The sequence below is a fragment of the Vibrio sp. V04_P4A5T148 genome (assembly GCF_963875605.1).
In the GTDB taxonomy this organism is placed as follows: domain Bacteria; phylum Pseudomonadota; class Gammaproteobacteria; order Enterobacterales; family Vibrionaceae; genus Vibrio; species Vibrio anguillarum.
Window position 1 is genome coordinate 57672 of record NZ_CAWNMS010000025.1, and the last position, 115343, is coordinate 173014.

The window sequence follows — 115343 nt, forward strand, 5'->3', positions numbered from 1 at the left end:
TTCTGTTAATGGGGGTTGAACGCATTCGAACTCAAGCCAAAGAGAGCTTTGCCAACACCATTTCAGGGACGGATCTAATCGTCGGTGGCCGCTCTGGACAAGTCAACTTGCTGCTCTATTCGGTATTTAGAATTGGTAATGCCACCAATAATATCGACTGGAAAAGCTACCAAGCCTTCAGTGAGCATCGCAGCGTCAAGTGGGCGATCCCCATTTCCTTGGGTGACTCACACCAAGGGTTTCGCGTTATGGGCACCAATCACCATTATTTCGAGCATTTCAAATATGGAAGTAAGCAACCACTCACCTTCTCTCAAGGCACTGAGTTTCATGGTTTATTTGAAACGGTATTGGGTTCAGATGTCGCCGAAACCTTAGGTTACCATATTGGCAGTGACATCATTATTGCGCATGGGATCAGCGATGTGGGTTTTAGCCGCCACGACAACCTCCCTTTCAAAGTAGTGGGGATTTTAGCGCCAACGGGAACGCCCGTAGACAAAACAGTGCATGTCTCATTAGAAGCAATTGAAGCCATTCACGTGGGTTGGGAATCGGGTGCGCATTTAGGCAATTCGCCATCCAAAGAGCAGCTTGAACAACACAACTTTCAACCCAAGCAGATCACCGCCATGTTGATCGGTTTAAAATCGAGAATTCAAACCTTTGCACTGCAACGTGAAATCAATAACTATCGCCAAGAACCTTTGAGCGCCATTATGCCCGGCGTCGCTCTGCAAGAACTGTGGGGTATGATGTCAATAGCAGAACAAGCTTTAATGGCGGTGTCGGTCTTTGTGGTGGCGGCAGGGTTACTTGGTATGCTCAGCAGCTTACTGACAAGCTTGCAGGAAAGACGCCGTGAAATGGCGATTCTGCGCGCCATGGGTGCACAACCTAAACATATTTTTGCTCTGCTTATCAGCGAAGCGACGACGCTGACCTTCATTGGCATCTGCGTTGGATTAGCGGGGTTATATTCACTGCTCGCACTGGCGCAACCTTTTATTGCGCAGCATTATGGCATTCAAATCACACTCAGCACCTTAAGCGGCTATGAGTGGCAATTATTAGCTTATGTACAGCTGGCTGGCATTATTATTGGTGTTATCCCTGCTCTACGCGCCTATAGACAATCACTTAGCGATGGAATGACCATTCGAATTTAGGACTTAACGATGAAAAAACTACTGCTTATCAGCATGCTGCTGCTATCAGGCTTGTTACCGATGTACGCACAGAGTAATGAACAAGTACTGACGCTCGATTGGATCGATCTGATCCCGGAGAGCGAACGTAACCAATTCAACGCCGATGGTATGCCTGCATTGAACCATGATGGCGAAATGACGGCTGCACAATCAAAAATCGGCGGGGTTAGAAAAGAGCTCAATGGCAGCATGGTCAAAATACCCGGCTTTGTGATCCCACTGGAAGGTGACGCCAATAACGTTACTGAGTTTCTACTGGTGCCCTACTTTGGCGCATGCATTCACGTGCCGCCACCGCCACCAAACCAAATTATTTATGTGAAATATCCGCAAGGTGCTCCAATCCAGCAGCTCTGGGATGTAATTTATCTGATTGGGACACTGAAAACAGAAAGTGTTAGCCACGATCTGGCCGAAACAGCGTATGTGATCGAAGGCACTGCGATCGAAGAATACGACGACATGTAGTTAACAAAATAGCAACCTATTGATTCATCTAAACTAAACGATATATTTAGATAAATACGCTAGCAAAGCGACATATATCAACAATAGTAAAGTAATCGATAGGTGCTTTTTCAGTCTATTTTCTTTCCAACACTTCATAAGCGCCCCATAAATTCCGATAACAATTTTAACAAGTTATTATCATTAGGGATAGCGCAAATTTATGATCTAGAACGAATGTTTTTCCTAGATGGAAAATGCGTTACACGTTACATTTTAATCCATGAATGAAATGGGTGATTGAAGCGGACATAAAATGGCAGATACCAACAACCCTGTAGTGATTGAACATCAAGCCAACTCAGGTCAAAGCCACGAAAAAAAATCGAGCTATATCAAAGACAGTGGTAGTCGCATTTTGAATATTGCTCAATATCACGGCTTAGATGCGCTGCTACAAACGGATCCGCCAGAAAAAACCTCGCTTGATCGCGCCTTATTTAGAGAACAGCAACGTAAAGAGCAGCGACAAAAAAACCTAGAGCAGATCGTCAAACTGGCGCATGTCTCTTGTAAAAATGAGACCGCGGGAGAGCCTGATCAAGATTGGTTACACCGTTTTTTCGATATGGCGCAAGACATCCACAACTCTTCGATGCAGCGACTTTGGGCGCAAGTGCTCAAACGCGAGGTGACCAACCCCGGTTCAACCTCAATGAAAGCACTGCAAGTATTACAAGACATGACACCAAAAGAGGCGCAGATACTCCAAAAAGCCTCAGCGTTAGCCTGCTGTTTTGGCAGCGATAACAGCCGCAAGCTGTTGGTCGGCATTCGTGCTACTAACGGTATTTTTAGTTTAGGAAAACGCATCAACACATTTGTCATCAATATGGGTAGTTTCCAATTACCCTATTCGAGCCTGTTGGTACTGATCGAGCTTGGCTTACTGCATGCCACTGAACTGGAATCTGGAGAAATTGAACTTGAACCGGCACTGCTGTTGACCTATCAAGGCAAGAATCTGTCACTGCAATCGATGAGTAAAGGGGTAAGGCTGCTCTATTACCGTTTCAGTCCCACTGGCAATGAGCTGTGTAAGCTACTGGGTAATAAACCGAATATGCAGTACTACGATCAGATGTTGGCGGTGCTTAGCCAGAAATTCACTGTCCACACCGAAGTTGCCAGCAGCTCTTTTCATCACGCCGTCTAGCCTCAAAAATAAAGGGCTCAAGCTGATGAGCCCTCTTCTACATTAGGCGATAATCGCTCGTACTTGCAGCGCTGTTAGGCAAATTTCCACCAGCTCATCAATGCTTTTTTCGCCAGCCGCAAGATCGATCTCAGGGTTTTGCGGCGACTCATACTCAGAGTCAATGCCCGTAAAATTACTGATTTCACCAGCGCGCGCTTTTTTATACAGCCCCTTCGGGTCGCGCTGCTCGCACACGTCCAACTTGGTATTGACAAACACTTCGATGAATTCACCTTGTGGCAGCATATCGCGCACTAATTGACGCTCAGCACGATGCGGTGAAATGAAGGCTGATAACACGATTAACCCAGCATCGGCCATCAGCTTCGCGAGTTCACCAATACGGCGAATATTTTCTCGCCGATCTTGCTCTGAGAACCCAAGGTCGCTGCACAAGCCGTGGCGTACATTATCCCCATCGAGTAAATAGGTGTGATACCCGAGTTGAGCTAAACGCTGTTCCAACGCACCAGCAATGGTTGATTTTCCCGCCCCTGACAACCCCGTAAACCACAATACTGCTGGCTGTTGTTGTTTTAAATTGGCGCGGAACGACTTATCCACCGTATGCTGATGCCAGACAACATTTTCATCTTTATTGGCCAAATTCGTACTCATTACTCAATCCTTTGTTGCCTCAAACTAGCCAATAGAGGGACGCTATAAGCGGCAATCCCTCCCACCGAATCACCACAGTTAAGCCTTGAATAACTGACGAAGATCTTTGGCTTCCCAGTGTGGGAAGTGCTTGCGGATCAAGGTATTCAACTCAACTTCAAACGCAGAATGGGCACTTTGAGCATGAGCGATGTTTTGCAAACTATCTCGAACCAAGCCCGCCCCCACCGTCACATTCGTCAGGCGATCGATGATGATAAAACCACCAGTATTGGCACTGTCTAAGTATTTATCCAGCGCGATCGACTCTGTTAGCGACCATTCACACAAGCCAATGCCATTGAGCGGCAACTCTTCACTGTGATAAGTCGATAAATTATTAATATCGTACTGGTGACGTACTGCTTGCAACTGACCGACGGTTTTCTTACCCGCAATTTTGATGTTGTATTCACGCCCGGCTTTGAGTGGTTGTTCTGTCATCCAGACCACATCGGCTAATAGATGGTTAGTTGATTCAACCTGCGCTCCTTGCAGCACAATAAGATCACCACGGCTGATGTCAATTTCATCGCTGAGCGTTAACGTCACCGCTTGGCCGGCTTGCGCTTGCGGCAAATCTCCATCGAAAGTAACAATACGTGCCACGGTGGATGTTTTTCCAGACGGAAGTGCAGTGATTGCATCTCCAACGCTGATACTGCCTGCTGCAATCGTGCCAGCAAAACCGCGAAAATCGAGATTCGGTCGGTTCACATACTGCACTGGAAAACGAAACTCACCGGCTCCTTTTTGCTGATCAACGTCCACCGTTTCAAGTAGCTCCAGCAGTGATGGGCCTTGATACCAACGCATATGTTGGCTTGCTTCGACCACGTTGTCCCCTTCCAGAGCAGAAAGTGGGATGATCTGAATATCAGTATCACCTTGCAGATGCTTTGAAAATTCCACGTAGTCTTGACGGATCTGCTCAAAACGATCTTGTGAGTAATCGACCAAATCCATCTTATTCACCGCCACCACAAAATGCTTCAAACCTAACAGATTGGCAATGAATGAGTGGCGACGCGTTTGATCCAAAATGCCTTTACGGGCATCGATCAAAATCACCGCGAGATCGCAAGTGGATGCGCCTGTCGCCATATTGCGCGTGTACTGCTCATGCCCCGGAGTATCGGCAATGATGAATTTGCGCTTTTGAGTAGAGAAATAGCGATACGCCACATCAATGGTGATCCCTTGCTCACGTTCCGCTTGCAGGCCATCAACTAACAGAGCTAAATCGGGGCGCTCGCCCGTCGTGCCAACACGCTGGCTATCGGAATGGACGGCGGCCAGTTGATCTTCATAAATCTGTTTTGTGTCATGAAGCAAACGACCAATCAAGGTACTTTTTCCATCATCAACCGAGCCACAAGTCAGAAATCTCAGTAACGATTTGTGCTGGTGTTGCGTGAGATAAGCTTCAATACCGATCTCAGAAAGCTGAGCCTGAACTGCACTATTCATAATCTTTCCTTAGAGGCTTAGAAATAACCTTGGCGTTTTTTCAATTCCATCGATCCTGATTGATCGTGGTCGATCGCGCGGCCTTGTCGTTCACTGGAAGTGGCCACCAGCATCTCTTCAATGATGCCCGTTAGCGTACTGGCCTCTGATTCAATTGCGCCAGTGAGTGGATAACAACCTAACGTGCGAAAACGCACACTCTTGTGCTGAACTTCTTCTCCAGGTTGCAGCTTCATCCGCTCATCATCAACCATGATCAGCATCCCATCGCGTTCGACAACTGGGCGAATGTCCGATAAATACAGCGGTACGATCTCGATATTTTCCAAATAGATGTATTGCCAAATATCCAATTCAGTCCAGTTCGACAATGGGAAAACACGAATGCTCTCACCTTTATTGATTTGGCCGTTGTAGGTTTTCCATAGCTCCGGACGCTGGTTCTTCGGATCCCACGTGTGGTTCTTGTCACGAAAAGAATAAACACGCTCTTTCGCGCGTGATTTCTCTTCATCACGACGCGCACCACCAAAAGCAGCATCAAAACCATATTGGTTCAACGCTTGTTTTAAACCTTGGGTTTTCATGATGTCAGTATGCTTTGAAGATCCATGCTCAAAAGGGCTGATCCCCATCGCGATCCCTTCTGGGTTTTTGTGTACCAAAAGCTCAAAACCATACTTGTGCGCCATACGATCACGAAATTCGATCATTTCACGAAATTTCCAATCGGTGTCCACATGCAGTAGTGGGAAGGGAATTTTCCCCGGATAAAAAGCCTTGCGCGCTAAATGCAGCATCACCGAAGAGTCTTTACCAATCGAATACATCATTACTGGGTTATCAAATTCAGCGGCCACTTCACGTAAAATATGAATACTTTCGGCTTCGAGCTGTTGTAAATGGGTTAAGCGTTGTTGATCCATCTGCATGCTTCCTTTTCGCTCGCATTGCGAGCCTTGTGCAATGAGAAATTGGTTTGAGTATTGAGTTGGAAATAACTGACTTGCCTTGCAATCAGGCGTAATTCACTTGGTTTTGCTGCGCGGGTTGTTCACCAAACCAATGCAGTTTTTCCGACAGCGCCACCACTTCGCCCACCACAATCAAGGCCGGAGCCTGTGCCTGCGCCGCCAGTTGTGATAAGTCACGGAGCTGCCCTTTGAAGACTTTTTGCGAACGCTGAGTACCGCGTTCAATAATCGCGATTGGTGTGTTGGCTTGGCGTCCATGTTCAATCAACTGCTGCTGGATATAACTCGACTTCATCAAGCCCATGTAAATGACTAAGGTTTGATTACCACGTGCCAGTGTTGACCAATCCATGTCATCGTTTTCCGCTTTAAGGTGACCGGTGACAAACAGAGCGGATTGCGCATAATCACGATGAGTCAGTGGAATTCCCGCATAGGCCGTTGCGCCTGCCGCCGCTGTAATACCGGGGATCACCTGAAATTTCACCCCCGCATCAAACAGCACTTCCAACTCTTCACCACCGCGGCCAAACATAAACGGATCGCCGCCTTTAATACGCACGACTTTGTAACCTTGCTGCGCAAAATCGATCAGCAATTGATTGGTTTTTTCTTGAGGAACACTGTGGTGTCCAGCGCGCTTACCCACGCAGACTAAGATGGTATCGCTCGGCACCAGCGCCATAATTTCATCAGACACTAGGTAGTCGTACAACACCACGTCGGCTTGTTGTAGAAAGCTCAACGCTTTGAGCGTCAGCAGTTCTGGGTCGCCCGGCCCTGCACCAATCAAAGCCACTTCACCGCAGGTCAATTGGCTTTTGACGTACGATGGAGCGCTACTTGCCAAAGCATCATTGTTGACCGCAACTAAGCGCGGCCCTTTGATTGGCAACTGAGAAATGGTTTCCGTCGTACTCATTGTTGTTATCCATAACTTAATTCATGGATGCATTATGGCGGGCTCTTCATATTACCTGAAATTCTAAAATTTCATTTTTTATATCAAAAGCTGATAAGGGAATGGATAATTCCGAATAAGAAGTGACTATCTCTCTGATTAAAAGCCAATCAATGATGAGATCTTGTCGACAGAATGCCGGTGAGTTAACGCGTAACATCACAAATTGATATTCATTGAAATCATCGTTTCATAAGATTTTGTTACATTAGACGAGTTATTTGTTCCCTACCCCTAACTGGAGTACACAATGAAAGTGGCAGTGAAACCTCTCTCCATCGCGATTTTGAGCGGTATGTTAGCAATGGCTGGCCCAGCAATGGCGGACACCATTAAACTGCGTATCGTCGAAACGACCGATATTCACACCAATGTGATGGATTACGATTACTACAAAGACAAGCCATCGAACCAGATTGGTTTATCCCGTGCGGCGACGTTAGTGAAGCAAGCGCGCAGCGAAGTCGAAAACAGCATTTTGGTCGATAACGGTGATTTACTCCAAGGTAGCCCAATGGGCGACTATATGGCCGCCAAAGGCATCAAGGTTGGTGAGGTTCACCCAGTTTACAAAGCGATGAATCAGCTCGGCTACGATGTGGGTAACATTGGTAACCATGAATTTAACTACGGTTTGTCCTTTTTAAAGGAGAGTATTAACGACGCCGCATTCCCGTATGTCAATGCCAACGTCTATGACCAACAAACGGGCAAACACCTCTTCAATCCCTATCTCATTAAAACGCACACGTTCAAAGATACCGATGGCAAAGAGCACCAAATTAAAGTGGGTTACATTGGTTTTGTCCCACCACAAATCATGGTGTGGGATAAGAAAAATCTGGATGGCAAAGTGTTTGCCAAAGACATCAAGCAAACAGCCGAGGAGCTGATCCCGCAGATGAAGAAAGAGGGTGCCGATGTGATCGTGGCAATCCCGCACTCTGGTGTCTCAGCTAACCCATATTCCGTTGGTGCAGAAAACTCGGTTTACTACCTCACCCAAGTAGAAGGCATTGACGCGATTGCTTTTGGTCACTCTCACGCGGTATTCCCTAGCCAAGATTTTGCCAAACTGCCAGGAGCAGATGTGACTAAAGGCACCATTAATGGCGTAACCGCTGTCATGCCGGGGCGCTGGGGTAGCCATGTCGGTGTGATGGATCTGACTTTGCAAAGCAAAGATGGCCAATGGTCAGTCGTGAATGGTCAATCCCAAGCTCGCCCAATCTTCGATAAAGCCAATAAGAAATCATTGGCAGCAGCCGATACAGGCATAGTGAAAGCCTTAGAGTCAGACCACAAAGGCACGCGAGATTTCGTGAATCAACCGATTGGCCAAGCAAATGATGTGATGTACAGCTTTTTAGCCTTGGTACAAGATGACCCAACCGTGCAAATCGTTAACCTTGCACAAAAAGATTATGTGGAACGCTTTATTCAAGGCGACCCTGATCTTGATGGTTTGCCGGTGTTATCGGCCGCGGCACCTTTTAAAGTCGGTGGCCGTAAAGATGATCCTGCCGGTTTCACTGAAGTCGAAGCTGGCCAACTGACATTTCGTAACGCAGCGGATCTCTATCTTTACCCTAATACATTAGTCGCGCTGAAAATGACGGGTAAAGAAGTGAAGGAATGGTTGGAATGCAGCGCGGGGCAGTTTAATCAGATTGATCCGCACAGCACTCAACCACAATCCTTGATCAATTGGGCTGATTTCCGCACGTATAACTTTGATGTTATGGATGGGGTGAATTACCAAATCGATGTGACTCAACCCGCCAAATACGATGGTGATTGTAAAGTGGCGCATAAAGATGCTGAGCGCATTGTAGGCTTAACTTATCAAGGTAAACCTATCGATGTAAAACAGACCTTTATTGTCGCCACCAATAACTACCGCGCTTACAGCAATAAATTTGCAGGCACGGGCGCACAATTTATTGCCTTTGACTCACCCGACGAAAACCGCACGGCCGTTGCCAACTACATTTCGCGCGTGAGTAAAGAAAAAGGTCAAGTTACGCCAAGTGCTGATAACAACTGGTCGTTTGCTCCGATTAAAACTAATACCGCGTTAGATATTCGTTTTGAAACCTCTCCAAGCGAGAAAGCAGCACAGTTCATCAAAGAGAAAGGCCAATACCCAATGACTTTGGTGGAAAACGATGAGGTTGGTTTTGCGGTTTACAGGATTGACCTTACCCAATAACCCCCCACTCAAATCGATTGAAATAGGCCAATGAATTAAGGCGCTTTCACCCCACAAACGCAGCCTTTCGCTGCGTTTTTTATTTCCCGCTCGGCAACCCTAACTCTGATCTTGATGGTTCTTTACTATCCACGCTTCATTTAAGGTTCGTTACAACCTCTGTTTAATTTTCAAACATTAGTTTGATTAAATTTAATTATAAAAAATCATCAAATATGCAATTTTTCTATTCTTTGGCAGGTCTTTGTCCTCGTAATGAGAATAAAAGCGCAATCAGCGCCTTATTCTATACTTGATCATAATTTGCTAAGGAGGAAGTGTGGCGCTTGCTATCGACATTCAAACCTTTCTAACAGCCGAAAGTCATTCACTGACTTTACTATTCATCGGCGTAATTTTGCTTTCCTATTTGTTAGAGGATGTCGCTATTGTCACCGCCGCCACACTGGCTTTGCAAAATCTCATGCCCCCCGGCTTGGCGTTGTTGGCTATTTTTGTCGGCATTGTTAGTGGCGATCTGGGTTTGTATTACTTAGGCCAAGTGGCACAACGCGTTCGTCCGCTTCGTTATCAAGCGCTGACCAATAAACATTTTCGAACCGTCCGTCGCAAGCTGCACCATCATACTTTTTTAAATCTGTTTATTATTCGCTTTGTCCCCGGCCTAAGAACGGTGGGCTTTACTTTGAGCGGCTTTTTTTCTATTCCGTTGGCGCTATTTCTGTGCTCCGTACTGACGGCCACAGCACTGTGGACACTGATCGTTTTTTCAACGCTTTATTACCTAGGGAGTCAGGTTTGGCAACAGTCCTCTCATTATCAATGGATCATTATTCCTATCGCGGTTGGGCTATTAATGCTCACTAATCGTCTTCTCAACAAATCATTTTCTAAAGGATTGTCATGAACGCCAAATTAGAAATACCTTGCATTGCACATGGCAAAATCAACGCGGGTATGCCGCTTTTAGAGCAAGACACCAAACGCAGCATTTCTCCTTATGAATTTCTGCCCAGTTGGTTTTTCTACACTCCTGTGGTGATTCAAAGCCTGCTGCAAGGGCTGCGTTATGGCAACTGGGGATTACCTTTAATTGCAAACCCCGGCATCAAGCTCAGCGGCATGGTTGGAGAGTCCAAACACGACATTCTTAATCTAGCCGGTGAATACGCTCAGCAGTGGATATCGCCCTTTATCACCCGAACGAAAAGCCATCAAACCGCTCAGCAGCAAACAGCACAGGCTCTGTCTGCAATGCAACAAGCATCGTTGGATTTCCCTCTTGTCGCTAAACCAGATTTAGGCTGCCGCGGCGTTGGCGTCAAACTGCTGCAAAATGAACAGCAACTGAGTGACTACATTCAATCATTTCCGATTAATGCCCGTTTTTTACTGCAACAAAAAGCGCCGTATCAGGCTGAAGCTGGCGTATTTTATGTGCGCTATCCCGGTGAGGCTCAAGGCAACATTATTTCCATCACACTTAAGTATGCCCCGTTTGTCACTGGGGATGGCATTCACACTTTAAAGCAGTTAATTGAACGCTGCCCACGCGCAGGGCAACTCCCTCACCTCTATTTTCCTCGCCACCTTGAGAAGCTCGATCAGGTTCTTGAAGCAGGGCAGGAGTTTCAACTCGCCTTTGCGGGCAGCCATAGTCGCGGATCGATTTTCCGCAATGGTAACCGTTACATTACTCGCGCTCTCACCAACAAGTTAGATGAGATTTTTAACAATGTTGACGGGTTTCACTATGGGCGGCTCGATATCAAGTTTGCCAATATTCACCAATTGATGGCTGGAGAACAGTTCACGATTTTGGAAATCAATGGCGCAAGCAGTGAAGCCGCTCATATTTGGGATAGAGAAACACCGCTGCGTGAGATCTTCTCGACCTTACTCAGACAGTACCGAATCTTATTCGACATTGGTGCGCAACAGCGAAAGTTAGGCCATCAAACACCCAAAATGGCTGAACTGCTGAACGCTTGGCGCAAAGAAAAGGCCTTAACCGAACATTACCCAAGCACGGATTAACCTTATCCATAAGAACAATCATAGGGATAGAAATATGTTTGCAATCACCACAAGTTCACAACAAAGCGCATCGCAGCCTAATCATGCCCCCGTGATCCAAGGCGGCATTGAAACACTGGAACAAGCGCACCAGTTTCTCGAACAGTTAGAAGATAGGCACTACACCCACTTAGCCACGCCAATTTTCGCCAGTTCAGTGGGGCAACATTTTCGTCATTGGTTGGATCTGTTTCATGCGCTGGCTAACTCAACTAGCACTATTGATTACAACCAACGCCGTCGGGGCCACCTCGTTGAGACGTCCCGCGCTGCGGCCTTGGCCGAAATTGAGTATTTAATTCAATGGTTAACGCAGTGCTCGGCCTCACTCCAAAAATCCGTTACGGTACTTGTTGAAACCTCATTGCAGGAAACGCAAGTGTGCTCTCTCTCATCAACATGGGAGCGAGAGTTAAGCTTCGCCACTTTGCATGCACAGCACCATTTTGCGATGGCTAAAGTGGTTGCTCATTTGCTGCATGTAGAAACCGATGCCGCTTTCGGCTTAGCGCCAGCCACGGCCTCCTTCATTCGGGGGCAATAACATGTGCTCAGTTTCTTGGTTACTCGACAAACACGGCTATCATCTGTTTTTTAACCGTGATGAACAAAAAAACCGCCCATTAGCGTTGCCGCCTAAACAATACACGCAAGCTGGTGTTGAAGTGTTGATGCCGATTGATCCTGCCGGTGGAGGCAGTTGGATCAGCCTTAATGAATGCGGTTTGGCTTTGTGCTTGCTCAATAATTACCAAGGTAAAATCCCCCAAGGAGCCAATGCCGAACGCTTAGTGAGCCGCGGTCAATTGCTTAAGCATTTATCCAGTCAAGTCAGTGTCGAGAAGGTTATCCAAGCGTTTACACAGCTTAATCTTCAGCAATTTGCACCATTCACTTTGCTTGCTTTCGACCCTAATTTAACTGATGTACAAGGCAATGTAATGGCTCTGGCGTGGAATGGTGAACAGAGCCAAATCGCGGTGACGCAATCGCCTCTATTTTCATCCAGTGTCGATTTAGAACAGGTGCAACACTACCGCTCGCAGCTCTATCAAGCTTTAATCGCCGAGGAAGATAGTGTGCAACAGCGACTAAAGTTTCACGCCCACCACCATGTCGCCCATCCACATTGGGCACCCTGTATGCATCGTCAAGATGCGCACACCGTTAGCTTTACCTATTTACGCGTCACACAACAGCAGCAGTATATGACCTATATCTCAGGTTCACCTTGCTTACAGCTCAGTGAGACATCACTCCACCAGCAGCGTGATGAGATCGACAAAACCACACCTTGGGTCGCCAATTTATGAGGAATCAACAATGAAACGTTTACTAGGACTATTACTGCTGTTTGTCAGCAGCGTGAGCCTCGCTGAGGATGAAATTTACACCAGCTTTCTGAGCAATAAAGCGCTGAGTGGCTATGACACCGTCGCCTACTTCACCAAAGGAGAGCCAGTAAAAGGCTCCTCCGATTTTTCGACCCTTTATAAAAATGCGCAGTGGTATTTTTCTTCAAAAGAGAACCTTGAACTGTTTCTGAATAACCCTAACCAATATGCGCCGCAATATGGCGGCTACTGCGCTTGGGCCGTCTCTGAAAAGAACGATTTTGCTCCGGGAGATCCCAATCAATGGGCGATTGTCGACGGCAAGCTCTATCTCAATTACGACAAAAAGATCAAAACATTATGGGATACCAACCAAGCGGTGCACATCCAACAAGCCGATAAAAATTGGCCCAATTTAATTAAGTAGTAGGAGCCACACCATGACGTTTAAAGCTAGCCAGCATCTCCCCTCACTCTTGATTGCGTTTGTTTTTATTCAATCGCTTGTCTTTAAGTTTTCCGGCTCTTACGAAACCAACTATATTTTTGGCACCTTAGGTGCGTGGTCTGGCCTCGGTTGGTTTGCTGTGTATGGCGGGTATTTAATCGGAACGGCTGAACTGATAGCCTCTATTTTGCTGTTTAGCCGCTGGCATGGCCTTGGTGCACTGATGAGCGTCGGCATTATGAGTGGTGCGATTTTCTTTCATTTATTTACGCCTCTTGGCATTGTGATGCCAGAGTTTAACCAAGTAGGAGAAGTGGTCGGCAATGATAGCGGCCTGCTATTTGCGATGGCTTGTCTTGTTTGGTTGTGTGCGGCTTTTTTGGTACGGCGTGATCTCAAAAACGGTGATGGTTTATTGCACCAGTGGCTGAATAAAGGAGTGTAATTATATGCTAGCCAGTCCTTTTCGTTTACCACGACACACTCCATTTGGCGTCGCAGAATCGATTGTTGAATGGGCCTCTGGGCTTGCAACACTGGATAAACTGTATCAGCAGCGTCCTGCCAAACCCTCTTGCTTTGAGTTTATGCGCTACACGCTAGCAGCACTCAACATCGAATATCGCCTTGCTTTAGGCAGCATCGATAATATTCCACAAACAGGGCCGGTGGTGATCGTCGCTAACCACCCGCTGGGCGCAATTGAAGGGGTGATATTAGCCGATTTAATTGGTTCAGTACGCACCGATATTAAAGTGCTGGCGAATCAGTTGCTAAAGCGCCTGCCTGAAATTAGTGAACTCTTTATCGGTGTCGATGTGTTCAATAGCAAAAGTGCTCGCAGCACCAATGCGCAAGCCATTCGAGATGCGAACCTTCATTTGGCTCAAGGTGGCTTATTGATTATCTTCCCCGCTGGTGAGGTATCTACTTACCCCAAAGGATCGCAAACACTGTCGGATATCGAATGGAGTCAATCCGTCGCCAAATTTGTTAAACGCGCCCAAGCCACCACCGTCCCGATCTTTATTAATGGTAAAAATAGCACTCTGTTTTATCAAGCGGGGCGAATTCATCCACTACTGCGAACGGCATTGCTCGGCCGCGAGCTACTGAATAAGCAGGCGCACAACATTGAAATTTCCATCGGCAATCCCATCCCCTATTCAGAAGTAAAAGCATTTGAACAAGAACGAGACATTGTTCATTATCTGCGTCTCAATACCTATTTAATGAGTACAACACCTTCCGCAACGCCATCCTCACCAGAATTAGTAACATCGCCCCTTCCTATTATTGATGCGCTTATTGTAGAGAAACTCGAGCAAGATATCGCCGCGCTGCCAAGCGAAAGCAAGCTCTTAGAGCAAGGTGATTGGATTGTCTATTGCGCCGCAAGCGAGCAGTTACCCCACATACTGCAAGAGATTGGTCGAATTCGTGAAGAGAGTTTTCGCGCCGTAGGTGAAGGAAGCGGCTTAGCTTGTGATCTTGATGAGTATGATCGCCATTACTACCAGCTCTTTGTTTGGCACAAGAAAGACCGTCAAATTGTTGGAGCTTATCGATTGGGGTTAGTGGATGAACTGATAGCGAAGCAAGGGTTAGCAGGGCTCTATTCCCGTAGCTTATTTCAGTATGATGAAGCCTTCATCAACACACTAGATACCAGTATTGAGCTAGGCCGCTCGGTGGTTTCCTCGAAATACCAGCGCAACCTCAACTCACTGTTAATGCTGTGGAAAGGTATTGCTGCGTTTGTCGCGCGTCATCCACAATACACGCACTTGTTTGGCCCAGTAAGCATTAGCAACGATTACAGCCACACCGCGCGACAATTAATGGCCGCCACACTCTCTATTCATCATTATGATCATGAAAAGGCAACCTTGGTTTCACCTTCCACTCCACTACGGAGCAATGGGAACACATTTTGGCAAACCAACTTGCTCTCCTCTTTGGCAAGCATTTCTCTGCTGTCGAAAGTGTTAGCAAAAATGGAAAATGGCAAGGGCCTTCCTGTATTGCTGCGCCAATATTTAGGGATGAATGGCAAGCTCGTCTGTTTTAATGTCGACCCCGCGTTTAACAATGCGTTAGATGGCTTAATTGTAGTGAACTTGAAACAAGTTCCGCTGCATACACTGGCAAAATACATGGGTAAGGAGCAAGCCAGCGCTTATTTGAATTCGACACCTTTCAGTTCAAAGCCCTCATAAACGCAAAAGCCAGCGAGTTGTTCGCTGGCTTTAATTCTAAATGAAGGGGCTTATTTTAGAAGGCGTGCTCTAAATTGGCGTCCTTTCATCTTACCGCTTTCCATTTTCTTCAGTGCTTTTTTCGCCACCGATTTATGGACTGCAACGTAGCTGCGCATCGGTAACATGTTAATTTTACCGACATATTGACCGTCAATACCGTCGTTACTGGTCAACGCCCCTAGAATATCTCCCGGGCGCACTTTCTGCTTTTTACCGCCATCAATCTGGATAGTGACCATATTGGCTTGATAAGGCGCGTTGTTTAGCGCACTGGCATCAGGCAATTTAGCAGGTTCGATGGGCATATCCATATATTCATCAATCATCGCCACTCGGTGCATTTCACTGTCACTGAAGAAGCTAAAGGCTAAACCTTTACTGCCCGCTCGGCCAGTACGCCCAATGCGGTGCACGTGCACTTCAGGATCACGTGATAACTCAAAGTTAAATACCGCATCTAAGTTATCGACATCAAGGCCACGTGCCGCCACATCGGTTGCAACTAAAATGGAGATACTTTTATTAGCAAACTGCACCAAAGCTTGGTCACGGTCACGCTGCTCTAAATCACCATGCAGTTCCACCACACTAAAGCCCTTGTGATGTAGATCTTCAGCAACACTTTGTACTTCTTTCTTTGTATTACAGAACACCACGGCAGATTCAGGCTGATGGTGTAAAAGCAGTAGTTCTAACGCGCGATCACGCGCCTCTGTACCCTCTACTTTATAAAAATATTGCTGAATGCTGGACGTATCATGGGTGGATTCAACTTTGACCATTTCAGGCTCACGCATAATCCGCTGCGCAATTTGTTTGATTTGATTTGGGAACGTAGCACTAAACAGCAATGTTTGACGGCTGGTTGGCGTTTCATTGATGATCGCATCCAGCGCTTCTTGGAAACCCATTTCGAGCATTCGGTCCGCTTCATCAAGCACTAACGTATTGAGTTCAGAGAGATCGATACGACCTTTGTCTAAATGGTCAAGAATACGCCCCGGAGTACCAACCAAAATATGTGCACCGTGCTCTAACGAACCAATTTGTGGCCCCATTGGCATGCCGCCACACAAGGTGAGCACTTTAATATTATGAATGGCGCGGCCGAGTGTGCGAATATCCGTTGCGACTTGATCGGCTAACTCCCGCGTTGGGCATAGCACCAAAGCTTGAACGCGAAAACGCTTAACGTTGAGGTTAGATAATACGCCTAAACCAAACGCTGCTGTTTTTCCTGAGCCTGTTTTTCCTTGGCCAATCACATCCTTACCCGCCAAAATGGTTGGCAAGCTTAACGCCTGAATCGGCGTCATCTTGGTGTATCCCAAAGTATCGAGGTTAGAAAGAAGTTCTGGTTGTAGATTTACCGTTGAAAAAGAGAGATTACTCAAGAGACCGTCCTTTCGTTAGACGAAAATTAAACGCCTATTATCGTTATTTAACCTCGTGTGGCTAGTGAATCTTTATTTATCATTCATCAAGTTTGTAGCTCACTCTTAACCTTTGTTAATGAATCATGCACTTAAGCTTGATAGAGTAACGACATCCATTTTTAAAGGGGCACTACGATGATTACTTGGCACTGTCTTTCATTCTCACAATTAACCACTCATCAACTTTATGCGCTACTTAAACTGCGCGTCGATGTCTTTGTGGTCGAACAAACCTGTCCTTACCCTGAATTGGATAATAAAGATATTCAGCCAGGTGTTTTTCATTTAATTGGTGAACAGGATCAGCAGATTGTTGCCTGCGCGCGCTTACTCCCTGCGGGGATTAGCTACCCAAGTGTCAGCATTGGTCGCATTGCAACCCAAAAAGAAGCGAGAGGAAATGGCCTTGGACACCAATTAATGCAGCAAGCATTAGCCGAATGCCAGAAGCTGTGGCCCAATCAAGATATTGAAATTGGTGCACAGCACTATCTTGCTAGCTTCTATCAAAGTTATGGTTTTCAACAAACGTCGGCGATGTATCTAGAAGATGATATCCCGCATATCGACATGCAGCTCAGCAAGTAAATAACCCTCTTGATCAAAGCGTGTTATTTACTACGGCCAAATCCGCCATCTGAGCGCCTGAAAAACATCACTGATTGATCGTTTTTCTCAAGTTGCAGGATATCGAGTTGCCCATCAGCCGCGAGTTTGAAGCGAACTAATTGGCCTTGGGTAATTTGGCTGAGCGGTTTGTCACTGCCTTCAATTTTGACTAAGGCATTAAGATCAGACATCGGTAAATCATTTGCCCGAAAAACCTGCGACAAAGTGTCCCCGTTTTTAACCGTGTACTCTCGCCAGAACTCAGATTTACGATCGGTTTGTTGAGGCGTTTTTTGTTCACTCAACCCAACCGTATTAATGCTGATTTCCATACGCTCATTACTTTTCGGTAGAGCGGCCTGCTCTGTTCGCTCAGGAAAAGGAATAATAATGAGCAAACACACTACTGGAACGATCGCTAATAAAGCGCGCTGGTGAAGCTTAGGCAGCGCCAGCCAAACTGTGCGAACACGTAAAATAAGGCCACGCCAATCGAATGCATGCCACTTCTGTTGGATAAACGCTAAATAATCAGTTTGCGGTTTCTTCTTGTGACGACGATTCATCTTAACCCGTCTCCTTTTCTGTCGAGCTACAGTATAAAAACTCAAGAGGGATCAGTATAGAGCCAAGGTGGCGATAACGTAAACGTTGACACAATCTTGAACATTTTTCTTTGGGATCTGCGATTTGTCACAACCTGAAGGTTCAATATTGGATATTTCCCATTAGCATTTCATCCCATGCTTGAAACTGATATCCTTTGGCACTTGTTTATTTACATAAAAAGAGTGACTGTTTATGTCTGAAGTAAAATTTGACACTGTAGAGCAAAAAGCAAGCTACGGTATCGGTCTACAAATGGGCCAACAACTTGCGGGTAGTGGTCTAGAAGGACTTAACGTTGACGCCATCGCCGCAGGTATCGCAACCGCATTAGTAGGCGACATGCCATCAATTGAAATTGATGAAATCAATAATGCACTGCAAGAGTTGCACATGCGTGCAGAATCTCTGCGCCAAGAAGCTGCCAAAGCAGCCGCAGCCGACGGTGAAGTATTCTTAACAGATAACGCACTACGCCCTGAAGTGACCGTGCTTGAATCTGGTCTACAGTACGAAATTCTTACAGAAGGTACGGGGGATATCCCGACATCTGACAAGCAAGTACGTGTTCATTACCACGGTGAATTGACTGACGGTACAGTATTTGATAGCTCTGTATCTCGCGGTCAACCAGCTGAATTCCCAGTAACAGGTGTAATCAAAGGTTGGGTAGAAGCACTACAACTGATGCCTGTGGGTTCAAAATGGAAACTCTATATTCCACAAGATCTTGCCTACGGTGAGCGTGGCGCTGGCGCTGCAATTCCTCCTTTTGCAGCTCTAGTATTTGAAGTAGAGCTACTCGATATTCTATAAATAGAATTGATAGTGAGAAGGTTGGCATTCGCTGACCTTTTTTTATTAGTATTTCTTACTTAGCATCTATCAAAAACGACACTACGCATAATTATCTGGTTAGCCTGTGTTCAAAGATAAAATCTACGCATACAAAAAAGCCGAGTATTACTACTCGGCTTTTTTAATTATACGAACTGATTACTCAGCAGCAGCTTCTACAGCTACTTCTGGGCGATCGACAAGCTCAATGTATGCCATTGGAGCTTTATCACCAGTACGGAAACCGCACTTTAGGATACGTGTGTAGCCGCCTTGGCGAGCTGCAAAACGTGGACCTAGTTCGTTAAATAGTTTTGCCACAACTTCGTTATCACGAGTGCGAGCAAATGCTAGACGACGGTTTGCAACACTGTCAGTCTTAGCTAGTGTAATCAAAGGCTCAACGACGCGACGTAGCTCTTTTGCTTTTGGCAAAGTAGTCTTGATAACTTCATGACGTACTAGAGAGCTAGCCATGTTGCTGAACATCGCTTTGCGATGACTGCTGTTGCGGTTGAGTTGACGACCACTCTTACGATGGCGCATGACCTAATCCTTCTAACTAGTATCGATTAATCTTCAGCGATAGACGCTGGCGGCCAGTTCTCTAGGCGCATGCCCAAAGATAGACCACGTGATGCAAGCACGTCTTTAATCTCTGTAAGAGATTTCTTACCAAGGTTTGGCGTTTTAAGTAGCTCAACCTCAGTGCGCTGTACTAGATCACCGATGTAGTGAATCGCTTCTGCTTTCAAACAGTTAGCAGAGCGAACTGTTAGTTCAAGATCGTCTACAGGACGCAGTAGGATTGGATCGAATTCTGGCTTCTCTTCCTTCTCCTCAGGTACACGTACATCACGAAGATCTACGAACGCATCCAATTGTTCAGCAAGAATAGTTGCTGCACGACGGATTGCTTCCTCAGGTTCTAGAGTACCGTTCGTTTCCATATCGATAACGAGCTTATCTAAATCAGTACGTTGTTCTACGCGAGCGGCTTCCACAGAGTAGGCAATTTTGTCTACTGGGCTGTAAGTAGCATCTACAAGTAGACGACCGATTGGACGCTCATCTTCTTCAGTATGGATACGAGCTGAAGCTGGAACATAACCACGACCACGTTCTACTTTGATACGCATAGCGATCTCAGCGTTGTCATCCGTTAGATGACAAATCACGTGCTCAGGGTTAGTGATCTCTACATCACCATCATGGGTGATGTCACCTGCAACAACAGGGCCCGAGCCTGATTTGTTCAGCGTAATGAACACTTCATCTTTGCCTTCGGCAACGCGAACAGCCAAACCTTTTAGGTTCAGAAGGATCTCAAGGATATCTTCTTGAATGCCTTCTTTGGTGCTGTACTCGTGTAGTACGCCTTCAATCTCCACTTCAGTTACAGCACAACCTGGCATTGAAGATAGAAGAATACGGCGAAGTGCATTACCCAGAGTATGGCCGAAACCACGCTCTAACGGCTCAAGAGTTACTTTTGCGTGTGTCGTGCTAATCTGTTCGATATCAACAAGACGTGGCTTAAGAAATTCTGTTACAGAACCCTGCATTGTGTCCTCTCTTTAGTTTAACCTTACTTAGAGTAAAGCTCGACGATCAATTGTTCGTTGATGTCAGCTGACAGGTCAGAACGCTCAGGCATACGCTTGAATGTACCTTCCATTTGGCCGCCATCTACTTCAATCCAAGTTGGTTTTTCGCGTTGTTCAGCAACTTCTAGAGCTGCTTTAATGCGAGATTGCTTTTTAGCTTTCTCACGGATTGCAACAACGTCGTTAACCGCAACATTGAAAGAAGGAACGTTTACAACTTTACCGTTAACTAGGATAGCTTTGTGGCTTACTAGCTGACGTGCTTCTGCGCGAGTAGCGCCAAAGCCCATGCGGTAAACTACGTTATCAAGACGACCTTCAAGAAGCTGAAGTAGGTTTTCACCAGTATTGCCTTTAAGACGTGCAGCTTCTTTGTAGTAGTTACGGAATTGTTTTTCTAGAACGCCATAAATACGACGAACTTTTTGCTTCTCACGAAGCTGAACACCGTACTCAGATAGACGACCGCGACGAGCGCCGTGTACACCTGGTGCGTTGTCAATTTTACACTTGGTATCAATCGCACGAATGCCTGACTTAAGGAACAAGTCAGTACCTTCGCGGCGGCTAAGCTTCAGCTTAGGACCCAAATATCTTGCCATGATCTTTCTCCAATCTTCCTAGAAACGTTATACGCGGCGTTTCTTAGGTGGACGACAACCGTTATGAGGGATTGGTGTCGCATCAACAATGTTAGTGATACGGAAACCAGCAGCGTTCAGTGCGCGAACAGTTGATTCACGACCTGGACCTGGACCCTTAACCATAACCTCTAGGTTCTTAAGGCCGTATTCTTTAGCCATTTCAGCACAACGCTCAGCAGCAACCTGTGCAGCGAACGGAGTAGACTTACGAGAACCGCGGAAACCAGAACCACCAGCAGTTGCCCAAGCTAGAGCATTACCTTGACGGTCTGTGATAGTTACGATTGTGTTATTGAAAGATGCATGGATGTGCGCTACGCCATCAGCAACTTGCTTGCGTACACGCTTACGTGCGCGAGTTGGTTGTTTTGCCATTGTACTCTATACCCTTCCGACTATTTCTTGATCGGTTTACGCGGACCCTTACGGGTACGAGCGTTGGTTTTAGTACGCTGTCCACGTAGTGGTAGACTGCGACGATGACGAAGACCACGGTAACAGCCAAGGTCCATAAGACGCTTGATGTTCATGGAAACTTCACGACGAAGATCACCCTCTACAGTGTATTTAGCTACACCATCACGCAGTAGATCGATCTGCTCTTCAGTTAGTTCACTGATCTTAACACTTTCAGCAATACCCAAATCAGCTAAGATAGCTTTCGAACGGGTCTTACCGATGCCGTAGATTGCAGTTAATGCAATTACAGCATGCTTCTGATCAGGAATGTTAATGCCTGCTATACGGGCCACTATTCACTCCTAGTACTTATATAAGAAATTATCCGCAGCAAAGCCCGTCGAGGATACGCTGCGGCATACTACTTCTTTTGCACACAAAAGGTAGGCCGAGTAATATACTCGACCGACCTTTATATTTCAAGTAAAAATTTCTGCTAATTAGCCTTGGCGCTGCTTGTGCTTTGGCTCACTGCAAATCACGCGAACGACGCCGTTACGCTTGATTACTTTACAGTTACGACAGATTTTTTTAACGGAAGCACGAACTTTCATTGCTAAACTCCGTAAGTGAAATCTGAATTAACGGCCGTAGCCCTTCAGATTTGCTTTTTTCAACACAGAATCATACTGTTGGGACATCATATGAGTCTGTACCTGTGCCATAAAGTCCATAATCACAACCACTACGATAAGTAGTGATGTGCCGCCGAAGTAGAAACGTACGTTCCACGCGACCATCATGAACTCGGGAATCAGACAGATAAAGGTAATGTAGAGAGCACCTGCTAAGGTTAGTCTGGTCATTACTTTATCAATGTATCTCGCTGTCTGCTCACCTGGGCGGATGCCGGGTACGAACGCACCGGACTTCTTCAAGTTATCCGCTGTTTCACGAGGGTTAAACACCAACGCTGTGTAAAAGAAACAGAAGAAAATAATCGCTGCTGCATAAAGCATAACGTACAGAGGTTGACCAGGGCTAAGAGCCAAAGACACATCAGTTAACCAACCGAATGTGCTGCTCTCACCATTTTGACCAAACCACTGAGCTAATGTTCCTGGGAACAAAATAATACTCGATGCAAAAATTGCAGGTATTACACCCGCCATATTAATTTTCAATGGCAAGTGAGTACTTTGCGCTGCAAACACTTTACGACCTTGTTGACGCTTTGCATAGTTAACGACAATACGACGCTGACCACGTTCCATGAAAACAACGAAATAAATCACAGCAAAAGAAAGTACCGCAATTAACAACAGAAGAAGCACATGCAATTCACCTTGACGCGCTTGCTCAATCGTTTGTCCGATTGCCGAAGGCAATCCAGCAACAATACCTGCAAAAATCAAAATGGAAATACCATTTCCTATTCCACGCTCAGTAATTTGTTCACCTAACCACATTAAGAACATGGTGCCAGTTACTAAACTCACGGTAGCAATCAGGGTAAACATGGTTTGGTCGATAACAACCAGATTGTTGACCATGTTTGGTAAGCCTGTTGCGATACCAATAGCTTGGAATATTGCAAGTACAAGCGTGCCATAACGCGTATATTGGCTAATCTTACGACGCCCTGCCTCACCCTCTTTCTTGAGTTCGGCTAACGCTGGATGAACTACAGTTAGCAATTGGACAACAATTGACGCCGAAATATACGGCATGATGCCCAATGCTAAGATAGATGCACGCGAAAGAGCACCACCGGAGAACATGTTAAACATTTCAACGATGGTACCTTTTTGCTGTTCGAACAAATCGGCAAGTACAGCTGCGTCAATACCAGGAATCGGCACAAAAGAACCGGCTCGGAATACTAAAAGTGCACCAATTACGAATAATAAGCGCGACTTTAGCTCACTTAAGCCGCTCTGAGCACTACGAAAATCTTGTCCTGGTTTCTTAGCCATCTGTACCTCGTTCCTCGAGATTATTCCTCGATTTTACCGCCTGCAGCTTCGATTGCAGCTTTAGCGCCTTTAGTCACGCGAAGACCTTTCACAGTCACTGCTTTGCTAATCTCACCAGAAAGAACAACTTTAACATTTTCGATGTTCTTAGTGATTAGGTTAGCTGCTTTCAAGCTGTTTAGATCGACCACGTCACCCGTAACTTTCGCTAGCTCAGCTAGACGAATTTCAGCAGACACTAGGCTCTTACGAGAAGTGAAACCGAATTTAGGTAGACGTTGTTTTAGAGGCATTTGACCGCCTTCAAAACCTGGACGAACTGTACCGCCAGAACGTGACTTTTGACCTTTGTGACCGCGGCCACCTGTTTTACCAAGGCCAGAACCGATACCACGGCCTAGACGCTTAGGAGCGTGCTTAGAACCAGCAGCCGGTGATAGAGTATTCAAACGCATTCTGATTACTCCTCAACTTTAACCATGTAGTAAACCTTGTTGATCATACCGCGTACACACGGTGTATCTTCAAGTTCTACTGTATGGTTGATACGACGAAGGCCTAGACCACGCAAAGTAGCTTTGTGCTTTGGTAGACGACCAATTGAGCTTTTAGTTTGAGTTACTTTAATAGTTGCCATGGTGCTTACTCCGAAATCGCTTCAACAGTGAGACCACGTTTAGCTGCAACCATTTCTGGTGACTTCACATCTACTAGACCAGCAACTGTTGCACGAACAACGTTGATTGGGTTAGTAGAACCGTACGCTTTCGCAAGTACGTTATGTACACCGGCAACTTCTAGTACAGCACGCATCGCACCACCGGCGATAACACCTGTACCTTCTGCAGCTGGCTGCATGTAAACTTTAGAGCCCGAGTGACGACCTTTCACCGCGTGGTGAAGAGTGCCTTCGTTAAGAGCGATAGTAACCATGTTACGACGCGCTTTTTCCATTGCTTTTTGAATCGCTGCAGGTACTTCACGAGCTTTGCCGTATCCGAAACCTACGCGACCATTACCGTCACCAACTACAGTTAGTGCAGTAAAGCTCATGATTCGACCACCTTTAACCGTTTTAGAAACACGGTTAACTGCGATTAATTTTTCTTGCAAATCACTAGCTTGTTGTTGTTCTTTAGCCATCTTCCAACCCTACCTTAGAATTTCAGACCAGCTTCGCGAGCAGATTCTGCTAGCGCCGCTACTCGACCGTGGTATTGGAAACCAGAACGATCAAACGCAACAGCTGATACGCCTTTTTCAAGAGCGCGTTCTGCAATAGCTTTACCTACCGCTTTAGCTGCGTCTACGTTACCGGTGTTCTTAACTAGCTCACGGATCGCTTTTTCTACAGTAGAAGCTGCTGCGATAACCTCAGAGCCGTTTGATGCGATAACCTGAGCGTACACGTGACGAGGAGTACGGTGTACTACTAGGCGAGTTGCACCCAGTTCAGCAATCTTACGACGTGCGCGTGTAGCACGACGGATGCGAGATGCTTTCTTATCCATAGTGTTACCTTACTTCTTCTTAGCTTCTTTACTACGCACATTTTCATCTGCGTAACGGACGCCTTTACCTTTATAAGGTTCTGGCTCACGGTAAGAACGGATGTCAGCCGCAACTTGACCCACTACTTGCTTATCGCAACCAGTTAGGACAATTTCAGTTTGGCTAGGACATTCAGCATTGATACCCGCTGGTAGTTCATGCTCTACAGGGTGTGAGAAGCCTAAAGTAAGACTTACTGAGTTGCCTTTAATAGCAGCACGGTAACCAACACCTTTAAGAACAAGCTTCTTAGTAAAGCCTGCAGTAACACCAACAACCATGTTGTTTACTAGTGCACGAGCAGTACCTGCTTGTGCCCAAGCGTTAGCAACACCTTCACGAGGACCGAAAGTAAGGTTGTTTTCTTCCTGTGCAATAACTACGCCTTTATTCAGGACGCGAGTCAGCTCACCTTTACCACCTTTTACAGTGATTTCTTGGCCGTTTAGTTTCACCTCTACGCCAGCTGGAATAGCGACAGGTGCTTTAGCAACACGAGACATATCCTACTCCTTACGCTACGTAGCAAATGATTTCACCGCCAAGACCTGCTTTGCGAGCAGCACGGTCAGACATCAGACCCTTGGAAGTGGACACCACAGCAACACCCATACCGCCCATCACTGTTGGTAACGCGTCTTTTTTCTTATAAACGCGTAGACCAGGACGTGAAACACGTTGGATTTGCTCGATTACTGGTTTAGCTTGGAAGTACTTAAGAGTAACTTCTAGCTCAGGTTTTACTTCGCCTTCAACAGCGAAATCTGCGATATAACCTTCAGCTTTTAGCAGTGCAGCAATTGCAACTTTAAGCTTTGAAGAAGGCATTTTTACAGCAACTTTATTTGCTGCCTGACCGTTACGAATGCGGGTCAGCATATCCGAAATCGGATCTTGCATGCTCATAAGATTTACTCCAAATGATTAAGTGGCAATTACCAGCTAGCCTTACGAAGTCCAGGAATCTCGCCTTTCATGCAAGCTTCGCGAACTTTGATGCGGCTTAGACCGAACTTACGTAGGAAACCGTGTGGACGACCAGTTTGGTTGCAACGGTTGCGCTGACGTGAAGCACTTGAATCACGTGGAAGAGCTTGCAGTTTAAGAACTGCGTTCCAACGATCTTCTTCAGATGCGTTTACATCGCTGATGGTAGCTTTTAGCATTGCACGCTTTTCTGCGAACTTAGCTACTAGCTTTGCACGTTTTACTTCACGTGCTTTCATTGATTGTTTAGCCATAACAGTAACCCTTCACCTTACTTACGGAATGGGAAGTTAAAGGCAGCCAGCAGAGCACGGCCTTCCTCATCGGTACCAGCAGAAGTCGTGATAGTGATATCAAGACCGCGTACACGATCGACTTTATCGTAGTCGATTTCTGGGAAGATGATTTGCTCGCGAACGCCCATGCTGTAGTTACCGCGTCCGTCAAAAGACTTAGCGCTAACACCACGGAAGTCACGTACACGTGGAAGTGCAATAGAGATTAAACGCTCTAAAAAATCCCACATACGTTCGCCACGCAAGGTTACTTTACAACCAATTGGGTAGCCTTCACGAATTTTGAAACCTGCAACAGATTTACGAGCTTTAGTGATCAGTGGTTTTTGACCAGAGATCGTAGCCATATCAGCTGCTGCGTTTTCTAATAGTTTCTTATCGTTGATAGCTTCACCAACGCCCATGTTTAGGGTGATTTTATCAATCCTAGGGACTTGCATGACGCTTGTGTAACCGAACTGTTTGGTCAGTTCAGTCACTACAGACGACTTGTAGTAATCATGCAGTTTCGCCATAGTAGAACTCCAAATTACTTCTAATTAGTTAGAAACGATTTCACCGTTAGATTTGAAGAAACGAACTTTTTTGCCGTCTTCAAAACGGAAACCGATACGGTCCGCTTTACCAGTTGCTGCGTTAAAGATTGCAACGTTAGAAGCATCAATAGCTGCTTCTTGTTCAACGATGCCACCTTGTTGACCTAGAGCCGGAACCGGCTTTTGGTGTTTCTTAACAAGGTTGATACCTTCAACGATAACTTTACCAGTTACGAGAACCTTAGTTACTTTACCTTTCTTGCCTTTATCTTTACCAGCAAGAACGATTACTTCGTCATTACGACGGATTTTAGCTGCCATGTGTGCCGCTCCTTACAGAACTTCAGGTGCTAGTGACACGATTTTCATAAATTTCGCATTGCGAAGTTCACGAGTCACTGGACCAAAGATACGTGTACCGATAGGTTGCTCTGTATTATTGTTCAACAATACGCAAGCATTACGGTCGAAGCGAATGACAGAACCGTCTGGACGACGTACGCCTTTACGGGTGCGAACTACCACCGCCTTCAGTACATCACCTTTTTTAACTTTACCGCGAGGAATTGCTTCCTTCACTGTAACTTTGATGATGTCACCGATATGTGCATAACGGCGGTGAGAGCCACCCAGAACCTTAATACACATTACCTTGCGCGCGCCTGAGTTATCAGCTGCATCAAGTGTACTTTGCATTTGGATCATTGTTAGTGCTCCGCTAAATATTAAAACTAGACCCTCTCGGGTCGGGCTGCCTCTTTAAAAGGGACGCGAATTGTACCACCCTTTCCTAAGATTGGGTAGACAAAAAATAAACGGCTCCAAAAAAACTTTGGAGCCGTTTAAAATCATAGAATAACGATGATTACATCTTCGCTTTTTCTATAACTTTAACCAATGTCCAAGACTTAGTCTTAGACAGAGGACGACACTCACGAATCTCAACGGTATCGCCTAGGCCACACTCGTTGTTTTCGTCATGTGCGTGTACTTTAGTCGTACGCTTTACGAATTTACCGTAAATTGGGTGTTTCACCATGCGCTCGATAGCAACAGTGATAGATTTATCCATCTTGTCACTAATAACACGACCTAGTTGAGTACGAATTTTGTCGCTCATTATTCGCCTGCCTTCTCAGTCAAAACAGTTTTAACGCGTGCGATATCACGGCGTACAGCTTTCAAAGTATGAGTTTGCTGTAGTTGACCAGTTGCAGCTTGCATGCGCAAGTTGAACTGTTCACGTAGCAAATTCAGTAGCTCAGCGTTAAGCTCTTCAGCGCTTTTTGCGCGTAGATCTAGTGCTTTCATCACATCACCTGTTTAATTACGAATGTAGTTTTGAATGGCAGTTTACGAGCCGCTAGGCGGAACGCTTCACGTGCCAATTCTTCAGGTACACCGTCCATTTCGTACATAACCTTACCAGGTTGGATTTGGGCTACCCAGTACTCAACGTTACCTTTACCCTTACCTTGACGAACTTCTAGTGGTTTTTCAGTGATTGGCTTATCTGGGAACACACGGATCCAGATTTTACCTTGACGCTTAACGTGACGTGTCATTGCACGACGTGCCGCTTCGATCTGACGAGCAGTTAGACGACCACGTCCAACGGCTTTAAGACCAAATGTACCGAAGCTTACGTCAGTACCTTTAGCTAGACCGCGGTTGCGACCAGTATGAACCTTACGGAACTTAGTGCGTTTAGGTTGTAGCATCAGTCGACTCCTTACTTACGGCCTTTACGCTGCTTCTTAGGCTTGTCAGCCTTTGGCTCAACAGCGTTTGCAGCTGGCATACCACCAAGGATTTCACCCTTGAAGATCCAAACTTTAACGCCGATCACACCGTATTGAGTGTGAGCCGAAGAAGTTGCGTAATCAATGTCAGCACGTAGAGTGTGTAGAGGCACACGGCCTTCACGGTACCACTCAGAACGTGCAATTTCAGCGCCGCCAAGACGACCGCTTACTTCCACTTTGATACCTTTAGCGCCTAGACGCATAGCATTTTGTACCGCACGCTTCATAGCACGACGGAACATAACGCGACGCTCTAGTTGAGACGCGATGCTATCAGCCACTAATTGGCCGTCTAGCTCAGGCTTACGTACTTCAGCGATGTTAATTTGCGCTGGTACACCTGCAATTTTAGCTACAGCTGCGCGTAGCTTCTCAACGTCTTCACCTTTCTTACCGATAACAACGCCTGGGCGAGCAGTGTGGATAGTCACACGAATGCTCTTAGCAGGACGCTCGATAACGATGCGTGATAGAGACGCTTTTGAAAGTTCCTTAGTAAGGAACTGACGTACCTTGAAGTCGCCGTCTAGGTTGTCAGCGAAATCTTTGGTGTTAGCAAACCATGTAGCATTCCAAGGCTTAACGATGCCAAGACGAATACCATTAGGATGTACTTTCTGACCCATTGCTTACTCTCCTAGTCTCTTAGCGGTCTGCTACAACAACAGTGATGTGGCTTGAACGCTTCAAGATACGATCCGCACGGCCTTTTGCACGAGGCATAATACGCTTCATGACCGGGCCCTCATCTACGAAGATTTTAGCGACATTAAGATCGTCGATATCTGCACCTTCGTTGTGTTCTGCGTTAGCGATAGCTGACTCTAGAACTTTCTTAACTAATACAGCCGCTTTTTTGTTGCTGAAAGTTAGGATTTCAAGAGCCTGATCCACAGATTTACCACGGATTAGATCTGCAACTAAGCGAGCTTTCTGAGGAGAAATGCGAGCAAAGTTATGTTTAGCAATAGCTTCCATCATTTACTCCTTAGCGCTTCTTAGCTTTCTTATCCGCAGCGTGACCACGGTAAGTACGAGTTGGTGCGAATTCGCCCAGTTTGTGACCGATCATTTCATCAGTGACAAATACTGGAACGTGCTGACGACCATTATGGACAGCGATGGTCAAACCAATCATTGATGGAATGATCATTGAACGACGGGACCAAGTCTTAATAGGCTTTTTGTCTCCGCTTTCCACCGCTTTCTCTACCTTCTTCAGCAAGTGTAGGTCAATAAATGGACCTTTCTTGAGAGAACGTGGCATGGCTTATCCTCTTATATAGATTACTTATTACGACGACGTACGATGTACTTGTCGGTGCGTTTGTTGCTACGAGTCTTGAAGCCCTTAGTAGGCATACCCCAAGGAGATACTGGGTGACGACCACCAGATGTGCGGCCTTCACCACCACCGTGTGGGTGGTCAACCGGGTTCATTACTACACCACGTACAGTTGGACGTACGCCGCGCCAGCGTGAAGCACCAGCTTTACCTAGTTCACGTAGCATGTGCTCAGAGTTACCAACTTCACCGATTGTTGCACGGCCTTCAGAAAGTACTTTGCGCATTTCACCAGAACGTAGGCGGATAGTTGCATAAGTACCGTCGCGAGCGACAAGTTGAGCATATGCACCAGCCGAACGAGCTAGCTGTGCACCTTTACCAGGCTTAAGTTCAACACAGTGAATAGTAGAACCCACTGGGATGTTGCGCATTGGCAGAGTGTTACCTGCTTTAATTGGCGCATCAACACCAGACTGGATTGTATCACCAGCTTGAACACCTTTAGGTGCGATAATGTAACGACGCTCGCCGTCTGCGTACAGAACTAGAGCGATATTTGCGCTACGGTTTGGATCGTATTCTAGACGCTCAACTTTCGCTGGGATGCCATCTTTAGTACGTTTGAAGTCAACCAAACGATAGTGTTGCTTATGACCACCACCGATATGACGTACTGTGATACGACCGTTGTTGTTACGACCACCATTCTTAGAGTTTTTCTCTAGAAGAGGTGCGTATGGCTTACCCTTGTGTAGGTCAGCGTTAACAACTTTAACGACGTGACGACGACCAGGGGAAGTCGGCTTACATTTAACAATAGCCATTATTCAACTACTCCTGTTATTCCGCGCCGCCAACAAAGTCAAGATCTTGACCTTCTTTCAAAGTCACATACGCTTTTTTAACGTCGCTGCGGCGACCTTGGCGTAGACCTTGACGTTTGGTCTTACCCTTAGTGATAAGAGTATTTACAGACTTAACTTCAACTTCAAATAGCTTTTCTACAGCTGCTTTGATCTCTTTCTTAGTTGCATCTTTTGCTACTTTGAAAACGATAGTGTTCGCTTTCTCAGCAGTCATAGTTGCTTTTTCAGAGATGTGCGGTGCACGTAGAACTTTTAGTAGACGCTCTTCACTGATCATGCCAGCATCTCCTCAACTTGCTTAACTGCTTCTGCAGTCATTAGAACCTTGTCAAACGCAATTAGGCTAACTGGGTCAAGACCCGCTACGTCACGTGCGTCAACTTTATATAGGTTGCGAGCAGCTAAGAATAGATTCTCGTCTACTTCGCCAGTAACGATGAGTACATCGTTAAGCTCAAGTTCTTTAAGCTTAGCTAATAGCTCTTTAGTTTTTGGTGCTTCTACTGAGAAGTTATCAACAACGATTAAACGCTCTTGACGAACTAGTTCAGAAAGAATGCTCTTCATAGCACCGCGGTACATTTTTTTGTTTACTTTTTGGCTGTGATCTTGTGGTTTCGCAGCAAAAGTAACACCACCTGTACGCCAGATTGGGCTACGAATTGTACCAGCACGTGCACGGCCAGTACCTTTTTGACGCCATGGCTTAGCGCCACCGCCAGAAACTTCTGAACGTGTCTTTTGAGCACGAGTACCTTGACGAGCACCTGCTGCATACGCAACAACTACTTGATGTACAAGGGCTTCGTTGAACTCACGTCCGAAAGTAGTTTCGGAAACAGTTAGTGCGTTAGCACCTTTAACCATCAATTCCATTACTTACTCCTAGACGTTATGCTTTAATAGCTGGTTTGACGATCACGTTAGCGCCAGTTGCACCTGGTACTGCACCTTTAATAAGAAGCAGATTGCGCTCAGCGTCAACACGTACGATCTCTAGGTTTTGAGTCGTTACACGCTCAGCACCCATGTGACCTGCCATTTTTTTGCCTTTGAACACGCGACCTGGAGTTTGACATTGGCCAATTGAACCCGGTGCACGGTGAGACAAAGAGTTACCGTGAGTCATATCTTGGGTACGGAAATTCCAGCGCTTAACAGCACCTTGGAAACCTTTACCTTTAGATGTACCAGTAACGTCTACTTTTTTAACTTCGTTGAAAAGTTCTACATTTAGCTCAGTGCCAACTTCAAACTCTTCGCCGTTTTCTAAACGGAATTCCCAAAGACCGCGACCAGCTTCTACACCTGCTTTCGCAAAGTGACCAGCTTCTGGTTTAGTTACACGGTTGGCTTTCTTAGTACCAGTAGTTACCTGGATTGCTGCATAGCCGTCAGTCTCAAGAGTTTTCACTTGAGAAATACGGTTTGCTTCAACCTCAACAACAGTTACTGGGATAGAAACGCCTTCTTCAGTAAATACGCGGGTCATACCCACTTTACGTCCGACTAGACCAATCATTCTTCTAATCTCCCTTAACCTAGGCTGATTTGTACGTCAACGCCAGCAGCTAGATCTAGGCGCATCAGTGCATCAACAGTTTTATCTGTTGGCTCAACGATGTCGATTAGACGTTTGTGAGTACGAATTTCGTACTGATCACGAGCATCTTTGTTGACGTGTGGAGAGATAAGAACAGTGAAACGCTCTTTACGAGTAGGAAGTGGAATAGGACCACGAACCTGTGCGCCGGTACGCTTAGCTGTTTCAACGATTTCCGCTGTAGAAGCATCGATTAGTTTGTAATCGAACGCTTTTAGGCGGATACGGATACGTTGGTTCTGCATGAGACAGAGCTCCAATAATTAAAAATTACACAAACAATATCGCCACTCAAACTCGTTAAAACGAGAGAATGCCGATTGATTTATGTGAAACCGTAGTGCCAAAATTAGGCACATTGTCAGTTAATTTTCGATTAACTTTAATCTATTACTAAACGCAACAGAGCTAATTGTATTAACTGCGAACATAAGCTGAGTATACGTTACTAAACTAACAGCTAGGTCAGTTTACTCCTCACTGCTCATTGGTTCACAACTGGATTTAACCAGTGCGGTGCATTATACAGATCACCATTACACATGCAAGCGCTGTGTAGAAATTAAACTTATAAACTATCTATTTCTTCTTTCACTGAGGAAGTAATAGAAGGGATAGAAAGATGAGGTGAGCACTCACTACCCTATCCTTTTATCCCTGATGCACAATTATACAGCTTGGCGCTGTCTCACTGCTTCAAACAGACAGATCCCAGCCGCTACTGATACATTTAGGCTAGAAACGGTGCCCGCCATCGGTATTTTAATCAGATCATCGCAGGTTTCGCGCGTTAAGCGGCGCATACCATCCCCTTCAGCGCCCATAACAATCGCAAGGGGCCCTGTCAGTTTGGCTTGGTAAATGTCATGCGTCGCCTCACCGGCAGTGCCAACAAACCATACGCCTTGTTCTTGAAGGGCGCGCATGGTACGTGCAAGATTCGTCACTCGTACTAAAGGCACAGTTTCAGCAGCGCCACAAGCGACTTTGCTGACCGTTGCCGTCATTGGTGCTGACTTATCTTTCGGTACGATCACTGCAGCGACCCCGGCAGCATCGGCGTTACGTAAGCATGCGCCGAGATTATGCGGATCGGTAACACCATCCAAAACAAGTAATAGCGGTTGTTCATGCTGTGCGATGATTGCTTCTAAATCATGCTCATTAAGCTGTTTTGCTGGTTTTACACGAGCAATGATGCCCTGATGATTCGCCCCTTGAGCCTTGTCATCCAATGTTTTACGTCCCATCTGTTGAATAGAGACACCGCAATGTTGCAGTTCATTTAACAGTGGAAGCAGACGATCATCTTGTCGCCCTTTCAGTACAAACGCTTCTATCAATCGCGCTGGATCTTTTTCAAGTACAGCGCTGACCGCGTGAATACCATAAATACATTCGTTACTCATGATTTACCCATTGATCGTTATTTACTAGCACGCGCTTTATTTGCTTTGGCCGCGGGTTTCTTTTTGCGTGCTTTTGTTGTTTTGCTTTTTTTCCGTTCAGGTTTTGAGCCTTCACTACTTTTTTCATCTGGGCGTTTAGTCGCTTCAACTAAAGGAGTTGCCTTTCCTTTACTTGACGTCACCTTCTTGCCACGTGCTTTCTCTCGTGCATCCGTTGCACGTTTCTTCGCTGTCTTGCCTTCTCCGCGCAGCTTACGGCTAGTGCCCACGATTTCAAAGTCAATTTGACGATCATCCAAGTTGACGGATAACACTTTGACTTTAACGGCGTCACCTAAGCGATAGATGTTGCCAAAACTTTCGCCGATCAATCGTTGTCCCACGGGATCAAATTGATAGTAGTCATTCGCTAGCGTTGAAATATGGACCAATCCATCAATGTGCAACTCAGTTAAACGAACGAAGAAACCGAAACCAGTCACGTTGGCTATGACTCCATCAAGCTCTTCGCCTACATGATCTTGCATGTATTCACACTTGAGCCAATCAGATACTTCGCGCGTCGCATCATCAGCACGGCGTTCTGTCATTGAACATTGCTGACCATAGAAGTCCATGTCATCAAAAGAGTAGTGATAACCACCTGTGGTTGTCCAACGGTCGGTGTGATTACCCGATTCTTTGGCAATCAAATATTTAATTGCGCGGTGCAATAGGAGATCAGGGTAGCGACGAATAGGTGAAGTAAAGTGCGCATAGCGTTTGAGCGCTAAACCAAAGTGACCACAGTTATCCGCGTTATACACAGCCTGCTTCATGGAACGCAGTAGCATGGTTTGGATCAACTCTTTGTCTTGGCGCTCACCAATCTGTTTCATTAAGTTAGCGTAATCGGTTGGCGAAGGCTCTAGCCCACCCGCTAAGTTCAAGCCAAGCTCGCCTAAGAAATCCCTAAAGCCGGTCAAACGCTCTTCTCCCGGTGATTCATGGATACGGTACAGAGCGGGCTCTTTCGCTTTTTCCACCAGCGATGCTGAAGCAATATTAGCGAGGATCATGCACTCTTCGATTATTTTGTGCGCATCATTACGGACAACAGGTTCAATGCTGTCGATTTTACGCTCAGCATTAAAAATAAACTTAGTTTCAATCGTTTCAAATTCGATACCGCCACGCTCATCACGCGCTGCTTTTAGCACCTTATACATCGAATAGAGTTCTTCAAGATGAGGAACCACGGCTTGATAACGTTCGCGTAGCTCTTCATCCCCTTCAAGAATGGCGTGTACTTTGTTGTAAGTTAAACGGGCATGAGAGTTCATCACGGCTTCGTAATGTTTGTAACCCGAAATTTTGCCCGTTGCAGAGACTGTCATCTCGCACACCATGCATAGACGGTCGACTTGTGGATTAAGTGAACAAAGACCGTTCGACAGTACTTCCGGTAGCATAGGGACGACTTGCGATGGGAAGTAAACTGAGTTACCACGGTTGATCGCTTCTTTATCAAGAGCCGTATCGGGGCGTACATAATAACTTACGTCAGCAATCGCAACCCAGAGACGCCAGCCACCACCTTTTTTGGCTTCGCAATAAACCGCGTCATCAAAGTCACGCGCGTCTTCACCATCAATAGTCACTAAAGGTAATTGACGCAAATCCACGCGCCCTTGCTTCGCCTCTTCTGGAACTTCTTCTCTCAGGTTTTCGACTTGCTTTAATACTTCTTGCGGCCACTCATGAGGGATCTGGTGAGTGCGAATCGCTATTTGTGTCTCCATACCGGGAGCCATATTTTCCCCAAGTACCTCAACAACTCTGCCTGTCATTCCTCTTGCTCTGGCACCGCGATCGGTAATTTCAATCACCACCACGTTCCCCATGCGAGCTCCGCCTTTGTGCTCATTAGGGATCAAGATGTCTTGAGTGATGCGTGAATCATCGGGCACGACATAAGAGTAGCCATTTTCGAGGAAGAAACGCCCAACAAGTTGGGTTTTACGTTCTTCCAAAACTCGGACCAAACGTCCTTCTTTACGGCCTCTTTTATCCGTGCCTGTCGGTTGTACCAGCACGTAGTCGCCATGAATAATGGTACGCATTTGGTGATGAGGTAGCAAAACATCGTTATCTTTGCCAACGCTGCCATCAGGACGAACCCACCCATGACCATCTTTATGTCCGATTACGTGACCTTTGATCATTTCCAGTTTTTCTGGCAATGCATAGCATTGGCGACGAGTAAATACCAATTGGCCATCTCGCTCCATCGCACGCAAACGACGGCGTAGCCCTTCGTATTGCTCTTCACCAGACAAACCCAATGCCTCAAAAAGATCATTACGATTCATCGGTACATTGGCTTCGGTTAGAAATTCGAGGATGAATTCTCGGCTTGGAATTGGATTTTCGTAATTGCTAGATTCTCGATCCGCAAAAGGATCGTTATTGATAATTTCAGACATAGGCAGACCTGCTAAAGCAAGGAGAGATAGCCAGAGTATAACTGACTCACGGCAGAAGCTACAGCAGCGTATTGATTATTATAGGCTAATGCGTTAGAGGAAAAGCGTAGAAATGACTTCGCCCAACCGTGTGGGCGAAATAAAAAAAGCAATAATGAAGGCTACCAAAACGTATCTCTGCGCTTGGCTCGCGCAACCACATTTTGTGGCATTCGCTGCTCTAACCCCTGCCGGAGCATAGAGATCCGAGAATGTATTCTTTGATCGATAGTCACCGAATTATAGAGCCAGCGATAAGCATCTTCATAATCAAGCGGGCTACCATAATCACGCAGCAAAAGCTCAGCTAGATGGATACGAGCATTAATATTGCCCATCGCAGCGGCTTCACGCAGATAGGGAATAGCTCGCTCTTTATCCTGCTGTACTAAAGTACCACGCGAATAATAACGCCCAAGCTGCTCTAACGCAGCGGGTAAACCTTGATGAGCTGCATTTTCCATATAGTACAAGCCAAGTTCGACATCTTGATCTATACAGACCCCCCACGCTAGCATATCTCCATACAAAAACTCGTAGGAAGGCAGGCTGATGCGAGTAGCACGCGCAACAATATCTTCTACCAATTGGCAGTTGTCGGCCTTGACTTGCTCTAAATGTTTATTTTGCTCAATTAACTTGATTAGTTCAGCTTCGGTGTAAATAGGGACTGGCTCACCCACTTCCGCCACGTTGGCATGACTCAAGGATGAGGTCAGCGCTAAAAACAATGAAGCTGCTACCGTTCGTAGCTTCATACCTGCACTCTTTATGTCTATCGATAGCCTTAAAATTATAGCCTCAGTTTCATCTAGGGCTGGGCTTGATAACTTTATCGACCAGTGCGGCAAACTCTTTAGACAAAATTTGCCGTTATTCGGCCATTTATTGCCACACCAAGGACAAAATATCATCAATACAGGTATAAAAAAACCGGCTCTGAAAGCCGGTTTTAAAAACGTTTATCAATCAACCATTAAACTGAAAATGGGTGAACCTTGATAATGGTTTCGTTACGATCTGGACCTGTAGAAACGATGTCAACAGGTACACCAGTCAACTCTTCAATACGTTTGATGTAATCAAGCGCCGCTTGTGGCAGGGCATCAATTGATTTAGCACCGAAAGTATTTTCAGACCAACCAGGCATAGTTTCGTAAATAGGTGTTACCGCTTCAAAAGCGTCAGCTGCCATTGGTGATACTTGAGCAATTGAGCCATCTGGCATTTGGTAACCCGTACAGATTTTTAGCTCTTCTAGACCATCAAGTACGTCAAGTTTAGTCAAGCAGAAGCCTGTGACTGAGTTAATTTGAATGGCGCGACGCATCGCTACCGCATCAAACCAACCACAACGGCGCTTACGGCCTGTTGTAGCACCAAACTCATGGCCTTTCGTGCCTAGGTGATTACCGATTTCATCATCCAATTCGGTTGGGAATGGACCTGCACCAACGCGAGTACAGTAAGCTTTCGCGATACCTAGAATATAACCTAGATGACGAGGGCCGAAACCAGAACCTGCAGCAACACCACCAGCAGTCGTGTTAGAAGACGTTACGTATGGGTATGTACCGTGGTCGATATCAAGCATAGTACCTTGCGCACCTTCGAACATGATTTTGTCGCCACGCTTACGCGCTGCATCAAGCTCATCGGTCACGTCGATCACCATCGAAGTCAGCAAATCAGCATAGCCTTGTGCTTGCTCAAGTACGGATTCGTAGCTTACGGGTTCAGCTTTGTAGAAATGCTCAAGTTGGAAGTTATGGAACTCCATCACTTCTTTTAGCTTTTCTGCAAATGAAGCCATATCGAACAAGTCACCAACGCGTAAACCACGACGAGCCACTTTGTCTTCATAAGCAGGACCGATACCACGACCTGTCGTACCAATTGCTTTTTTACCACGAGCCGTTTCACGAGCTTGGTCAAGCGCAATGTGGTAAGGAAGAATAAGTGGGCAAGCTTCAGAAATGAAAAGACGTTCGCGTACTGGAATACCACGCTCTTCTAGAGGCTTCATTTCATTGATTAGTGCGTCAGGTGAAAGAACAACACCGTTACCGATGATGCATTTCACTTTATTGCGAAGAATGCCGGATGGAATTAAATGAAGAACGGTTTTTTCACCGTCAATGACCAAAGTGTGGCCTGCATTATGGCCGCCTTGGTAGCGAACCACGTATTTTGCATCTTCAGTTAAAAGGTCTACGATTTTACCTTTGCCTTCGTCACCCCATTGGGTGCCTAGAACGACTACGTTATTTCCCATCTTTCCAAGTCTGATTGCTAGTTAAAAAAGGATTCTAGCACCGAATCCTTTTCCTTGCAGTCCTTTTTTAAACACGAAAATGTCATAAAAATATAACTTAATAAATGATTCAGTTATTAGGCACGTAAGTTACTCATCCGAATATATTTTTACGATTAGCTCTCCTTGACGATCAACACAAGCACGGTACATACCAGAACTGTTCATTGCAAAATGAATGTCGCCTTGCGCATCAATGGCGATCAATCCACCCTCACCACCGAGCGTTTTAAGTTCACCCTGAATAATGGTTTCACATGCGGTATGAACATCTTCTTTTAAATAACGCATGCGAGCGGCAACGTCACTGGCAACCATTTTACGAATGAAATATTCCCCCATGCCCGTTGTCGATACCGCCACATTGCCATTTTCAGCCACCGTTCCTGCACCTATGATGGGAGAATCGCCGACGCGACCAAATTTTTTATTCGTGATGCCACCGGTACTAGTAGCAGACGCAAGGTTGCCTTGTTTATCCAATGCAACTGCGCCAACAGTGCCAAATTTCTTGTCATCTGGGAATTTTGATTCCGACAAAGCAAATTGATTGTTGCTTTTCATCGCTAGCAACTGTTCATAACGACGCTCAGTAAAAAAGTAATCTTGTTCTGTATATTGATGCCCTTGAGTAAAAGCAAACGCTTCTGCGCCCTCACCAATCAACAACACATGATCACTGTGCTTCATTACATCACGCGCGAGCTGCACCGGATTTTTAATGTGCCGAACCCCAGCGACCGCGCCTGCGTCCATCATTTTGCCATGCATGACAGAGGCGTCCATCTCCACCATCTCTTGATGCGTTAACACCGAACCTTTTCCTGCGTTAAACAACGGAGAGTCCTCAAGTATTTTCACAGCCTCAACCACCGCATCCAGTGCATCACCACCTTGTGCCAGTACTTGATGCCCCGCTCGGACAGCACTTTCTAGCGTGTTCAAAATATCGTGCTTTAATGATTCGCTCATTTGTTGACGAATGATGGTTCCGGCGCCGCCATGAATTGCTATAGCAAAAGGTTGTGACATGAGAATTCCTTAACTTAATAAATTGAGAGGCAATACACTTCTGTTCTACACATTAACTATACCCAAATAACTTGAAGTTGCAGGTAGGCGGCAAGTGAGTACTGTAATAATTAACAAGCAACAAAAAAGCGCTAATCGCATGACGATTAACGCTTTCCATTTCATTGTATCAGTCGGTTATTACTGCCTACTTTGGCACTACCAACCAAAAAATGATTAATGTGAACCGCAGCTGCCGCCACCGCAACAACCTTCTTTTTTCTCACCATGGTCATGGCCTTCACCACCACAGCAACCACCTTCATGATCATGGTCATGGTCGTGGCCATGTCCACAGCCACCAGCTTGGTGAATGTGACCATGTTGGATCTCTTCTTCAGTTGCAGCGCGAATCGCAACGACTTCTACATCAAACGTTAATGTTTGGCCAGCCAACATGTGGTTACCATCAACGACCACTTCGTCACCATCCACTTCCGTGATTTCAACTGGAATTTGGCCTTGGTCAGTATCCGCTAGAAAACGCATACCCACTTCAATTTCATCAACGCCTTGGAAAACTTCAGCAGGTACACGTTGTACAAGCTCATCGTTGTATTCACCGTACGCTTCTTCAGGAGCGATAGTTGCTGTGAACTTATCGCCCACAACTTTTCCTTCTAACTCATTTTCAAGGCCAGTGATTAGATTGTTGTGACCGTGAAGGTAATCTAGTGGTGCATCAACTGTTGATTGGTCTACGACTGCACCATCTTCCAATACTAATTGGTAGGCTAGGCTTACAACCACGTTCTTTTCAATTTTCATAACAACTCCAAGGAGGTTTGTTCCTAGGTTGTCATCTTAAAACCTAAGAAATCGATCGGTATGAGGCGTATTATGAAGATCTATTCCAGAAACTCAATTATTCTGGTTTAAAAATCCCGATCATCTCTTGCCGAGCATGTTCACTTTTTTCTACAGATTTGGGCTTTCGCTGCTCATGGTAGTCGCACTCGACACACTCAACGAGCTCTATGTTGTTTTCAACCCACCAGCGCAGAGTATCTTGTGACTGACAACTTGGGCACTTTGCACCGGCAATAAAGCGTTTTTTCTGTTTCACGTTACATCCTACAACTGAATATTGATTGGCGTTATTTTTCCCAATAATGACGAGATTGGCGATCATTATCCATTTCACGCCCAAATATTTCTTCCAGCTCTTTACGTGCCTCTTTGGCGCGCAGTGCGAGTTGTTTGTCTTGGTTATGTTGCGGTAGCAGCTCTTTGAGCATCGCATTATCGAGTTTTCTAAAATGTGCTTCGGCGCGCTTGGCTTGGTAAGGGTGCATGCCCAATTCGACCAGTACTTGTCGGCCGAGGTCCAAAGCGCCTAAGAAAGTTTCCCGCGAGTATTTATCGACCCCATGGCTGAGTAACTGATACGCCTCTACCCGGCTACGAGCGCGAGCTAAGATCTTTAACTGCGGGAAATGGTGCTGACAAAGCTCGACAATTTTCATCACTTCATCGGGCGCATCGGTACAGATGACAATCGCCTCAGCTTCTTCTGCACCCGCGGCGCGCAACAGTTCAAGTTGAGTCGCATCACCATAAAAAACGTTATAACCGTACTCTCTCAATAATTTAATTTGACTGGCATCGCTTTCTAATACGGTAATTTTAATCTTATTGGCGTACATCAAACGCCCTACAATTTGCCCAAAACGGCCAAAACCCGCGATGATGATTTGCGGCTGTTTATTGACGACATCGGAATGCATCTCATCGTCACTGCTGAGGTTCAATTTTCGCGCAAACCATTTGTCCTGAATCGTCAGTAATAAAGGTGTGGTGACCATCGACAGACTGACCACAACGAGCAAAAAGGCCACTTGATCCGGTGATAGCACACCCTGTGCGCTTGCCGCAGTGAAAATCACGAACGCGAACTCGCCGCCTTGGCTGAGGATCGCCGCCATTTTGCTGCGTGCTTTAGAACGCGTACCCGATAAACGCGCGAGGAGATAAAGGATTCCTCCTTTCAGCACCACTAGACCTAATACAGCCGCCAACACTTGCAGCGGCGCTTGCGCCAATAAGCCCAAATTAACCGCCATTCCAACGGCAATAAAAAATAGCCCGAGCAATAACCCTTTAAACGGTTCAATCGCGATCTCAAGTTCATGGCGAAATTCACTTTCTGCCAGCAACACGCCAGCAAGGAAAGTACCGAGCGCCATTGACAAGCCAAGCTGCTGCATTAACAGTGCAATCCCAATCACCAACAATAAGGCGGCAACGGTAAAAAGTTCACGCACACCACTGGTCACAATATAACGAAACAGCGGGCTCAAGAGGAAATGCCCCCCGACCAGCAAAGCGGTAATGCCACCCAACATCCAAGTCACATCTAACCAGCTTCCACCGGCGTTGCCTGCCAGTAAAGGCAAAAAGGCCAACATCGGGATGACAGCGATATCTTGAAAAAGCAGTACCGCAAAACCAGACTGGCCAGCTTCACTGCGTGTTAGCCCTTGTTCTTCAATTACGCGTAATGCGATTGCTGTCGAAGAGAGCGCAAGGCCCATACCAATCACTAAACTACTTTGCCAGTTAACGCCTAATAGATAAGCAATACTGGCGATGACTAAGGTACTTACCACCACCTGCGCGCCACCCAAACCAAGGATCGGCCCACGCATCTGCCACAATTTTTTGGGGTTTAATTCCAGCCCAATCAGAAACAACAGCAGCACCACGCCAAATTCAGCAAAGTGCAATATGGCTTGCACATCACTGATTAAACCGAGCCCCCAAGGGCCTATGGCTACACCAGCTAACAAATAGCCGAGCACCGAACCCAGCCCTGCACGCTGAGCAATCGGTACGGCTACCACAGCCGCGGTTAAAAACACCACGCTGCTTTGTAAAAAATCACCGCTTAACGCCATCAAGCTCTCCTTGTGTGGGTGTGGCCAGTGGGTGTTGCAACCAGTGTCGATAATGCTCAGCGTGTTGATAGCGCTCCATATCACTCACATTACGTGACCAGTAGAGAACTAACGGTTCCATCCAGTTCATACAACACAGAGCCGCGGTTAATTCAAATGGTTGGAGAATTTGATCCAGTGGGTATTTGTTGTAGCCCCGCTCATCAAACGCTTCTTTTTTTCCGCCCGTGGTGATGACGCTACGCCAGTATTTACCATGCAACGCCGTCTGTCCGCCGAAGGCAAACCCTTTGGCAAGCACGCGATCAAACCACTCTTTGAGCAGCGCAGGGCAGGAATACATATAAAGAGGGTGTTGAAACACAATCACATCATGCTCAAGTAGTTTTTGCTGCTCTGCGTGCACATCGATAAAAAAATCGGGATAGGTTGCATACAAGTCATGCACTGTGACGTGGGAAAGTGACGCAATATTGAGCAGCATGGTTTGATTGGCGATGGAGTTTAATGGCTCAGGATGCGCATAAATCACCAATATTTTAGGTGTAATTTGGTCAGGCATGACGGTGGTGGACATTTTTGTCTGCGCTCCCAATAGTTATCAATATGTTATTAAGCATAATAACGCAATTTGCATAATGATCGACATTTATCCTTATTGCCCCTACTATTCCACGCGATAACGTCTCGATATGAAAAATAGATTTTTATGATTACCTTCTCTGATATTCAATTACTGCGCGGCGGTAAACCGCTCCTTGAAAAGGCCTCTGCAACTATCCAGCCGGGCGATAAAGTTGGCCTAGTAGGCAAAAATGGCTGTGGCAAATCAACGCTCTTTGCCCTACTCAAAGATGAGCTATCTATTGACGCTGGCTCCTTCAGTAAACCAGCTCACTGGGAACTGGCTTGGGTTGCCCAAGAAACTCCTGCTCTTGATCGCGATGCGATTGAATATGTCATCGATGGCGATCGTGAATATCGTGAATTAGAACGACGCCTCAGCGTTGCTGAAGAGGCTGACCAAGGAACCTTGGTTGCAGAGCTGCATGGAAAAATTGAAACCATCGGCGGATACAGTATTCGCGCCCGTGCTTCTGAACTGCTTGATGGTTTGGGGTTTAGCCAAGAACAGATGGGATGGAGTTTAACGCAATTTTCGGGTGGTTGGCGGATGCGCTTAAACTTAGCGCAAGCGCTGTTGTGCCGCTCGGATTTACTGCTGCTTGATGAACCGACCAACCACTTGGATTTGGACGCCGTCATGTGGCTTGAACGTTGGTTACAAAACTATCCCGGCACCTTGATCTTAATTTCCCATGACCGCGATTTTCTTGATCCGATCGTCGGACGCATCATCCATATCGAAAATCAAACCATGAATGAATACACCGGAAACTACTCATCGTTTGAAAATCAACGGGCGCAAAAACTGATCTTGCAGCAAGCCATGTACCAGAAGCAGCAAAAGCAGATGGTGCACATGCAAAGCTACATCGACCGTTTCCGCTACAAGGCCTCCAAAGCTCGCCAAGCACAAAGTCGTATCAAAGCGTTGGAACGAATGGAAAAAGTGCTGCCAGCTCAATTTGATAACCCATTTAATTTCGAATTTCGAGAGCCTTCAGCACTGCCTAACCCAATCATGATGATGGACGAAGTCTACGCCGGGTATGGTGAACGTTTAATTTTAGAAAAAATTCGCCTCAACCTTGTACCGGGAAGCCGTATTGGATTACTCGGGCGTAACGGTGCGGGTAAATCAACATTAATTAAATTGCTCTCCGGTGAGTTAAAACCACAAGGCGGCGATCTCACTTATTCGCAAGGTGTAAAAATTGGTTACTTTGCCCAGCATCAGTTAGAAACACTGCATCCAGAAGAGACCCCTCTGCAGCACATGATGCAAATCGCCCCAGATAAAAACGAACTTGAGCTGCGTAATTATCTGGGTAGTTTTGGTTTCCAAGGCGACAAAGCGCTAGAGAAAATCGCTCCGTTTTCCGGGGGTGAAAAGGCTCGCTTAGTGCTTGCGCTAATTGTGTGGCAGAAACCGAACTTGCTGCTGCTTGATGAACCCACCAACCACTTAGACTTGGATATGCGTCAAGCCCTAACGTTTGCCCTGCAAACCTTTGAAGGTGCGATGGTCATCGTCAGCCATGATCGCTATCTACTGCGCGCAACCACCGATGACTTGTACTTGGTGCACGATCGTCAAGTCGCGCCTTTCGATGGGGATTTGACCGACTACTACAAGTGGCTGACAGAACAACAAAAAGCGGAACGTAGAGAAGTTCAATCTCAGCAACCTGCCAAAGACAGCAGCAACAGTGCCGCAGCCAAAAAAGATCAAAAGCGCCGAGAAGCGGAATTTCGCATCCAAACCGCACCAATTCGCAAAAAACTGACACAACTCGAAGCGAAGATGGACACATTGAACGCGGCACTGGCGCAAACTGAAGAGCAATTGTCTGATACTTCGCTGTATGAAGCCGAAAACAAAGCTAAACTTACCGAAGTGATTGCGCTTCAAGCTCGCAGTAAATCGGCACTTGAAGCGATCGAAATGGAATGGATGTCGGAACAAGAGACACTCGAACAACTAGAGCAGGAATTCAGTCGCTAAGATGAGCCAAGAGCACGTACGATTATCTCTGACCTTAGAACGCTTATGGCAATTCAGTTTGCAATACTACAGCGTGCGAGAAGTGAAAGAGGCGTGCTTAAGTTTACAAAATAACTTCCACGGCAACGTCAACTTATTGCTGCTACTCAAATGGCTTGATGAGCAACAAGTGACGGTTGCCGATGCTGACTGGCAAAATGTCACTCAATGTATCGGCCGTTCAGAAGCGCTGCTGCACAGTTACCGAGAGTTAAGACGACGTTTGAAAAGCATGGTGCCAGATACGCTGTACCGCGAGGCGCTGCAATTTGAGCTGCAGCTTGAAAAGCAGCAGCAAGCTGACCTCGTGGAATGTATCAACGCATTGGCATTGCAGAATAACCATGGTGAACAATTAACGCTGCGTTACTGTCGCCAGCTTGGCTGTGAGCATTTGCATCTCGCTTTTAAAACCCCGGCGCCTCATTCTCAAAAACCGTAACTACATCAATTGCTCGCTCGGTGTATACTGGTCGCAATTCATAAAAATAATACGCTATGGTTATGACTCCATTTATCGCTGCTACTGGACTAACAAATCCACACCTTCAGACTCTGCTTCCTCGTTTGTTGCGCAAACGCGCACGTTTTGAGCCGCTGTGGCAAACGCTGTTTACACCTGATGGTGATTTTTTAGACCTTGCTTGGAGTGATGATTGGCGCTCAGAGCGAGTACAAAATAAACCCCTATTTATCTTGTTTCATGGCTTAGAAGGCAGTTTTCATAGCCCTTATGCCAATGGCTTAATGTACGCCTTCGCACAGCAGGGGTGGTTATCGGTCATGATGCATTTTCGCGGCTGTAGCGGCAAACCGAACCATCTGGCACGTGCTTACCATTCTGGTGAAGTTGAAGATGCACGCTTTGTGCTCGAATACATACGCAAACAATGCCCGAATCGACCTGTCGTGGCGGTGGGTATTTCTCTTGGCGGCAATATGTTGGTTAATTACTTAGCGCAATATAATCACGACCCGATCGTTAGCGCGGCAACCGTTGTCTCCGCTCCGCTCGATCTGGCAGCGTGTTCCACACGTATTGAACAGGGATTTTCAAAGGTTTATCGCGCTTACTTACTGACATCATTGAAAAAAAATGCACTAAAGAAACAGCATCTTTTACATAATGAGTTAGGTATTTCTAACCATCAAATTAAACACATCAAAAAACTTTACGAATTTGACAATCTCATCACCGCGCCTTTGCATGGTTTTCAAGATGCGCAGGATTACTACCAGCAGTGCTCAGGCCTTTCAAAGCTGACACAAATTCGCGTGCCGCTACAAATCATTCAAGCGCAAGATGATCCCTTTATGACAGATGCCGTGATCCCCAAATTTTCCTTACCAGAGAACATCCATTACCGCTTATTTACCCAAGGTGGCCATGTCGGTTTTCTCAGCGGTAGCGCGCTTAAGCCTAAATTTTGGCTCGAAGAAGCACTTCCAACCTATTACGAAAACCTGCGTCACGGCAACCCTATTGACCATCAATGCAACGCATGATTAATCACATATCGCTTTAAATCGATACCCTTTTCTCCATGACAGTTTAAGAGGTCGTCATGCTTATTCCTTGGCAGCACATTGCGCCTGAAACACTGGATAATTTGATTGAAACGTTTGTATTACGCGAAGGTACTGATTACGGAGAGCAGGAAGTACCATTGCAGCAAAAAATCGAGCAAATAAAGAAACAGCTCGCAACAGGGGAGGCGATCATCGTCTATTCTGAGTTGCATGAAAGTGTGGATATTCAATTGCGTAAATAATTTCAGCTCAAAACAATCTACTCTTTTCGTGCTATATTGCAGCCATCGATAACAAGTACGTTACATACAGACAGGGTTTGTCATGTCAGCAAAACATCCAATTATCGCTGTCACCGGCTCGTCCGGTGCCGGTACAACTACGACCTCAGAAGCCTTTCGCAAAATGTTCAATATGATGAACATTAAACCAGCATGGGTTGAAGGGGATAGCTTCCATCGCTTTACACGGCCAGAAATGGATGTGGAAATTCGTAAAGCGCGCGAACAAGGGAAGCACATCAGCTACTTTGGCCCACAAGCCAATGATTTTCCTGCATTGGAAGAATTTTTCCGCCAATATGGGAAATTAGGCACAGGCCAAGTTCGCCGCTATCTACACTCTTTTGACGAAGCTGTGCCCTACAATCAAATGCCCGGCACCTTTACACCTTGGCAAGATTTACCAGACAACTCGGATGTGATGTTTTACGAAGGTCTGCATGGCGGTGTAGTCGATGGCGATGTAAACGTCGCGCAGCATGTCGATTTTTTGATAGGCATGGTGCCAATCGTTAACCTTGAGTGGATACAAAAGTACGTGCGTGATACTCGTGATCGAGGCCATTCACGTGAAGCGGTGATGGATTCCATCGTCCGTTCGATGGATGATTACCTCAATTACATCACCCCCCAATTCTCACGAACTCACATCAACTTCCAACGGGTACCGACGGTTGATACTTCAAACCCACTTAACGCCAAGGGCATCCCTAGTTTGGATGAAAGCTTCGTCGTGATACGCCTGCGCGGTATAAAGAATGTTGATTTCCCCTATCTACTCGCCATGATTGATGGCTCTTTTATGTCGCGCCACAACACCATTGTGGTGCCGGGTGGCAAGATGAGTTTTGCGATGGAATTGATCGTCAGACCGATCCTGCAGCAATTGATTGAAACAGGTAAAATTGGCTAAGTGATCGGACAAGTTGACGGTTACTTTTCATACCGTGATCATGTGCACAGTTTTGCGTAAAAAATCATGCCACTGACACGATTAAAATCAAGAAATCGTTTCTGAAAAAGGATACTATCCTTAACCGAAACACAAGTTAGCTTGCAGCATTTGGAAAGTGCTCTTATCCTAGTAAGCTTATTTTAGGCTTAGCTACAATATGGAAAGCGGCAAGCGTACCCTGCAGAGGAAGTGAGATATTATGGTTCTAGGTAAACCTCAAACCGATCCAACACTAGAGTGGTTTCTTTCACACTGTCATATTCATAAATACCCATCGAAAAGCACGTTGATTCATGCGGGCGAAAAAGCAGAGACGCTGTACTACATCGTCAAAGGCTCGGTAGCGGTATTGATTAAAGACGAAGAAGGTAAAGAGATGATCCTCTCTTACCTCAACCAAGGTGACTTTATCGGTGAACTTGGTCTATTCGAAGAAGACCAAGAGCGTACTGCTTGGGTTCGTGCAAAATCTCCTTGTGAAGTTGCGGAAATTTCATTTAAGAAATTCCGTCAGCTTATCCAAGTGAACCCAGACATCTTAATGCGTCTGTCTGCACAAATTTCTCGACGTCTACAAGTCACCAGTCAAAAAGTGGGTGATTTAGCCTTCCTAGACGTGACGGGTCGTATTGCACAAACGCTACTCAACCTAGCGAAACAACCTGATGCAATGACGCACCCAGATGGCATGCAAATCAAAATCACCCGTCAAGAGATCGGCCAAATTGTAGGCTGTTCTCGTGAAACTGTAGGACGTATTTTGAAGATGCTCGAAGAGCAGAATTTAATTTCTGCCCACGGTAAAACTATCGTGGTGTACGGAACTCGTTAATTCTCAAACGCAAACACCTTGATTAAAGAGCCAGTTTTACTGGCTCTTTTTTTTATTTCGCCAACTCTTTGAATTATTTCCATTCGCTTAAATTATCTCTCATCCGTTCATCACTTAAAAAATCTGAACTATACTAATTTCACAGATAAAAATACCTAACGTATTGACATAGTACGTAATAATCTCGATGTGAATGGTGGGAAATATGGATATTGCTCATAAATTAAAAATAAAGCATAAGGTAGGAATTCTATCTATTATTGCCATTGTCGGGTTTGCCGTATTTTTATTTCAACAATACCAAGTTCAAACCCAGACTCAACTCAGTATTGAGCAGATACGCGATGAATATTTCCCCGCATTAAGCTCAGTAACTAATGCTCGCAATACTATAAAAAATCTAGACCAAGCACTGCAAACTGCGGTTAGCACTGGTGATGATGAACTGATGGATAGCGCTAAAAACTACCTAAACTCAATCAATGAGGAGCTCAATAATTTAAAAAGGGTGTCACCTCAACATGCGGCTCTCGTTGAGAACCTAAAGAGATTACTCAATAGCTATCAAGAAATTGCGTTTGATATTGCAGCCTCACTTATTGATGGCAGCACAAATTTTGCGACTTTACCTGCCAGAGCAAAACAGTCGAACGAATTTTTAGAGCAATTAAATAGTGAATTAAAAGCGTTAGTTGAAGCCAGTAATGTCGATTTCAATCAAACCGTAGAGGAGACGATTTCATCGGCTCAACGTTCCATTCACGTCGGCATAGGTTTAGGGGCGGTAACTATTCTCGTCTTAATTATCGTGGCATTGGTCGTAATAAAAAGCGTAGTTAGCTCAATTGAACAAGTCACCGGATCGCTAAGAGAAATAGCCGAAGGGGAAGGCGACCTCACGGTTCGCATTAATTATAATGGCCGTGATGAAGTAGCCGATTTAGTATATTGGTTTAACCAATTCATTTCTAAAATACATAAAAGTTTAAATTCAACTCGTGAAACCATTGCCACTTTAGAAAGTGTTTCATCACGGCTTTCTAGTACCAGTTCCAACACGTCACAACAAGTTCGCTCTCAAGAAAACATCATGCAATCGGTCTCTTCTGCGGTGAACTCTCTTTCCGATAGCGTGACCTCTATTGCTGAAAATGCAGCATTCGCTTCTTCAGAAGCCACTTCAGCAAATGATACAGCGCAAACTGGCAGCACGGTTGTCGAAAGCACGATTGTCTCGATTGAACACTTAGCCAAAGACGTCAACCAAGCCGCTCAAGTGGTAAATGAGCTCGAATCTTATACCAATAATGCGGGAGTGATCTTAAACACCATCCGCAGCATTGCCGAGCAAACGAATTTACTTGCCTTAAATGCCGCGATAGAAGCAGCTCGAGCTGGTGAACAAGGGCGAGGGTTCGCCGTGGTTGCCGATGAAGTTCGAACTTTAGCCTCTCGCACTCAATCCTCTACTGAAGAAATTCAACAAGTTCTTGAAAAAATACAAAAGGGCTCATCATTAGTTGTGGATGCCATGACTAAAGGACAACAAAGTGCCTCCAATACAGTATCTGAGTCTGAGCAATCTGGCGTGGCTTTGGTCAATATCACGGAGAAAGTTAAAAGTATTGTTCAGCTCAACCAACAAATTGCCGCCGCAACAGAAGAACAAAACCGCACTTCAAAAATCATTTTCGACAACATACAAGATATGGATGAAATCTCCCGCTCAGTGTCTGACGGCTCTCGAGCACTGGATGAGATCAGTACGGACATCCAAAGCGTCACACAAAACCTCAGCGATGTTATTCGACAATATAAAGTTTAAATTCTCAGTAAAACTCACTCTCTGCAGTATGTGAAAGTGAACGGCATGATGCCATTTTCGATACATAGGAGTAACCATGATAAAAGCAAAATACAGCCTTTACCCTGCCCTAATGCTATTACCCGGGCTTAGTATCGCCGATGAATCGGTTGAAGCACGAGTTTCGCAGCTAGAAAATGAATTGGCGATACTGAAAAGCTCATCAAGCAGTAGCTGGCAAGACAGTATCAAATTCAATGGGTTCTTTAGTGTGGGAGTGACTCGTTCGAACAACAAGCTAGGCTATGCAAGTTCCAGAGACAGTTATAGCTTTGATGAACTGAGTTTAGTTGGGCTTCAAGCCGAGTTTAGTTTGGCGGATAAAACCAGTTTCGTCACTCAGTTAATCGCACGTGGCAGTGATGACTTCTCACCCGACATAGAATGGGCTTATCTCAAACACACATTTGATAACTACGTGACCGTCAGAGCGGGTAAGTTGCGTGTACCCCTCTATATGTACTCTGATTATATTGATGTAGGCTTTGCTCAGCCCTGGTCTCGCCCGCCGGTTGAAGTTTATGGCAATGTGCCATTCAACTCTTACTTAGGCGGTGATATCGCCTATGACGTGGAAATGGATGAGTCAACTCTCTACTTACAAGCCTTTGCTGGTCAAAGTAAAACGTCTGACAATAATACAGAATACAACTATATGTATGGCGCCAGTCTAGGGTGGAATTACGATTATCTAACCCTGCGAGCCGTCTACGGCACAACAAAAATCACGTCAGGACACAGCGTATTTAAACAAGTTGTCGCTCCAGATACTATCGCTAAATTCTATGGTACAGGCTTAAGCTATGACAATGGCTCACTGCTCTTTGTCACAGAGCTAACTCGTACCGAAGTCGAAGGGCAATATTCAGATGTCGACTCCGCGTATGCAACCTTAGGTTATCGGATTCAGTCTTGGGTGCCTTATGTTAGCGTAGCTACACTCAGAACCAAAGATGATGACGAGCGCATCGGTAAGTTGATCAATACTGGCACAGCCAATATTCCAAGCGCTTGGTTGTTCGATGCAGAACGTAATGCATACTCCGCTGGTGTCCGTTATGACTTGCTCTCTAACTTATCCATTAAAGCAGATGTCACTATGATCGATAATTTTGGTGATACCTCAGGCCTCATCGGTAGTACTAACTTTGGCAATACAGGCAAAGCATTAGAAGATGACTCTTTGATTTACTCTATTCGCCTTGATGGCGTTTTTTAAGGAGTGCAGAATGATTAAAACTATCTTAATGCTCTTGAGCTTATCGACCTTGTCATTGTCTGCATTCTCTGCACCTGTTGTGATAAGTAACCTGAGTGGTGTTGACCAACTAAGCGATAGTGATGTGAAAAAGCTATTTTTAGGCAAATTAAAACAGCTCCCGAATGGCACTGAACCGATTGTGATTGAGTACGCCGATGGCACACCGATACGCATTGAGTTTCATGAAAAGGTCACGAATAAATCAGAGTCTCAGCTACAAGCTTATTGGGCAAAATTGGTTTTTACTGGTAAAGCTAACCCACCCAAAACCGTTGCTTCAAGTGCCGCAGCTATCGCTGAAGTGAGCCAAAATGCAGCAGCAATTGGTTATATCGACTCAAGCGAAGTCACAGACCAAGTCAAAGTGGTTTACACACCTTAAATCTAAGCTACTTTTGTTGTAAAAAAGGCCAGTGGAGGTAATGCCACTGGCCTGTATCTTTATCAGCCCTTATTGTTAGCTATTTGTACTTTCAAATATCTTATCTGCAGAGGCCGCCACAAAACCGCTGTAGAGTTCACCGTTGGCCATTGGATAGCGTTTGGCAAATTCATAGAATCCACCGGGAATCACCTCCACTCCTTCCGTAAATTGCACTGATACTTTATCGGCCATGGTCGACGACTGCTCAAGCAGCACATCAGGTGTACCTTTCACTTCTCCACCATTTTCATTGATGGTAAAACCCGCTTGGCGTAAGTGATCATTGACCGCTTTCACTTCATTAAACGCCTGCAGTTGATTAACACTAACAGTGAAATGGTTCGCGCCATAGCCATGCGCCGCCAACCAAGCGGCGTATTCACTTTCCTTGGCAAGCTGCAAATAATCGCTGTAGCTTAGTTGCCACAGGCGACCGCCATATAAAAAGTCACTGCTGTTTAATTTATTGCTATCGACTTGATGTACCAGCTTCTCCACAATAGCTTGGAGTGCAGGTGAGCACTCTTCCACTTTCAGCTCGCTTATGAATACTTTAGGCTGGGTCGGATCAGGGTGTTCATAGTGCTTCGCTACCAGCTTCTTACTTTCAAACACATAATCACCACAGGCAACGTAGCCTAAGGCAAGAAAAGGCTTAGCCAGCGTTTCAATACCTAATGGTGCAACATTGAAGGTTCGCAACGCAATATGGTCATTAATCAACGCTTCCTCTTCTTGAAGCAAGTGATGGACTTTGTCGGCAGAAGGGCAAAGGCGCTGAATGTAGTCATTCCATAATGATTGAAATAAAACGGTTGGCGTCATAACGCCTCCTTGTCTGTGCTCGGTTTAAACCATGCTAGTAGGCATGGGGTTTTAGATAAAGTTTACTGCTATAGCTCAACCCCAGGGCTGAGCGTGGCAGGCAGTTCAGTCGAACGACCTTCCATTGATGCCATTGGGTATGCGCAGTAATCAGCCGCGTAATAGGCGCTTGGTCTTAAATTTCCCGACGCTCCCGGCCCACCAAACGGTGCATCACCACTGGCTCCGGTTAATTGTCGATTACGATTTACAATGCCAGCGCGGATATGATCGACAAAGTAGTCCCATTCGGCATCATTGGTCGACACTAAGCCTGCCGATAAACCAAAGCGAGTTTCATTGGCCAGTTGTACCGCTTGCTCTAAGCTTTGGTAACGCACGACTTGTAACAATGGTCCGAAATACTCTTCATCAGGCAATTGGCTAACTGCGGTGACATCAATAATGCCCGGAGTGACAAACGCCGCCTGCAAAGGTGTCGCGGCCAGCAAGCTGACGCCACCCAAGGCGCGTAAATTGTCCTGAGCAGCAAGAATGAACTGCGCCGCCGCTTGTGATATTTGTGGCCCCATAAAAGGTGCTGGCTCAGCAAAGGGGTGATCAATACGCAATTTTTGAGTGGCACTGACCAGCTTTTCAAGCAATCGATCGCCTTCATTTCCCTCTGGAACATAAAGACGCCGCGCACAGGTACAGCGCTGGCCTGCACTTAAAAATGCGGATTGAATAATGGTATACACTGCCGCATCAAGCTCGCCATACTGCTTAGAGATAACCATTGGGTTGTTGCCGCCCATTTCTAAAGCCAGCATTTTCCCCGGCTGCCCAGCAAACTGGCGATGGAGTAAATGACCGGTATTGGCGCTGCCAGTAAAAAGAAGGCCATCAATGCCTTTGGCCTGAGCAAGCGCAATACCCGTTTCCTTCGCGCCCTGCACTAGGTTAAGCACACCCGCAGGTAGGCCTGCTTCTTGCCACAACTTCATCACAAACTCACCAGTCCACGGAGTCTGCTCTGAAGGTTTAAACACAACCGTATTACCCGCTAAAAGTGCAGGCACAATATGACCATTCGGCAGGTGGGCAGGGAAATTATACGGACCAAAAACAGCAAGAACGCCCAATGGACGATGACGTAATACCAGTTGATTACCCGCCGCTTCGCGTGTGTTTTCACCAGTGCGATCATGATAAGCTCGAATGGATATAGCGATTTTACCCGCCACCGCTGCCGCTTCAGTACGCGTTTCCCAAAGTGGCTTTCCTGTCTCTTTGGCGATGATCTGCGCAAGCTCTTCACTGCGCTGTTTCACTTTTTCAGCGAAGGCTAAGACATATTGCTCACGCTCAACAAAAGGACGTTTTTTCCACTCTATAAATGCGACTCTTGCCGCCGTTACCGCAGCTTCTACTTGCGCGGGTGTGGCGCTATCGCCCTGCCAAATCGTCTCATTGTTATAGGGACTAAGCGAAAGCATTGCCTCGCCTTGTCCAGCTAACCATTCACCTGCAATCCACTGAGTCATCTGTTAATCCTTACCTTTCAATGTACCTATTTTACTGCGCCAAAATTCGAACAAAATCACCACTATCAACCAATAGAGCTTGCGCCACTTTAGGTGAGATGATCACCGTTTCCGTTTCGCGGTTATAAGCACCTTTTGCAGCAGTAGCACGAAAGTTTTCAAACGAGCTATTGCAGATAAGATAATCTTGCGAGCTTGAATGCTCGGCCACTTCCACTTTAGCTCGCACCGAGTGACGTACGGATTCGATATTGCGCAAATCGCACTCAACCGTTGGACCTGCATCAAAAATGTCTACATAGTTACGGCAGGTGAATCCTTCGCGCTCGAGTAGCGTTAACGCTGGACGGGTATTGTCATGCACTTGACCAATCACCGCCTGTGCTTCTTTACTCAATAAGTTGACGTAAATCGGCAGTTTGGGCATCAGATCAGCAATAAACCCTTTTTTACCAATGCCGGTTAAATAATCAGCCATAGTGAAATCAATCGAGAAAAAATGCTCTTGCAGCCATTGCCAAAAGGGCGAGTTGCCTTCGGCATCAGACACACCACGCATTTCAGCAAAGATGGTTTTAGAAAAACGATGTGGGTGTTCCGCCATCATCAGAAAACGGCATTTCGACATCAAACGCCCATTCAACCCTTGACGAAAATCTGGGCGTAAAAAAAGCGTACAAATTTCGCTGCATCCAGTGTAGTTATTGCCAAAAGTAAGCAACTTGACGGTATTGTTAACCTTCAGCTTAGGCGACGAATGCACTATCGTGCTGATGTGATAAGAATAGAACGGCACGTCATGGCCAATCGATGCTTCAACGCCAGTCGTCCCTGCGACCTCACCGGTTTCAGAATCAAAACCGACCATCAGGTAACCTTCATCTCCTGGCTCTGAGACGTCGGGTTTAGCGAAGCTGTATTCAGAATGAGTAATACGGTTGGTTAAGAGCTTTTCATTCACGGGTAGTGATGTAAACCCGTGACCGGATTCAATAGCGCATGTGTGTAGCGCATCGTAGTCCGACATTGCGATAGGGCGAACAACTAGCATCAATACTTCCCTCCAGATGCTTGAAGTGGCCCAAGGCATCCTACCTTGGGCTGCTAGGCTTTTTCACTACATGAGTGATGCAATAGCTTTATCTAATCTTGCTAAGCCTTCTTCTATTTCTTGTTTGGTGATCACCAATGAAGGCGTCATACGAACCACGTTCATACCCGCAACCAACACCAGTAAACCTTGCTTGCCCGCGGCTTGTAGGATATCGCGAGCGCGACCTTGCCACTGCTCATTTAATGCCGCGCCAAGCAGTAGACCTTTACCACGGATTTCACTAAAAATGTGGTACTTCTCATTAATGTTAGCCAATCCTTCACGAAAGAGCGCTTCACGCTCTTTCACACCAGCCAAGGTTTCTGGCTGGCTAACCACATTCACCACCGCTTCCGCTACCGCGCAAGCCAGTGGGTTGCCACCATAAGTCGAACCATGAGTGCCCACTTTAAAATGCGCGGCTAATTCGTTTGTGGTGAGCATAGCGCCAATAGGGAAGCCGCCACCGAGTGATTTCGCGGTACTTAAAATATCCGGCGTGACGCCCAATCCTTGATAAGCATAGAACTCACCAGTGCGGCCATTACCGGTTTGCACTTCATCAAAGATCAACAGGGCGTTGTGCTTATTACACAATTCACGCACGGCTTGGACAAACTCAGCCGAAGGCGACACAATGCCACCCTCGCCTTGCAAGGGTTCCATCATTACCGCACAAGTGCGATCAGAGATGTGCGCTTGCAACGCTTCAATATCGTTATACGGTAGGTGGGTAACATCCGCAGGTTTAGGACCAAATCCATCGGAATAAGTCGCTTGCCCCCCGACCGTCACTGTAAAGAAAGTGCGGCCGTGGAAGCCTTGGTTAAAGGCGATGATTTCTGACTTTTGTTCACCATGGACATCAGCGGCCCAGCGACGCGCCAGTTTGAGCGCCGCTTCATTAGCTTCCGCGCCGGAGTTAGCAAAAAACACCTTTTCAGCAAAACTGACTTGCGTTAATTTTTTCGCCAAGCGCAAAGCAGGCTCATTAGTCATCACGTTACTGAGATGCCACAACTTATTGGCTTGCTTGGTGATCGCATCAACCATCGCCGGATGGCAATGGCCCAAACAACTCACTGCAATACCGCCAGCAAAGTCGATGTATTCATGACCTTGTTGATCCCACACTCGAGAGCCCTGCCCTTTAACTGGAATCATTTCCATCGGGTTATAACAAGGGACCATCACCTCATCAAACAGACTGCGATCTACACTATTTTCCACTGTCATTACACATTCCCTCTTGATACCGCATGCCAAGCAGATTGCGATCTTCCTATTAAACGCTTGAGTGGAAGATATTGTTTTGCTTTTTAGCTAATGCAGCATTGTATTTACAAATTATTAACCATTTCAATAGTGATTTATTCTTTTAGATCGGCAGAACCACCGACAATCGTCACTACTTATGATTATTTATGCATTAAGTCACCTCTTTTATGAAGCACTTTTTTATAAATAATATGAATAAGCACAACAAGGCCTTGAGGCGACAAGCTATCCCTCATTCCAACAGGATGTATGGTGCATAATATTTCAAAGATAAAAAACAGCAGAAATGATGAAGGAAATGTTAAGAAAGGTGATCGCAGTCCGGTTGAGAATGATTCAACGGCGCAAAAAATTTGCGAGCAGTTGATGGCCCTGTTCTGTTTTAATTGATTCAGGATGAAACTGCACGGCATCAATTGGCAGTGTTTTATGTTGGTAACCCATGATTTCGTCCATCGAACCATCGGCCTGTTGAGTCCAAGCAGTGAGCTCAAAACAGTCCGCAAGAGAATCGGCTTTGACCACCAACGAATGGTAGCGAGTAACGGTTAACGGGTTATTGAGCCCTAGAAAGAGGCCACGGTTGGTGTGTTGGATCAGTGAGGTTTTACCATGCATCACCTTTTTGGCTCGCACCACTTGCCCGCCAAACACTTGCGCAATGGCTTGATGCCCAAGGCAGACTCCTAAGATAGGTAGTTTACCCGCAAAATGTTCAATCGCGGCCAGTGAAATTCCCGCCTCATTCGGCGTGCAAGGCCCAGGGGAAATAACCAGATGCGTTGGGCTGAGCGCTTCAATGCCAGCGATATCGATTTCATCATTACGCACCACCGTCACTTGAACTCCCAGCTCACAGAAGTATTGGTACAAGTTGTAGGTAAAGGAATCGTAGTTATCGATGATAAGTAGCATGTGAATTAAAACGCTCTGGGTAAAAGTCAGCGAGAGGCGCTATTGTGCAATACTGGTTTGGAAAGGCAAGAAGTTATCGATTCTGTACTAAATACACTATTTGCACATTCGTTCATTATGTAACCAGTTCGGTTGTGATCATTATTTTACTTGCTCTCATTTGAAAGTAACACTTCTCATCGTATGGTCGAATAAGAGAATGGAAACAACGATAAAATAAATCTATCCCATAGTTAATGATCCATAAAAATAAAGCCAAGTAATCCGCTTACTTGGCTCTTCATGCTTATTTCCTAAAAATGTCGTTTATTTAAGCAGGGCTTTCTTGTAAATGCTCACTACTTGGTTGTTTGTTATGAGGCTGCCAAGGGGAATTTACCGAATAAGGCTGACGCACCGCTAATTCTGTTTCGGATAACACGCCATAACGAAGTACGGTGTGGTTATTCACCAGTAATATATCGCCAAGTTGTAAATCAAAAACATGCTGTACTTGTGAACGTTCAAGAATAGGAGTTAAAACATTGGCTACTTGATTGATATTGTCAATTTCAGTCGACGACGATATATGCTTCGCCAATGATGGGCTCCAGCGTAAATTCATTCCCCAATCCCCCGACATAATCACAGGATAAGTAGCCGTATCATCGTACTGCACAATGGTATTTTTCAGCCAACCACTTGCTTGACCATTAAGACACAACGCAGCCAGTGAGGCATCCAGTAAGTTAACCTTCAGCGGAGAAGATGAACAGTAAATCGCCCATTCATCAGGAGTCATGTCAGTATAAGAATAGCGACGCGCTATGCTCGTTGACGGTGTTTTGAGCCCGTACCAACTGGGCTCTGCTAATGTACTACTCCGAACATATTCTTCCGGAAGCAGAGCATGATTTCCGGCAAACCACGAAGACCAAAATGAAGCTTGAGGCAACGGGTTAAAGCCTTTTAAACAGACAGCAGAGAACGCTTTTACTAATTGGCTCACTTGAGCCTGCGGTAGCGCGGTCAGTGAGCATCCATGGTGTGACTCTAACGTCAGGCCAAACTGCTCTGCTTGTAGAGTGGCTTTTACCTCACGCATCAATTGTGCCTCGTTAGCATCTTCGATATTGAAACGCAGTAAACACCACAGCGTTCCTTGATGCATTACGGGAATAATCACGCCTTCACGTTGTTTGTGATTGGCCTGCGTATCAATAATAAATTCTCCGTGGCAAGCATCAAATAAGACACAAGTATGCCAAGGTGTCTTAAACGATCGCTCATCAAAAAGAAACAGCGAATATTTTTTGCCTTGCATTGGGTGTTCATGAATGCTGAGACGAATAGCGTGGCTCAAATGAGTATTGAGGAAATTATCGAGTGCACGTCCTTGCACCATCATTCCTTTAGCCATAAGAGCTAGTCGCTCACGTCGTTTCTTATAACTCAGCGGAGCAAGCGCATATTTCTGATCCTGATGCATGAATTTTTTCAAGCCCAGATAGGTATGGTGCATTGCATTATCATGCTGTTTAAGACGTGCAAAATCACGCTCATATTCCGCATCACCAAAGCGCTGCTTTAATCCATTGAAATATTGATATTCATTTAAGTCATCAAACGCAGAGAAGTGCTCAAAGTTTATAATTTTTAGACAATCACTGGCGTTCATATTTTCCACCATATTCCGTAATTCATCAGAATAAGTGTAATGATGTTCTAAATCGACATTAATATAATCAGAAAATGTATGATAATCAGAAAAAATGTAAAACATCACTCCTGGAGAATAGACAGATTGAATATCACGAATGGCATTAACAAATTTTTGTAAAACTCGATATTCACCCAAATCAGGCTTATAACCTAATACCTTATCTAGGTTATTCGTTTTACATGGAAAGGCAGGTAGTAATAATGTAATGACTTTGTTTTCAATGACACACTGAGCTATCTGTTTTTTTAACTTCTGATACCCACTAAAAGTGGCGTCTGTTTGTGCTAATAATTGGTCTAATAAAATAAAAGCAATATTATCCACACATTGCTGCTGTTGATGATCAAGCATAGTGTTTCCTTATTAAAGGCGAAGACCATTGACGGAATGATGCAGAACCCTCGGCCTTCACTCTCGGTTAAAAAGTTTATAGGCCAGCCAACAGTTCAGCCGCGTGCGCAAGCGACGCGAAAGCCGCAATATAACCATCAGGGCGGATCAGTAAAGCTTGCCCCTGGTAGAATGAACTCTCACTCCAATACTGCCCAGGCTTCGCCTGATCGTACAGATGAAGGCAACGCACAAACGGAGGAATTTCTGGTGGTAACTCAGCATCGCCAGTTAACAGAAGCGTAAAGGAGCGGTAATCTAGCCATTGATAAAAGCGGCAACTCTGCTGATCGCTATGCATCTCAAAGTCATACACTCGAGAACCGTTTAAGCCACCATTGCCATACCCAATGCCCATACCTGTGATGTTACCAGCTCGCTGTTCAACGATTTGTACATAGTCCTCCGCATGGGTTCCTCGTTCTGAGTATTTAGTCGCACGCACCAATGCACCAGAGCTTTCAATCACGCTGCGAGCCACTGGTTGGCGCTCAGCCTGATAACTGTCCAGCAGCGTAGGTGATGCCTGACCACGCAACACCATATTGAGCTTCCAGATCAAATTGAACGCGTCAGCAACTCCGGTATTGAGCCCTTGGCCGCCATTGACCGAATGTATATGGCAGGCATCTCCTGCTAGAAATACCCGTTGCTGGTGGTCATACCGTTCTGCAACAGACTCCTTAACCGAGAAATAAGAAAACCACTCAACCTGCTTAAACGTCAGTGAATGCGGCGACATTGCTCGGTTAATGCGCGTAATAACCTCTTGCTGAGTAAATTCTTCGGTGTCCATACGGATATAAAAACGATCCAAATCACCTTCACGTGGAATCCAGGCGACATCTGACGTCTCAGCCTGAAATACGATGATTTCTGGCACTTTCGGAAAATCTGACTCAATAACACCATCAATCACCGCCCAGATAATTTCTGGTCTCTCGATTTCAAATGGAATCGAAAAATGCTGACGTACAAAAGAGCGCCCACCGTCTGCACCAATCACGTAACGTGAACGAACTCGCTCGCCACTGCTTAGTTCCGTCACGCAGCCTTGCTCATCAACAGTGATATCGACCACAGATAAACCACGGCGCACGGCCGCGTTCTGCGCTTTGACTGCACTATCTAGCGCTTTTTCAATATGTGCTTGCCCCAACATCAGAAAGTGAGGATAGAAGCAGCCTTGCAGCGCTGTCCACCAATGAGACTGGCGTGACAAAAATTGACCATTAGCCCATACCGAACTGGTATTACAGGGTTTGCCTTGCACGTAAAGTGGCTCAAATAAGTCAACGATATCAAGTAACTGCAGAGTTCGAGCATTAAGTGCATCGGCCCGTCCGACCACCAGTGGCCCATTAGATTTATCAATAACTTGTGAGTTCAGACCGCAGCGCTGCGCTAAATAGTGGCACATAAGCCCGACAGGGCCGGCTCCAACGATCATAATATCTGTGTGGTAATCACTCATCGGTAAGACTCCAAACTTGGATTATCAAACGGTGGATCGCTTAGCACCTGAACTCGACGGATATGACGTGGGGTATGCGATAAAAAGCTTTCTCGACCATGCAGTAAGTTAAAGTTATCCGTAATGACCACATCATCATTTTGCCATTCGTGAGCATAAAAATGACGAGGGTCATACAGTGCGTCACGCAAGCTACGGTGGAACTCAGCTATTTGCTCACTATCAATGCCACTAAAGGTCACATTTGGTGGGTTTAGCAGATCGCCACGTTCAGCGAAATGCGGTTCGGCGTAACGAATGACCTCGTGTGAGAGATAGGGATGTTGAGCAATAATCGGGGAAATGGTGTGACTGCAATAGAACTCCATCTCTCGCTGATAGTGCCCCGTGACTTTTCGCCATAATGAGCGCTGCTGTTCGGTTGCGTTCTGTAGCGCCTTGGTTGTATGAGTGAAGGTCGTCCGGCCGCCTTGTGCTGGCAATGGCGCCTGAACACATTGAAATATCTGATATTCAGGCACTTGAGGGCGGAACATGCCATCCCAATGCAGCGGCATATAGCTACTATCAAAAATATGGTCCTTTGGCTGATCTTTTTGAATTAAATCTAACACTTTGCCAAATGGCCAAATACTGATCTCTCCCCATTGCTCGCAATATTCTGCAAATTGCTCGGCCTGTTCAAAGGCTTTAAATCCACGTATCAATACCAACTGATGCTCAATAAATAGTTTACGCAGTAGTGCTATTGGTACTTCGCTAATGGGAATTTTTAATCCATTTGCTTCTATTTTTACTCCAAAAGGATGGAGCTTCGTGACCTGATAATTCATCACCCGTTCCTTTAAATTAATTTTTAATAAAACGTTAGAAATAAAACAACATTGCATCCATCATTTTCGAAAATTCGGTTGGATAATATTAAAAATATTTACACAATATTGATATTTATAAGATTGACATTGCTAATTTAATTATTAATCCCAGTTTATTTAGGAATAGATATCTCAATAGTGCCATCATTCAGAAGAAATTTATTATTTGCCCGTATTTAAAGGAAACCAAAATGGTTTATATCTCTCTAATTAGAGCTGTCATTATTTGATGAATGACAAAGGTTGACTAGATAACAAAACAAGAACGAAAGGTTACCAATAAGGGAACAATTATGTTGAGTGAGTTAAAACGTATTGCCATTTTTAATAAAGTGGTTGAATACGGTTCGTTTACCTCGGCTGGTGAATCGTTAGGCATAGCAAAATCGAAAGTGAGCGAGCAAGTTAGCTTACTAGAATCACATCTTAACGTACGTTTACTGCATCGCTCTACCCGTAAAGTTAGCCTAACGACTGAAGGGCACGCATTTTATCAACATACCAATGGCCTCTTACCGCTGGCAGAAGACGCGCTACGGGCCGTCCAGCATTTTTCTACCGATGTGGCAGGCGTGATTAGGATCGGTACAACCATTGATGTCGGCAGCTATATTTTAAGTCCGCTGATTTCAACATTTTCTGAGAGTTACCCCAATGTGCTGTTTGATATTCAACTCGAAGATGGTTTACAAGATCCAATAGCCACACAATTAGATGTGCTGATCAGAATGGGTGAACTGACATCTTGCTCAATGGTTGGCCGCGAATTAATGCCTTTTAAAATGGGGATATACGCCAGTAAAAAATACTTAGCTAGTGCACCTTTATTAAGGAAACTACGAGATTTAGAGCAGCACCCATGGGTTGCGCTAACTTTATTGAATCTTCCTCAAGATAAAGTCACGCTAATCAATCCAAAGGGAGTGAGATGCAACATTAAAACCCGCCCTAAACATATCTGCAATGCGCCGCTTGGTGCGATGTCAATGGTACAACAAGGCATGGGGATCGGCTTGATTGCCAATTTTCTCGCTGACGAAATCAATGATCCTAACCTCGTCAGGCTTTTTCCAGATTATTATCTATCAGATAACACCATGAACATTCTTTACCCGAGCCGTCACCATCTTGCGCCACGAGTAAGGCTATTTATTGATTATTTAATTGAAAAAATCCGAGCTTGAGCAAAACAAAAACGCCCCGTCAGTTAACGGGGCGCACTTTAAGCCTTAACGACGACGTCGCCACATACCAAAGCCGAGTAATGAGAAGAGTGCTCCTAGGCCGAATGAACCGCCATAGATGTTCAGTTCTAACACGGCAGGATCATGATCAGATGCGCGGAAATGATCTTGATATTTAGGTAAATCACCTTTGAATTCACTGTTGTAATCAAACAGTGTCGATTCACCGCCATTGATATGCCAATCGGTCGCATCCACCACTTTGCCTTTCAAACTTTTGCTGACCAGCAAATGATCCAGTGCGCCAACTTCATCATTAAATGAGTAACTCCAGCTCTCTGGGTGTTTTATGGCCACGGCGTTAAGGTACCCATAATTGTGAGTAATCAACGCGCCATCATCACCAAACTGAGGAGTACCTGCAAGGTAAGTATTACGTGCCGCACGAATGGTTTTGCCATACTTCTCTGGGCTGTAGTCCGTCAATACGAGCATCGGGTCTTCCATACCGTAAGAGTTCATATCACCCAAAATGACTTTATGCCCTTTTATTTTTTGTAACGCTTCACCTAAAGCAACTACAGCTGCGACACGGAATTGTTCACATGCACCTTGAAAATCAAGATCTTTGCCGCCTTGCCCACCTTGTTCAACTGGTGCGGCATCTTCCCAACATGCCGAGCCTTTGGATTTTAGATGGTTAACCGCGACGGTAATTTTCTCATTGCCACCTTTAACTTTGAAGGTCGGTGCAAGCGTGTCACGCTGGTAATTTTTACCATCTTCAATCACTTTGCCTTTGTCATCCAACACTTCAGGTGCTTGTTGGCTTGGCATTGGAATTACACGATTTTCTGTCAACTTCACCACTTTTTCACGGTAAATCACTCCTGTGGTGATCACATCCGTGCCAATAGAATCAAGTTCATCGGTCACACCATCATTATTTGAGTCAATCGCGACAAAACGGTAATGCTTTTTCTTATCCGAGATCTGGCTATTGATCTGATTGACCAATTGCGCAATTGCCGACCCTGCACCGAAACCGTTATTCTCAATTTCCATCAAACCGACAATATCGGCATCCAAACGTACAATCGCATTGACGATCTTCGCTTGCTGCAGTTCAAATTCTGCAAGGTTATTAGCACCACGATTACCGCCATGCTGATTTGCATCACCGCCAAACGGCGAGTTGAAATAGTTAAGCACGTTGAATGTGGCAATGCGCAGATCGCCTTCATCGATATCCGGTTTCTCGCTGCGGGGATCATTGCGTACGAAATTCTCTTGGCTGAGCGAATTGGTCACAATCAGACGATATTCGTTGTAACCGTATGAGAGCACACCTTCTAAACCTATGATGCTGTCATCAATGCGGATGTAATCTTCAGTCGAACCATTTTGATCAATATCACTGCGACCAAACTCTGGGTAGTACGGAATTTGGCCATCGGCGGCTTTCGCATCGGATTCAATAAACAAGCGGCGCTGCGCGTTTTCCACGCTCTGCTGTTTGGCTTGCTCAGAGCCCGCAGCGAATAGCTGGTTCGGCTGCATGTTAATACGACCTTGCGCTAACACCATGTTATTGCGACGAGCAGCATAGTCATAACCAAAGGTTCGCGTCACACGCATATCCAGCTCTGGTGTGGTTTTTACCAACATGCCTTCATAACGCTCTAATGTGTGCTCAAAGTTCTCATCGGTAGGCAAAATCTCTATCGCGGTCGCTTGTGGAGCCTCTTGCTCACCTTGTTTTAGCCATTGCTTGTTTTCGACTTTAAGCTGTGTGAGGTTGTAATACTCCTGTACTTTACCTTTCACACAAACCACATCCCCCGGTTTTAAACTTGAGCTTGATTGATCGGTAAAAACAAACAAACCTTCAGAGGTATTTAAGTTGTAATCATCTTCCAACGCTTGCAGATAAAAACCTTTCGTCAACCCTGTGGTAATGGCACTCACGACACCTTTGACAAAATATTCTTGGTCGGTGATGTAAGGGTAACCACTAATAAAAGGAGAGGTTTGCCCTTCACCTTGGATCGCTTGAATAGAGGTAAAGGTGGGTTCAGATCCCTCTTGAGTACAGGTAAACTCAGCCGGTGGCTCTACGGCATCGAGTGCGCCTAACCCATCAATGTTATCCTTGCCTAACGCGCTCCACTGAGCAGCTTGATAAGCCGCTGAGGGCATAAGGCTATCGCTATTACGCACTAAAGTGGTGTCCTTGCCCCAGTTAATGCCGCCCATCACTCCCAACACATCATGCACGCTACCATCACTGTTTAGCAGTGCCACCGGATCATCACCGTTAAAATTAATTACTGAGCCATTATTTTCATCGCTCACTGCTTGGATAGCACTATTGGCGTTGGCATGAGAAATCACTAACACATCATTCGCGGCAATCACTCGCCCAGTCAGGGGCAACTGTGTATCCCAGTTACCACCGCCGTTGCTTGATTTCGCTAAAATGAAATTGTCTAAACTGACGGATACATTACTAGTGTTAGCAATTTCGATCGCCTTATTGAAGCTGCTGCCTTCTACATACTGAGAAATAATAATCTCAGCTTGAACTGATACAGCCAATGTGGAGCTTATCGCCGCAGCGAGTAATGTTCGGCCAAAGGGTTTAATTCGTGTCGATTCCATTGTTCACCTCTTTCCCTGCTCTGTAACCGAAGTGGTAAGCAAGGTGTTGTAAATCACGTTTATAAAGGGGATTGGTTCCATTTGCGCGTACAGTGTTGTGTTTTTAAATGAAAGATAAAAACATTCACCATTCATATCGAGATCAACATCGCATAGCTAGAGCAAATACTTGAACTAAGCGCAAACTTTCAACAAAGAAGGTAAAGGGGGTTTTCGACAGTGATATTGCCGTGAGGTGAACAGTCTTATTTTTCTAAAAAGAAAGGCAAACAAGGTGCTCCGTACACGGCAAACACCTTAGTTTGATTATTGTGATTGGCTAAAAGAGAGGTAGCGATCAAAGACCGCCTGGGCGCGACCGGTTTTTTGCGCATCGAGAAAGTAGTCATTGAGCTGATTTAGCAGCGGCATCGAATTTTCTAAACTGCGACGAACTTGCACGTGGTACGGCTTGTTTTTAGCGAGCAAATGGTGAACGATTGGCCGATCAATTTGATATAGACCCAACTGAATTCCACCATAAATGGGTTCAATTTCACTCACAAACCAGTCACAGCGCTCTTTTTGCAGCATATTCAGCGCTTGCTGTACGGAATTTAAATAGAGAGAGGGTTCTCTAGACAGTGCAAAATTCTCATAATTAAAGCCATTAACTCCGCATAATACGCCATCAACGGATGGGTCTTTTAAATCTTCATGATTGTCTGGCAGCGTAAAATAACCGAGTTGAATCGTATAAAGCGGGACCGAAAAATAGCTGTACTCAGCCCTTTCTGCGCGATAACTTGCATCCCATGTCAGATCGCAGCGACCGCGCTCTTGCGTCAGTTCATGTTGGACTCGCGCCCAAGGCATAAAATAAAACTGGTAATCGATGTTGTGAGATTTTAATGCGTCCAACACCAGCGTTGTGGCTGAGCCAGTCAAGGAATCGGCTTTTTCTTGATACGAGCTCCCCTGCCAATAGGTGAACGGGGGCCAAACATTCACATCACCAACACAAATACGAACTGGCTCTGCGGCGGCGGCACTACAGATGAACATCAATCCTAATAACAGCAGTCGTCTCATGTTCAAAACTCATCATCATGGTTATGATTTAAAGTGTAGACCTAAGCCTACAATACAAAGAGAAAGATCAAATTTGATTAAGCAGAAGTAAAAAATAAAGCTAGGAAAACCTAGCTTTATTTAATGCAAAAAGAGTTAGATTATCGCAGGAAAAATTAAGGACGCTCGACAAACCCTACCGCTTTAAATGCTTTTTTCAAGGTGATCGCAGCGCGGGCCGAGGCTTTTTCTGCACCAGCTTTCATTACTGAATCAAGATACGCGCGATCTTCTCGAATGCGCGCGTATTCAGCTTGTACAGGCTCCAGCATGGCAACCAACGCTTCGCCAACATCTTTCTTGAAAGGGCCGTACATCTCAACACCTTGATATTGCGCTTCAATCTCAGCAAAGCTTTTGCCTGTCGCCGCAGAGTACAAACTCATCAAGTTGGAGATGCCCGCTTTGTTTTCGGTATCAAAAGCGATGCGCGGTGGCGTTTCAGTATCTGTCTGAGCCTTATTAACCTTCTTGATAATCGACTTTGGATCTTCCAGCAAAGTGATGACATTCTTACGGTTATCATCTGACTTAGACATCTTTTTCGTCGCATCTTGCAGGCTCATTACTCGCGCGTTCACTTGAGGAATGTAAGGCTCTGGAATGGTGAAGATCGGCTTTTCAGGACTATAGATGTTGTTAAAACGAGTCGCGATATCTCGCGCAAGTTCTAAGTGCTGCTTTTGGTCACTGCCCACGGGTACTTGGTGCGCGCCATAAAGTAGAATATCGGCCGCCATCAACACAGGATAACCGAATAAGCCCGCATTCACATCGTTCGCATAACGTGCTGATTTGTCTTTGAACTGAGTCATGCGGCTCAATTCACCCATCTGCGTGTAGCAGTTGAGAAGCCAACCCAATTGAGCATGCTCTGGTACGTGTGACTGAACAAATAGCGTGCTCTTTTTAGGGTCAACACCAACTGCAAGACAGATTGACAATGCATCTAACGTGGCTTCATGCAGTGCTTTCGGATCTTGACGAACCGTGATCGCATGCAGATCAACCACGCAGTATTGACAATCATAGTCATCTTGCATCTGTTGCCATTGACGTAGAGCACCCAAATAGTTACCGATACTTAGTTCACCTGACGGTTGAACACCACTCAATACAATGGGTTTGCTCATAGGGATGATTTCCTTGCTACTTAAAATGAGATAAGACTGAAAATGTCTGTGAAAAAAACCGCGCTTATTCGCTAAGTGATACTTGATTTAGCGATAACGCGGTTTATGCAGTGTACTCATTGACGAGTATTTTACTAGCGCATTGTGTGAACTTTTATGCTGAAACTCGCAACACATCAAGCAATTGGTCGATACAGTCCGCCACGTAATCAGGGTTGGAAGCTGAAATGGGCTCACCGTGATTGTAGCCATAAGTCAAACCAAACGAATAACAACCCGCATTTTTAGCCGCTAAAATATCGTTTTTCGAATCCCCAACCATCAACATTTCCTTGGCCGTTAGTTGATGTTTATCCAATAGCCAGTTAAGCGCCATTGGATCAGGTTTTTTGATCGGGAAGGTATCACCACCAATCACATCACTAAAAAAGTGCTCAATACCATGTTGTACCAATACGTCAGGTACAAACTTAGACGGTTTATTGGTCACCAAAGCTAATGTGAATCCAGCACTGTGTAGCTGCGCTAAGGTTTCTTTCACTTGGGGATATAAATGGCTCAGTTTATGGCCCGTTTGGGCATAAAATTCATCAAAACGCTCACGAGCGGTGGCTTTGATCTCATCGCTAAGATCAGGGTTGATGGTTAAACTTTGGCTAAGTGAGCGAGCGATCAGCACATCTGCACCATTGCCGACGTAATCACGCACTTGCATTTCTGATACTGATGAATAGCCTAACGATTGTACCGCTTGGTCGGCGGCTACGGCTAAATCTGGCACGCTATCGAGCAAGGTACCATCGAGATCAAAGGCGATTAATTTAATTGAGCTTAAAGACATCTTAACTTCCGAATAATAGACAAGGGGCACAAAGCCCCTTGTTGCGTTATAAGTATGTTGCGTAGTGATTATTGAGGTGTAGTCAGTATTATGACTTAGCGCGCCACTTTGGCTAATTCTGCGCGCATCTCATCAATCACCGTTTGGTAATTAGGTTGACCAAAAATAGCCGAGCCTGCGACAAACATATCTGCGCCCGCTTGTGCAATTTCACGAATGTTATCGACTTTGACCCCACCATCAATCTCAAGGCGGATATGACGACCCGATTGCTCAATCAATTGACGCACCGCGCGCAGTTTATCCAACGTATGCGGAATAAAAGATTGACCACCAAAACCAGGGTTAACCGACATCAGCAAAATGAGGTCCACTTTATCCATAATAAATTCGAGATGCGCAAGTGGCGTAGCTGGGTTGAGCACTACACCCGCTTGGCATCCGTGCTCTTTGATCAATTGCAATGTGCGATCAACGTGATCAGAAGCTTCCACATGAAAAGTGATCATCGAAGCCCCTGCCTTGGCAAAATCAGGAATGATGCGATCAACTGGTTTCACCATCAGGTGAACATCAATCGGTGCCGTAACACCATAGTCACGCAGCGCCTTACAAATAGGAGCACCAAAGGTCAAGTTGGGAACGTAGTGGTTATCCATTACATCAAAATGGACAACGTCTGCCCCAGCGGCAAGCACTTTCTCAACATCTTCGCCAAGACGAGCAAAATCTGCTGAGAGTATAGATGGGGCAATTAGGAAATCTTTCATACCTGACCTCTTAGGCTAGTGGGCGCAAATGCGTGATGAGCAAAATTCGCCCGCAATTCTACCTAAGCTGGCCAAGATATCCTAGCGCGACACCCGATTTAACTGCGAAATGTTAACCTTCGCATTCCGCTGTATTGAACAGTGCCAACAACTCATCTACTTTGTTGCGCCCTGCTCCATTACGGCTAATGGTGCGCTTAACCTTGACCACGTTAAGTTCTGCACCATGATATAAACGGCGCGTTAACTTAGTGTCATGATTGGAAATCAGTACCGGTATGCCACGATCATTGGCGGCTTTTTCGGCGACATCGGCCAATGAGGCTTGATCATCCAATGAAAAGCCATTACCAGAATAAGAAGTAAAATTGGCGGTAGTAGAGAGTGGCGCGTATGGCGGATCGCAATAGACAACACAGCCCTTGCGAGCACGACGAAACGTCTCTTCGTATCCTTCGCAAATAAAGGTCGCTTTCTTGGCTTTCTCGGCAAAAAACTCCAATTCTGCTTGCGGGAAATAAGGCTTTTTGTAGGAACCAAAAGGCACATTGAAACCGCCTTTTTTGTTGTAGCGACATAACCCATTAAAACCAAAACGGTTCATGTATAAAAACGCCAACGAACGATACAGTACATCATCGGTTTTATTGAACTCTTTGCGAATATCGAGATACGCTTCTTTACGGTTGTTATCGGCCGTAAACCAACGCTTAGATTCGGTGATGTACAGTTCAGGTTGATCTTTAATCAGGTTATACAAGTTGATGAGATCAGGATTGATATCGGCCAACAAATACTGTTCAAAATCAGTATTGAGGAACACAGAGCCAGCACCAACAAAGGGTTCAACCAGTTTACGCGCTGGCGGCAGGTGACGTTGAATCTCTTCGACTAGGCCATACTTACCACCAGCCCATTTAAGAAAGGCACGCTGCTTCTTCATTTACTGCTCTATCTTTCAACCACGAAATAAGGCTGCGGAATGTAACATATTTTTGCGTCAAGCTCAGCGTTATTTCGCACGATCAATCTCTCGTTGTACTTGGCTGAGTGATTTGGCCCAAGGGCCTTGCAATTGCAACGCTTTCGGTAAGGTTTCAACGGCATCACGCGCAAACTGGATGGTTGGATAATTACCATAGGTGATGATGTACCACTCCACATCATTGCGTGCTGTCGGATAAATACGCACCTTTTCTTGCAGCGCGTAGGTGTTAATAAAGTTTTGTGCTTCAGCAAGCGAACTGACCGCCGCTAATTGCAAAGTATAACTGCGTGGCGAGAAGGCTTTGAGTTCTTCTCTCGCAAAGGAGAAAGTGATTTTCGTTGGCGCAGCAGCAGTGGCAGTCTCACTTACTGGCACAGTTTGCGCCGTGCGGTTTTGTGCATCAGCAAGTGCATTATTAATCACTGACGTATCGGCGTTGGTCGAATTGCCTTCCAAAAGCGCATCCACAACATCAGACTCAATCACCACTCGTTGCTGATCGCTGTCAATTATGCCCACGCTCTCTGAATTCTCCATCACATCGGGTGGTAACGAACTGGAATCATCTTCAGCATCTAAATAACTCGGGTCACTTTTCGCAAGCTCCTTCCCATTATTGGTGGCGTCAGTTGCTGAATCATCGTTAAGCGTATTGACTGTTGGTGCAGCAGCATCCCCGAGCGTCGGAATCACCGTCTGCTCGAGTGTGCCTGTAATTTGCGACGCTTGCTCATCGGGTGAGGGCTGGGTAAATAGCCACCAGTAACCACCACCGATGATGAGCAGAAGCAGTAAAACCAAGGCAGCGATCTGCACAGGAGAACCGATAATCGAACGGATGATGATCCTTTTTTCCATTTTCTGCTCTCCTAATGCCATGATTTCCCCAGGCACGCGTTTCACCTTTTTGTAAGCGTTGCGTACGCGGCGCTCCATCTCATCGGGTACATAACGCATGACCAGATTTTCAAAAAAGCGATCCGCTTCTTCATTGCTTAGGGCTTCAATCTCAAGCTCTACGGGTTTATGCTCTTGTCCGTAGCTTAAACGAGTCAGCAAAGCATCAAGACTATTGGCTTGTGCAAATAATACGACATTGATGGTCCACAATGGATTGGCTTGTGCTTCTAACACCAGCATCCATAGCTCAGACACTAAGGTTTCAGAGAGTAGATGAGCGTCATCGACAACAATCACCACATCACAACCGCCACCATCAAGCAGGCGAGCTAAGCTGTCAGAAAGTGTATCGTGAGGATTAAATAACGGGCCTGAAACGATTTGGGTAAGAATGGTCGCTCGACGCTGCTGGTCATCTTGATTGGGATGGCACAGCAACAGCGATTGGTTTTTATCTTCGGCCCACGCTTCTAAATAACGCTGCGCTAACCAAGATTTACCAAAACCTAATCCACCACCAACGGTAATGACATTTGAGCCAAAATTGGTCAATAATTGCAAACGCTCAAGTAGCTCGACTTGCGAATCTAATTCCAATATACGTAATTCATTCGCCAAACTCATTAGGCCGTCCTACTGACAGACAACTGTCAAATTAGTATCAATGAAGATTTACAGGGTGCGGCAGAAGTCAATCGCTTGTTCAATGACCGCTTCGGGTACACCTTTCACTACTTGTGATGTACCAATACTGGTTGGTAGCACCAAACGTAGTTCGCCTGAAAGCACTTTTTTATCACGCATCATGTGTTGCATAAAGTCAGAAAACGACATGCTTTCGGGCGTATGAATCGGTAAATTTGCTCTTTTGAGTATAGAAACAATCCGCTCAACTTGCTGATCGTTAATTAAACCTTGTAACTGCGCCGTTTTAGCGGCCATCACAGTTCCGGCAGAAACCGCTTCACCGTGTAGCCAATTACCATACCCGAGCTGCGCTTCAATCGCATGACCAAATGTATGACCTAGGTTCAACAACGCGCGAATTCCCGACTCTTTTTCATCTTGAGCGACCACATCGGCTTTAATTTGACAGCAGCGAGCGATGGCATAACTTAGCGCTTGCTCATCTAAGGCATAGAGTTTATCGAGATTCTCTTCCAACCAGACAAAGAAATCATGATCGTAAATGATGCCATATTTGATCACTTCCGCCATACCAGCGGCAAATTCTCGCGCAGGTAAAGTCGCCAAACATTCAGTATCAATAATGACGGCTTTCGGCTGATAAAATGCACCAATCATGTTTTTACCTAAAGCATGATTGACCGCGGTTTTACCGCCAACGGAGGAGTCCACTTGCGAAAGCAGCGTGGTCGGTATTTGTATAAAATCGACTCCGCGCTGATAACAGGCTGCGGCGAATCCAACTAAATCACCAATCACGCCACCACCTAAAGCGATGATCACCACATCACGGCTGTAATTACCTTCCAGCAGGTAACTCATCACCGTGTTAAATGTATCTAAAGTTTTGTACTGCTCGCCATCTGGCAGTTCAAGCAAGGAGACGTTACAAGCATGCGGTGCAAGAAGGGCGAAGATTTTATCCGCGTACAAAGGCGCGACCGTCACATTACTGATGACGACGACTTTTTGTTTGGCCGATAAGAAAGAAAGGAGGGCCGGATCATTAAATAATCCGGCGCCAATTGAGATTGGGTAGCTACGCTCATCTAAACTGACCGTAATCCGTTCCATGGTTTGCACTCCAAAATAAAGAACTTAGGAATGTTCTTCTAGCATTTTTACGATCTCGTTGGCTACCACTTTTGCACCTTGATCGTCAGTACGAACCGTAAAATCAGCGATCTCAGCGTAAAGATCGTTACGTTCATCAGCCAAGCATTCTAAGACTTCACGTGGATTGTCTGTTTGAAGCAATGGCCGTTTTTTGTCACGGTTCGTGCGTGCAAGTTGTTTTTCAATCGTCGTTTCAAGGTAGACCACAATACCACGAGCAGATAAACGATTACGGTTTTCTTTACTCTTAACAGAACCACCGCCTGTTGCGAGTACAATACCTTGTTTCTCGGTTAGGTCATTAATTACAGCTTCCTCACGTTTACGGAAGCCCTCTTCACCTTCGACGTCAAATACCCATGCGATATCTGCGCCTGTACGCTCTTCAATGACTGTATCTGAGTCTAAAAACTCCATATGCAGTTGTTGAGCAAGATGTCTACCAATTGTACTTTTGCCGGCGCCCATTGGGCCAACAAGGAAAATATTGCGTTTCTCAGCCATGTTTAGCAGTAATTTACAACGTTAATTCAATGACATCGCCACAAGATTAGCCAGTATAATACTGACCGTTAAGACGCTCGTGGCACCTATTCCTCACAGATGATTCGTGATAAGACCCGAAATTATCTAGATATGGTGCCACTAATGCAACTTTATTTTTTAACCAATCGCAATATCAGCCGTAAGTTATTGAATGACGACTTTCGGTGTAACGAAAATCAGCAGCTCACTTTTGCCCACTTGCTCATAGGAACGGCGGAACAATGCACCAAGTAATGGCAAATCACCAAGCAATGGAACCTTATCCACCGTATTGTTGACGCTATGTTGGAATATTCCACCAAGGACCACGGTTTCTCCATTATTGACCAATACTTGAGTGCCAATACGCTGAGTATTAATTGCAACCGCTTCTCCCGTCCCTGTTTTTACAATATCCCCAGGCCGGTCTTGAGTGACACTGAGATCTAACACTAAACGATTATCCGGCGTTATCTGCGGCGTCACTTTTAAACTCAGCACCGCTTTTTTGAAGGCGACTGTCGTTGCCCCGCTGGAAGAAGACTCCAAATAAGGGATCTCCGTACCCTGCTCGATATAAGCGGGTTTCTTGTTGGTCGTAATCAAACGAGGGCTGGAAATGATCTCCGCTTTCGACTCACGTTGTAGCGCTGAAAGCTCTAAATCCAACAACATATCCGACCCCAACTTAGCCACTTGGAAGGCAATACTTGAGGCATTAGCGGAGGTCGCCGCTAAGTTTACGTTAAGGAAGTCATCAACGGGCAATGTGCTTTCCCCCAACTTGCCCACTTGGAATAAATTACTTTCAATACTTCCGCCTGCGGTGTTGTTGCCATTGGTCGAGGTGAAACCCCAGCGTACGCCAAGTTCATCCAAATTACCTTCGTTGACCGTAACAATGCGCGCTTCAATCTGTACCTGTTTGACCGGGATATCGAGCGATTCAACAATTTGGCGTATCACCACAATATTCTCAGCCAATTCACGGATCAGCAGTGAGTTGGTTCGCTCGTCGATACTGATGGAACCTCGCTCAGACAACATGCTGACCGCCCCTTCACCGCCAATCATCTGCGCAATATCAGACGCCTTAGCAAAATTAATTTTGATGATTTCAGAACGTAGATCGCCCAACTCTTCAGCCAAACGTGCCTTTTCAAGCTGCTGCTTTTCACGTAAATCCAACTCTTCTTTAGGTGCAACTAAAATCACATTGCCGTCAACACGCTTATCTAATCCCTTGACTTGCAAAATGATATCGAGCACTTGCTGCCAAGGCACGCCATCAAGCCGTAGCGTCAGGTTACCAGTGACCGAATCTGAGACGACTAGGTTAAACGCGTTATAATCTGCGATAAGCTGCAAAACATTTCGCACAGGAATATCTTGAAAGTTAATCGAGATAAGCTTGCCCTCTTTCTCAAGAATGCTCTTCGGCTTAGGTTTTTCTTGTTCTTTCAGTTTGCCAATCACCACCTCAAGGTATTTCCCTTTCAAGCTGTAATCATACTTAAACTCGCCATGAATGGTCGCCAGTAACTGTGTACTTGGCTCTTTGCGCAATACCTCGATACTCTCAACAACGGTTGCAAAATCTTTGACGTCCAAGACATACAGTTTCTCATTGGAGACATCCGTCTTAAGCAGTTCAATTTGTAAACCGTCAGCCACTTTCTGCACATTAACTACTGTCGAAGGTGATGCGAGTTCAACAATCAATACAGCGTCTTTGTTTTTATTGACTCGAAAATCAATGCCTTTAAGCTCGTTGGTCTGCGTCGTTTCTGCCGCCACACTTAGCCCTGCCACACTCAATAATAAGCCAAATAAGAGGCTCCGAAATACCATAGTCATTTGTGTCTGTAGTCCTTTAATCATAGTGATTTCTCTAAATTCAAATTCTATTTCAGAGCCAATTTGACGTTACGTTGATTCCAACAACCTAAGCCGTCTGGCAAGGTTTCATTGATCAGCAGGTAATTGGAATTAACTCGAGTAACTTTGCCGTGATTCAAACCTAAATATTGTCCCGCTTTCACGTTGACGACCTTGCCTTGGGGCGTTTGCACTAATGCCGATACCGCGCCCCCGCTACTCATCACGCCTTTTAATCGCAGTTGATTAAGCGGATAGCGCTCTAGCTGGCCATTTTTACTGCGAGCCGGAGGTTGCCAGCAGTCTGCCTTCACTACAGGCTGATTTTGTACAATCGCTTCTTTAGGCAGCACAAAAGGTTCGCGGGATTCATGTTGCGCATAATGAGCAACTTCAAATTGAATAATGGGTTTTAATTTGGAGACTTCTTTGCGTGCTTGCCCCTCGACCTGCTCCACATAAACCTTCAATGAATCTTGATTCGCCTTACAACCAACCAATACACTGGTACTAAACAGCACCATCAGCAGCAGATTATTGTTTTTCATCGTCCACCTCTTGCTTGAATTGATAGGTATAAGCGCGCACCCTAAAATGTAACGTGCTGCTTTCCTGGCTAACCCGTTGCCAATCAACATCATCGAAATTAATAATGCGGGGCAATTTCGCGATCGCCTCTGAGAAATCACCAATGTCGTGGTAATTCCCAGTTAATTCGATATTGAGCGGCAAACGATACAGAAACTCTTTATTCTGTTTTTCTCCCCAATCAATACGTGTAAAGGTTAACGCGTTATCTAGCCCTAGTTCATTGACCGATGCGAGCATGCTTGCGAGCTCTTTTTGCACGGGTAATTGGCGTAATAAAAAATCATAACGTTCAGTTAATTCATCCAGTTGAGCTTGCAACTGGGGTAAGGTGGCGGCTTTGCTGGCCTTAATCCGTAAGGTCGATTTCAGCACCTCTTCTTGCTGTTTTAAGTTCTGCAATTGCTCATTTTGAGGCATAAGATAGAACCACGCGCCAACGCCTTGAATAATCAGCATCAACACCAAAATAACCAGCAGTTGAGGCAGCAACGGCCATTCAGCCATTTCATCCATATCAAGATCTTGAAAACTAGTCATGGACAGCTCCTGTAGGCCGAATCTTGGTTAGCACAGAGCCCTGTGGTGTCGGGGAATGAAACATAAATGACACTTTAAACGTCTGAAACTCCTTACCAAATCGCTTATTACCGTGCACGATAGAGTGCATGTTGACATCGGAAAGTAAGGCTGATTTTTCAAAATTATCGAGCATGGTCGCAAGACGCGCAGTGCTGTCACTGATGCCCGTAATTTCAATTTCTTCACCATTCATTTTGATCTTATCGACGTAGACTCCTTCAGGCATAAGCTGTGGCATCAGGTTCATCAACTCGGTGGTTTTATTGCGTTGACTTTGCAATGACTCAACAACCGATAAGCGAGTTAATAGTGCCTTGTGTTCTTGTTCCGTCATTTTTAATGCATTGATCTGTTTATCAAGCTGCTGAATGTATTGATTCAAATAGGCCAGACGAGACTCTTGCTGCTGCGCTTGCCCAGAGAAATACAAACCGATACCCCATTGAATACCAACAGCGCTCATCACACCTAAGACGACCAAGCCCATAAAACGACGCTTATGCGCCGCTCTTTGTTCCTCTCGCCAAGGCAGTAAGTTAATACTATGCAACATGAGAAGACTCCAACCACTCGATACCACGCAGTGCAAGGCCAGCCGCGGTGCTAAAACTCTGCCCAGACTGCTTACCTCGCTGGCGTTTCGCTAACTTATTGTTAAACAGAAGGAAGGGATCGAGAATCTCGCACTCAAGCTTGAGACGCCGCGAGATCTCTTGCGCCAACATCGGAGTATCTGCACCACCACCTGAGAGCCAAATGCCTGCTAAACTACCCGCGCCATTGACGGAGGTGAAAAGCTGCAACTGACGTTGAAGTCGCTCGATCAACTCATGCACAAAGCGCTCGTTTTTATCGGCTAATTCGGCATTGGTGCCCGACATCGCGCTGTCTTGGGACAGCCACTGACAACCGAGAGGGATCTCTTTATGAAAAGGGGCTTTATCAGTAAAATCAATACAGAGCGCTGTTTGGGTATGGCCCACATCCATGAGCATCCAATCGCTGCGATGTTGTGCCCAGCTCGCCAACTGCCAGATGTTTAACAAACTGTGTATTTGCACATCAACCGCGATCGGTAAAAAGCCCGCTTTTTGAGCCGCTAACGCACGGCTTTCCACGACGTCTTTACGAGTGGCGTAAACTTGATAACTTACGGTGCTACTGCGACTTACGCTTTTTTCCATCACTTTGACGAAATCGAGACTCAGTTCTTCTATCGGGAACGGTGACTGATGAGAAAATGCCTGATAAATAGCAAACTCCTTTTCACGCGCCTGCAGGTCACTATCTATCTGTAATACCTTACTTATTACCGCATTGTCCGGTACCGATATGGCGACTTTGTGACTAAATAGTGGTAAACCCTTTCTTAGTTCTTTGAGTTTCTTTACAATTTTCTGATAATCCAGCGTGTGGTTATCGGAGAATATGTCCTCAGTAATAAATAATTCTTTATAACCGACGAGTGCATATGAATCACCCGCTAGCTTTAACACCACCGCTTTAATACTATGGTGGCCAATATCTATACCCGTAACCATTGATTTACCCATACGGCTTAGCTCCAGTAACGCTGCTTAGGCTTAGCTCGATTTGCTTATTTTGAGGTTAAATAAGCCACAATTAATTTTTAGAGCTAAATTTTTAGCCTAGAGTACAAGGGTTTGCATAAGGGCAGCCTTAACTAAACAGGGATTATCCGGTGAAGTTCATAAAGCGATTGTTATTACTTTCATTGATTTGCATTATTCTTGGAGTCACTACGATATTTGGCTTCTATTTTTACGTGAAGCCAGACCTCCCCGATGTAGCGACTTTACGTGATGTACAATTGCAGACACCGATGCAGGTCTATAGTCAAGATGGCAAGCTCATCGCCCAATTTGGAGAAAAGCGCCGAGTTCCGTTGCGTATTGAAGAGATCCCGCCGGAACTTATCGAAGCGATTATCGCCACCGAAGATAGCCGCTTCTACGAACACTATGGTTTTGACCCAATTGGTATCACGCGTGCTGCGGTCGCTGTGATCGCCTCAGGTAGCGCTAAACAAGGTGCAAGTACCATTACTCAGCAGCTTGCTCGTAACTTCTACCTCTCTAATGAGAAGAAGATCATGCGAAAAATCAAAGAGATTTTTATCGCTATTCATATCGAACAATTGCTGACGAAAAAAGAAATCCTAGAGCTTTATCTCAATAAAATTTATCTCGGTTACCGATCGTATGGAATTGGAGCGGCAGCCCAAGTTTATTTTGGAAAAGAAGTCAAAGATTTAACGCTGAGTGAGATGGCTCTGATTGCAGGCCTTCCCAAAGCACCTTCAACCATGAACCCTATCTATTCTCTAGATCGCGCGACTAACCGCCGTAACGTGGTGCTACAGAGAATGCTTGATGAGAAATACATAAGCCCAGCGCAATATGCGCAAGCCCGCTCTGAGCCCTTAATGGCGAAATACCACGGTGCTGAAATTGAACTCAGTGCACCTTATGTGGCAGAAATCGCCCGTTCATGGATGGTGGAGCGCTATGGTGAAGAGTCGGCCTATACCTCTGGCATGATTGTCACCACAACGGTAGATTCCAAACAGCAGCAAGCCGCGAGTAAAGCTGCAATCAATAACCTACTCGCCTATGATGAGCGTCATGGCTATCGCGGTGCTGAAAAAGTGGTTTGGAAAGAAGGCCAAACATCATTGAATGAACAGCAACTGGCCGAGCACTTAAATAATGAGCCGACTTATGGCGATTTATTACCAGCCGTCGTTACCCACGTAAGCAGCCAATCGGCTACGGTTTGGGTGAAAAACCAAGGACTACAGACTATTGAATGGCAAGGCATGAACTGGGCTCGCCGTTTCTTAACCGATTCTCGACAAGGCCCAGTACCGAATAAAGCGACTGAGATATTAGCGGCTGGTGAACAAATTTGGGTGCGTAATCGTGCTGAATACAGTGATGAGCATACCACCGACGAAGCACCGCAATGGTACTTAAGCCAAGTACCCAATGCCAACACTGCCTTTGTTGCCATGAACCCAGAAAATGGTGCGGTACTGGCGCTGGTTGGCGGCTTTAACTTTGTGCACAATAAATTTAACCGTGCGACTCAATCAGTGCGCCAGGTCGGCTCAAGTATTAAACCCTTTATCTACTCTGCCGCCATCGATAAAGGCATGACCTTAGCGACGCTCATTAATGATGCGCCGATTAACCAGTGGGATCAAAGCCAAGGTACAGCATGGCGTCCTAAAAACTCACCACCGACTTATATTGGCCCAACTCGTCTTCGCGTTGGTTTGGCTCAATCCAAAAACGTGATGGCAGTGAGAGTGCTACGCGCTGTTGGGCTGGATGAAACACGTGAGTATCTCACTCGATTTGGTTTTAATATTGACCAAGTACCACGCTCAGAAACCATTGCCTTAGGTGCGGGGAGCTTAACGCCAGTTAAGATGGCGCAAGGCTATTCCGTGTTTGCCAATGGTGGCTATTATGTTGAACCCTATTACATCAGCAAAGTTGAAGATCCCTTTGGCAAACTTGAGTATCAAGCCACACCAAAAGTCGTTTGCCACCAGCAATGCACCCCTGAAACAAATGAGTTCGATGAGCAAGATGTTGCATCGCATTATGCTCCACAAGTAATTTCCGAACAAAACGCATTTCTTGTCCGAGAGATGATGTACAGCAATATTTGGGGTGGCGGAAATTGGCGTGAAGGAACGGGTTGGAATGGTACAGGCTGGCGTGCACAAAAGCTGGGGCGTCGTGATATTGGTGGTAAAACAGGAACGACCAATGACTCCAAAGATGCGTGGTACAACGGATATGCACCGGGCATGGTCGCTATTGCTTGGGTCGGATTTGATGATCATAACCGCAACTTAGGTAGGACAACCGAAAACAGCAATGTAGATGACGATGGTGTATCCGGTGCAGAAGCGGGAGCAAAAACGGCACAACCTGCTTGGATTGATTTTATGCGTCAAGTACTGGTCGATGTGCCAGCGCAAGACAAACCCATTCCCGCCAATATTGTGCGGGTAAGAATCGATATCGATACCGGCTTGTTAACCAATAAGTTTGATTCAAGCTCGATGTTTGAATACTTCATTCAAGGCACAGAGCCAACCGAGTATGTCGCAGAGAGTGTCTCTGACAACATCTACTCTTCACCTACAGGTGAAGAGCTATTCTAAAGCTCAGTAAAAAGAGGCTACATTTAGCCTCTTTTTTTATTTCTCATTTAGCTTTGTTTTGATTGCGTGAGCCAACTGCTCAAAACGCTGCCTCAATGGCGATCCCGGCCGATAAGCTAATACTAAGCGGCGTGAAGGCTGCGGGTTGACCGCTTTAAGGTAACAAACACCATCCTTCTCTTTGACATCTGGTAAAGAGAGCTCAGGTAACAGGGTAATTCCCCCACCCGCTGCGACCATATTACGCAGCGTCTCTAAGCTGGTCGCTTTAAAACGTTCGTCATCTTTTGCGCCTGCCGCAAAACAGAAGCCTAAGGCTTGATCGCGTAAGCAATGACCGTCACCTAAAGCCAATACCGTTCGCCCTTTCAAATCCAACATACTTACTTCACTTTTTGCAGCCCATTCATGCCCACTAGGCACGGCAATACTCAATGCTTCGTCATACAGATCAATCTCTTTAAAGTGAGCCGTTTCCGCAACGGAGGCCAGCACTAAACAATCGAGTTTTCCATCTTCTAACTGGCGCACAAGCTGTTGGGTTTGCGCTTCGTGTAAATAGAGCTCCAGTTCAGGAAATTGCTCTTTTAAAAAAGGCACAATACGCGGCAAAAGGTAAGGGCCTAAAGTGGGAATGAATCCAATATGGATAGGACCACTCATCGAGCCACCCTGGCCGCTGGCCATATCTCTGAAGGTTTTGATTTCACTTAAAATACGCTTGGCCTGATCGACCAATTGCAGGCCCGAATCGGTGAACAATACTCGGCGACTGCTGCGCTCTAATAATACTGTTCCCAGCTCATCCTCCAGTTTGCGGATCTGGCCACTGAGTGTTGGCTGGCTCACAAAACAAGCTTCTGCTGCTTTACGAAAATGTTTATGTTCAGCTAATGATACTAAGTACTCAAAATCACGAATGTTCATCTTCAATCTCAATAGAATCCACCTATCAAAACCATAGCATCAAACGATTGGAGCTATCAAAGGTTTTCTTCCATAATGGCTTCAACAAATGAGAGCAGCGGCTCTTAAAATCATAACCTAACTTAGAAAATCACAAGGAAAATAGAATGTTAGTATCTAAAGAAGGCCAAGCGGTACCACAAGTCACTTTCCCTACTCGTCAAGGTGATGCTTGGGTTAATCTCACAACAGATCAATTATTCAAAGGTAAAACCGTTATCGTATTTAGCTTGCCAGGTGCCTTCACCCCAACCTGTTCATCAAGCCACTTGCCGCGTTACAACGAACTGTACCCGGTGTTTAAAGAGCATGGCGTTGATGACATCCTATGTGTTTCGGTGAACGATACCTTTGTGATGAATGCTTGGAAAGCAGACCAAGAAGCAGAGAATATTACTTTCATTCCTGATGGCAATGGCGAATTTACTGACGGTATGGGTATGTTAGTTGATAAAAGCCAAATCGGTTTTGGCAAACGTTCATGGCGTTACAGCATGCTAGTCAAAGATGGCATCATCGAAAAAATGTTTATCGAAGCTGATGAACCGGGTGACCCGTTCAAAGTATCAGATGCTGACACCATGCTGAAATACATTGCACCTAACTATAAAACACAAGAATCGGTTACCGTATTTACTAAACCAGGCTGCCCATTCTGCACTAAAGCAAAACAACTCTTGATTGACCACGGTCTTCAATATGAAGAAGTGGTATTGGGTAAAGATGCAACCACAGTGAGCTTACGAGCTATCACAGGCCGTACCACCGTTCCGCAAGTTTTCGTTGGTGGTAAACACATCGGCGGCAGCGAAGAGCTAGAAGCTTACCTGGGCTAATCACGCCTGCCCTAGGAAAATCTTCCTAGGGCATCCTCCTCATTTAGACTCAATGACAGCATTATTAAATGTTGCCATCGACTATCCACATTCCAAATTTAGAGAAATCGATGATGAAACAGTTAAACGTTGATGTAGCCATTATTGGTGGTGGGACCGCTGGACTCGGCGCTTATCGTGCAGCAAAAGCACATACGACTAGTGTCGCCATGATCGAAGGTGGCCCATACGGAACCACATGCGCTCGCGTCGGCTGCATGCCATCTAAGTTACTGATTGCGGCCGCTGAAAGCGTCCATCACATCCACAAAGCTCCTGCTTTTGGTGTTCATCCTCAAGGTGAAATTGTCATTAATGGACGTGAAGTGATGGCGCGGGTAAAACGTGAACGTGACCGCTTTGTCGGATTTGTGCTTGAAGGCGTTGAGGAGATCCCCGCTGAAGACAAAATCTCAGGCTACGCCCAATTTATCGACAACCACACCCTACAGGTCGACAACCATACACGAATCAACGCCAAGCGGATCGTGATTGCTACCGGTTCTCGCCCAGCCTACCCCGCGGTATGGCATGAACTTGGCGATCGCTTAATCATTAATGATGACCTATTTGAGTGGGACGACTTACCCGAATCTGTTGCCGTATTTGGCCCGGGAGTTATTGGCTTAGAACTAGGTCAAGCCTTACATCGCTTAGGGGTAAAAGTGAAGCTGTTCGGCATTGGTGGACAAGTTGGCCCATTAACCGACCCTGATGTGATGGCTTACGCCGATAAAACGTTTAAAGAAGAATTCTATTTAGACGCTGACGTTAAAGTGGAAAGCATGAAACGCATTGCTTCTCCAACAGGCCAAAACGACAAAGTTGAAATCCAATTCATCAACCGTGAAGGGCAGCTCGAGACATTTGTCGTTGACTATGTGTTGGCGGCAACCGGTCGTCGCCCGAACGTAGATAAATTGGCACTTGAAAATACCGATGTAGCCCTTGATGCGCGCGGCGTACCAACGGCCGATCACTATACGCTGCAAACCTCTGTAGACAGTATTTTCATTGCTGGTGATGCCAGTAATCAACTGCCCCTGCTTCATGAAGCAGCCGATCAAGGTCGTATTGCAGGGGATAACGCTGGCCGCTACCCAGATATTCGCGCCGGGCTTCGTCGTTCTTCTATCTCAGCGGTTTTTTCAGACCCACAAATTGCGATGGTCGGTGAATCCTACAAACAGCTAACCACTCGTTTGGGAAATTGTGGCTGTTTTGCTATCGGTACTGTGTCGTTTGAAAATCAAGGCCGTTCACGCGTCATGCTGCGCAATAAAGGGTTATTGCATGTGTATGGCGAACAAGGAACAGGACGATTTTTAGGCGCTGAAATGATGGGGCCGAATGCGGAGCACTTGGCTCATTTACTGGCGTGGGCACATCAAAATCAGATGACGATTTCACAGATGTTGGATATGCCTTTTTATCACCCCGTAATTGAAGAAGGCGTGCGCACCGCGCTGCGTGATCTAAACGCTAAACTGCATTTAGGTCCTGAGATGATAAAGCATTGCATGGACTGCGGTCCGGGCTGTTAATTTTCAACATCCATTCATGCGGTCGCCCTTGTGCGGCCGTTTTTTATACGCTTTAGTTTCAGCCGCGCCTTAGACTCACACCTTCACGCACGTTATACTGCCGTTATTTTCTCTTTAATGAACGCGCTTATGCCTTGCAATAACTGCCAATCTTCGTGGTTTTGGAAAAAAATCGGCCGCTGCCAACGTTGTATGGATCAGCTCACTGTTTTGTCAGTTGGGTGCTGGCTTGTGTGGTGGTGGTTATGCAGGGAGAACCCTAAAACCATTGAATCGATCAGCTTGCTAATAGCGGGTTTTGCCTTTAACGGTTTGCTGTTTTTACATCTGTGGATGAAGTTTGTGGTACTCCCTTGGCGTAAGCGGCAAGGGCGCGACAAATAAAAAGCTAAAGAGCACAAAAGAAAAAGCCCCAGAACCAATAGTAGGTTTGGGGCCTTCTTAGATTCTTCTAAGAAAAAGCAGTGGTACAGTTATAGACCACGCTTTTCTTAAATTGTTCCGTGATCATTCGATCTTTTTGAGATCTTTTTCCAAGGCCTCATTAACGGCAATGATCGCGTTGGTAATCAACGTATTAAGCGACGTTGACTCGCTTGATGATCTGCTCAACCAAATTGATCTCAAGCGCCACTTCATCACAAGCGTGCTGCCGTGGGCATTGTTCACAATCTTTAAGCACTTTCTCTGGCAGTAAGCTTTTTGAGGTTGGAATAAAATCATGCTTCATGAAAAACTCTGGCGTTCGAGTCAGAACAAACACTTTCTTAATCGCCATTTGCCGCGCTTTATTCACCAAATACGAGACGATCGCTTTTCCTTGTCCTTGACCTTGCCAACCTGCTTCTACACCAAGCGAACGAATTTCAGCCAACCCAGAGTCATAGACATATAACGAGGCGCATCCCGTCACTTCACCATGGTGTTCCGCCACGGCAAATGAACCAATATCGCGCACCAACTCATTGCGTGAACGAGGCAGATTTTCTCCCATATTCGCCCAATAAGTGACCATACTTTCTAGCGTTTCAATATCCGTCAAACGGGCAGGACGAACTTTCACCGCCGTGGTGTCACGTTTGTCTAAACGCGCTTTAGCTTGATCAACCGCATAGGCCACTTGTTTTGGCGAAACGCCACCTAAAGCGCTGCGTTTTTCTAAGCAAGATTCAATGGTGAGGATCGCATAAACATCATCTTCAATGACCGACGAAAACTCTTTAAGCTCGGCAAGGGTCAGTTCTTCAAGCGCACACCCTTTCGCAATCGCGCCAACCACAGCTACGCCCACAATATGGTGCGCTTCACGGAAAGGGATCCCTTTGGCGACTAAATAATCAGCTAATTCGGTAGCATTGGCATAGCCTTGTTTGGCCGCTTCTAAAGTCCGTTCGGTTTTAATTTTGATGCCATCAAAGCAAAGCGCAGCCATTTCCATGCAGTCGTTCCAAGTATCCAGCGCGTCAAACAGCCCTTCTTTGTCTTCTTGCATATCTTTGTTATAAGCCAATGGTAAGGCTTTGACCGTCATCATCATGCCCGCAAGCGAGCCATAAACACGGCCAGTTTTGCCACGGATCAGCTCCAAGGCATCAGGGTTTTTCTTTTGCGGCATCAAGGATGAACCCGAAGTCACGGTGTCAGCCAGTTCGATAAAACCAGACTCACCCGAGTTATAGAAGATCATATCTTCCGCCAAGCGCGATAAATGCAGCATCGAGATCGACGCCACCGACATCAATTCCATCACGTGATCTCGGTCGGATACTGAATCGAGCGAGTTACGCGTGGCACGGCGAAACCCTAAATGATGAGCAAGCTGTTCACGATCAATTGGATAAGCCGTACCTGCCAGCGCGCCGGAGCCAAGCGGACAAGTATCAAGGCGCTTAATCGCATCATTTAAACGAGAGTAATCACGCTCAAACATTTCAACATAGGCCAAACACCAATGCGCAAAGGTCACTGGTTGCGCACGTTGCAGGTGGGTATAACCGGGCAAAACCGTCGCTTGGTGCTGCTGAGCAACCGACACTAGTTTCGTTTGCAGGCGATCTAACCCCAACAGTAATTGCTGACCTTGCTGGCGGCACCACAATTTTAAATCGGTCGCGACTTGGTCATTACGAGAGCGCCCAGTGTGCAGCTTTTTGCCTAAATCACCCACTTTGCTGATCAACTGCTGCTCAACCCAAGAGTGAATATCTTCTGCATCAGAGCGTAAGATCTGCTCAGGATCTTCCATCACTTCCAGTTTGAGTTCGTTGAGCGCAAGTTCTAGTTTTTGCTGCTCCTCTTCGCCCAAAACATTCACTGACACCAACGCCTTTGACCATGCTATAGAGCCCACAATGTCTTGTTCAGCCAATCGGTAATCAAAGCGAAGTGAATCGTTGAACTCTTTGAACCTCGTGTCTGCTGCTTGGGTAAATCTACCGCCCCATAATGCCATTGCGTATCTCCTGCTCTTAGGTCGCGACTGAGCCTGACCACATCAAATTGCTCAATCATTTTTATAATAAAGATCGCTACTAGAGCGATCTTTTATTGTTATTTTTGTGTCTCTACCTTGGGGGTTAACCTAGGCTTTATTCTTCTTTGCTTCGTTCAATGCTCTGATCCGGCTTGCCAACGAATAAAGACGAATGAAGCCGCCTGCGTGGCTTTGGTCATACACAACATCTTCACCAAAGGTCGCAAACTCTTCCGAGTACAAGCTGTTTTCCGAACGTTTTTGCGTCACTGTCGCTTGCCCTTTGTAAAGCTTCACAACCACTTCACCATTAACATCCTGTGCCAGCTCATCGGCTGCGGCCATGATGGATTTACGCAGCGGAGTGAACCAACGGCCATCGTATACAAGATGCGACGCTTTGACACCCAGTTCTTCACGAAATTCGAATGAGGCTTTATCGAGCACTAACTGCTCAACAGCACGCAACGCTTCCATCATGATGGTGCCTCCTGGGGTTTCATAACAACCACGAGACTTCATACCAACCAAACGGTTTTCGACGATGTCGATACGACCAACGCCGTGTTTAGAGCCTTTCTCATTAAGGTAAACGAGTGCGTTGTAAGGCGTCATCAGTTCACCATCGACGCCAACAACTTCGCCTTTCGCGACCTGCAATGTGACAAACTCTGGTTCATTTGGTGCTTGTTCTGGATCTACTGTCCATACCCAGCAATCCTCATTAGGGGCGTTCCAAGTACTCTCAAGCACGCCACCTTCGGTCGAAATGTGCCACGCGTTCGCATCACGCGAGTAAATTTTCGTCAATGAAGCGGCGCAAGGAATGTTACGCTCAGCAAGGAAATCAAGACACTCTTCACGACTCACGATGTCCCACTCACGCCAAGGGGCAATCACATGTAAATCAGGCGCTAGGGCTGCAAACGCACCTTCAAAACGCACTTGGTCATTACCTTTCCCCGTACAGCCGTGACACAGCGCATCGGCACCCACTTTACGCGCCACTTCAACTTGCGCTTTGGCAATGATTGGGCGAGCCATTGACGTCCCAAGCAGGTATTTACCTTCGTAATAAGCACCTGTTTTTAGTGTTGGGTAGATGTATTCAGCGACCATCTCTTCTTTAAGATCGACCACATAACACTCTGACGCGCCAGACGCTTTCGCTTTCTCTTCAATGCCGACCAATTCTTCTTCACCTTGGCCGACATCGGCAACAAAGGCAACCACTTCACAATCGTAGTTTTCTTTTAACCACGGAATGATCACCGATGTATCTAGACCGCCAGAATATGCGACAACGACTTTATTAACTTGAACCTTGCTCATCTTACTTTCTCCATTTCCCGGCGCTGCGCTTGGCGGTCAGTGCTCTGGGTGATTAATTACTTACAGCTGTTATCAACAACTGATTAAATACGTTTATTGAGGTAAAAATTGGGTCCCGATACTTTCGCCCGCAAACAATTTGCTGAGCTTATCTGGGTAACGCCATGTCGCCACTTCAATCGGGCGACCTAAATCATTTGCCGCTTCCAGCGCCGCTTTCACTTTGACAATCATGCCATCCGTGATCACTTTGCCTTTAATCAGCGCATTGGCCTGCTGCTCATTGAGGCTCGACAACAAATGGCCTTTGCCATCCAGCACACCGCTCACATCGGAAAGCAGAACGAGCTCTGCGTCCAATGCGCCAGCCACTGCAACGGCTGCTTGATCGGCGTTGACATTCATCATTTGGCCATCAGCGGTCAGGCCAATCGAGCTGATAATAGGCAAACCACCAGCGGCTAAAATCGCTTGCACGATTTGTGAATCACCAGGAGAAGCCTTGCCCACTGCGCCGAGTTCTGGATCCAACTCTTCGACTTTGCATAACCCGCCATCAGCGAGTGATAAACCAACCGCATTTAAGCCATCTTTAATCGCTTGCCCTTGCAGCATTTTGTTGGCTGTCCCAGCCAGCGCGCCTGCAATCAGCGGAATTTGGTCATAAGGCGTGACACGCAAACCTTCTTTCTTCACGGTTTTTAGTTGTAATTTCGCCATCAGGTCATCGACGAGATAACCGCCCCCGTGCACGATGACAATTCGTCGCTGAGCTTGGGCTTGATACAGTGCGATTGCGCCAAACAGTTTGCTTAGCGTTTCAGAACAAGACAGCGCCGCGCCGCCTAACTTAATCACTAATGGATTTTGCTTTGTATCTGTCATATTTAACCCTTACGCTTGGTGCGTTACACCAAAGCCGTTAGCTCAGAAAAACCGTAATGAATATTTAAACACTGCATCGCTTGGCTCGATGCCCCCTTTAATAAATTATCGATCGCGGACACGACGATAATATGCTCACCTTGCACTCGCCAACCGAGGTCGCAAAATGGTGTAAATTCAACATCTTTGATGCTCGGCAAGGTTGATTTGAGCCGAACCGCTGGTTTGTTAGCGTACGCCTTCTCAAAAGCATGGCTGACTTGTTGCTCTGAAATACCTGATGCAAGCTTCATTGTCACGGTGGCCAAAATACCGCGTTTGAAATTCCCTAAGTGAGGCGTAAAAATCACATCACATCCTAAATGGGCGACGATTTCAGGTTGGTGGCGATGAGTAAACACGCCGTATGGCTGTAAGCTCACTTCACAAAAACTGTTGGTTAATGTCGCTTTTCTGCCCGCGCCGGTGACACCGCTGGTGGCATTAATCACTGGCCATTGAGTTGTATCTAACAAACCCGCTTCAACCAAAGGCTTTATCGCAAGTTGCGATGCGGTTGGATAGCAACCCGCAACGGCGATCAATTGGCTCTGCTTAATTGCCTCACAATTCCATTCCGCCAGTCCATAAACCGCGTTTTCTAACCATTTAGGGTGTTGATGTTTAAAACCATAGTAATTTTGGTAAAAATCATCACCTTTGACGCGAAAAGCACCAGAAAGGTCGAAAACTTGACAATTTTGCGCAAGAAAAATAGGCGCGAGATCATGGCTCACCTCATGAGCCGTAGCTAAAAACACCACATCACATTGGCTTGCAACGCTCACCGGATCCATTAATGGTTGTACCTGCATGTCGACAATACCGGAGAGTTTGCCATGCAGCTCAGCCATTGGTTTTCCAGCATCTAGGCTATTGGCGGAAACGTATAAACCTGATAGCGTGAGTTGTGGGTGTTTTTGCACCATATACGCCAACTCAGCGCCGGTATAACCGCTAGCTCCGATAATTGTGGTTTTCAACATCTCGTGACATCCAATTTCAAGGTAAAAAAGACAATCTAAAAATGACTATAAATTTCAAAAAATACACTTAACTCGGTTTTTTATTCACACAAAGTGATTTAATATGTGTTTTACCTTCTCGCAATTACTCTGTCAATACTAGGAGCAAAGATAATATGCAATTACCCAGTTTTCTTGAGGTTTACCAAGGTCTGATTTCGACCTCTTCCATCAGCTCCACAGATGCTCGTTGGGACGAAGGTAACCAAAGTGTGATTGATAAATTGGCAAGCTGGTTTTCCAGCTTAGGGTTTGTAGTCGACACCATTGAAGTCGCGCCGGGAAAATACAATTTAGTGGCGAAGAAAGGGTGCGGCGAAGGTGGCCTACTGCTCGCGGGGCACAGTGATACCGTTCCATTTGACGAAGGGCGTTGGAATTTTGAACCACACGCGTTAACGCAAGCCAATGATCGTTTCTATGGCTTAGGCACGGCAGACATGAAAGGCTTTTTTGCTTTTATCTACGAAGCGGTGAAAAAAGTCGATTGGAGTAAACAGAGTAAACCGCTGTATGTGTTGGCGACCTGTGATGAAGAAACCACCATGCTCGGCGCACGTCATTTCACTGAACATGCACCATTTCAACCGGATTACTGCATTATTGGTGAGCCGACTAGCCTTGTGCCCATCCGCGGCCATAAAGGCCACGTAGCCAACGCTATTCGAGTGACAGGAAAATCGGGCCACTCGTCTGATCCTGCTCTGGGCGTAAATGCCATCGAAATCATGCATGAAGTGCTGTTCGCGTTAATGCAACTGCGCGACAAATTGATCAAAGAGTACCATCACCCAGGCTTTGCCATTCCTCACCCCACTTTGAACCTCGGCCATATCCACGGTGGCGATAGTCCAAACCGCATTTGTGGCTGCTGCGAATTGCATTACGATGTGCGCCCGCTGCCCGGCATGAGTCTAGATGGGCTCGATAACTTGCTGCGCAATGCACTGAATGAAGTCAGTGCAAAATGGCCCGGTCGCATTGAGATTACCGCGCTGCATGATGCGATTCCGGGTTATGAATGTCAGCATGATCACCCCTTTATTGGCAACATTGAAGAGATTTGCAATACCGCTTCACAAACCGTGAATTACTGTACTGAAGCACCGTTCTTACAACAATTATGCCCAACACTGGTACTCGGCCCAGGTTCAATCGATCAAGCGCATCAACCGGATGAATTCCTAGCGTTTGAATTTATTGATCCAACCATCTCGATTTTGTCCAAAGCAATGTATAAATACTGCTTCTAGCCTACCAAGCTTACTCAAGCGATAAATGCCTGACCGGGTTTCTACGGTCGGGCATTTTTGTAATAAAATTTCAGTAATTTACGCCAATTATTCACCAAATGATCACGTTCAATAACATTCAGCAATAATCGTAAAAATAGTCGGCTTTATTTGACTCTACAGGGATCTTTTCGCTAGATTGTGTACTTAGCAAGGAACAATGGATGTAATTTTTTTACAAGGCAGGATGACAATGAACGAAAAATACGCTGCGCTCAAAAGTAACGTGAGCATGCTTGGCCGTTTGCTGGGCAACACCATTCAGGACGCCCATGGTGACGTTATCTTAGAGAAAGTGGAAACCATCCGAAAACTTTCAAAATCAGCCCGTAATGGCAATCAAGCCGACCGAGACAGCTTGGTTGAAGAGATCAAAAACCTTCCCAACGAACAGCTCACCCCAGTAGCGCGGGCATTCAACCAATTTCTTAACTTAACCAACATGGCCGAGCAGTACCACACCATTTCACGTCACTGTGAAGAACATGTGTGTGAGCCTGATGCGATTAATTTACTGTTTACTAAACTGAATCAAAATAAAATCAGTAAATTGGATGCTGCTCAAGCGGTACGCGATCTCAATATCGAGTTAGTGCTAACGGCTCACCCAACCGAAATTACACGCCGCACGATGATCAACAAGCTGGTGAAAATTAACGAGTGTCTCTCCAAGCTTGAACTCAGTGACCTTTCATTTAAAGAGCGCCAAAAAACCGAACGCCGTTTAGAACAGTTGATCGCGCAAAGCTGGCATTCAGATGTGATTCGTAAGCAGCGCCCTACGCCACTGGATGAAGCAAAATGGGGCTTTGCGGTGGTGGAAAATTCTCTATGGCAAGCCGTGCCTGATTTTCTTCGTGAATTTGATGAGCACCTCACCAACTACTTAGGTGAAGGACTACCAATTGATGCACGCCCTGTGCATTTCTCTTCGTGGATGGGCGGCGACCGTGATGGTAACCCCTTTGTGACTCATAAAATCACCCGTGAAGTAATGCTGCTTTCTCGCTGGAAAGCGGCCGATCTCTACCTAGGTGATATCAATGAGCTGGTCAGCGAATTGTCGATGACCAAATGCAGTGACGCGCTACGCGATTTGGCTGGCATAGATGAACACGAACCTTATCGCGCTATTCTCAAACGCCTGCGTGAACTGCTCAGCGAAACACTGGAAGTGTTGGATGCCAAGATCAATGGCCAACAACTGGCACGCAAAGCACCACTGCAAAATATCGCACAGTTGTGGGAACCGCTTTATGCCTGCTACCAATCTTTACATCAATGCGGCATGGGCGTCATTGCCGATGGCTCGCTGCTTGATACTCTGCGCCGGATTAAAGCGTTTGGTGTGCATCTTGTACGTTTGGATATTCGCCAAGAGAGCACTCGTCACTCTGATGTGATCTCCGAGCTCACCCGTTATTTAGGCATTGGTGATTATGACCAGTGGAGCGAGCAAGACAAAATTGCGTTTCTCACCAATGAGTTGAGCTCAAAACGTCCTTTGTTACCTCGTGACTGGCAGCCTTCAGAAGCGGTACAAGAGGTGATCGACACCTGTAAAATCGTTGCTTCTCAGCCTCGCGAAGCCTTTGGTGCTTATGTGATTTCGATGGCTCGTACCGCATCAGATGTACTTGCCGTACATCTATTGTTGCAAGAGTGTGGCTGCCCTTATCGCATGGACGTTTGTCCACTGTTCGAAACTTTGGATGATTTAAACAACGCAGAAACGGTGATCCGCCAACTAATGGGCATTGATCTCTATCGTGGCTTTATTCAAAACCACCAGATGGTGATGATTGGTTACTCTGATTCCGCTAAAGATGCAGGTGTAATGTCCGCCGGTTGGGCGCAATACAGCGCAATGGAAGCTTTGGTTAATGTCAGTGAAGAGGCCGGAATTGAACTGACACTATTTCATGGACGTGGCGGCACCATTGGTCGCGGGGGCGCTCCAGCACATGCGGCACTGCTTTCACAACCACCCAAAAGCTTAAAAGGTGGCTTGCGTGTGACGGAGCAAGGCGAAATGATCCGCTTTAAACTTGGTCTACCAGAAGTAGCGGTCAATAGTTTTACGATGTACGCCAGCGCCATTTTAGAAGCGAACCTGCTGCCACCACCAGAGCCAAAACAAGATTGGCGCGACTTAATGGAGGTATTGTCTGAAGTCTCTTGCGAAGCGTATCGCCATATTGTTCGCGGCGAGCCGGACTTTGTCCCGTACTTCCGCCAAGCAACGCCAGAGCTAGAGCTGGGTAAATTACCGCTCGGTTCACGTCCGGCTAAACGCAACCCTAATGGTGGGGTCGAAAGCTTACGTGCAATCCCGTGGATCTTCTCTTGGAGCCAAAACCGCCTCGTGCTACCAGCCTGGCTAGGTGCGGGAGAAGCAATTCAGTTTTCTATCGATAAAGGACACCAAGCACTGCTGGAAGAGATGTGCCGTGAATGGCCATTTTTCTCAACGCGTTTAGGCATGCTAGAGATGGTTTACTCCAAGTGCAACATTGAAATCTCACGCTATTACGATGAACGCCTAGTCGATGAATCGTTACGCCCGCTCGGTGAGCGTTTGCGTTCTCAATTACAGAAAGACATCAAAGCGGTGTTAAATGTAGAAAACAATGAGAACTTGATGCAAAGCGATCCTTGGGGTCAAGAGTCAATCCGTTTGCGCAATATCTATGTTGAGCCATTAAATATGCTGCAAGCAGAGCTGTTGTACCGCACCCGCCAAACCGAAACCGCACCAGCAGAGTTAGAAGAAGCCTTAATGGTGACTATCGCGGGTATTGCAGCAGGAATGCGTAACACAGGCTAAGTAACAGCATTTTATTTCACAAACTAGCTAAAAGGCCGCCTCTGTGCGGCTTTTTATTTTAAATCACAAAAATTATTGAGCATATTATCAGTTTTTTAAGCTAAACTAACAAAGTATTCTACTTTATGCTTATTATTTAGATATACTACTGCTCCTCTGCGGTAGCATACAAACATAACAAATCGCAGGTCGATATGCGTCACGCATATAATCCTAGGTGATAAACGGCTTTTTAAGGTGACACAACCCACTCCGTCAATAGAACGGTGGGTGTTGCTAAAACTCATTCATGATTGATGCCATCAGAAGCACAACACGAGTTTGAGCAAGTTGTTTTTGAGTTTATTAACCATTTGGATTAAAGACATGTCATTACCACACGTTATCCTCACTGTTTTGAGCACTCGCGATGCCACAGGGTACGACATCACAAAAGAGTTCTCTTCGAGCATTGGCTATTTTTGGAAAGCCAGCCACCAACAAGTTTACCGCGAACTGAATAAAATGGGTCAACAAGGCCTAGTCACTTGTGTATTAGAACCGCAAGATGGCAAGCCAGATCGTAAAGTTTACTCCATCACCGATGCAGGTCGCAGCGCTTTAGGTGAATGGTTTGACCAACCTACAGCTCACCCAACCGTACGTGATGAATTTAGCGCTAAATTGATCGCTTGCGCGGTACAACCAGCAACACCTTACCGAATTCAACTGGGTGAATTAGTTGAAGAATCGAAAAAACTGGTTGCTCACTACAAAGAGATTGAGTCTGCGTACTATGCAACACCAGCTACTCTCGATAAGCTACAGCGCCTTGAACGTCTAACACTACGCCGCAACCTACTGGTTCGCCAAGCGTGGGTTGATTGGGCTGAAGAAGTGCTTGCTGAACTCGATGCAATGGCTTAATGCCAACCATAAAAAAGGGTGATGCTCTGTGAGCATCACCCTTTTTGTTTTCCGCGACCAAATCAAATACCATCACCGGCAATGAAACTTTGAGAACGGCCATTAAATTGTTGGTCCATATCTAACGAAGGCTTATCGGTTTGCGGACGACCGACAATTTTGGCTGGCACTCCAGCGACGGTAGTGTGCGGAGGCACCGCTTGCAATACCACCGAACAAGAACCAATTTTCGCCCCTTCGCCCACTTCAATATTACCGAGAATTTTGGCACCCGCGCCAATCATCACGCCTTCACGAATTTTCGGGTGGCGATCGCCGCACTCTTTACCCGTTCCGCCTAGCGTTACATCTTGTAAAATAGAGACATCATTCTCCACCACCGCGGTTTCACCGATCACAATGCCCGTAGCATGGTCAAGCATGATGCCGCGACCAATACGTGCAGCAGGATGGATGTCCACTTGGCAAGCTACCGAGATTTGGTTTTGAAAATAGGTAGCCAACGCCACTCGACCTTGCTTCCATAACCAGTTCGCGACGCGATAGCCTTGTAAGGCATGGTAGCCCTTGAGATAAAGTAGAGGCATTGAAAACATAGATACTGCGGGGTCACGATTGACAGTCGCGCAGATGTCACACGCCGCCGCTTCCATAATGCTGGGGTCTGCGGCAAATGCCTCTTCGACCACTTCACGCACCGCCATCGCTGGCATTGAGGCCGTATTCAGCTTATTGGCAAGAATGTAGCTCAAGGCCGAGCTTAAACTATCATGCTTAATAATAGTGGCATGATAAAAACTTGCCAGCATCGGTTCTTGTTCTGACTGCTCGCGCGCCTCTTTGACTATGGCTTGCCACACTTTGAGTTTTTCGCAATGTTTCATCGTTGGTTGATCACCCTTCCTCATCCAATCTCTAGAGCGTCAATGTAGATTGCTAATAGGCTTTGTGCCTAATCATGAGCAATGAATTAGCGTTCTGCTTTTTTATCACGAGCCAGCAAATCTTGTGCTGCAACACGCGCATCTTTTCCTTGATACAGCACTTGATAGATTTGATCAACTATTGGCATTTCAACCTCCATGCGCGCCGCTAATAACCACACCTCTTTGGTGTTGCGATAACCTTCAACCACTTGGCCAATTTCTTGCTGCGCCGTATCCACGTCTTTCCCTTGTCCCAACGCCAAACCAAAGCGACGGTTACGTGATTGGTTATCGGTGCAAGTGAGCACTAAGTCACCCAATCCAGCCATCCCCATAAAGGTTTCAGGCTGAGCACCTAACGCTGCCCCCAAACGGCACATTTCGGCCAGACCGCGCGTAATCAATGCAGTACGCGCATTCGCACCAAAGCCAATCCCATCGGACATGCCAGCGCCAATCGCAATCACGTTTTTCACCGCACCACCTAGCTGCATGCCAATAAAATCACTATTGGCGTAAACGCGGAAAGTTTTGCTGCAGTGAATTTTGCCTTGCAGATCTTCGACAAACTGCGCGTCAGGCGAGGCAACAGAAATTGCGGTAGGCATTCCCATCGCCAGCTCTTTAGCAAAAGTCGGCCCAGATAACACCGCCAATGAATAGCGCTCGCCAATGGTGTCATAGGCCACATCCATCAGTAACCGGCCCGTTTCAGGTTCAAGCCCTTTGGTTGCCCAACAAATACGGGAATCATCACGCAAGTGAGGCTTTAAACTCTTCATAACAAGGCCAAATACGTGGCTCGGAACTACAACCAACAAATCGCGGCTCGCTTGTACCGCTTTTTTCAAATCGGTTTCCACAATCAGCGAATCGGGAAAATCAATACCGGGTAAAAATTCTTGGTTAGCACGATCAGCGTCAAGACGAGCCATATGCTTAGCATCGTGTCCCCAAAGGACAACATTAGCACCGTTACGTGCTAAAGAAATCGCCAGAGATGTGCCGTAAGAACCCGCACCAACTACTGTCATGGTGATCGCTTTACCGTAAATACTGTTAGGATCTGTCATTGTTTCGTCCATTGCTATTCGTGTTGTCATGTTATACCTAAATTCCTTCCGATACAGCTTTCAATACGGAGTAGCAAGGAACGGAGGTATTGGCATTCGAAATAAACAAAAAATGCACAACGCACCATCATTATCTGGGATGCTTTGTGCATTTTTTATCATCAAAGTCTGACGTGGAACGCCAACGTTAATGATCTCACGTCATTAACGATTAAGCTTCTGCTTGCTCGCCTTGAGTCGCTTGTTGTTGTAGGTAGTTCATAAACAATGCATCAAAGTTCACTGGTGCAAGGTTAAGTTGTGGGAATGTCCCTTTAACAACTAAGCTAGAAATTGTTTCACGTGCATATGGGAACAGAATGTTCGGGCAGAATGCACCTAAACAATGAGCAAGTTGACCCGCTTCCATTTTTTCAGCAGTAAAAATACCACCTTGTTGCACTTCGCATAAGAACGCGATTTCTTCCGCGTTTTTCACTGTCACCGTTAGGCGTAATACGACTTCATACACACCTTCACCCAGATCACGACTTTGAGTGTCAAGATCCAACTTCACATCTGGATTCCACTCTTTTTGGAACATAACAGGTGAGTTTGGCGCTTCAAAAGAGACATCTTTTAGAAAGATACGTTGAATTGCGAAATTTTGTTGTGCTGTTTGTTGTGCGGCTTCAGCCATGATTAAATCCTTAAATACTTACAAATTCAGTGTTGCTTTTAGACTAACCGAGCTGATTTCGAATGACTAGATGAGCTCACGATTACGTGGAAAACATCACAACTCTTAGCATCAAATGCTGGCTTTTCAGCCAGCACACTCAGTTCAAGATAACCGCGATCAGTGAATTATTTATTGCCACGAACCAATGGCAAGTTCGCTTCATTCCAAGCTACAAGACCATTTTTCAGTAAATTCACATTCTCAAACCCAGCTTTAGCAAGCAGGTTGGCACTCTCTTGCGCGGTTTGACCCGTTTTACATACCACAATGATTGGGTCAGACTTGTGCTTTTCAAGGCTAGCCAAGTTACCGGATTTAATATCTGACGGTAAAATGTGAACCGCATCGGTAATATGACCTTTTTTAAATTCATCTTTCGTGCGGATATCGACAACAACACCGTTTTCACGATTCATTAAAAGCGTCGTTTGTGAAGCGGTGATCTCTTTATAGGCTGCCGTGGTTGATTTCACGATGCTCATGATTAAGGCGACGAGAATACCTACCCATGCCAAAGATAGAATCATATTGTGTTGGAAAAATTCGATGTACTCTTGCATATTCTGTGCTCTTGCAATGTGGGCTTAAAATCAGACAAGGAGTATAACGAGGTTGTCAGCCAGACGCGAGGGCTTACATTGCATAATAAGAAACTGTTGCCGTTTTTCAGCGCGCTCATCGCACTACAAGCGCGCAATCCACATCAGCTTAAAAGCTTAAGCTATCGGAAAAGGAAAAGCCGTCACGTTATCAATATGATCTTGGCCTAACGCCAGCATAATCAAGCGATCAATACCAAGCGCTACTCCTGAACATTCAGGTAAGCCAGCCTCTAACGCTGCTATCAAGTGGTAATCAATCGGCTGTTCGACCAGCCCCATCGTTTTACGCTTTTGGTTATCCGCTTCAAAACGAGCCAGTTGCTCTTGTGGGTTGTCCAGCTCATGAAAACCATTCGCAAGTTCAATCCCTTTGAAATAGACCTCAAAGCGATCCGCAACACGATGATCTTGCGGGTTAATCTTAGCTAGTGCCGCTTGTGATGCAGGAAAATCGTAAACAAAAACGGGTACCTGTTGACCAATTTCCACCTCAACACCGACACTAAATAGCAGTTGCAGTAAGGTATCTCTATCCTCTTCTGGCTCAGCAATGTCACTTAGACCTAATCGGCTCGCAGCCGCTTTTAACTCGTCCATTGAGCCTTCTAACGGACAAACCCCAAGTACCTGCAAAAATGCTTGTTGGTAGCTCATCTTCTGCGCCGATCCACACTGCAAAATAAGTTGCAGCAATTGATCCATCTCATCCATTAAATCATGGTGAGTAAAACCAACCCGATACCACTCTAACATCGTAAATTCTGGGTTGTGATAGCGACCATTTTCCTCGTTGCGAAACGCTTTATTGATCTGATAAATCGAACCACTCCCCGCCGCCAAAAGTCGTTTCATATGAAACTCCGGGCTTGTCATTAAATAGAGTTGACGGCCATCAGCATACCCTGGACCAACAAATTGGGTTTGGAAGGTTTGCAAATGAATGTCGGTTACCGTGGCATGACTCATGGCTGGTGTATCGACTTCCAATACATCTCGTAGTTCAAAGAAATGGCGGATCTGCTTGAGTAACTGAGCACGCTGTTTGAGTTGTGATATTGATGCGGTTGGCATCCAGTTTTTTCTATTCATGTTCTGGCACACATAAGTTTGGATGATATGAATTTTACTGACTTGAAGCGCAATTCCAAATTCTAACGTGATTATTATCACACAAAGAAAAATAAGTATGCTCGCGCTTGCACTTCCGAAGCAAAAACCTAACAGAATCAATTTTTTCCTTACACAGCTCTTCTACACTACCCGTACCACTTAAGGCTTACGAACCTTTAACTATAACAAGCGGATTTTCCGCATCACACACCGGAGGATAACTGTGCAAATTATCACCACAGATATCGCAGTCATCGGCGCAGGCGGCGCTGGTCTTCGCACTGCAATTGCAGCCGCTGAAGCAAACCCTGATTTAGAAGTTGCTCTGATTTCTAAAGTTTATCCTATGCGATCTCATACGGTTGCAGCGGAAGGAGGCTCAGCAGCAGTTATCAAGGAAGAAGATAGCCTTGACAACCACTTCAACGATACCGTTGGTGGTGGAGATTGGCTATGTGAACAGGATGTTGTTGAATATTTTGTGGCCAACTCGACCCGCGAGATGGTGCAAATGGAACAGTGGGGTTGCCCATGGAGCCGTAAAGAAAATGGCGAAGTAAACGTACGCCGTTTTGGTGGCATGAAAGTCGAGCGTACTTGGTTTGCGGCTGACAAAACAGGCTTCCACATGCTGCACACCCTCTTCCAAACTTCAATGAAGTACCCACAAATCAATCGATTTGATGAGTATTTCGTGGTGGATCTACTTGTTGAAGATGGCGAAGTTCAAGGGCTTATCGCGATTCATATGTCCGAAGGTGAGCTAGTAACCATCAAAGCAAAATCTGTGGTATTAGCCACTGGTGGCGCGGGCCGTGTGTACCACTGCAACACCAACGGCGGCATTGTAACTGGCGATGGTATGGCGATGGCTTATCGTCATGGCGTCCCTCTACGCGATATGGAGTTCGTGCAATACCACCCAACTGGCCTACCTGGCACGGGTATTTTGATGACGGAAGGCTGCCGCGGTGAAGGTGGTATCATCGTCAATAAAAATGGCTATCGTTATCTGCAAGATTACGGTATGGGCCCAGAAACTCCGGTGGGTCAGCCTAAAAATAAATACATGGAACTCGGTCCTCGCGACAAAGTTTCTCAAGCTTTCTGGCATGAACAACAGAAAGGCAACACCATCAAACATCCGCTTGGTGATGTTGTGCTGCTTGATCTTCGCCACCTCGGTGAAGAGTACTTACAAGAGCGTTTGCCGTTTATCTGCGAATTGGCGAAAGCTTACGTCAACGTTGATCCAGCAAAAGAGCCGATCCCAATTCGCCCAACCGTACACTACACCATGGGTGGTATCGAAACGGACGGTCAATGTGAAACGCGCATCAAAGGTCTGTTTGCTGTCGGCGAATGTGCCTCGGTTGGCTTGCATGGTGCAAACCGTTTGGGTTCTAACTCGTTAGCTGAATTTGTGGTTTTTGGCCGCGTTGCGGGTGAAAGTGCAGTGAAACGCGCAGCGGAATTCAAAGGTTGGAACGATGAATCTATCGCCAAACAAGTCAAAGCCGTAGAAGAGCGTATTGCAGCGTTAATGAACCAAGAAGGTGATGAAAACTGGGCCACCATTCGCACTGAGATGGGTCACACCATGGAAGCGGGTTGTGGTATCTACCGCCAAGAAGATTTAATGCAAGCGACGATTGATAAAATCACCGAGCTAAAAGCACGCTACAAGAACATTAGCATTAAAGATAAAGGCAAAGTGTTCAACACCGACCTTCTGTACGCTATCGAAGTCGGTTATGGCCTTGAAGTGGCTGAAGCTATGGTTCACTCAGCTATCTTGCGTAAAGAATCTCGCGGTGCGCATCAGCGTTTAGACGAAGGTTGTACTGAGCGTGATGATGTGAACTACCTCAAGCACTCTTTAGCTTTCTATCAACCTGATGCCGCTCCAAGTATCGACTACAGCGCGGTTAAGATCACGAAATCTCAGCCGAAAGCTCGTCTCTATGGTGAAGCGGCAGAACAGGCTGCCGCCGCGGAAAAAGCGGCAGAAGAGAAAAGCGCAGAGGAGCAAAAATAATGTCAGCAAATCGCATTCAAAAAGTAGACATTTTGCGCTACGACCCAGAAAAAGATGCTAAGCCACACCTGCAAGCGTTTGAAGTTCCTTTTGATGACACCATGTCAGTGCTCGACGCGATTGGCTACATCAAAGATAACCTCGATAAGGATCTCTCTTATCGCTGGTCTTGCCGTATGGCGATCTGCGGTTCGTGTGGTGTGATGGTTAATGGCGTACCTAAATTGGCTTGTAAAAGCTTCCTGCGCGATTACCCTAATGGCGTGAAAATTGAACCTTTAGCCAACTTCCCAATTGAAAAAGATTTGATCGTGGATATGACTTCGTTTATCGAGCGTCTTGAAGCCATTAAACCCTACATCATTGGCAACGATCGCAAACCTGAAGATGGCACCAACTTACAAACGCCAGAGCAAATGGCCAAATACAAACAATTTGCTGGTTGTATTAACTGCGGTCTTTGCTACGCGGCCTGCCCTCAGTTTGGTTTGAACCCTGAGTTTATTGGTCCTGCAGCATTAACCCTTGCTCACCGCTACAACTTAGATAGCCGTGACCATGGTAAAGCCGAGCGTATGAAGCTTATCAATGGTGATAACGGTGCTTGGGGTTGTACCTTTGTTGGTTACTGCTCTGAAGTGTGTCCAAAACACGTTGATCCAGCAGCAGCCGTCAACCAAGGCAAAGTTGAGTCTTCAATGGACTTCGTGATTGCCATGCTAAAACCTGACGGTTCACCAAAGAAAGTGGAGGGATAAGGATGAGTAACCGTAAACCTTACGTTCGTGAAATGACACGTACTTGGTGGAAAGATCACCCATTCTACCGCTTCTACATGTTGCGTGAAGCCACGGTACTGCCACTGATATTCTTTACCTTATTCCTTACCTTTGGCTTGGGCTGCTTGGTTAAAGGCCCTGAAGCATGGGAAGGCTGGCTAAGCTTTATGGCAAACCCAATTGTGGTCGCAATCAATATTGTCGCGTTGGCGGGGAGTTTGCTGCATGCACAAACCTTCTTTAGCATGATGCCGCAAGTGATGCCAATCCGCTTGAAGGGTAAGCTAATCGACAAGAAAATCATCGTCTTAACTCAGTGGGCAGCGGTTGCGTTTATCTCACTGATTGTTCTCATCGTGGTGTAGGAGCTTATAGTCATGAACAACAATTATAAGGTAAATCGCACGCCAAAACGTTCTGATGAACCTATCTGGTGGGGGCTGTTTGGTGCTGGTGGAACATGGTTTGCGATGATTACCCCGATCACCATTCTCGTGTTGGGTATTTTAGCACCATTAGGCATTATCGATGCTGAAGCAATGAGTTATGAACGCGTTTCGAGTTTTGCGACTAGCATCATCGGCGCACTGTTTATCATTGGCACATTAGCCTTACCGATGTGGCATGCCATGCACCGTGTCCATCACGGTATGCATGACCTAAAATTCCACACCGGTTTAGTGGGTAAAATCGCTTGTTATGCGTTTGCTGGGCTGATTTCCGCGCTCGCAGTCGTTTTTATCTTTATGATTTAAAGATAGAAAAGTGATGACATCAAAGAGCTGCCTCGGCAGCTCTTTTTTATTACGGCACTCACTCAGCTTTGGAGCAATAAAAAAGGCCGCTTACCGAGCGACCTTCTTACTTACTTTTAGGTGATTATTTGACTCGACCTACGTATTCGCCAGAGCGGGTATCCACTTTGATCACTTCACCGATAGAGATGAACAGTGGCACACGTACCACAGCACCAGTGACCAACGTAGCGGGTTTACCACCCGTACCTTGCGTATCACCTTTCAAGCCCGGATCAGTTTCAGCCACTTCCAGTTCAACAAAGTTTGGTGGCGTTACCGCAATTGGGTTACCGTTCCAAAGCGTCAACATGCAAGTGTTGTTTTCCACTAGCCATTTTGCGCTTTCACCCACCGCTTTATTATCCGCCGCAATTTGCTCGAATGTTTCATTATTCATAAAGTGGTAGAATTCGCCGTCGTTATAGAGATAATCAAGGTCGATATCCATTACGTCAGCCGTTTCTACTGAATCACCTGACTTAAATGTTTTTTCCAACACTTTGCCAGAAAGAAGTTTACGGATTTTGACACGGTTGAAGGCTTGGCCTTTACCTGGTTTCACATATTCATTTTCGAGAATGACACAAGGCTCATTATCAAGCATAATTTTGAGACCGCCTTTAAATTCATTCGTGCTAACAGTAGCCATTTTTTCCTCTTACCATTCTTCGAGTTAAATTCAATGCCGCATATAATAACCCGAAAACTTGATTCTGTTGAGCAAAACTGGCTTCAACAATTAACGAATGCGATCTCAAACCCTGCCGAGCTTCTCCAGCAGTTAGAGATTGATCCTGCCCTTTGGCAAAACGGGTTTGCCGCACGCAAACTCTTCGCACTACGAGTGCCACAAAGTTTTGTCGATCGCATGGAAAAAGGAAACCCTTACGATCCCCTGTTGCGTCAAGTTTTACCACTCAATGAAGAGTTTGAATGGCATGATGGGTACTCAAATGATCCGCTTGATGAGCAAAACAATGCCATTCCGGGATTGCTGCATAAATACCGCAACCGAGTGCTAATGATAGTCAAAGGTGGTTGTGCGATTAACTGCCGTTACTGCTTTCGTCGTCATTTCCCCTACCAAGAGAATAAAGGCTCAAAGCAGGTGTGGCAGCAAAGTGTCGACTATATTGCCGCGCATCCCGAACTCAATGAGGTCATTTTATCGGGCGGTGATCCGTTAATGGCGAAAGATGAAGAACTGCGTTGGCTCATCGATGCAATCAGCAGCGTGCCTCATATTAAACGATTGCGTATTCACTCGCGCTTACCCGTGGTGATCCCCGCTCGAATCACCGATGCATTGTGTGATCTGCTGCGTGAAACTCGCTTACAAGTCATTTTGGTGACGCACATTAACCATGCCAATGAAATCAATCTAGAATTCAAACAGCAGATGAGTCGTCTGCGCGCCATCAATGTTACCTTACTCAACCAAGGTGTATTGTTAAAAGGTGTCAATGATAGCGTTGACGCGCAAGTCGCGCTCAGCGAAACGTTATTTGATGCAGGAATTTTGCCTTACTACTTGCATGTGCTGGATAAAGTGCAAGGCGCAGCGCACTTTTTTGTTAGTGATCAAAAAGCAAAAGAAATAATGGCAGGTGTCATTGAGCGAGTATCGGGCTATCTTGTTGCTAAGCTAACTCGAGAAATCGGTGGCAGAGCCAGTAAAACGCCACTCGATCTGCATCTTGAGTAATTACAGAACTTCAAAAGAGCGGTTCGGTGTCAATCAACGAACTCTTACCTTCATACTTTTGGGAAAACCATCATGCAATCTCTCGGACAATTTCTTGATCTTAGTCCATTCAGTTGGTCTGCATTATTGTGCTGTGCTATCAATGGGTTACTGATTGGCGTTGAACGCCAGACCCGCGGTAAACCGGTGGGCATTCGCACATCAATATTAATCATCTCAGGGACTTATCTCTTTCTAGCGATGGCCGTATCACTGTCCCCTAACACTTTAGATCAAGCTCGCGTGCTTGGACAAATTATTACTGGGGTTGGTTTTTTAGGCGCAGGCGTGATGATGACTCAAGATGGGAAAATCCATGGCGTCACCTCAGCCGCTGTTATTTGGGTACTGGCATCACTGGGATTAATGATCGGTCTTGGTTACTTACAGCAATCCATCATTATCACGGTATTAGCATTGTGTGTGTTGTATGGCGTGGATAAGGTAGAAAATAGCTTTCAAAGTTTGCGCCGTGGTGTTCATCAACGCTTTCGTCGTCGTACATAAGGTGAAAAAAGAGCAGCTTGATGCTGCTCTTTCGATTTCAATTCATCGGCTATTTAGCAAAGTTGATGATAGGAAAACACTTAAAGAAACCGTTATCCGCACAGTTAATTAGACCAACCTGAACACCTTCAATTTTTGTGGTTTTGTTGAACAAACCCACTTGCACTTTCGATGTATCAGAGAAGTTTGCTGCACCAACATCAACCATGGTATTACCTTCAGAGTAGTTCACTAGACTGACGTTAGCACCTTGTACATTGTTGGTCAGATTCACTACACCCACGTTAGCACCCACGGTCTGCCCTGTATTCCAGTTTAACAAACCGAGTGAAGCACCGGTCATCTCTTGATTGACTTTCGATGCCCCTAAAAGACCTAAATTTACACCCGTCGTAGAGTCAGTTTCAGATAATCCAACAACGGCGAGATCTAAGCCTTTAACCTCATTCACTTTACCGTAAAGAGCCGCAACACGAACGCCTGATACCGCATTTTCATCCGGTGCATTGAAGTTATTGATGGAAGAAAACATAACTGGAGTGCCAGCCATCGCAACAGAAGAAGATAACGCAGCCACTACGGCTAGTGCTGAAAGTACTTTTTTCATAAAGATCTCCATTGACCAATGAAACCGTTAATATTTGGTTTGTTCACGCTATTTCACTCACATCATCACCAAATTGTGATCAGTGAAGAGACGAAGTCTAGAAGAGTCGGATCACTCAAACGTCAGGATTGAGCTAATTATGCGAAAAAAAACCGGAGGCAAGCTCCGGTTTCTTATTGAGAGAGGATGATTACATCATCCCTCCCATACCGCCCATGCCGCCCATATCAGGCATTGCCGCTTCTTTCTTCGGTAGCTCAGTCACCATAGCTTCTGTGGTGATCATGAGGCCCGCGACTGAAGCTGCAAACTGTAGAGCACTACGAGTCACTTTGGTTGGATCCAAAATACCCATGTCGATCATATCGCCATATTCACCCGTCGCAGCGTTGTAACCATAGTTACCTTCACCAGCGCGAACATTGTTAGCCACAACAGAATCTTCTTCGCCCGCGTTTTTCACGATTTGACGAATTGGTGCTTCCATCGCACGTAGTGCAACACGAATACCTACGTTTTGCTCTTCGTTGTCACCTTCAAGGCCCGCAACTTTAGCAGCCGCACGGATCAGTGCAACACCACCACCCGCAACCACGCCTTCTTCAACGGCTGCGCGAGTTGCATGCAGTGCATCTTCTACGCGATCTTTCTTCTCTTTCATTTCAACTTCAGTGGTTGCACCGACTTTGATCACTGCAACGCCACCTGCCAGTTTGGCCACGCGCTCTTGTAGTTTTTCTTTGTCGTAATCTGAAGTTGCGTCTTCAATTTGTTGACGAATTTGTGCAACGCGACCTTTAATGGCTTGCTCTTCACCTGCACCATCAATGATGGTGGTGTTTTCTTTAGTGATAGAGATGCGCTTCGCTTGGCCTAGATCTTCCAAGGTCACTTTTTCAAGCTCAAGACCGATCTCTTCAGAAATCACAGTACCGCCCGTTAGGGTAGCAATGTCTTGTAGCATCGCTTTACGGCGATCACCAAAACCAGGTGCTTTCACGGCAGCAACTTTTACAATGCCACGCATGTTGTTCACAACCAGCGTCGCCAATGCTTCACCTTCAACATCTTCCGCCACAATCAGTAGTGGACGAGAAGCTTTTGCTACCGCTTCAAGTGCAGGAAGCAGTTCGCGAATGTTAGAAATTTTCTTATCAACCAATAGGATGAATGGGCTATCTAGATCAACACTGCCCGCTTCTTGGTTATTAATGAAGTAAGGAGATAGGTAACCACGATCAAACTGCATACCTTCCACTACATCGAGTTCATCTTGCAGTGCTTGGCCTTCTTCAACAGTGATAACGCCATCTCGGCCCACTTTTTCCATCGCTTCAGCAATGATGTTACCCACGCTTGAATCCGAGTTCGCAGAAATAGTACCCACTTGCGCAATCGCTTTAGTGTCTGAACAAGGTACTGAAAGCTCTTTCAACGCTTCAACCGCCGCCACGACAGCTTTGTCGATGCCACGCTTAAGATCCATTGGGTTCATACCCGCTGCTACAGCTTTCAAGCCTTCAGTGATGATCGCTTGCGCTAATACCGTTGCGGTTGTCGTTCCGTCACCCGCGGCATCGTTAGCTTGAGAAGCAACTTCTTTCACCATTTGTGCACCCATGTTCTGGAATTTGTCTTCCAGTTCAATTTCACGCGCAACAGTGACACCATCTTTGGTGATAATAGGTGAACCAAACGATTTATCTATCACAACGTTACGGCCTTTAGGGCCAAGGGTGACTTTTACTGCATCGGCTAGAATATTAACGCCTTCTAGCATTTTAATACGTGCATCGTTACCAAATTTAACGTCTTTAGCAGCCATCTTTAATTTCCTTTTCTAAATTCTGTTTTAATCAATCGTTTTTGAATCAGAGCAAAAATTACTCAATGCTTACTCGACAATCGCCATGATGTCGTTTTCAGACATAATGAGCACTTCTTTACCGTCGATCTTTTCCGTTTTAGTACCGTAGCTTTCTGCAAAAATAACCGTATCACCTACTTTGACATCCAGCGGTTGTACCGAACCATTTTCAAGGATTCGGCCTTTGCCTACTGCTAAGATGACGCCGCGAGTCGATTTCTCTGCAGCGGAACCTGTTAGAACAATGCCACCAGCAGATTTAGATTCAACTTCTTGGCGTTCAACGATAACTCGGTCGTGTAATGGACGAATGTTCATCGGTCGTCTCTCCTGATTAGATTTTCCGTTAGGTTTATGAAAAGGCTGATTACTCAGCTCGTGAGTGATATGTGGGGGAGCAAGCAAGGGATCCCAAGGGGGGAAAGCGAAAATTTTGTGATCTATTTAACGAATTGATAGCGAATCTTGGTTCTGTGCTGACAAAAGTTACTAGCGGCTCATCCTGTATAGTCAATAATTTGCTTTATTAAGCTGCTTCTTCATAATAGATAAGGCAAACAGAGGAATGCGATGAAAACCATTGACCGAATACTTCAAACCATCAAACGCGATGGAGCGGTAACCGCTAAACGACTGGCCGACGACCTAGGAATTACCACCATGGGGGCTCGCCAACACCTACAAAGTTTGGAAGATGATGGCATTGTGGCGTTTCATGATGTCAAAGTAAAAGTCGGACGCCCTACTCGACACTGGTCTTTGACACAACAAGGCCACGACAAATTTGCTGATCGGCATGGCGAGTTGATCATCCAAGTAATTGATGCAGTTGAGCACCTTTTTGGTAAAGAAGGGCTAGCCAAAGTGGCAGCAGAGCGTGAAGCTCACACATTAGCACAGTATCAACAAGCATTAATTGATTGCCACAGTTTAGAAGAAAAACTAGCTAAGCTAGTGACGCTTCGTGAGCAAGAAGGCTATATGGCAGAGCTCATACCATCAGCGAACAGTTACACTTTAATTGAGAACCATTGCCCCATCTGTAAAGCTGCGGCACGCTGCCCTAATCTGTGCCAATCTGAACTTAATATTTTCCAAACGTTGATCGGTGAGCAATATGTAGTTGAGCGGAGCGAACACATCATTATGGGTGAGCGTCGCTGCCGTTATCAAATCACACCACGCTAAGATCGTCTCATTAGTAAGAAATGGCGATTTCGTTCCAACTCCTACCTTATTGATCGGTTATGCTTTCATTGTGTTGATAAAATAATCAACAGAGAAATAGTGTAAAGGAGAAAGATATGGAGCCCCCTCAAAAACAGGCCTTACCTTCTTTTGATGAGTTGGTTGAACTTGCCAAACATAATCCAGATGCCTTTACGCAACTGAAAAAAGATATCTGTGAAGAGATGATCCTCTCCTCTTCCAACAACATGCAAGACAGGTTATGGGCTCAGCAAAGTCACATTGACTTGGTGGTGAGCCAATGCAAAAACCCTGTCCATGCTAATGTTATGCTGATGCGTGAGCTCGGCGAACAGATGATGAAATTTAGAAATGCCTTAGATGGCGAATCGACGCGCACTCAACCGAGCGCGACCATCATTCCATTTGTGCCGCGCCACAGCGACTGGCGTTAACCTCGCTATTTGAAGCTTTTTAAAACAACAGGAGGCATTGGCCTCCTGTTGTTTTATCAATTTGTTTTCTATCAAGTTTACTCAGGTTCAGGTCCGTAGCGGTTGCGGCTTTGCGTTCCCTTCATAAAACCACATTCGACTAAAATCCATGAGCCACAAACCAGTGCGACCAGCGATACCAATGACTCTGTCATACTGGCTTGAGTGGCAATCTCGGCACTAGCAAAAGGCATACTCATACGGCCTATCACCAAGGGGACATTAAGCAATAACCACCAAGCAGACTTATCTCTGTCATGCCAACGTTTTACCGTGATGGCCAAATCAGGCAGTAACACCACTAGCAAAAACAGCGGCAAGATCAGGTGCGTATAGGCAGGAAACATTTGGTTTGCAGCGAGTGCGAAGCCCATAATGGACGCGTAATAACAGAGATTCCACATCCAAAATACTTTGCGCCCGATGCGTCCTTGAAATGAAAATAGCAGTTCTTTAATTGACATCTTGTTACCTAAAATGGTTAATTTACAACCTTTTGGAAGCAATCTTTATCCATATCACGCACATTCACGGTCAGACTCCTGACTTGACTAGCTTGCTGTTGCAATACCGCCATTAATTGACGTGACAACTCTCTTTTTTGTTCAGGTGTCCGCCCTGACAGCAAATCAAAGCTGAGGTGAATAAAATCAACACTGTCGCCTTCTTCACCAATACACCAATGGTGGCAGCGTAGCGCCCGTGATTTCACTGAGTCAGCGTCAAATAATCCGCAGCGAAGTGCGACTTGGTGAAGATCTTCCAATAACCCTTGAACATTCACACGCTCATCCACAGAGTTCGAGTATTCCATAACAAGGTTGGGCATACGAATTCCTTTTCTTCATTCATGATCAAATTTCAACACTAGTGAGCCTTATTGGTATCACTAGCTTTTCTTTTAACAGCCACTAATAGCAATTAATCTCGTAAAATCCGAGCCATTATCGGCTATTCTGTCTATTTGATCACTGATAAGGGGTGTCACGCATTGCTTAAGATCCCATAAAGTCATGACTCGAATCATGATCTGACCGATTTTATCTGTTATATTCTTTCGCAATCACGTTTATTTTTGACATTCATTCATTTTAACTTTGATAGATAATGGAGATATTCCTATGCGTCATCCTGTAGTTATGGGTAACTGGAAACTAAACGGCAGCAAAGAGATGGTTGTTGAGCTGCTAAATGGTCTGAATACAGAGCTTGAAGGCGTAACTGGTGTTGACGTAGCCGTTGCTCCACCAGCACTTTTTATTGACCTAGCAGAGCGCACTCTGACCGATGCGGGTAGCGCGATCATTCTGGGTGCCCAAAACAGCGACGTACACAACAGTGGCGCATTCACTGGCGATATGTCTCCAGCAATGCTGAAAGAATTCGGTGCAACACACATCATCATTGGTCACTCTGAGCGTCGTGAATACCACAACGAATCCGATGAATTTGTGGCGCAAAAATTTGCATTCCTAAAAGAAAATGGCCTAACACCAGTACTTTGTATCGGTGAATCTGAAGCACAAAACGAAGCTGGCGAAACAGTAGCCGTATGTGCACGTCAACTTGACGCTGTGATCAACACTCAAGGTGTTGAAGCGCTAGAAGGTGCGATCATCGCTTACGAACCAATCTGGGCGATCGGCACAGGTAAAGCAGCAACAGCAGATGATGCTCAACGTATTCACGCTGCCATTCGCGCGCACATTGCTGCAAAATCAGAAGCAGTCGCGAAGAATGTCGTTATCCAATACGGCGGTTCTGTAAAACCTGAAAATGCAGCAGCTTACTTCGCACAACCAGACATTGATGGTGCTCTAGTTGGCGGCGCAGCACTTGATGCGAAAAGCTTTGCAGCTATCGCAAAAGCAGCAGCTGAAGCGAAAAAAGCGTAATTATTCACACTAATTATCGTTAAGAAGGTCAGCATTTGCTGGCCTTTTTTGTTTCTTCACTCGCGTCACACTTCCCATCCCAGCAGCTATAGTCGCGATCGCCAGAATCAAGTATCCTAACGTTTTGCTTAACCTACGTTGCCAGTAATGCACGATAAACACGGCCTATTAACCGCCCCAATTCCAAATGTGCTCAGTCAAATGACGATCCCAATGATTTTTGGTTTGATCGCGATTTTGATGTTTAACTTGGTCGACACCTTTTTTATCTCACTGCTGGGCACCGAATCTCTTGCCGCCATCAGTTTTACCTTTCCCGTCACCTTTGCGGTTAACTGCATCACCATGGGAATTGGTATTGGACTTTCGACGAGTATTGGCCGCTTACTCGGTCAAGGTGACGCTAAAAATGCAGCGCGTTTTTCCAGTCACGGCGTGTTACTGGCTGTGGTGCTGGTGACGATTTAATCCCTTTGATTGAGCAATACATGCAGGTTTGGTATTTGACCATTCCTTTGCTCGTTATTCCCATGGCTGGTAACAGCGCAATTCGAGCCACGGGTGACACCAAAACACCGGCTAAAATTATGATGCTCGCAGGTTGTATTAACGGTCTGCTCGATCCGCTGCTGATTTTTGGTTATGGCCCTTTCCCTGAATTAGGAATCCAAGGTGCTGCTATTGCCAGTGCATTCAGTTGGTTAGGCGCACTGTGCGGATCGCTATATGTCTTAATCAAAAGAGAAAAATTATTGGCATGGCCGTATTTTCCTACTTTATGGCATGATTGGCAGCAGATCTTAAAAGTGGGCACACCAGCGGCACTCTCCAATGCAATGAATCCACTCTCTGGCGCGCTATTAATGATGATGCTGGCCAGTCATGGCACGGCTGCAGTAGCCGCTTACGGCGCCGCGCAGCGTATTGAGTCGATACTCATTTTGGTCTTGATGTCACTAACCTCAGCACTGACTCCCTTTATGGCACAAAACATCGGCGCAAAAAATATTGAGCGTAGCTTTGCTGGCCTGTTCCTAAGCATGCGTTTTTCTATCGTATTTCAATTGATGATTTTTGCGATGATGGTACCGCTGAGCATCCCTTTGTCAGCCCTATTTTCTCAAGAGCCCTCGGTGCGCGATCTATTGTGGCACTATTTGCTGGTGGTGCCACTGAGCTATGGCTTTCAAGGCATTGTGATGATGCTTGTCTCTGGATTGAATGCATTGCATCAACCCATGCGCGCCTTTCAGTGGAGCGTGATGCGGCTATTTGTGTTCACTCTTCCTGCCGCGTGGTTAGGTTCGTATCTCTATGATGTCGAAGGGCTGTTTATCGGGATTGCCGCAGGCAATACCTTAGGTGGGCTGCTGGGTTATTACTACGCCCTGCGTCTAAAACGAACTTACCTGTTTCGCTAATGCTACCATTTATCTGGTTGAGTACGTCGTGGTGAACTAAATATAAAAAAGCCAGCATTCATGCTGGCTTTATCACTTAGAAGCATCGCCTTTCAGCGCTACTCTTCAATCTCGTCAAGGTCATCATCTAAGTCCATATCCACATTTAAAGGCTCAGGAGATAAAATAATACCCGTATTATCAGCGTACAAATAATCTTCAGGTAGGAAAGTGACGCCACCAAAATTGACAGGCACATCCACTTCACCGATACCTTGATTGGATGCTCCAACAGGAATAGAGGCAAGCGCTTGGATGCCGATGCTCATCTCTTCGAGTTCATCCACTTCGCGGACACAACCGTAAACAACGATGCCTTCCCACTCATTTTCTTCAGCAAGAGCGGCCAATTCTGCATCAATCAGCGCACGGCGCAGTGAACCACCACCATCAATTAACAGCACCCGTCCTAGCCCATCTTGCTCTAATACTTCACGGATTAAGCCATTATCTTCAAAACATTTAATCGTCGTAAGCTGGCCAGCAAAGGATGCGCTTCCACCAAAGTTACTAAACATTGGCTCCACCACATCGACTTGGTCGAGATAAATATCACATAACGCAGAGGTGTTGTATTCCATAATGGTTCTTCTCTTGCCGAAAATTATCTTCACCGAGTATATAGGGTCATTAAGTCATTGCAATGACAAGCGACAATTAACTCGTCAGAGTTTGAGCTATAACAATTCCAACAAACAACAAGTTGGTGATCAGTGAACATTTGACGATAGCGGGCATCATAGGTGCTATCTGCGCAGGTTGATCACTAACCCACACCGCTTTACTGTGTTTTACCACTACCACAATGCTCAACAAAAAGGGCAAACTTATCCACGTTGGGCTGCTTTGCATCACTAAATACCAAGCAAAAGCGATCACCGCACCCGCCAATAGCATAAAGTGATATTGCTTGGCGCGCGTTTGCCCAAGACGTACGGCAACGGTTTTTTTTCCGCAAACTGCATCATTTTCAATATCACGCATATTGTTGACATTGAGCACAGCGACCGCCAATAAGCCACAGCCTAACGCGGGTAAGAACAGGCTCGGCTCCACATGGCCGGTATGCAAGAAATAGGTTCCAGACACCCCAAGTAAACCAAAGAAAATGAATACGGATAAATCACCTAAGCCGACATAACCGTAGGGTTTGTTACCGACCGTGTAAGCAATCGCGGCCACAATAGCGAGCACGCCCAGCCCGACAAAAGCCAGAATACTTTGCACGCTATCCAGTGCATAAAAAATCAACACCAAACCCGAGATAACTGTCAATGTGATGTTAATCAGCATCGCTTGCTTCATATCATCGAGCGTCACCGCACCGGATTGAATCGCTCTGATTGGCCCTAAGCGAGCCTCATTATCCGTACCCTTGACCGCATCACCATAATCATTTGCAAGGTTGGATAAGATTTGTAATAAAGTTGCGGTAAGCAGAGCAAGCAGCGCTACTGGCAACGAAAAATGGCCCGATGAGAAAGCTAACGCGCTGCCCGTTAAAATAGAAACTAGCGCGAGAGGGAGCGTTTTAGGCCTGGCCGCATCAAGCCAGATATGGAGCGAATTCTTCATGCAAGGTCACTGCCGTTCAAAAAAGGGGTCAGTATATACTGTTCTGCTGGCGAGTATAACACGGCAATAAAAAGCCCGTCACTTTGGACGGGCTACAAACAGTGTACTGGCCATTCGACCCGCTAAAGAATAAAGCGGCTCAAATCTTCATTCTCGACTAACTCACCTAGGCGCTGCTTGACGTAAGCT

The 115343-nt window shown here is 45.9% G+C and carries 123 protein-coding genes and 1 pseudogene (2 of these 124 cut by a window edge); 40 read left to right on the forward strand and 84 right to left on the reverse strand.

The annotated features are described in order from the left end of the window. The 3 genes from AACT18_RS03760 to AACT18_RS03770 form a co-directional block, all read left to right on the forward strand. A protein-coding gene (locus AACT18_RS03760; RefSeq protein ID WP_017046979.1) for an ABC transporter permease crosses the window boundary here: on the forward strand, positions 1-1169 show its 3' portion. 91 nt of this gene lie to the left of the window's left edge; the window shows 1169 of its 1260 coding nt (coding positions 92-1260); its start codon lies off the left edge, out of view; its stop codon occupies positions 1167-1169. Positions 1170-1178: 9 nt separating this feature from the next. After that, positions 1179-1679 carry a DUF3299 domain-containing protein gene (locus AACT18_RS03765; protein WP_094124716.1) on the forward strand — a complete coding sequence of 167 codons (501 nt, stop codon included), beginning with the start codon at positions 1179-1181 and terminating at the stop codon, positions 1677-1679. Positions 1680-1974: 295 nt separating this feature from the next. After that, a complete protein-coding gene (locus AACT18_RS03770) occupies positions 1975-2874 on the forward strand; it encodes a TIGR03899 family protein (RefSeq protein ID WP_017049183.1) in 900 nt (299 codons plus the stop codon). A gap of 42 nt (positions 2875-2916) precedes the next feature. On the opposite strand, the gene cysC is transcribed toward AACT18_RS03770, so the two are convergent. From cysC to cobA, 4 genes are all read right to left on the reverse strand, one after another. Then, entirely contained in the window at positions 2917-3534 is a 618-nt protein-coding gene (cysC, locus tag AACT18_RS03775) for an adenylyl-sulfate kinase (RefSeq protein WP_047690501.1), read from the reverse strand. A gap of 78 nt (positions 3535-3612) precedes the next feature. Continuing rightward, positions 3613-5043: a sulfate adenylyltransferase subunit CysN gene (gene cysN, locus AACT18_RS03780; protein WP_094125070.1), complete on the reverse strand. Its 1431-nt coding sequence runs from the start codon at positions 5041-5043 to the stop codon at positions 3613-3615. Between the two features lie 17 nt (positions 5044-5060). Further along, positions 5061-5969 (reverse strand): sulfate adenylyltransferase subunit CysD, encoded by a 909-nt coding sequence (gene cysD / locus AACT18_RS03785; protein ID WP_026027329.1) that lies wholly within the window; start codon positions 5967-5969, stop codon positions 5061-5063. A gap of 91 nt (positions 5970-6060) precedes the next feature. Then, on the reverse strand, positions 6061-6939 hold the full coding sequence (gene cobA / locus AACT18_RS03790; RefSeq protein WP_094125071.1) for a uroporphyrinogen-III C-methyltransferase: 879 nt from the start codon (positions 6937-6939) through the stop codon (positions 6061-6063). A gap of 289 nt (positions 6940-7228) precedes the next feature. On the opposite strand from cobA, the gene cpdB reads away from it, so the two are divergent. From cpdB to AACT18_RS03830, 8 genes are all read left to right on the forward strand, one after another. After that, positions 7229-9190, forward strand: a complete 1962-nt coding sequence (gene cpdB, locus AACT18_RS03795) for a 2',3'-cyclic-nucleotide 2'-phosphodiesterase (protein WP_094125072.1) — start codon at positions 7229-7231, stop codon at positions 9188-9190. A 319-nt stretch (positions 9191-9509) separates the two neighbouring features. Beyond that, on the forward strand, positions 9510-10097 hold the full coding sequence (locus tag AACT18_RS03800) for a DedA family protein (protein ID WP_019281494.1): 588 nt from the start codon (positions 9510-9512) through the stop codon (positions 10095-10097). Then, positions 10094-11227: a D-alanine--D-alanine ligase gene (locus AACT18_RS03805; protein WP_094125073.1), complete on the forward strand. Its 1134-nt coding sequence runs from the start codon at positions 10094-10096 to the stop codon at positions 11225-11227. Before AACT18_RS03800 ends, AACT18_RS03805 begins: the two co-directional genes overlap by 4 nt. Before the next feature lie 34 nt (positions 11228-11261). Beyond that, a complete protein-coding gene (locus AACT18_RS03810) occupies positions 11262-11810 on the forward strand; it encodes a hypothetical protein (protein ID WP_094125074.1) in 549 nt (182 codons plus the stop codon). 1 nt (position 11811) lies between these two features. Continuing rightward, positions 11812-12579 carry an NRDE family protein gene (locus AACT18_RS03815; protein WP_094125075.1) on the forward strand — a complete coding sequence of 256 codons (768 nt, stop codon included), beginning with the start codon at positions 11812-11814 and terminating at the stop codon, positions 12577-12579. A 10-nt stretch (positions 12580-12589) separates the two neighbouring features. Beyond that, positions 12590-13027: a YHS domain-containing (seleno)protein gene (locus AACT18_RS03820; protein ID WP_088732887.1), complete on the forward strand. Its 438-nt coding sequence runs from the start codon at positions 12590-12592 to the stop codon at positions 13025-13027. A 13-nt stretch (positions 13028-13040) separates the two neighbouring features. After that, positions 13041-13493 (forward strand): hypothetical protein, encoded by a 453-nt coding sequence (locus AACT18_RS03825; protein ID WP_013855934.1) that lies wholly within the window; start codon positions 13041-13043, stop codon positions 13491-13493. Positions 13494-13497: 4 nt separating this feature from the next. After that, on the forward strand, positions 13498-15267 hold the full coding sequence (locus tag AACT18_RS03830; RefSeq protein WP_094125076.1) for a lysophospholipid acyltransferase family protein: 1770 nt from the start codon (positions 13498-13500) through the stop codon (positions 15265-15267). Positions 15268-15317: 50 nt separating this feature from the next. On the opposite strand, the gene dbpA is transcribed toward AACT18_RS03830, so the two are convergent. Next, positions 15318-16703, reverse strand: a complete 1386-nt coding sequence (gene dbpA / locus AACT18_RS03835) for an ATP-dependent RNA helicase DbpA (RefSeq protein ID WP_017042859.1) — start codon at positions 16701-16703, stop codon at positions 15318-15320. Between the two features lie 177 nt (positions 16704-16880). Between dbpA and AACT18_RS03840 the strand changes: the two genes are divergently transcribed. Beyond that, positions 16881-17333: a GNAT family N-acetyltransferase gene (locus AACT18_RS03840; protein WP_013855931.1), complete on the forward strand. Its 453-nt coding sequence runs from the start codon at positions 16881-16883 to the stop codon at positions 17331-17333. Positions 17334-17356: 23 nt separating this feature from the next. Here the strand turns inward: AACT18_RS03840 and AACT18_RS03845 are convergent, their stop codons facing one another. After that, positions 17357-17920, reverse strand: coding sequence for a LysM-like peptidoglycan-binding domain-containing protein (locus tag AACT18_RS03845; protein ID WP_161439598.1), 564 nt, complete (start codon positions 17918-17920; stop codon positions 17357-17359). A gap of 235 nt (positions 17921-18155) precedes the next feature. Between AACT18_RS03845 and AACT18_RS03850 the strand changes: the two genes are divergently transcribed. Then, positions 18156-18776 (forward strand): FKBP-type peptidyl-prolyl cis-trans isomerase, encoded by a 621-nt coding sequence (locus AACT18_RS03850; RefSeq protein WP_010318783.1) that lies wholly within the window; start codon positions 18156-18158, stop codon positions 18774-18776. 180 nt (positions 18777-18956) lie between these two features. Here AACT18_RS03850 and rplQ read toward each other — a convergent pair whose 3' ends face one another. The 37 genes from rplQ to kefG form a co-directional block, all read right to left on the reverse strand. Then, positions 18957-19343: a 50S ribosomal protein L17 gene (rplQ, locus tag AACT18_RS03855; protein WP_017042856.1), complete on the reverse strand. Its 387-nt coding sequence runs from the start codon at positions 19341-19343 to the stop codon at positions 18957-18959. A 26-nt stretch (positions 19344-19369) separates the two neighbouring features. After that, positions 19370-20362, reverse strand: coding sequence for a DNA-directed RNA polymerase subunit alpha (locus AACT18_RS03860; RefSeq protein ID WP_010318781.1), 993 nt, complete (start codon positions 20360-20362; stop codon positions 19370-19372). 23 nt (positions 20363-20385) lie between these two features. After that, entirely contained in the window at positions 20386-21006 is a 621-nt protein-coding gene (gene rpsD, locus AACT18_RS03865; protein ID WP_013855928.1) for a 30S ribosomal protein S4, read from the reverse strand. 27 nt (positions 21007-21033) lie between these two features. Further along, the gene (rpsK, locus tag AACT18_RS03870; RefSeq protein ID WP_001118870.1) at positions 21034-21423 is read right to left on the reverse strand and encodes a 30S ribosomal protein S11; all 390 of its coding nucleotides are present in this window, start codon (positions 21421-21423) and stop codon (positions 21034-21036) included. A 20-nt stretch (positions 21424-21443) separates the two neighbouring features. Then, positions 21444-21800: a 30S ribosomal protein S13 gene (gene rpsM / locus AACT18_RS03875; RefSeq protein WP_010318779.1), complete on the reverse strand. Its 357-nt coding sequence runs from the start codon at positions 21798-21800 to the stop codon at positions 21444-21446. A gap of 147 nt (positions 21801-21947) precedes the next feature. Further along, on the reverse strand, positions 21948-22061 hold the full coding sequence (rpmJ, locus tag AACT18_RS03880) for a 50S ribosomal protein L36 (protein ID WP_000868186.1): 114 nt from the start codon (positions 22059-22061) through the stop codon (positions 21948-21950). A gap of 27 nt (positions 22062-22088) precedes the next feature. Beyond that, positions 22089-23423: a preprotein translocase subunit SecY gene (secY, locus tag AACT18_RS03885; RefSeq protein ID WP_017046739.1), complete on the reverse strand. Its 1335-nt coding sequence runs from the start codon at positions 23421-23423 to the stop codon at positions 22089-22091. A 20-nt stretch (positions 23424-23443) separates the two neighbouring features. Then, a complete protein-coding gene (gene rplO / locus AACT18_RS03890; RefSeq protein WP_010318777.1) occupies positions 23444-23878 on the reverse strand; it encodes a 50S ribosomal protein L15 in 435 nt (144 codons plus the stop codon). A 5-nt stretch (positions 23879-23883) separates the two neighbouring features. Beyond that, complete coding sequence (rpmD, locus tag AACT18_RS03895; protein ID WP_004398455.1) at positions 23884-24060, reverse strand: 50S ribosomal protein L30; 177 nt, start codon at positions 24058-24060, stop codon at positions 23884-23886. A gap of 5 nt (positions 24061-24065) precedes the next feature. Next, entirely contained in the window at positions 24066-24566 is a 501-nt protein-coding gene (gene rpsE / locus AACT18_RS03900; RefSeq protein WP_010318775.1) for a 30S ribosomal protein S5, read from the reverse strand. Positions 24567-24580: 14 nt separating this feature from the next. Next, positions 24581-24934 carry a 50S ribosomal protein L18 gene (rplR, locus tag AACT18_RS03905; RefSeq protein ID WP_013855926.1) on the reverse strand — a complete coding sequence of 118 codons (354 nt, stop codon included), beginning with the start codon at positions 24932-24934 and terminating at the stop codon, positions 24581-24583. Positions 24935-24943: 9 nt separating this feature from the next. Beyond that, positions 24944-25477 carry a 50S ribosomal protein L6 gene (gene rplF / locus AACT18_RS03910; protein WP_010318773.1) on the reverse strand — a complete coding sequence of 178 codons (534 nt, stop codon included), beginning with the start codon at positions 25475-25477 and terminating at the stop codon, positions 24944-24946. A gap of 10 nt (positions 25478-25487) precedes the next feature. Further along, positions 25488-25880 (reverse strand): 30S ribosomal protein S8, encoded by a 393-nt coding sequence (gene rpsH / locus AACT18_RS03915; protein WP_010318772.1) that lies wholly within the window; start codon positions 25878-25880, stop codon positions 25488-25490. 29 nt (positions 25881-25909) lie between these two features. Further along, complete coding sequence (gene rpsN, locus AACT18_RS03920; protein ID WP_010318771.1) at positions 25910-26215, reverse strand: 30S ribosomal protein S14; 306 nt, start codon at positions 26213-26215, stop codon at positions 25910-25912. Between the two features lie 17 nt (positions 26216-26232). Next, positions 26233-26772: a 50S ribosomal protein L5 gene (rplE, locus tag AACT18_RS03925; protein ID WP_010318770.1), complete on the reverse strand. Its 540-nt coding sequence runs from the start codon at positions 26770-26772 to the stop codon at positions 26233-26235. A gap of 24 nt (positions 26773-26796) precedes the next feature. Beyond that, positions 26797-27114, reverse strand: a complete 318-nt coding sequence (gene rplX / locus AACT18_RS03930; RefSeq protein WP_010318769.1) for a 50S ribosomal protein L24 — start codon at positions 27112-27114, stop codon at positions 26797-26799. A gap of 12 nt (positions 27115-27126) precedes the next feature. After that, a complete protein-coding gene (gene rplN / locus AACT18_RS03935; protein WP_010318768.1) occupies positions 27127-27498 on the reverse strand; it encodes a 50S ribosomal protein L14 in 372 nt (123 codons plus the stop codon). Between the two features lie 160 nt (positions 27499-27658). Further along, entirely contained in the window at positions 27659-27913 is a 255-nt protein-coding gene (rpsQ, locus tag AACT18_RS03940; protein ID WP_013855925.1) for a 30S ribosomal protein S17, read from the reverse strand. After that, the gene (rpmC, locus tag AACT18_RS03945; RefSeq protein WP_010318766.1) at positions 27913-28104 is read right to left on the reverse strand and encodes a 50S ribosomal protein L29; all 192 of its coding nucleotides are present in this window, start codon (positions 28102-28104) and stop codon (positions 27913-27915) included. Before rpmC ends, rpsQ begins: the two co-directional genes overlap by 1 nt. Then, entirely contained in the window at positions 28104-28514 is a 411-nt protein-coding gene (rplP, locus tag AACT18_RS03950; protein WP_010318765.1) for a 50S ribosomal protein L16, read from the reverse strand. The genes rpmC and rplP overlap by 1 nt, the downstream gene beginning before the upstream one ends. Before the next feature lie 11 nt (positions 28515-28525). Continuing rightward, positions 28526-29224: a 30S ribosomal protein S3 gene (gene rpsC, locus AACT18_RS03955; RefSeq protein ID WP_010318764.1), complete on the reverse strand. Its 699-nt coding sequence runs from the start codon at positions 29222-29224 to the stop codon at positions 28526-28528. Positions 29225-29243: 19 nt separating this feature from the next. Next, positions 29244-29576 carry a 50S ribosomal protein L22 gene (rplV, locus tag AACT18_RS03960; protein WP_026027327.1) on the reverse strand — a complete coding sequence of 111 codons (333 nt, stop codon included), beginning with the start codon at positions 29574-29576 and terminating at the stop codon, positions 29244-29246. Between the two features lie 10 nt (positions 29577-29586). Further along, positions 29587-29865, reverse strand: coding sequence for a 30S ribosomal protein S19 (gene rpsS / locus AACT18_RS03965; RefSeq protein ID WP_010318762.1), 279 nt, complete (start codon positions 29863-29865; stop codon positions 29587-29589). A 20-nt stretch (positions 29866-29885) separates the two neighbouring features. Continuing rightward, positions 29886-30710 carry a 50S ribosomal protein L2 gene (gene rplB / locus AACT18_RS03970; protein ID WP_013855922.1) on the reverse strand — a complete coding sequence of 275 codons (825 nt, stop codon included), beginning with the start codon at positions 30708-30710 and terminating at the stop codon, positions 29886-29888. Positions 30711-30726: 16 nt separating this feature from the next. Next, positions 30727-31029, reverse strand: a complete 303-nt coding sequence (rplW, locus tag AACT18_RS03975; RefSeq protein WP_010318760.1) for a 50S ribosomal protein L23 — start codon at positions 31027-31029, stop codon at positions 30727-30729. Beyond that, positions 31026-31628 carry a 50S ribosomal protein L4 gene (rplD, locus tag AACT18_RS03980; RefSeq protein ID WP_010318759.1) on the reverse strand — a complete coding sequence of 201 codons (603 nt, stop codon included), beginning with the start codon at positions 31626-31628 and terminating at the stop codon, positions 31026-31028. Before rplD ends, rplW begins: the two co-directional genes overlap by 4 nt. Positions 31629-31644: 16 nt before the next feature. Continuing rightward, the gene (gene rplC, locus AACT18_RS03985) at positions 31645-32274 is read right to left on the reverse strand and encodes a 50S ribosomal protein L3 (protein WP_013855921.1); all 630 of its coding nucleotides are present in this window, start codon (positions 32272-32274) and stop codon (positions 31645-31647) included. 14 nt (positions 32275-32288) lie between these two features. After that, positions 32289-32600, reverse strand: a complete 312-nt coding sequence (rpsJ, locus tag AACT18_RS03990; protein WP_001181007.1) for a 30S ribosomal protein S10 — start codon at positions 32598-32600, stop codon at positions 32289-32291. Between the two features lie 423 nt (positions 32601-33023). Beyond that, positions 33024-33764 (reverse strand): 23S rRNA (guanosine(2251)-2'-O)-methyltransferase RlmB, encoded by a 741-nt coding sequence (rlmB, locus tag AACT18_RS03995; RefSeq protein WP_017042851.1) that lies wholly within the window; start codon positions 33762-33764, stop codon positions 33024-33026. Positions 33765-33781: 17 nt separating this feature from the next. Then, positions 33782-36229: a ribonuclease R gene (rnr, locus tag AACT18_RS04000; RefSeq protein WP_017046740.1), complete on the reverse strand. Its 2448-nt coding sequence runs from the start codon at positions 36227-36229 to the stop codon at positions 33782-33784. Between the two features lie 161 nt (positions 36230-36390). After that, positions 36391-37026 (reverse strand): flagellar protein MotX, encoded by a 636-nt coding sequence (gene motX / locus AACT18_RS04005; RefSeq protein WP_094125777.1) that lies wholly within the window; start codon positions 37024-37026, stop codon positions 36391-36393. 218 nt (positions 37027-37244) lie between these two features. Then, positions 37245-38543 (reverse strand): adenylosuccinate synthase, encoded by a 1299-nt coding sequence (locus AACT18_RS04010; protein WP_013855915.1) that lies wholly within the window; start codon positions 38541-38543, stop codon positions 37245-37247. A 129-nt stretch (positions 38544-38672) separates the two neighbouring features. Continuing rightward, positions 38673-39614: an isoaspartyl peptidase/L-asparaginase family protein gene (locus AACT18_RS04015; protein ID WP_094143381.1), complete on the reverse strand. Its 942-nt coding sequence runs from the start codon at positions 39612-39614 to the stop codon at positions 38673-38675. Between the two features lie 216 nt (positions 39615-39830). Further along, positions 39831-40421: a peptidylprolyl isomerase gene (slyD, locus tag AACT18_RS04020; RefSeq protein ID WP_088732892.1), complete on the reverse strand. Its 591-nt coding sequence runs from the start codon at positions 40419-40421 to the stop codon at positions 39831-39833. A 97-nt stretch (positions 40422-40518) separates the two neighbouring features. Beyond that, a complete protein-coding gene (locus AACT18_RS04025; protein WP_010318749.1) occupies positions 40519-40719 on the reverse strand; it encodes a YheV family putative zinc ribbon protein in 201 nt (66 codons plus the stop codon). A gap of 31 nt (positions 40720-40750) precedes the next feature. Then, positions 40751-42550: a glutathione-regulated potassium-efflux system protein KefB gene (kefB, locus tag AACT18_RS04030; RefSeq protein ID WP_017046742.1), complete on the reverse strand. Its 1800-nt coding sequence runs from the start codon at positions 42548-42550 to the stop codon at positions 40751-40753. After that, positions 42534-43127, reverse strand: coding sequence for a glutathione-regulated potassium-efflux system ancillary protein KefG (gene kefG, locus AACT18_RS04035; protein WP_170895583.1), 594 nt, complete (start codon positions 43125-43127; stop codon positions 42534-42536). The genes kefB and kefG overlap by 17 nt, the downstream gene beginning before the upstream one ends. A 132-nt stretch (positions 43128-43259) precedes the next feature. Between kefG and AACT18_RS04040 the strand changes: the two genes are divergently transcribed. From AACT18_RS04040 to AACT18_RS04080, 9 genes are all read left to right on the forward strand, one after another. Further along, positions 43260-45179, forward strand: coding sequence for an ABC transporter ATP-binding protein (locus AACT18_RS04040; RefSeq protein WP_081245136.1), 1920 nt, complete (start codon positions 43260-43262; stop codon positions 45177-45179). A gap of 1 nt (position 45180) precedes the next feature. After that, entirely contained in the window at positions 45181-45660 is a 480-nt protein-coding gene (locus AACT18_RS04045) for a TIGR02444 family protein (RefSeq protein WP_010318745.1), read from the forward strand. A gap of 56 nt (positions 45661-45716) precedes the next feature. Then, positions 45717-46724, forward strand: coding sequence for a hydrolase (locus tag AACT18_RS04050; protein ID WP_094125159.1), 1008 nt, complete (start codon positions 45717-45719; stop codon positions 46722-46724). Between the two features lie 59 nt (positions 46725-46783). Next, positions 46784-46990, forward strand: a complete 207-nt coding sequence (locus AACT18_RS04055) for a YheU family protein (protein ID WP_010318743.1) — start codon at positions 46784-46786, stop codon at positions 46988-46990. Between the two features lie 82 nt (positions 46991-47072). After that, the gene (locus AACT18_RS04060) at positions 47073-47942 is read left to right on the forward strand and encodes a phosphoribulokinase (RefSeq protein ID WP_017046747.1); all 870 of its coding nucleotides are present in this window, start codon (positions 47073-47075) and stop codon (positions 47940-47942) included. A gap of 241 nt (positions 47943-48183) precedes the next feature. Then, the gene (gene crp, locus AACT18_RS04065) at positions 48184-48816 is read left to right on the forward strand and encodes a cAMP-activated global transcriptional regulator CRP (protein WP_010318741.1); all 633 of its coding nucleotides are present in this window, start codon (positions 48184-48186) and stop codon (positions 48814-48816) included. A gap of 205 nt (positions 48817-49021) precedes the next feature. Next, a complete protein-coding gene (locus tag AACT18_RS04070; RefSeq protein WP_094143379.1) occupies positions 49022-50641 on the forward strand; it encodes a methyl-accepting chemotaxis protein in 1620 nt (539 codons plus the stop codon). Positions 50642-50717: 76 nt separating this feature from the next. Continuing rightward, the gene (locus tag AACT18_RS04075) at positions 50718-51899 is read left to right on the forward strand and encodes a porin (RefSeq protein WP_094124140.1); all 1182 of its coding nucleotides are present in this window, start codon (positions 50718-50720) and stop codon (positions 51897-51899) included. A 10-nt stretch (positions 51900-51909) separates the two neighbouring features. After that, on the forward strand, positions 51910-52323 hold the full coding sequence (locus AACT18_RS04080) for a hypothetical protein (protein ID WP_017047285.1): 414 nt from the start codon (positions 51910-51912) through the stop codon (positions 52321-52323). Positions 52324-52398: 75 nt separating this feature from the next. Here the strand turns inward: AACT18_RS04080 and AACT18_RS04085 are convergent, their stop codons facing one another. The 8 genes from AACT18_RS04085 to AACT18_RS04120 form a co-directional block, all read right to left on the reverse strand. Continuing rightward, entirely contained in the window at positions 52399-53190 is a 792-nt protein-coding gene (locus AACT18_RS04085) for a DUF1338 domain-containing protein (RefSeq protein WP_094125153.1), read from the reverse strand. A 68-nt stretch (positions 53191-53258) separates the two neighbouring features. Then, positions 53259-54716 carry a succinylglutamate-semialdehyde dehydrogenase gene (gene astD / locus AACT18_RS04090; protein WP_017046749.1) on the reverse strand — a complete coding sequence of 486 codons (1458 nt, stop codon included), beginning with the start codon at positions 54714-54716 and terminating at the stop codon, positions 53259-53261. 31 nt (positions 54717-54747) lie between these two features. Then, positions 54748-55767 carry an arginine N-succinyltransferase gene (astA, locus tag AACT18_RS04095; RefSeq protein WP_026028416.1) on the reverse strand — a complete coding sequence of 340 codons (1020 nt, stop codon included), beginning with the start codon at positions 55765-55767 and terminating at the stop codon, positions 54748-54750. A 66-nt stretch (positions 55768-55833) separates the two neighbouring features. Beyond that, positions 55834-57045 (reverse strand): aspartate aminotransferase family protein, encoded by a 1212-nt coding sequence (locus AACT18_RS04100; protein WP_026027324.1) that lies wholly within the window; start codon positions 57043-57045, stop codon positions 55834-55836. A gap of 378 nt (positions 57046-57423) precedes the next feature. Beyond that, complete coding sequence (locus AACT18_RS04105) at positions 57424-58002, reverse strand: aminodeoxychorismate/anthranilate synthase component II (protein ID WP_017042838.1); 579 nt, start codon at positions 58000-58002, stop codon at positions 57424-57426. 310 nt (positions 58003-58312) lie between these two features. After that, the gene (locus AACT18_RS04110; RefSeq protein ID WP_094133354.1) at positions 58313-60055 is read right to left on the reverse strand and encodes an L-tyrosine/L-tryptophan isonitrile synthase family protein; all 1743 of its coding nucleotides are present in this window, start codon (positions 60053-60055) and stop codon (positions 58313-58315) included. 76 nt (positions 60056-60131) lie between these two features. Continuing rightward, positions 60132-61568 carry an FAD-binding protein gene (locus AACT18_RS04115; protein WP_088729175.1) on the reverse strand — a complete coding sequence of 479 codons (1437 nt, stop codon included), beginning with the start codon at positions 61566-61568 and terminating at the stop codon, positions 60132-60134. Beyond that, entirely contained in the window at positions 61565-62401 is an 837-nt protein-coding gene (locus AACT18_RS04120; RefSeq protein WP_064625957.1) for a TauD/TfdA dioxygenase family protein, read from the reverse strand. Before AACT18_RS04120 ends, AACT18_RS04115 begins: the two co-directional genes overlap by 4 nt. 335 nt (positions 62402-62736) lie before the next feature. Here AACT18_RS04120 and AACT18_RS04125 point away from each other — a divergent pair, with 335 nt between their 5' ends. After that, positions 62737-63627: a LysR family transcriptional regulator gene (locus AACT18_RS04125; protein WP_094125769.1), complete on the forward strand. Its 891-nt coding sequence runs from the start codon at positions 62737-62739 to the stop codon at positions 63625-63627. Positions 63628-63672: 45 nt separating this feature from the next. On the opposite strand, the gene AACT18_RS04130 is transcribed toward AACT18_RS04125, so the two are convergent. From AACT18_RS04130 to pilM, 14 genes are all read right to left on the reverse strand, one after another. Then, complete coding sequence (locus AACT18_RS04130; RefSeq protein ID WP_094125768.1) at positions 63673-66288, reverse strand: ExeM/NucH family extracellular endonuclease; 2616 nt, start codon at positions 66286-66288, stop codon at positions 63673-63675. Between the two features lie 306 nt (positions 66289-66594). Then, positions 66595-67359 carry a substrate-binding periplasmic protein gene (locus tag AACT18_RS04135; protein WP_094125767.1) on the reverse strand — a complete coding sequence of 255 codons (765 nt, stop codon included), beginning with the start codon at positions 67357-67359 and terminating at the stop codon, positions 66595-66597. Positions 67360-67514: 155 nt separating this feature from the next. Further along, complete coding sequence (gene trpS / locus AACT18_RS04140) at positions 67515-68531, reverse strand: tryptophan--tRNA ligase (protein WP_013855895.1); 1017 nt, start codon at positions 68529-68531, stop codon at positions 67515-67517. Positions 68532-68685: 154 nt separating this feature from the next. Further along, positions 68686-69372: a phosphoglycolate phosphatase gene (locus AACT18_RS04145; protein WP_026027427.1), complete on the reverse strand. Its 687-nt coding sequence runs from the start codon at positions 69370-69372 to the stop codon at positions 68686-68688. Between the two features lie 95 nt (positions 69373-69467). After that, positions 69468-70142: a ribulose-phosphate 3-epimerase gene (gene rpe / locus AACT18_RS04150; RefSeq protein ID WP_013855893.1), complete on the reverse strand. Its 675-nt coding sequence runs from the start codon at positions 70140-70142 to the stop codon at positions 69468-69470. Between the two features lie 112 nt (positions 70143-70254). Further along, positions 70255-71085, reverse strand: coding sequence for a Dam family site-specific DNA-(adenine-N6)-methyltransferase (locus AACT18_RS04155; RefSeq protein WP_013855892.1), 831 nt, complete (start codon positions 71083-71085; stop codon positions 70255-70257). A 69-nt stretch (positions 71086-71154) separates the two neighbouring features. After that, positions 71155-72654, reverse strand: coding sequence for an AAA family ATPase (locus tag AACT18_RS04160; RefSeq protein ID WP_094125766.1), 1500 nt, complete (start codon positions 72652-72654; stop codon positions 71155-71157). A gap of 48 nt (positions 72655-72702) precedes the next feature. Beyond that, positions 72703-73791: a 3-dehydroquinate synthase gene (gene aroB, locus AACT18_RS04165; RefSeq protein WP_026027426.1), complete on the reverse strand. Its 1089-nt coding sequence runs from the start codon at positions 73789-73791 to the stop codon at positions 72703-72705. A 24-nt stretch (positions 73792-73815) separates the two neighbouring features. After that, a complete protein-coding gene (gene aroK / locus AACT18_RS04170; protein ID WP_010317691.1) occupies positions 73816-74337 on the reverse strand; it encodes a shikimate kinase AroK in 522 nt (173 codons plus the stop codon). Between the two features lie 186 nt (positions 74338-74523). Next, positions 74524-76239 carry a type IV pilus secretin PilQ gene (locus AACT18_RS04175; RefSeq protein ID WP_013855889.1) on the reverse strand — a complete coding sequence of 572 codons (1716 nt, stop codon included), beginning with the start codon at positions 76237-76239 and terminating at the stop codon, positions 74524-74526. Positions 76240-76262: 23 nt separating this feature from the next. Next, positions 76263-76784 carry a pilus assembly protein PilP gene (locus AACT18_RS04180; protein ID WP_013855888.1) on the reverse strand — a complete coding sequence of 174 codons (522 nt, stop codon included), beginning with the start codon at positions 76782-76784 and terminating at the stop codon, positions 76263-76265. Next, on the reverse strand, positions 76771-77364 hold the full coding sequence (locus AACT18_RS04185; RefSeq protein WP_013855887.1) for a type 4a pilus biogenesis protein PilO: 594 nt from the start codon (positions 77362-77364) through the stop codon (positions 76771-76773). Before AACT18_RS04185 ends, AACT18_RS04180 begins: the two co-directional genes overlap by 14 nt. Next, positions 77357-77959 carry a PilN domain-containing protein gene (locus AACT18_RS04190; protein ID WP_017047271.1) on the reverse strand — a complete coding sequence of 201 codons (603 nt, stop codon included), beginning with the start codon at positions 77957-77959 and terminating at the stop codon, positions 77357-77359. Before AACT18_RS04190 ends, AACT18_RS04185 begins: the two co-directional genes overlap by 8 nt. Then, entirely contained in the window at positions 77949-78959 is a 1011-nt protein-coding gene (gene pilM, locus AACT18_RS04195; protein ID WP_094125765.1) for a type IV pilus assembly protein PilM, read from the reverse strand. Before pilM ends, AACT18_RS04190 begins: the two co-directional genes overlap by 11 nt. A gap of 149 nt (positions 78960-79108) precedes the next feature. Between pilM and AACT18_RS04200 the strand changes: the two genes are divergently transcribed. Further along, positions 79109-81607: a penicillin-binding protein 1A gene (locus AACT18_RS04200; protein WP_094125764.1), complete on the forward strand. Its 2499-nt coding sequence runs from the start codon at positions 79109-79111 to the stop codon at positions 81605-81607. A gap of 36 nt (positions 81608-81643) precedes the next feature. On the opposite strand, the gene oxyR is transcribed toward AACT18_RS04200, so the two are convergent. Next, positions 81644-82534, reverse strand: coding sequence for a DNA-binding transcriptional regulator OxyR (gene oxyR, locus AACT18_RS04205; protein WP_026027425.1), 891 nt, complete (start codon positions 82532-82534; stop codon positions 81644-81646). A gap of 146 nt (positions 82535-82680) precedes the next feature. On the opposite strand from oxyR, the gene AACT18_RS04210 reads away from it, so the two are divergent. From AACT18_RS04210 to AACT18_RS04220, 3 genes are all read left to right on the forward strand, one after another. Then, on the forward strand, positions 82681-83409 hold the full coding sequence (locus AACT18_RS04210; RefSeq protein ID WP_013855882.1) for a redoxin family protein: 729 nt from the start codon (positions 82681-82683) through the stop codon (positions 83407-83409). 113 nt (positions 83410-83522) lie between these two features. Continuing rightward, positions 83523-84992 (forward strand): dihydrolipoyl dehydrogenase, encoded by a 1470-nt coding sequence (locus tag AACT18_RS04215; protein WP_094125527.1) that lies wholly within the window; start codon positions 83523-83525, stop codon positions 84990-84992. Between the two features lie 129 nt (positions 84993-85121). Next, positions 85122-85376 carry a DUF3624 domain-containing protein gene (locus tag AACT18_RS04220; RefSeq protein ID WP_013855880.1) on the forward strand — a complete coding sequence of 85 codons (255 nt, stop codon included), beginning with the start codon at positions 85122-85124 and terminating at the stop codon, positions 85374-85376. A 193-nt stretch (positions 85377-85569) separates the two neighbouring features. Here AACT18_RS04220 and argH read toward each other — a convergent pair whose 3' ends face one another. The 4 genes from argH to argC all read right to left on the reverse strand — a co-directional run bounded on the left by argH (position 85570) and on the right by argC (position 90707). Then, positions 85570-87444 (reverse strand): argininosuccinate lyase, encoded by a 1875-nt coding sequence (argH, locus tag AACT18_RS04225; RefSeq protein WP_013855879.1) that lies wholly within the window; start codon positions 87442-87444, stop codon positions 85570-85572. Positions 87445-87573: 129 nt separating this feature from the next. Then, complete coding sequence (locus tag AACT18_RS04230; protein ID WP_017043213.1) at positions 87574-88797, reverse strand: argininosuccinate synthase; 1224 nt, start codon at positions 88795-88797, stop codon at positions 87574-87576. Positions 88798-88890: 93 nt separating this feature from the next. Beyond that, positions 88891-89682, reverse strand: a complete 792-nt coding sequence (gene argB / locus AACT18_RS04235) for an acetylglutamate kinase (protein WP_010317663.1) — start codon at positions 89680-89682, stop codon at positions 88891-88893. 23 nt (positions 89683-89705) lie between these two features. Continuing rightward, the gene (gene argC / locus AACT18_RS04240; RefSeq protein ID WP_017049213.1) at positions 89706-90707 is read right to left on the reverse strand and encodes an N-acetyl-gamma-glutamyl-phosphate reductase; all 1002 of its coding nucleotides are present in this window, start codon (positions 90705-90707) and stop codon (positions 89706-89708) included. 155 nt (positions 90708-90862) lie between these two features. Between argC and argE the strand changes: the two genes are divergently transcribed. From argE to AACT18_RS04255, 3 genes are all read left to right on the forward strand, one after another. Then, positions 90863-91999: an acetylornithine deacetylase gene (argE, locus tag AACT18_RS04245; RefSeq protein WP_013855875.1), complete on the forward strand. Its 1137-nt coding sequence runs from the start codon at positions 90863-90865 to the stop codon at positions 91997-91999. 232 nt (positions 92000-92231) lie between these two features. Beyond that, positions 92232-94865, forward strand: coding sequence for a phosphoenolpyruvate carboxylase (gene ppc, locus AACT18_RS04250; RefSeq protein ID WP_026027891.1), 2634 nt, complete (start codon positions 92232-92234; stop codon positions 94863-94865). A 366-nt stretch (positions 94866-95231) separates the two neighbouring features. After that, on the forward strand, positions 95232-95771 hold the full coding sequence (locus AACT18_RS04255) for a PadR family transcriptional regulator (RefSeq protein WP_010317655.1): 540 nt from the start codon (positions 95232-95234) through the stop codon (positions 95769-95771). A 62-nt stretch (positions 95772-95833) separates the two neighbouring features. Here AACT18_RS04255 and cysE read toward each other — a convergent pair whose 3' ends face one another. The 5 genes from cysE to epmA all read right to left on the reverse strand — a co-directional run bounded on the left by cysE (position 95834) and on the right by epmA (position 100182). Then, entirely contained in the window at positions 95834-96655 is an 822-nt protein-coding gene (cysE, locus tag AACT18_RS04260) for a serine O-acetyltransferase (RefSeq protein ID WP_010317654.1), read from the reverse strand. An 86-nt stretch (positions 96656-96741) separates the two neighbouring features. Beyond that, on the reverse strand, positions 96742-97800 hold the full coding sequence (gpsA, locus tag AACT18_RS04265; protein WP_013855871.1) for an NAD(P)H-dependent glycerol-3-phosphate dehydrogenase: 1059 nt from the start codon (positions 97798-97800) through the stop codon (positions 96742-96744). Between the two features lie 181 nt (positions 97801-97981). After that, the gene (gene secB, locus AACT18_RS04270; RefSeq protein ID WP_013855870.1) at positions 97982-98449 is read right to left on the reverse strand and encodes a protein-export chaperone SecB; all 468 of its coding nucleotides are present in this window, start codon (positions 98447-98449) and stop codon (positions 97982-97984) included. A 167-nt stretch (positions 98450-98616) separates the two neighbouring features. Next, a complete protein-coding gene (locus tag AACT18_RS04275) occupies positions 98617-99051 on the reverse strand; it encodes a rhodanese-like domain-containing protein (RefSeq protein WP_010317649.1) in 435 nt (144 codons plus the stop codon). 156 nt (positions 99052-99207) lie between these two features. After that, positions 99208-100182: an elongation factor P--(R)-beta-lysine ligase gene (gene epmA, locus AACT18_RS04280; protein ID WP_094124736.1), complete on the reverse strand. Its 975-nt coding sequence runs from the start codon at positions 100180-100182 to the stop codon at positions 99208-99210. Positions 100183-100426: 244 nt separating this feature from the next. On the opposite strand from epmA, the gene frdA reads away from it, so the two are divergent. The 4 genes from frdA to frdD are packed head-to-tail and all read left to right on the forward strand — an operon-like array spanning position 100427 to position 103775. Further along, positions 100427-102241 (forward strand): fumarate reductase (quinol) flavoprotein subunit, encoded by a 1815-nt coding sequence (frdA, locus tag AACT18_RS04285; protein WP_013855868.1) that lies wholly within the window; start codon positions 100427-100429, stop codon positions 102239-102241. Beyond that, positions 102241-102999: a succinate dehydrogenase/fumarate reductase iron-sulfur subunit gene (locus AACT18_RS04290; protein ID WP_013855867.1), complete on the forward strand. Its 759-nt coding sequence runs from the start codon at positions 102241-102243 to the stop codon at positions 102997-102999. The genes frdA and AACT18_RS04290 overlap by 1 nt, the downstream gene beginning before the upstream one ends. Before the next feature lie 2 nt (positions 103000-103001). Beyond that, a complete protein-coding gene (frdC, locus tag AACT18_RS04295; protein ID WP_017043204.1) occupies positions 103002-103385 on the forward strand; it encodes a fumarate reductase subunit FrdC in 384 nt (127 codons plus the stop codon). A gap of 12 nt (positions 103386-103397) precedes the next feature. Beyond that, complete coding sequence (frdD, locus tag AACT18_RS04300; RefSeq protein ID WP_010317640.1) at positions 103398-103775, forward strand: fumarate reductase subunit FrdD; 378 nt, start codon at positions 103398-103400, stop codon at positions 103773-103775. A 124-nt stretch (positions 103776-103899) separates the two neighbouring features. Here the strand turns inward: frdD and efp are convergent, their stop codons facing one another. Beyond that, the gene (gene efp / locus AACT18_RS04305) at positions 103900-104466 is read right to left on the reverse strand and encodes an elongation factor P (protein ID WP_017043203.1); all 567 of its coding nucleotides are present in this window, start codon (positions 104464-104466) and stop codon (positions 103900-103902) included. 33 nt (positions 104467-104499) lie between these two features. Here efp and epmB point away from each other — a divergent pair, with 33 nt between their 5' ends. Together epmB and AACT18_RS04315 are read left to right on the forward strand one after the other, a co-directional pair. Beyond that, positions 104500-105522, forward strand: a complete 1023-nt coding sequence (epmB, locus tag AACT18_RS04310) for an EF-P beta-lysylation protein EpmB (protein ID WP_019282863.1) — start codon at positions 104500-104502, stop codon at positions 105520-105522. 72 nt (positions 105523-105594) lie between these two features. Beyond that, entirely contained in the window at positions 105595-106068 is a 474-nt protein-coding gene (locus AACT18_RS04315) for an MgtC/SapB family protein (RefSeq protein ID WP_013855863.1), read from the forward strand. A 49-nt stretch (positions 106069-106117) separates the two neighbouring features. Here the strand turns inward: AACT18_RS04315 and AACT18_RS04320 are convergent, their stop codons facing one another. The 3 genes from AACT18_RS04320 to AACT18_RS04330 form a co-directional block, all read right to left on the reverse strand. Continuing rightward, the gene (locus AACT18_RS04320) at positions 106118-106675 is read right to left on the reverse strand and encodes a VC2662 family protein (protein ID WP_026027420.1); all 558 of its coding nucleotides are present in this window, start codon (positions 106673-106675) and stop codon (positions 106118-106120) included. A gap of 190 nt (positions 106676-106865) precedes the next feature. Beyond that, positions 106866-108500: a chaperonin GroEL gene (groL, locus tag AACT18_RS04325; RefSeq protein WP_013855861.1), complete on the reverse strand. Its 1635-nt coding sequence runs from the start codon at positions 108498-108500 to the stop codon at positions 106866-106868. A 69-nt stretch (positions 108501-108569) separates the two neighbouring features. Further along, positions 108570-108860 (reverse strand): co-chaperone GroES, encoded by a 291-nt coding sequence (locus AACT18_RS04330; RefSeq protein ID WP_010317634.1) that lies wholly within the window; start codon positions 108858-108860, stop codon positions 108570-108572. A 252-nt stretch (positions 108861-109112) separates the two neighbouring features. On the opposite strand from AACT18_RS04330, the gene AACT18_RS04335 reads away from it, so the two are divergent. Beyond that, complete coding sequence (locus tag AACT18_RS04335) at positions 109113-109730, forward strand: helix-turn-helix transcriptional regulator (RefSeq protein ID WP_094124735.1); 618 nt, start codon at positions 109113-109115, stop codon at positions 109728-109730. Positions 109731-109846: 116 nt separating this feature from the next. Then, a complete protein-coding gene (locus AACT18_RS04340) occupies positions 109847-110185 on the forward strand; it encodes a DUF3135 domain-containing protein (RefSeq protein ID WP_094124734.1) in 339 nt (112 codons plus the stop codon). A gap of 77 nt (positions 110186-110262) precedes the next feature. Here AACT18_RS04340 and AACT18_RS04345 read toward each other — a convergent pair whose 3' ends face one another. Together AACT18_RS04345 and AACT18_RS04350 are read right to left on the reverse strand one after the other, a co-directional pair. Continuing rightward, positions 110263-110688 carry a DUF805 domain-containing protein gene (locus AACT18_RS04345; RefSeq protein ID WP_029190043.1) on the reverse strand — a complete coding sequence of 142 codons (426 nt, stop codon included), beginning with the start codon at positions 110686-110688 and terminating at the stop codon, positions 110263-110265. 17 nt (positions 110689-110705) lie between these two features. After that, positions 110706-111053 (reverse strand): 5-carboxymethyl-2-hydroxymuconate Delta-isomerase, encoded by a 348-nt coding sequence (locus AACT18_RS04350; protein ID WP_017043199.1) that lies wholly within the window; start codon positions 111051-111053, stop codon positions 110706-110708. A gap of 292 nt (positions 111054-111345) precedes the next feature. On the opposite strand from AACT18_RS04350, the gene tpiA reads away from it, so the two are divergent. Then, on the forward strand, positions 111346-112119 hold the full coding sequence (gene tpiA, locus AACT18_RS04355) for a triose-phosphate isomerase (RefSeq protein WP_088729193.1): 774 nt from the start codon (positions 111346-111348) through the stop codon (positions 112117-112119). 147 nt (positions 112120-112266) lie between these two features. Further along, positions 112267-113540, forward strand: a pseudogene (locus AACT18_RS04360) (MATE family efflux transporter). 98 nt (positions 113541-113638) lie between these two features. Here AACT18_RS04360 and rraA read toward each other — a convergent pair. From rraA to hslU, 3 genes are all read right to left on the reverse strand, one after another. Further along, complete coding sequence (gene rraA / locus AACT18_RS04365) at positions 113639-114160, reverse strand: ribonuclease E activity regulator RraA (protein ID WP_026027418.1); 522 nt, start codon at positions 114158-114160, stop codon at positions 113639-113641. 76 nt (positions 114161-114236) lie between these two features. Then, entirely contained in the window at positions 114237-115154 is a 918-nt protein-coding gene (locus tag AACT18_RS04370; protein ID WP_017043197.1) for a 1,4-dihydroxy-2-naphthoate polyprenyltransferase, read from the reverse strand. A gap of 122 nt (positions 115155-115276) precedes the next feature. After that, positions 115277-115343, reverse strand: partial view of an HslU--HslV peptidase ATPase subunit gene (gene hslU / locus AACT18_RS04375; protein WP_094124733.1) — the 3' end only. It continues 1265 nt past the right edge of the window; only the last 67 of its 1332 coding nucleotides appear in the window; its start codon lies off the right edge, out of view; it ends in the stop codon at positions 115277-115279.

Coding starts and splice junctions, on each gene's coding strand:
- AACT18_RS04340 (WP_094124734.1), top strand. CDS start 109,847: ATGGAGCCCCCTCAAAAACAGGCCTTACCTTCTTTTGATGAGTTGGTT.
- rplD (WP_010318759.1), bottom strand. CDS start 31,628: ATGGAATTGATGGTTAAAGGTGCTAACGCACTAACTGTTTCCGAAACT.
- slyD (WP_088732892.1), bottom strand. CDS start 40,421: ATGAAAATTGAAAAGAACGTGGTTGTAAGCCTAGCCTACCAATTAGTA.
- AACT18_RS04230 (WP_017043213.1), bottom strand. CDS start 88,797: ATGAGCAAGGTTCAAGTTAATAAAGTCGTTGTCGCATATTCTGGCGGT.
- AACT18_RS04040 (WP_081245136.1), top strand. CDS start 43,260: ATGATTACCTTCTCTGATATTCAATTACTGCGCGGCGGTAAACCGCTC.
- cysD (WP_026027329.1), bottom strand. CDS start 5,969: ATGGATCAACAACGCTTAACCCATTTACAACAGCTCGAAGCCGAAAGT.
- AACT18_RS03850 (WP_010318783.1), top strand. CDS start 18,156: ATGTCTGAAGTAAAATTTGACACTGTAGAGCAAAAAGCAAGCTACGGT.
- rplE (WP_010318770.1), bottom strand. CDS start 26,772: ATGGCGAAACTGCATGATTACTACAAGTCGTCTGTAGTGACTGAACTG.
- rplP (WP_010318765.1), bottom strand. CDS start 28,514: ATGCTACAACCTAAACGCACTAAGTTCCGTAAGGTTCATACTGGTCGC.
- AACT18_RS04080 (WP_017047285.1), top strand. CDS start 51,910: ATGATTAAAACTATCTTAATGCTCTTGAGCTTATCGACCTTGTCATTG.
- AACT18_RS04060 (WP_017046747.1), top strand. CDS start 47,073: ATGTCAGCAAAACATCCAATTATCGCTGTCACCGGCTCGTCCGGTGCC.
- frdC (WP_017043204.1), top strand. CDS start 103,002: ATGAGTAACCGTAAACCTTACGTTCGTGAAATGACACGTACTTGGTGG.
- AACT18_RS04110 (WP_094133354.1), bottom strand. CDS start 60,055: ATGCTTGATCATCAACAGCAGCAATGTGTGGATAATATTGCTTTTATT.
- rpsS (WP_010318762.1), bottom strand. CDS start 29,865: ATGCCACGTTCTCTCAAGAAAGGTCCATTTATTGACCTACACTTGCTG.
- ppc (WP_026027891.1), top strand. CDS start 92,232: ATGAACGAAAAATACGCTGCGCTCAAAAGTAACGTGAGCATGCTTGGC.
- rpmD (WP_004398455.1), bottom strand. CDS start 24,060: ATGGCAACTATTAAAGTAACTCAAACTAAAAGCTCAATTGGTCGTCTA.
- epmA (WP_094124736.1), bottom strand. CDS start 100,182: ATGAATAGAAAAAACTGGATGCCAACCGCATCAATATCACAACTCAAA.
- cysC (WP_047690501.1), bottom strand. CDS start 3,534: ATGAGTACGAATTTGGCCAATAAAGATGAAAATGTTGTCTGGCATCAG.
- rpsJ (WP_001181007.1), bottom strand. CDS start 32,600: ATGCAGAACCAACGTATCCGTATCCGCCTAAAAGCGTTCGATTACAAA.
- AACT18_RS04115 (WP_088729175.1), bottom strand. CDS start 61,568: ATGAGTGATTACCACACAGATATTATGATCGTTGGAGCCGGCCCTGTC.
- AACT18_RS04215 (WP_094125527.1), top strand. CDS start 83,523: ATGAAACAGTTAAACGTTGATGTAGCCATTATTGGTGGTGGGACCGCT.
- AACT18_RS04370 (WP_017043197.1), bottom strand. CDS start 115,154: ATGAAGAATTCGCTCCATATCTGGCTTGATGCGGCCAGGCCTAAAACG.
- AACT18_RS04185 (WP_013855887.1), bottom strand. CDS start 77,364: ATGACTAGTTTTCAAGATCTTGATATGGATGAAATGGCTGAATGGCCG.
- cpdB (WP_094125072.1), top strand. CDS start 7,229: ATGAAAGTGGCAGTGAAACCTCTCTCCATCGCGATTTTGAGCGGTATG.
- AACT18_RS03815 (WP_094125075.1), top strand. CDS start 11,812: ATGTGCTCAGTTTCTTGGTTACTCGACAAACACGGCTATCATCTGTTT.
- AACT18_RS04330 (WP_010317634.1), bottom strand. CDS start 108,860: ATGAACATTCGTCCATTACACGACCGAGTTATCGTTGAACGCCAAGAA.
- AACT18_RS04155 (WP_013855892.1), bottom strand. CDS start 71,085: ATGAAGAAGCAGCGTGCCTTTCTTAAATGGGCTGGTGGTAAGTATGGC.
- rplV (WP_026027327.1), bottom strand. CDS start 29,576: ATGGAAGCTATTGCTAAACATAACTTTGCTCGCATTTCTCCTCAGAAA.
- AACT18_RS04070 (WP_094143379.1), top strand. CDS start 49,022: ATGGATATTGCTCATAAATTAAAAATAAAGCATAAGGTAGGAATTCTA.
- AACT18_RS04015 (WP_094143381.1), bottom strand. CDS start 39,614: ATGTCACAACCTTTTGCTATAGCAATTCATGGCGGCGCCGGAACCATC.
- AACT18_RS03770 (WP_017049183.1), top strand. CDS start 1,975: ATGGCAGATACCAACAACCCTGTAGTGATTGAACATCAAGCCAACTCA.
- rpmC (WP_010318766.1), bottom strand. CDS start 28,104: ATGAAAGCACTAGATCTACGCGCAAAAAGCGCTGAAGAGCTTAACGCT.
- AACT18_RS04290 (WP_013855867.1), top strand. CDS start 102,241: ATGTCAGCAAATCGCATTCAAAAAGTAGACATTTTGCGCTACGACCCA.
- rplW (WP_010318760.1), bottom strand. CDS start 31,029: ATGATCAGTGAAGAGCGTCTACTAAAAGTTCTACGTGCACCGCACATC.
- AACT18_RS04045 (WP_010318745.1), top strand. CDS start 45,181: ATGAGCCAAGAGCACGTACGATTATCTCTGACCTTAGAACGCTTATGG.
- AACT18_RS04210 (WP_013855882.1), top strand. CDS start 82,681: ATGTTAGTATCTAAAGAAGGCCAAGCGGTACCACAAGTCACTTTCCCT.
- trpS (WP_013855895.1), bottom strand. CDS start 68,531: ATGAGCAAACCCATTGTATTGAGTGGTGTTCAACCGTCAGGTGAACTA.
- AACT18_RS04055 (WP_010318743.1), top strand. CDS start 46,784: ATGCTTATTCCTTGGCAGCACATTGCGCCTGAAACACTGGATAATTTG.
- rplX (WP_010318769.1), bottom strand. CDS start 27,114: ATGGCAGCTAAAATCCGTCGTAATGACGAAGTAATCGTTCTTGCTGGT.
- argE (WP_013855875.1), top strand. CDS start 90,863: ATGCAATTACCCAGTTTTCTTGAGGTTTACCAAGGTCTGATTTCGACC.
- rplO (WP_010318777.1), bottom strand. CDS start 23,878: ATGCGTTTGAATACTCTATCACCGGCTGCTGGTTCTAAGCACGCTCCT.
- kefB (WP_017046742.1), bottom strand. CDS start 42,550: ATGGCGTTAAGCGGTGATTTTTTACAAAGCAGCGTGGTGTTTTTAACC.
- rpsN (WP_010318771.1), bottom strand. CDS start 26,215: ATGGCTAAACAATCAATGAAAGCACGTGAAGTAAAACGTGCAAAGCTA.
- AACT18_RS04075 (WP_094124140.1), top strand. CDS start 50,718: ATGATAAAAGCAAAATACAGCCTTTACCCTGCCCTAATGCTATTACCC.
- AACT18_RS04145 (WP_026027427.1), bottom strand. CDS start 69,372: ATGTCTTTAAGCTCAATTAAATTAATCGCCTTTGATCTCGATGGTACC.
- AACT18_RS04190 (WP_017047271.1), bottom strand. CDS start 77,959: ATGTTGCATAGTATTAACTTACTGCCTTGGCGAGAGGAACAAAGAGCG.
- rpsC (WP_010318764.1), bottom strand. CDS start 29,224: ATGGGTCAGAAAGTACATCCTAATGGTATTCGTCTTGGCATCGTTAAG.
- AACT18_RS04010 (WP_013855915.1), bottom strand. CDS start 38,543: ATGGGAAATAACGTAGTCGTTCTAGGCACCCAATGGGGTGACGAAGGC.
- AACT18_RS03825 (WP_013855934.1), top strand. CDS start 13,041: ATGACGTTTAAAGCTAGCCAGCATCTCCCCTCACTCTTGATTGCGTTT.
- rplB (WP_013855922.1), bottom strand. CDS start 30,710: ATGGCTATTGTTAAATGTAAGCCGACTTCCCCTGGTCGTCGTCACGTC.
- rplQ (WP_017042856.1), bottom strand. CDS start 19,343: ATGCGCCATCGTAAGAGTGGTCGTCAACTCAACCGCAACAGCAGTCAT.
- secY (WP_017046739.1), bottom strand. CDS start 23,423: ATGGCTAAGAAACCAGGACAAGATTTTCGTAGTGCTCAGAGCGGCTTA.
- AACT18_RS03830 (WP_094125076.1), top strand. CDS start 13,498: ATGCTAGCCAGTCCTTTTCGTTTACCACGACACACTCCATTTGGCGTC.
- oxyR (WP_026027425.1), bottom strand. CDS start 82,534: ATGAACATTCGTGATTTTGAGTACTTAGTATCATTAGCTGAACATAAA.
- AACT18_RS04085 (WP_094125153.1), bottom strand. CDS start 53,190: ATGACGCCAACCGTTTTATTTCAATCATTATGGAATGACTACATTCAG.
- AACT18_RS04105 (WP_017042838.1), bottom strand. CDS start 58,002: ATGCTACTTATCATCGATAACTACGATTCCTTTACCTACAACTTGTAC.
- rpmJ (WP_000868186.1), bottom strand. CDS start 22,061: ATGAAAGTTCGTGCTTCCGTTAAAAAAATCTGTCGTAACTGTAAAGTA.
- AACT18_RS04180 (WP_013855888.1), bottom strand. CDS start 76,784: ATGAAAAACAATAATCTGCTGCTGATGGTGCTGTTTAGTACCAGTGTA.
- AACT18_RS04160 (WP_094125766.1), bottom strand. CDS start 72,654: ATGAGTTTGGCGAATGAATTACGTATATTGGAATTAGATTCGCAAGTC.
- cobA (WP_094125071.1), bottom strand. CDS start 6,939: ATGAGTACGACGGAAACCATTTCTCAGTTGCCAATCAAAGGGCCGCGC.
- AACT18_RS04275 (WP_010317649.1), bottom strand. CDS start 99,051: ATGCAAGAGTACATCGAATTTTTCCAACACAATATGATTCTATCTTTG.
- tpiA (WP_088729193.1), top strand. CDS start 111,346: ATGCGTCATCCTGTAGTTATGGGTAACTGGAAACTAAACGGCAGCAAA.
- AACT18_RS04125 (WP_094125769.1), top strand. CDS start 62,737: ATGTTGAGTGAGTTAAAACGTATTGCCATTTTTAATAAAGTGGTTGAA.
- rpe (WP_013855893.1), bottom strand. CDS start 70,142: ATGAAAGATTTCCTAATTGCCCCATCTATACTCTCAGCAGATTTTGCT.
- astD (WP_017046749.1), bottom strand. CDS start 54,716: ATGACTCAGTGGATTGCAGGTGAATGGTTAGCTGGACAAGGCGAGGCA.
- groL (WP_013855861.1), bottom strand. CDS start 108,500: ATGGCTGCTAAAGACGTTAAATTTGGTAACGATGCACGTATTAAAATG.
- rplF (WP_010318773.1), bottom strand. CDS start 25,477: ATGTCTCGTGTTGCTAAAGCACCTGTCGCTATTCCAGCTGGCGTAGAG.
- rplN (WP_010318768.1), bottom strand. CDS start 27,498: ATGATCCAAATGCAAAGTACACTTGATGCAGCTGATAACTCAGGCGCG.
- rpsE (WP_010318775.1), bottom strand. CDS start 24,566: ATGGCTAAAGAACAACAACAAGCTAGTGATTTGCAAGAAAAATTAATC.
- rlmB (WP_017042851.1), bottom strand. CDS start 33,764: ATGAGTAACGAATGTATTTATGGTATTCACGCGGTCAGCGCTGTACTT.
- efp (WP_017043203.1), bottom strand. CDS start 104,466: ATGGCTACTGTTAGCACGAATGAATTTAAAGGCGGTCTCAAAATTATG.
- motX (WP_094125777.1), bottom strand. CDS start 37,026: ATGAAGCTACGAACGGTAGCAGCTTCATTGTTTTTAGCGCTGACCTCA.
- astA (WP_026028416.1), bottom strand. CDS start 55,767: ATGCTAGTTGTTCGCCCTATCGCAATGTCGGACTACGATGCGCTACAC.
- rnr (WP_017046740.1), bottom strand. CDS start 36,229: ATGTCTGAAATTATCAATAACGATCCTTTTGCGGATCGAGAATCTAGC.
- AACT18_RS04255 (WP_010317655.1), top strand. CDS start 95,232: ATGTCATTACCACACGTTATCCTCACTGTTTTGAGCACTCGCGATGCC.
- rpsK (WP_001118870.1), bottom strand. CDS start 21,423: ATGGCAAAACAACCAACTCGCGCACGTAAGCGTGTACGCAAGCAAGTT.
- rplR (WP_013855926.1), bottom strand. CDS start 24,934: ATGGATAAGAAAGCATCTCGCATCCGTCGTGCTACACGCGCACGTCGT.
- rpsH (WP_010318772.1), bottom strand. CDS start 25,880: ATGAGCATGCAAGATCCGATTTCGGATATGCTGACCCGCATTCGTAAC.
- AACT18_RS04100 (WP_026027324.1), bottom strand. CDS start 57,045: ATGACAGTGGAAAATAGTGTAGATCGCAGTCTGTTTGATGAGGTGATG.
- argC (WP_017049213.1), bottom strand. CDS start 90,707: ATGTTGAAAACCACAATTATCGGAGCTAGCGGTTATACCGGCGCTGAG.
- kefG (WP_170895583.1), bottom strand. CDS start 43,127: ATGTCCACCACCGTCATGCCTGACCAAATTACACCTAAAATATTGGTG.
- crp (WP_010318741.1), top strand. CDS start 48,184: ATGGTTCTAGGTAAACCTCAAACCGATCCAACACTAGAGTGGTTTCTT.
- AACT18_RS04130 (WP_094125768.1), bottom strand. CDS start 66,288: ATGGAATCGACACGAATTAAACCCTTTGGCCGAACATTACTCGCTGCG.
- AACT18_RS04120 (WP_064625957.1), bottom strand. CDS start 62,401: ATGAATTATCAGGTCACGAAGCTCCATCCTTTTGGAGTAAAAATAGAA.
- AACT18_RS03820 (WP_088732887.1), top strand. CDS start 12,590: ATGAAACGTTTACTAGGACTATTACTGCTGTTTGTCAGCAGCGTGAGC.
- AACT18_RS03805 (WP_094125073.1), top strand. CDS start 10,094: ATGAACGCCAAATTAGAAATACCTTGCATTGCACATGGCAAAATCAAC.
- frdD (WP_010317640.1), top strand. CDS start 103,398: ATGAACAACAATTATAAGGTAAATCGCACGCCAAAACGTTCTGATGAA.
- rraA (WP_026027418.1), bottom strand. CDS start 114,160: ATGGAATACAACACCTCTGCGTTATGTGATATTTATCTCGACCAAGTC.
- AACT18_RS04175 (WP_013855889.1), bottom strand. CDS start 76,239: ATGATTAAAGGACTACAGACACAAATGACTATGGTATTTCGGAGCCTC.
- AACT18_RS03765 (WP_094124716.1), top strand. CDS start 1,179: ATGAAAAAACTACTGCTTATCAGCATGCTGCTGCTATCAGGCTTGTTA.
- rpsQ (WP_013855925.1), bottom strand. CDS start 27,913: ATGAGCGACAAAATTCGTACTCAACTAGGTCGTGTTATTAGTGACAAG.
- AACT18_RS04350 (WP_017043199.1), bottom strand. CDS start 111,053: ATGCCCAACCTTGTTATGGAATACTCGAACTCTGTGGATGAGCGTGTG.
- secB (WP_013855870.1), bottom strand. CDS start 98,449: ATGGCTGAAGCCGCACAACAAACAGCACAACAAAATTTCGCAATTCAA.
- AACT18_RS04345 (WP_029190043.1), bottom strand. CDS start 110,688: ATGTCAATTAAAGAACTGCTATTTTCATTTCAAGGACGCATCGGGCGC.
- gpsA (WP_013855871.1), bottom strand. CDS start 97,800: ATGACAACACGAATAGCAATGGACGAAACAATGACAGATCCTAACAGT.
- AACT18_RS04320 (WP_026027420.1), bottom strand. CDS start 106,675: ATGAAAAAAGTACTTTCAGCACTAGCCGTAGTGGCTGCGTTATCTTCT.
- AACT18_RS04050 (WP_094125159.1), top strand. CDS start 45,717: ATGGTTATGACTCCATTTATCGCTGCTACTGGACTAACAAATCCACAC.
- argH (WP_013855879.1), bottom strand. CDS start 87,444: ATGGCATTATGGGGCGGTAGATTTACCCAAGCAGCAGACACGAGGTTC.
- rplC (WP_013855921.1), bottom strand. CDS start 32,274: ATGATTGGTCTAGTCGGACGTAAAGTGGGTATGACCCGCGTATTTACT.
- AACT18_RS03840 (WP_013855931.1), top strand. CDS start 16,881: ATGATTACTTGGCACTGTCTTTCATTCTCACAATTAACCACTCATCAA.
- cysN (WP_094125070.1), bottom strand. CDS start 5,043: ATGAATAGTGCAGTTCAGGCTCAGCTTTCTGAGATCGGTATTGAAGCT.
- AACT18_RS04335 (WP_094124735.1), top strand. CDS start 109,113: ATGAAAACCATTGACCGAATACTTCAAACCATCAAACGCGATGGAGCG.
- AACT18_RS03845 (WP_161439598.1), bottom strand. CDS start 17,920: ATGAATCGTCGTCACAAGAAGAAACCGCAAACTGATTATTTAGCGTTT.
- AACT18_RS04220 (WP_013855880.1), top strand. CDS start 85,122: ATGCCTTGCAATAACTGCCAATCTTCGTGGTTTTGGAAAAAAATCGGC.
- aroB (WP_026027426.1), bottom strand. CDS start 73,791: ATGGAACGGATTACGGTCAGTTTAGATGAGCGTAGCTACCCAATCTCA.
- pilM (WP_094125765.1), bottom strand. CDS start 78,959: ATGGGTAAATCAATGGTTACGGGTATAGATATTGGCCACCATAGTATT.
- argB (WP_010317663.1), bottom strand. CDS start 89,682: ATGACAGATACAAAGCAAAATCCATTAGTGATTAAGTTAGGCGGCGCG.
- rpsD (WP_013855928.1), bottom strand. CDS start 21,006: ATGGCAAGATATTTGGGTCCTAAGCTGAAGCTTAGCCGCCGCGAAGGT.
- AACT18_RS04315 (WP_013855863.1), top strand. CDS start 105,595: ATGCAATCTCTCGGACAATTTCTTGATCTTAGTCCATTCAGTTGGTCT.
- aroK (WP_010317691.1), bottom strand. CDS start 74,337: ATGGCTGAGAAACGCAATATTTTCCTTGTTGGCCCAATGGGCGCCGGC.
- AACT18_RS03860 (WP_010318781.1), bottom strand. CDS start 20,362: ATGCAGGGTTCTGTAACAGAATTTCTTAAGCCACGTCTTGTTGATATC.
- AACT18_RS03810 (WP_094125074.1), top strand. CDS start 11,262: ATGTTTGCAATCACCACAAGTTCACAACAAAGCGCATCGCAGCCTAAT.
- epmB (WP_019282863.1), top strand. CDS start 104,500: ATGCCGCATATAATAACCCGAAAACTTGATTCTGTTGAGCAAAACTGG.
- AACT18_RS04135 (WP_094125767.1), bottom strand. CDS start 67,359: ATGAGACGACTGCTGTTATTAGGATTGATGTTCATCTGTAGTGCCGCC.
- cysE (WP_010317654.1), bottom strand. CDS start 96,655: ATGAAACATTGCGAAAAACTCAAAGTGTGGCAAGCCATAGTCAAAGAG.